Source organism: Desulfovibrio subterraneus (assembly GCF_013340285.1).
In the GTDB taxonomy this organism is placed as follows: Bacteria; Desulfobacterota; Desulfovibrionia; order Desulfovibrionales; family Desulfovibrionaceae; genus Halodesulfovibrio; species Halodesulfovibrio subterraneus.
Window position 1 is genome coordinate 1255360 of record NZ_BLVO01000013.1, and the last position, 112357, is coordinate 1367716.

Genomic DNA, 112357 nt, shown 5'->3' on the forward strand with positions numbered 1-112357 from the left:
GTGAAACTGCAACCCCCGCGATGACAAGGGTCAGCGCGGTCCTGTCGAAGAAGCCCTCATCGGTATTCCCGTTCCGGACATTGAAAACCCCGTGAACGTGGCGCGACTCATTCGCGCCTTTGACCCGTGACTGGGCTGTGCCGTGCACGTGATGCACGCTGAGTCCGGCAAGGTTTCCGTTGTTGAGTGCAAGTAACTCGGCATAGATTCCGCCAAGTCGAGAGGGCCGGTTTGCACCGGCCCTCTTTTTACTGGAACCACCTGCTAACAAGCGGTGCGTACCTTCTGCCAGCCGGAGGGAGCAATCCCTCCGGACTGGCCGGGACGTCCCTGATGCAACAGCCGGAGAGCCTTGCACTGCATTGTGCTCCCTGCGCATCAAGCGGCTTGCGGCAGACCGCTCCGTCAGGGTATTGTCCATTTTGTTCCGATATCTATTGCCAACCGACAGGATGCACCATGGGAAAATTACTTGTATTGGGAATCGGCAACAGCCTGCTTACCGACGACGGCGTCGGCGTTTTTGCCGCAGAGGCTCTGCAGAAAGAAACGTGGCCTGAAGAAGTGACCATCATAGAAGGCGGCACTTTCACGCAGGACATTTTCTACCTTTTTGAAGGATATGACAGGTTGCTCGTTCTGGATGTGATTCACGCCGGACACGAACCCGGCACTCTGTATCAACTGACCGAGGACGACCTTGTGTCTAATGAAAAACAGCGTGTTTCCATTCACGACATAGACATGCTCGATTCCCTGAAGATGTGTGAGCTCAAATGCGGCAGCAGACCCCGCATGGAGATCATCGGTATGCAGCCAAAAGACATCACAACTTGGAACATAGGTCTGTCTGATGCCTGTCAGGCACGGTTTGATGAATTTCTTGCACTTTCAAGAAAGGAAATCGAACGCATAGTTCAGGAAATGCGTCAGGCATAGAAAACGGCAAAGCCCCGCTCAGAAGCGGGGCTTTGCTGTATCTGCATACGCAGCAAAGAAAAAATTCATCCTTTTTTTTCTGCAACCTTTCTACAGGTTGGTCAGACACACAATCACTATCCCGTAAGTTGCATAAATATGTGCAAGGCACAAAGACTATGCAAGTGCGCAACATCCCCCTCCCTCTACCTGCGAAGCGTTACCTCTCAACACTCGGCCGCGCACACAGCCCATCCCCTTCTATACATCGTGTATTGCCTACCAAACTGGGAGAGTTTTCACATCTCGAATTGGTTATGCATTCAATTTCATCCAATACAAAATTGAAAATACCCCCTATTCCATTACATATCTCGATCAAATATCCCATCTTACATTGCGAAATTATATCGCTGCTTACTTTTTTTGTTATCCACCACTTTATCTTTCTGATATTTTTGGTGTATGGTTCCTCCGACTCTCGTTTTGCGTTGCTGTTAGAAACGGGAGACTTGCGCATACCTATCCTGGCAGAAGGTAACGCACCCTCCGGACTTTCCGTCCGGGCACAGCTCCGGTGTTAGGGATGCACCGGGGAATGCAGACCCTGTTTTATTCAAGGAGGTTCCTATGAAGTTTTCCGTGGGTCTCGGCAAAGAAGGCGTGGAAGAGCGTCTGGAACGTAACGGCGTATCCCGCCGTGACTTCCTGAAATTCTGCTCTGCCCTCGCTGTTGCCATGGGTATGGGACCGGCTTTCGGCAGTGAGATTGCCAGAGCCATGACCGCTCCCGGTCGCCCTTCCGTGGTGTATCTGCATAATGCCGAGTGCACAGGCTGTTCCGAATCGGTTCTGCGGGCATTCCAGCCCTTCATCGACGAACTCATTCTGGACACCATCTCTCTCGACTACCATGAAACCATCATGGCGGCAGCCGGCGAAGCTGCTGAAGAAGCCCTGCACCATGCAGTGAACAGCCCCAACGGCTTCATCGCCGTAACGGAAGGCGCTCTGCCCACCAAGGACAACGGCATTTACGGCAAGGTTGCCGGCCGTACCATGCTGGAAATCAACAGTGAGATCCTGCCCAAGGCAAAGGCCGTTATCAACTACGGCACCTGTGCCACCTTCGGCGGCGTGCAGGCAGCTGCTCCCAACCCGACCGATGCAAAGGGCGTGAACGATGCACTGAAGCACCTGGGCGTGAACGGTATCAACATATCCGGTTGTCCGCCCAACCCTTACAACCTTGTAGGCACCATCGTATACTATCTGACCAAGCATGCCCTGCCGGAACTGGACAGCCTGAACCGGCCCACCATGTTCTTCGGACAGACCGTTCACGAAAACTGCCCCCGCCTCAAGCACTTCGAAGCCAGCGAGTTCGCTCCTTCCTTCGGTTCCGAAGAAGCCAAGAAGGGCTGGTGCCTCTACGAACTGGGCTGCAAGGGACCTGATACCTACAACAACTGTCCCAAGATCAAGTTCAACCAGACGAACTGGCCCGTTGAAGCGGGTCATCCCTGCATCGGTTGCTCCGAGCCCGATTTCTGGGATGCCATGAGTCCCTTCTACGAAAGCTAGGCACGTTACACATTGATCTTGAACGAACATCCCAAGGAGGATGACATATGAGCGGTTGTAGAGCGCAGAAGGCCCCTGCCGGTATTCCGGTAACTCCTCAGAGCAATTACTCCGGTAAAGTGGTCGTTGACCCCATTACCCGTATTGAGGGGCATCTCCGTATCGAAGTTGAAGTTGATAACGGCAAAATCTCCAATGTCTGGAGTTCTTCCCAGCTGTTCCGCGGCCTGGAAATCATTCTCAAGGGCCGTGATCCCCGTGATGCACAGCACTTCACCCAGCGTTCATGCGGTGTCTGTACCTATGTACATGCCCTTGCATCCACCCGCTGCGTGGATAACGCCATAGGCGTGCGCATTCCCAAGAATGCCACCCTTATCCGTAACATCGTACTTGGTTCCCAGTACATGCACGACCATCTCGTGCACTTCTATCACCTGCATGCCCTTGACTGGGTAGACGTAACCAACGCCCTGAAGGCCGATCCGGTCAAGGCTGCCAAGATTGCCAACACCATCTCCGGTCGTCCTACCAAGGCTGAAGATCTGAAGGCTGTTCAGACCAAGCTGAAGACCTTTGTAGAAAGCGGCCAGCTCGGCCCGTTCACCAATGCCTACTTCCTCGGCGGACATCCTTCCTACTATCTTGAACCGGAAGTGGACCTTATTGCCACCGCCCACTACCTCGAAGCCCTGCGGCTTCAGGTTAAGGCTGCCCGCATGATGGCCAGCTTCGGCGGCAAGAACCCCCACACCCAGTTCACGGTTGCCGGTGGCGTTACCTGCTACGATGCTCTTACTCCCAAGCGCATCAAGGAATTCCGCGACCTGTGGAAGGAAACCAACGAATTCATCAATCAGGTGTACATTCCCGACCTGTTGGCCGTTGCCGCCAACTACAAGGACTGGACCCAGTATGGTGGCACCTCGAACTTCATCACCTTTGGTGAGTTCCCCACCGATGAATACGATCTCAACAGCCGCTTCCTGCCGCCCGGCGTTATCATGCAGCGCGACCTTGCCAACATGCAGGGCTTCAATCCCGATAAGATTGAAGAGCACGTCAAGTACAGCTGGTACGAAGGCGACAAGGCTCACCACCCCTATGAAGGTGTTACCGAGCCCCGCTACACCGACATGCATGGCGAAGGCCGCTACTCCTGGATGAAGGCCCCGCGCTACATGGAAGAAGCCATGGAAACCGGTCCCCTTGCTCAGGTGCTTGCCGCCTACGCAAAGGGTCATCCGAAGATCAAGCCTCTGGTGGACATGGTCCTCGCCAAGCTCGGCGTGGGCGCAGAAGCCCTGTTCTCCACTCTGGGCCGCACCGCTGCCCGCGGTATTGAAACCGTTGTCATCGCAGAAGAAACCGGCCGCATGCTGGATGAACTGGAAGCCAACGTGGCCGCAGGCGACGACAAGATCTACGAAGAAATCGAAATGCCCCGCGATGCGGAAGGCGTCGGCTTTGTTACCGCTCCCCGTGGCGCACTGTCCCACTGGATCAAGATTCGCGATCACAAGATCGAGAACTTCCAGCTGGTCGTGCCCTCCACCTGGAGCCTCGGACCGCGCTGTGCCAAGGACAAGATGTCTCCTGTTGAAGAAGCACTTGTCGGCACGCCCGTGGCCGATCCCAAGCGTCCTGTCGAAATTCTGCGCACGGTTCACGCCTTCGACCCCTGCATCGCCTGCGGCGTGCATGTGATCGACAGCCAGACCAACGAAGTGCACAAGTTCAAGATCCTGTAATTTTTGCAGGAAAATCCAAAAAACTCGGGAACCCGGCCTTGCGCCGGGTTCCCTTTTTCAGATAAGGTGCGGTATGAGCGAAGCTAAAAAAATTCTGGTACTTGGCGTGGGCAACATTCTCTACACAGACGAAGGGCTAGGCGTTAAGGCCGTCAAGTGTCTGGAAGAGATGTACGACTTCTCGGATAACGTTTCTCTCATGGATGGCGGTACGCTGGGCATGAAACTCATGGATTCCATGATGGACAGCGACTATCTGATCGTAGTAGATGCCGTTCTGGGGGGCAGTGACCCGGCTTCCGTATATCGCCTGACGGGTGAAGATCTGCGCAAGAGCCTCGGATTTAACGATTCCATGCACCAGACCGACCTTGTTGACACGCTCATCTATTGTGAGCTTGCAGGCAGCAGGCCGGAAACTGTGGTCATAGGCATGGAACCGGTGGATTATCATACCATGGGGCTGGAAGTTTCTCCCGCTGTTGAAGAGCGCATTCCCGCCATGTGCAGATTCGTTCTTGACGAAATAGCTGCCGCTGGCGGAAGTTACACCCCGAAGGCGTCGTGACGGACGCCCCCATTTTCACATACGAACGCTCCGGAGGTTGCCATGTGTCTTGCCATTCCTGCTGAGGTTGTCGAACTGAACAACAATGACATGGCCCGCTGTCGCGTCGGCAAAAGCGATACCTACGTCGACGTCTCCACAATGCTGCTTGAATCTCCCGCCGAACTCGGCGATTACCTTATTGTTCACGCCGGATTCGCCCTGCGTAAACTCGATTTTCAGGAAGCTCAGGAAACCCTGAGACTGCTGCGGCAAATGGCTAATATCAACGAAGAAACTCCCGGGGCCTTCTAACCCCTTCAAACAGTTTTCCTGTCAGGTGTTGTCGTGAAACGTCTGAAGACCATCGTTGCCCTCGGAGATTCCCTGACCGAGGGCTTCGGCATTCCGGCAGAGGCATCCTTCCCCTCAGTGCTGCAGTCGCTGCTCCGCAGCCGGGGACATAATGTTTCCATCATCAATCAAGGCCTTTCCGGTGACACGGCATGGGGAGGCAAGAAGCGCCTCGACCGCTACCTTGCCAACAAGCCGCGCCCTGATGCCGTAATCGTTGAACTTGGCGCCAACGACGCCATTCAGTTCACCGATCCATGGGATGTGGAAGCAACGCTGGACAGTATTCTGCAACGGCTGACCGAGCTGGAAATACCTTTTCTGCTCACCGGCATGAAAATGCTGCTGCCTGCAGACGCCGACTATACCGAGGCGTTCGAGAGTATTTATCCCAAACTCGCCGAGCGCTACGACCCCGTATTCTATCCTTTCTTCCTTGAAGGCGCGTTCGGCGACCCTGCCCTTACTCTGGAAGACGGCATTCACCCCAACATCAGGGGAACAGCCCGCATCGCAGAGAGCGTGCTTCCCTTTGCGGAAGAGCTGCTGGCCAGGATTCCCTGAGCACGGGGGACCGAGCATGTCATCTCCTTTCCGCCTTTTCGTTTACGGCACCCTCAAACAGGGCGGAGAGTACCATGATCGCTTCTGCAGCGACGCTGTTGCCGTTATCCCCTGCCTTGTGCAGGGGAGGATCTTTGAGCGTCCGGAAGGATATCCCACGCTCTTTGTTCCCCCCGGAATCATACTGGCCCACGGCACTGCCGACCGCGAGGCCGATGCTGCACGATGCAACGATCCCGTGCCCCCGCACCTTTCGCCGCAGTCATACCTTGAAGCCTGCCCGCCATGGGGACACGTGTTCGGGCAGCTCATGCTCTTCCGCAAAGCCCTCCCCCATATGGAGAGGCTCGACGCGCTGGAAGACTTTTTCCCGGGCAAACCCAGCATGTATGAACGGGTGCTGGTTCCGGTCTGGAGCCAAGGTCAACTGCTTGCAAGCTGGACATATGTTTCGCCCCATTCTCACAGGTTTGAAAGTGATTGCCGGACCTGAGCACTTTCGCCTTTTCACGCCGTTTTACAGCGCATGGACCTGCATCACCTGCCAGCCGCCATTCTGCGACAGCCAGCCTTGACTTTAAGAATGTATTGCAGCATTCTTCCGCACTTGCATCTTTAACGACACCAAACAGGAAAGAGACTTCAATGAGCGACTACAAGAAGACGCTGCATCTGCCCCAGACCAAATTTCCCATGAAGGCCAACCTTACCCAGAAAGAGCCGGAAATGCTCAAGTTCTGGGAAGACACTCAGGCCTACGACGCAATGATTGCAGCAAGTGGCACCAATGGCGAATATGTTCTGCATGACGGCCCTCCCTATGCCAACGGCAATATTCACCTCGGTCACGCTCTGAACAAGATTCTCAAGGACATCATCGTCAAGTCGAAGAACATGCAGGGCCTCAAGGCCGAATACATTCCCGGCTGGGACTGTCATGGCCTGCCCATTGAACTGAAGGTGGAAAAGCAGCTCGGCGAAAAGAAGAAGACCATTCCCGAGCACGTGTTCCGCAAGCTCTGCCGCGAATACGCCGCCAAGTTCGTCGACATCCAGCGCAAGGAATTCAAACGCCTCGGCGTTATGGGCATATGGAACGAACCTTACCTGACCATGCGTCCTTCTTATGAAGCTGCCACCGCACGGGAGCTGGGCAACTTCATGAAGGGCGGCTATGTGGCGCGCAGCAAGAAGCCCATTTACTGGTGCTGCTCCTGCCAGACCGCCCTTGCTGAAGCGGAAGTAGAGTATGCGGATCACTCCTCCCCCTCCATCCACGTGCGTTTTCCGCTCAACGATGCAAAACTGAAAAACATTTTCCCCGCTGCTGATCCGGCCAAGGCATACGCCGTCATCTGGACGACCACTCCCTGGACCATTCCGGACAACATGGGTATCGCCCTGCACCCCGAGCTGGAATACTCCCTGCTCGAGAAGGACGGCGAATTCTACCTGCTGGCCTCCGGCCTGGTGGAAGCATGCACCAAGGCCTTTGGCTGGGATTCCTGGAACATTGCCGGAACCGCCATGGGTGCCGCCCTTGAAGGGCTGGTAGCCAGGCACCCCATCTATGACCGTGAATCACCCCTGTGCCTCGGCGACCATGTAACGCTTGAAGCCGGTACCGGCTGCGTTCACACCGCCCCCGGCCATGGCCGCGAAGACTTTGAAGTAGGCCAGAAGTACGGACTGGAAACCTATTCGCCCATGAACAACGAAGGGCGTTTCCTTGATTCCGTGGAATTCTTCGCCGGTCTTACCGTGTTTGAAGCCAACCCCAAGGTCATCGAGAAGCTGCAGGAACTTGGCAACCTGATGGCGCTTGGCAAGATCAAGCACTCATACCCCCATTGCTGGCGCTGCAAGGAGCCGGTCATCTTCCGTGCAACCACCCAGTGGTTCATTACCATGGAAGCCAACGACCTGCGCAAGCGCGCCCTTGAAGCCATCCGCAACGATGTTGCATGGATTCCCGCATGGGGCGAAGAACGCATCCATCAGATGATCGAAAACCGTCCCGACTGGTGTATTTCGCGCCAGCGCATGTGGGGCGTGCCGATCATCGCCCTGCTTTGCGAAAGCTGTGACGAGGCATGGTATGACACCGACTGGGTCATGGACATTGTTTCGCGCTTTGAAAATCATCCCCTTGGCTGCGACTACTGGTTCTCCACCCCGCTGGAAGAGATCGTCCCGCAGGGACTCGCCTGTCCCAAGTGCGGCGGCAACCACTGGAAGCTCAGCAAGGATATTCTCGACGTATGGTTCGATTCCGGCACCAGCTTTGCCGCCGTTGTGGAACAGCGCAAGGAACTGCGCTACCCCGCCGACATGTACCTTGAAGGATCTGACCAGCATCGCGGCTGGTTCCACAGCTCGCTGCTCGCAAGCATTGGCACCCGCGGCTGCGCTCCCTACAAGGAAGTGCTCACCCACGGCTATGTGGTGGACGGCAACGGACACAAGATGTCCAAGTCGCAGGGCAACGGCATTGAACCCATGGAAGTCATCAACAAGCATGGCGCCGAAGTGCTGCGCATGTGGGTTTCTTCAGTGGACTACCGCGAAGACGTGCGGATCTCCGACGAGATTCTCAACCGTCTCGTGGATGCCTACCGCCGCATCCGCAACACCTGCCGCTACATCCTCGGCAACATCGACGACCTGTCCGCCGAAGTGCTGGTGCCTGTGGAAGAAATGGAATCGCTGGACCGCTTCGCTCTCGACGTGGCTTCCCGCGCCCATGAACGCGTGCAGGCAGCTTATAACGACTACGAGTTCCACAAGGTCTACCACACGCTGCACAACCTGTGTGTAACCGACCTTTCCGCATTCTATCTGGATATCCTGAAGGACCGTCTCTACTCTTCCGCCAAGGACAGCCGCGAACGCCGCAGTGCACAGACCGCAATGCTCCACATCCTGCGTCTGCTCATCCGCGACATGGCTCCCGTGCTCAGCTTCACCGCAGAAGAGGTATTCCAGTTCCTGCCGGAAGACCTGAAGAATGATGCAAAGACTGTTTTCGCCGTCTCCGCTGACGATATTCCGCTGTACACCATGCCCGCCGAAGAACGCGCCGCATGGGAAAAGCTGCTGATCGTCCGCTCCGAGATCACCAAGGCCATCGAACCCGTGCGCAAGTCGGGCGAAATCGGCCACGGGCTTGATACGCACGTGACCCTGTTCCTGAACGATGAACTTGCCGCGACCCTGAACGGTCTCAAGACTGATATGCGCGCAAACTTCATCGTTTCCAAGCTGACCACCGCCCCCCTTGCCGATGCCCCCGAAAGCGCCTTTACCGCCGAAGAAGTGGAAGGCCTGCGTATCGGTGTAGCCAAGGCTCCGGGTGCCAAGTGTGAACGCTGCTGGATTTACAGCGAGGAACTGGGAACCGATCCTGCGCATCCTGCCATCTGCCCCCGCTGCACCGGCGTGCTGCAGACCATGACCCTTGAAGACTAGATAAAACGGGCCCGCCGGACAAAACGGCGGGCCTTTTTCCCATTCACCATCACAGGGACGACACATTTTCGCCATGCGCTCCCGCTTTTACTACATATACGGCCTCGGCCTGCTGGTCGCGCTTCTGGACCAGTTCACCAAGTACTGGGTGGTCACCACCATCCCTCCCTTCATCTCTGTTACGGTCATTCCCGGTTTCTTTAACCTCGTCAATGTCCGCAACAGCGGTGCCGCTTTCGGCTTCCTCAACGATCCCGATACGGAATGGCAGGTCTGGATGTTTGCCGCAGCCGCGATCATCGCCATGGGCATCATCAACTACCTTGCCAAGACATCAGGCAAGTCCTGCTGTCTTTTCACGGGGCTCGGATTCGTGCTCGGCGGAGCTGTGGGCAACCTCATAGACCGGGTTCGCCTGCGGTCAGTCATCGACTTTCTCGACTTCCACGCCATGGGCTGGCACTGGCCTGCATTCAACGTTGCCGACATCGGCATATGCGTCGGCGCCGGACTCATCATGCTCTCCATGCTCAAACAGAAATAATCACCGGCCCTGCAGGATATTGTCATGAATGATCTGTTTCCCATTCTGGATATCTTCGGCAAAGGCGATACATCACCCCTGTTGATGATACTGGCCCTTGCGCTTCCCATTTTGCCTAATCTATGGTGTATTTGGCACGCCTATAGTCATGAATTTTCCACTCCCGCCGAAAAGTACGGATGGATGCTTGCGGGTGTCTTCATTCCCGTGCTCGGCGGTGTCATGTATCTTTTGTTTGGCTGGCGGCGGACCAGAGGTCTGTCCGACTGGGCAAAACCCCGTAACCGTAAGTAAGGATTCTGCCATGCGTTTTCTTAGCAACTCGCTTCTCACCCTCACCTGCATCGCCCTTCTGACCGGCTGCGTGAAACGTGAGGACATGGATGCCCTCGAACTCAAGGTATACGAACAGGACCAGCAGATTCAGCAACTCAACCAGAAGCTTGGCAGAACCACCAAGGAACTGGAAGCCACACGTCCCGAACAGGCGGACATGTGGTCGGACGTTCAGTCCATGCGTCCGCGCCTGGCCCGCATAGAATCTTCTCTGGAAGAAGTGCAGCATGGGTCCATGCAGGCTGAAGAAGACATTTCGGGAATGAAGAAGGAAGTATCCTATCTCAAGCAGATGGCATCCTACCTGGAAGCCAACCAGCGCGTCATGGCTTCGCAGATGGCCATTGAACTTCCTGAACCGCCCGCTGCGAACGCTCCTGCTGCTACCGGTGCCGCGCCTGCCGCAGGCAGCAGCGACAGCCCCATGTTCGGCCCCGCCGGTTCCCCTGCTCCCGGTACTGCTGCCGCAACTACACAGCCTGCACCTGTTCAGGCCGCTCCTGCGCAGCCCGCACCGACCGATCCTAACGTGATAGTGGCCAAGGACGGCACGGAACTGGTCATCAATCCCGGCAAGCCCGCAGCTGCCAAGACCGCTCCTGCAGCCGCTACAGCAGCCCCGGCTGCCAAGGCGCAGGTTGAACCTGCTGTGACTGAAAAGCAGTTGTACGATGCCGCTTTCACCGCCTTCAAAGACCGTCGCTACAAAGACGCCCTGCGCATGTGGGAACAGTTTGAAAAGACCTACCCCAAGCACTCTCTCGTTCCCAATGCCATCTTCTGGCAGGGTGAAACCAATTACCAGCTGAAGGAATATGCGCCCGCCATTCTCGCCTACCAGAAGGTGATCGACAAATATTCCAAGAGCGACAAGTACCGCTCCGCCATGCTCAAGCAGGGCATTGCCTTCGGCAAGCTCGGCAAGAATCAGGCTGGCCGGGTCCGCCTTGAAGAACTGATAAAGAAGTTCCCCAAGACGCAGGAAGCTGAACGCGCCAAAAAAGCGCTTGCCGAAATGAAATAGCCGCACGACAAGGTGCGAGGACCGACATGACTGAAAAAGCCTATCGCAAGAACATTCATCTGATCTTTCCGCCGGATATTTCCGGCAACCCTCTGGTGTGCAATCTCACGCGCCTCTACGATCTTACCTTCAACATCCTGAAGGCACAGATCACCCCTCGCAAGGAAGGGTACATGACCCTTGAACTCATAGGGACGGAGGAGAACTACCACAAGGGCATTACCTATCTTAAGGAAAACCAGATCAAGGTTTCCGCTGTGGCACAACGCATTTCCCGCGACGAGGAATCGTGCATGCACTGCGGCATGTGCACGGCCATCTGTCCAACCAGTTCGCTGCATAACGACAGAGAGGCCCGTGTTGTCCTTTTTGACAAGGAACGCTGCACCGCCTGCGGTATGTGCGTACGCGTCTGTCCGGTCAATGCCATGAACGTGGAAGTGGAAAACGGTCCCTGGTAAGGGAACTCTCGGAGCGCTCAATGGAACAACGGGCTTTTTCTCGAATCAGGCTTTTCATGAGAGGACGCATGCGCGTGCTTGCCTCCGAAACGGAATCTCCCAAATTCACAGGATTTTCCCTTCCCGAGGCACCTGTAGACAGCAAGACCCTGGCCAACGCTCACATTCCCGATGCGCTAGTTTCCTTCCTTCTGGATATGGATGCCAAGCTCAATGCGGTGCTTGCGCACCTTAAGCAGGACAGGTTGCAGGAAGATTTCCCGCTCTGGACGGATATTCACGAACTCAGCGGGGCAGGCATCCGCTGCAGTGACACCGGCACTCTTAATGTCGGAGACCATGTTGAGATCATTCTCTTCCTCAGCGAATTCCCCCTGCGCGTTGCAGGTGCCATGGGGCGTGTGCTGCGAAAGGAGTCAGACGTGGACGGCGAAACTCAATGCGCCATAGAGTTCTACCGCATACACGAAGACGACCTTGAAAAAATTGTCCAGCATGTCTTTGTGGAAGAACGACGCAAGATCAGAACCATGCGACTTGAAGAAGACTGATGCAGCGCCCTGTGCACTGCCGAAAGGCCCCCGGCGCGGCATGCTCCACGCCGATCTAGCGACAAGACAGAACTGAGAATGGGGAGAACGGAATGAAAACACAGGACCAGATAATCGATTCCGTAATGGAACGCGTATCCACACAGGTTGCAGATAGCATTAAAGATGTCATTTCCAAGACCGTGGAAGAAGCGCTTACGAGCAACCTCACCCGCGCTCTGCTGGAAAGTGAATTTTACCGCCGTCTCAGCGAAGACATGCGCGAGGGGTTGCAGAGCATCTACAAGGAAATTTCCACCGCCACCAAGAAGGATTCCAACGGCGCGGAAGTAACCACTCAGGCAGCAACCAACGAACTCTTCAGTGAAGCTTCCAAACAGCTGGATGAAGTGCGCGTCACCCTTGAAGAAGCCACCGGCAAGATCATGGATATTCTCGAACTGCAGATGGTGCTGCGCCAGAAGGCCAGCTCGCACCTTGAGGATCTTTCCAAGCGCCACAGCGATGACAAGGACGTGCAGGCTCTGATGAGCCTTGAAGACCGTCTCAACAACAACCTGACGGATATCATGACTCACCTGAGCTTTCAGGACCTCACGGGACAACGCATCAAGCGCATTATCAAGGCGCTGCAGCGTATCGAATCCACAGTTCTGGACCTCTATCTTTCCACGGGGCTTATCATTAAAGCCCGTGAAGAGAACCCGGAAGAAGATTTCGAAGCACTGGAAGCCAAGTCCAAGCAAAAAGTATCCGAGCTCAAGGGTCCTACCCGCGATGCCTCGCAGAACGACGTGGACGACCTGCTTGCCCAGCTGGGCCTCGGCTAACCCGCCAAATCGTTTTATGCATCTCAAGGCCCCCGCATTGCGGGGGCTTTTTCATTTGTATGAAGAGGGGCAGATGCCACACCCCGTGATCGAATATCACGTAGAGCAAAGCTTCATCATACCTGCACACGGTTGTACCCCGCAGCCCTCCAGTTGCAGGCAGTGCACAGCGCCTTTGGTCTGCAAAAATTGCGTGTGATCACAAAAGCAGACGCATCGCCCATGTTTCATTCTTGTTCAGGCCGTCCCACGCAACCGCATTGAACTCTTTTTCTTCTTTACACTTGTCTTTTACGCAAAAGGACTCATAGTTGTATATGGCGTTGCGATACGCAATGCGTGTTATATCTTTCAATACAAGGCAGGCCACCATGACCAATATACCTCTCGCCATAATAGGTTCCGGCCCGGCAGGGCTCTCGGCCGGTATCTATACCGCCCGTGCAGGCATTGACACACTGATCATCGGCAGCGATCCCAAAATTGCCGGTGATTACGACATAGACAACTATTTCGGCTTTGGCGAAACCATCTCCGGCCGCGAACTGATGCAGCGCGGCAGAATGCAGGCGGAACGCTTCGGTGCCAGCATCGTAGATGAGCGGGTGCTCGGCCTGCACCACGCCGATTACGGCGGTTTTCACATCAAGACGAACAAAGGCAGCTACCATGCCTGCGGACTGGTGCTCGCAACGGGTGTCACCCGTGTTCGTCCCGGTATCGACAATCTGGCCTTTTATGACGGCAAAGGCGTTTCCTACTGCGTAAGTTGCGATGGTTTCTTCTATCGCGGCCGCTCGGTCATAGTGCTGGGTGAAGGAATTTACGCGGCAAATCAGGCGCTTGAGCTGCTCAGCTACACTCCCCATGTTTCCGTCTGCACGCAGGGTGCTCCCCTCTCCATGACGGATGAATTCAAAGAGCGCCTCAAGGCTGCGGGCATCCCCATCATCGAAGGCAGGGTGCGCACACTGCAGGGAGAGAACGGTCTTTCCTCCGTCCTCTTTGACGACGGCACAAGCAAGGATGTGGATGGCCTGTTCATCGCCATGGGAGAAGCATCCTCTCTGGATTTCGCCTACACCCTTGGCGTGGAACGAAACGGAGTATTTCTCGTGGCAGACAATGAACAGAAAACGAACATTGAGGGAGTATTCGCAGCCGGAGACTGCACCGGTGGTTTTCTCCAGATAAGTGTCGCCGTAGGCGAAGGTGCCAAGGCTGCAAAATCCGCCATTGCTCATGTCAAAAAGCTGTGCAAATAATTGAAACTAACTGCCGATCCTGCAAAGTGACGTCTTGACAGACAGAGTCCTTGACGGTATAGGAATCGGCTCATTACCAATGAAGTGGGCCTATAGCTCAGTTGGTAGAGCCTCCGGCTCATAACCGGCAGGTCGCAGGTTCAAATCCTGCTGGGCCCACCAAGAAAATCAAGGGTTTACGGACACAACCGTAAGCCCTTTTTCTTGTTTTGCTACCCAATTGCTACCCAAGTGTACAATGCTTTGCGCAATCACCCCAACAAAACACCCTGCCCTGGTCACGTTGCCATTCTGTGCAACAACTCTGCTACCCCTTGCTACCCGCCAACAGCCCATTACAGAACGGCTTTCTCCCGTTCTTGGCCTGCTACCTTAAACAGGCTTTTCTCAACATTCCGCTCACGCCGCGCTTTTGAAAAACACAGAGCAACCCGCGTCCCTTCTGTGTTCGCGCCCTGTTTATGAAGTGTGTGCGGGCGCAGGTTCTTTGCAATATTTTGCAATATATTGCACAGAGTGCAATTCGGCTTCCACGCCGGGAACCCACGCCCTGCCTATTCTCAGGGGGCATTTGCATGCACTTGAAACTTGCACAAAAACGCATCAAAAAGCGCGAAGGCGGGGGGCTGCAGAGCTCGATTTTTTCCGGCGCCGGGGATTTTTTGCATAGCCACCACCTTTTCACTGGCATACGCATTTACCTGTTGCTATTAGGAAAAAGCCTAACCGATAGCCATGGAGAAATAGGTCATGGACATTACCTACCCCATTCAGTCCCACTCATGGGAACTGCTCTCCCCCACGGTTTGCATCAAGACCATGGACAAGTCAGCCTTTCTGTATGGTGGCAGCGGCATACCCAAGGAAATATGCTTCTTCTTTGAAATGACCAGCGATCAGCCAAGGCGCGAAATCAGCCTGATACACGCAGGCACCACTTTTACTGGCTCGTTGGAGCCGGATGCCCTTGATACCCGCGTTCGTATATTCTGGAGAGGTGGCCTTGATATCATCATCAAAGACTACTTCCCCAGCGAGCTGACCCGCTTTCAGGAAGACTCCCCTGTTGAGCATCCGCCGTTACTACGCTTCACCAAAGGCGCAGAGCCTGATGTGTTTACCATAGAACTCATCTCGCAGGAGCTGGCCAACAACACCCCACCCGTCATTCCGGAAGATCTTGAAGTGGCCATTGCGCGTAAGGAAGGGGAAACCAGCACCATAGTCACCACAGTACGCAAGCGCAGTCAGGCCAACAGGCTGGCAGCCATCAAATACCACGGGCTGGAGTGTGTGGTTTGCGGATTTAACTTTGAGAAGTTCTATGGTCCGCTAGGGCAGGGATTCATTGAGATTCATCATGTGAATCCGCTGCATGAAAAGGATGGGGAGAGGGAGGTGGATCCGGTGAAGGATTTAGTACCGGTTTGCTCGAATTGTCATCGGATGCTACATCGGACTCACTTAACACATATAACAATACCAAATATTTTAAAAAAATAAAAATCAACAATGCTAAAACTAATTCTTAGCCAAGCAACTGTGCCATTAATAATCATTGCAACAATTATGCAATTCATATCACTTACAGAAAGCAAAATACTAGAAAAATATAATAACAAGATATCAAAAATTGAATCCATTGACAAATTATCTAATGACACAAATATGCAATATGAAACAAAAAAATCTTTTGAAAACATATTTATCAATAGTGGCAACACGAATAAAGATGCATCTGAAGCTTTCATCATAAGCAAATCAGAAAGCATAGCTAGAATGAAATACTTAAACTACATAATTGAAACTGAACTAGGTAAAAACCCAAATAAAGATGATTATACTAAGGTAATTAATGATTTAAAATCATTAGACCCTGAATCGTTCATTAACACATCACAATCAATATTCCTACTACTAAAGAAAAACCATAACGAGCTAATTGCCAAAAAAGAAAAATTATCGGAAAAATCAAGAACACTAGACCTTGACATCTACAAATTAAATACATACAGCTTACTCATCAGTCTACTATCAGCCATCTGTGCCGGAATACCCAAAAAAAACACCTAAATACAAAGCCCCGCACTCCTTACAGAGCGCGGGGCCTTCTTTATCTAGTCACAAGCACTTAAAACGAGCGTATTGTAAACGAAGCGTGCGCCCGTTTAATGAAGTCATCCAGATATGTTCCACCAAAATCAAAACTGGCGTTCCACACCTTTCGGCGAAGCTCAGGGGGCAGTTCCTCCCAGTAGGAAATTCTATAGTTCCTCCACCCTTCCGCCATTTCCTTACGCTCAACGTACTGATAATAGATATATTCGTCGCCCCCCCCACGGATCAACCAGATACTATATTCCCGATTCTCGTCTATTATCTTAGACACAGGATAATAAGACTCCAACGAGGACAAATTGTAGTATTTATTCGTGGGCATAACAGTTGCCCGCTGCTCACTTACACCGAAGTAATCCATCACCCCCAAGAAAGCGGTTTCACTCTCAAATCTCCACTTAAAACCACCGTCCTCGTCAGGATTAGGTTTGAACTCCTTTGCAACCTCCAACAGGACCTCGCGAGTACCATTTGTCATTCTGACAATGGAATTGCCTTCACGAACCACTGCGTCGCGCATGATAAGAGCCTGCGGATTACCCATGTTACGCAGCCCACACCCCGTGCACACACTAAGCAGAAAAACAACAAGCAGTAACTTCTTAATCATCTCATCTCTCCCATAAAAGTTGCCCCCATAATCCCAAAACCACAAAGCCAGCAGCAGCACTAGCGCACCTTGCAGGATTTTACAACAGGCCTTCCTATAGTAAACAAAGCCCCGCACTCATCCCAGAGCGCGGGGCCTTCTTCACGTTACTCCCAAAAAGTCTCTATGGTAGACGCATGGTAAAAGAAGCCCGCGCCCGCTTTTTAAAATCCTCCAAAAAAGTCCCCCATTGGGTGTCTTTATTCCAAGGGACAGTTCGCCACTTCTCTGGAAGTGGCTCAATATAGTTAACCCACACTCTCGTCCAACCTTCAGGCCTTTGCCAGAAGTAAGCATATTGATACTTAATCACACCGCTGTTGTAATGACCGCCAAATCTAACAAGATAAATTCTATATTCAATATTCTTACCATCAACCACTTCTTCAGGAATCCAATCGTCATTATCACGACACTTATCAATCTCTGAACCGCAAAGAATTGAACTTGGCCGAACAGCTTTATCATGCGTTTCTACCCACAGCTGGATTGTATCACGCCCAATGTATTCATCCTCTTTCGTGAGCCATAGCGTTGCGCTATTTCTCCTATATTGCAGCCTCAAATCTTCTGAAACGTCAACCACGGGTATCTTGCTGCTCCCATCAAACCGCACAATAGAGTGAGATCTATTCAGCACTCCGATATACGGAGGCCCAAACCTAACCGAGCACCCCGTGCACACACTAAGCAGAAAAACAACAAGCAGTAACTTCTTAATCATCTCATCTCTCCCATAAAAGTTGCCCCATAATCCCAAAACCACAAAGCCAGCAGCACTAGCGCACCTTGCAGGATTTTACAACAGGCCTTCCTATAACAAAAGCCCCGCCATTACAGCGGGGCTTCTTCATTCCGTTCTTTCCTACTTCATTTCCATTTCAAGTCCAGTCAACCACAGCCACAAGCATCAATGCTCGGCTGGCCGATCTCGGCCGCAGCGGTCTGCATGGGCCTGCATAATGGCGGCATGGTCATCCACCCATGCGGCGCAGCGTTCCATGTCTTCAGAAAGCAGCCGCATCATCTCTGCCAGCGGGTCTTCTGCCGCGTCCATAAGGTCGGCCATGCGGTTCATGGCGCGGGCAACGCCGTACATTCTGTTAACGGGGTTGGGGCTTAGGCGGGTTTCCACGTCACCATTGCTGTGTTCATTGCGGGTCATTCCGGGCCTCCTAGAGTTTCGAGTTTTTGAGAGAAAAACAAAAGAGCGACCAAGTGCTCTCAAGGCCTCTAGGAGCCTCCCGGGTCTCGCGACTACCGGACACTTGGCCGCTCTTTTTACCACATGATGACGGTCATGCGGCGAAAGCAGTCAAATTAGGGTGCACCTCTCCCTAGTGTAAAAAGGAAAAGCGCATAAAAAAGCCCCGAATGCGCACGGTGGCGCTGGACTCGGGGAGAGCCCTAGAGAGTTGAGAGGTGTTCAGAATTACAGAGAGGGGGTGTGGGTGTCAAGGGGTGACTCACAAACCAACGCGGCAACAATCAAGGCCTGCCAACATGCGCGGGCACCAAACAGCTTGCCACCATATTTGCATTTGAATATATAAATAAGAAAACCAATCACAGGAGCTTGTCATGCCTGAAGACGCAATTGTTATACCCCAAATGCGCTTAAAAATTAACCTTATCGGACAGCAAGTCTTGTCGCTTACATCCTTCGGACGTTCCTATGCTTACTACAGGGCTTTCATTTCACGCGTTGACGATGCAGAACAAATCAACAGAAATTTCATCAAACAAGCATCGACCTGCTTTGTAAAAGAATGCCTAATTCAATGGTGTATAGTTTTTGGATCGCCAAAAAATAATAACCTTCACTATAAAAACACAACTCATTATGGAGCTTTAAAAGAAATAAACACTAAAATAAATAGTGAATTAGGATACCAACAAAGCAAAACAAACACATACATGCAATCTGTTAAAAAATTTCGAGATAGATACATCGCCCATACTGACATAACTCCTGAAGGGCGAGGAAGATGGCAAAGCCTTCCTTATCTTGAACCAGCCTTTACAATAGCTAACACCTACACCGAATGGCTTATTGCCGAAATACCATGGGGCCAACCTCGCCAAGAATCTCTACGTGAACTTCGTCCAACTTTTGAGGCTGAGGCAAATCGCGCAATCGAGAAATTTCTGCCCCCTGCCCAATAATCATTAGCCATACGCTCCCGCATGCCCATGCACCACGGCGCTTTGATCCGGCTTCGGAACAGCGCCGTTTTGGTGTGCCGTGTTTTCCCCATCCCACTTGACATTTCCCCCCAAAAGACCTATCTGTTTCCCAGATAACTCTTTTCGGATAACGAAAAGAAGCTAGCAACCTTAGATAGAATGTTGTTGAACTTGGCCACACCCTCAACGGAGGATAGATGAACCTCAAATTCAAGTGCAAAAAGACGCGAAAGATGTATGAATCAGGAACTTCGAGAACATTTCACGCTATCATCAAGGTAGCCGTGCGAAAACTCGATATGCTTGAAGCAGCAGCCACACTGGACGACTTGAAAATCCCCCCAGGCAACAAACTAGAAGTACTACAAGGGGACAGACAGGGACAACACAGCATTAGAATCAACGACCAATGGCGAATTTGCTTTGTATGGGACGAAACAAACAAAGCTATTTTTGATGTTGAAATCGTTGACTACCACTAGCCACAACTACCATACAGCAAAACACTTGAACTCGAAACATACAAAATAACGAACATACAAAATAACGAACGCACGAAATATCGAACGCACGAAATATCGAACGCACGAAATAACGAACGCACGAAATAACGAACATACGAAATAACGAAATAACGAAATAACGTATATTAAGATAATAAAGAATAATAAGACATGGAGCAAAGAATGCGTATCAAGACACACCCCGGTGAAGTCTTGCGTGAAGAATTCATGGTGCCTTTTAAGCTTTCTGCTAGCAGGCTGTCAGGCTATCTAGGGGTACCGCTTTCACGCATCACAGAAATCGTAAACGAAAAGAGGGGGGTGTCTGCGGACACTGCAGTTCGGCTTGCAAAATTCTTCGGCAACAGCTCTGAGTTCTGGATCAACCTCCAAGTTCAGCACGATCTATCTAAGGTAAACTCAGAGAAGCAAACAGAGATCAAGCGTATCCCGAACTGCCATGAAGTGGCTGCCTGTTTTTAGGCAATAAGAGGGGGAAGGCACCAGCCTTCCCCCTCTTTCTTATCTACCCGCTAACCCCCTCTAACCTCTCCCTATCCGCCCCCACAGCTCCCGCATGACCATGCACCACGGCGCTTTGATCCGGCTTCGGAACAGCGCCGTTTTGGTGCGTATGATCCGCCAGCACCTCCAAGGCCTGCCGCACCTGCTCCCACACGTCCAGCATAAGGGGCAGCAGGCTCACTTCTCCGGCACCTAGGCGCAGGGTGTTGCGGCATTGCAGGTTCATGTTGGTGGCGGTCACGGCCTTGTCGCCGGCCACGCTTTCCGTGGCATTGCCGCCCACTGTGGTGGCATCATCCGCGGTCACGGTAACAGTGCGGCCAGCGCCTATGGTCTCAGTTACGGACTTTGCCACCGTGGTGGTCACAGCCCCGCGCACATCAGTGCGCACGTTACGGCCCACCACCTGCAGCGCATCCTGTCCAGTTGTGATTGCCGTATCTCTTGCAGTCGTCAACGATAGCGAATCACCGGCAGACAGCCGCGCAGAACCGGCCGTCAGCAGGCGCAGTGCGCCAAGCGCTTCCACACGCTTTACGCCGTCCACCCGTTCCGTGCTATTCTCAGTCACGCGGCGGATCTCGCGCGCCACGCTCTCCATCTTGCGCACGGCGGTGATGATACGGTCGCGGCTGGCATCCGTGATGGCCATGTCCGTTTTGCGTGTCCAGTTCCCGTCCGCGTCTATCCCTTGATGCGCGGCCTCGCTCTGCATCCAGCGCAGCTCTCCGGCCTGCAACTGCGGCAGGGAAAGCCCAAGCGGATACACGTTGCGGATGAGCGGATGGTCCGGCCTGCCATAGGCGAACTCCACCACCACAAGCGCCCCCGTGCGCGGATACCCGAACAGACCGGCCTCGTGCCCGCAGCCAACCGGCACAGGCAGCGGCACGGCCTCATAGACCGGATACGCGGCATCCGGCTCCCCTTCCGGCGTGAGAATCTGAATATCCACGGCATAGCGGGGCCGGAACCGCTCGCATGTGCCTCCGCCCGATGCAGAGCTTTGCGGAGTTTCCGCCACGGCCAGCACACGGGCATAGCGCGGCAGGTGCAGCCCCGCCGCAATCTCAGGGAAGAGCTTGAGCACTATTTTTCTAATTGCTTCGCGCATGTCACCACCATGTTTTCGCCCTGCAGCTGCAGCGCCCTCACATATTCGCCGTTCAGCAACACGCCCGGACGCAAGGCAGGCAGCACAGGCAGGGTTTTACCACCGTCCGCATTGCAGGCGCTGAACCATCGCTCCTCAACCGTTACAGGCCGCGTTGCCCACCGGCTATCGTCCCAGCTGCCCACAAATACCTTGTCATCGCCCTGTTGCAGCCACACATAGCGCGCAATGCCAAACACAGCCCCGATGCTGTCCATGCCCTGATGCCCGCTGCCAAGCGCGCAGAAGCTGGCCACATCATGCGAGGCATACGCCCCCTGCCCCAGAATGAACGAAAGCCCCGTGCGCTCGGCATACACCGCCAGCACTTCGGCAAGGGTGGGATGCCGCAAAAACACGGGCATGTGCGCGTCCAGCAGCGCGGTCAGCTCACGGCACATAAGCCGCTGCGTCTGCGCATCCACGGTCACGGATTTCTCCGCGTAGCCGGTGAAAAACAGCTGGTCCGCATCCTGATTGGAATAGCCCAGATACAGCCGCACAAAGCCCGTAAGCGCCGCCGTACTCTGCACGCGGAACATGCCGCGCCCGGGCGCGTGCAGCTCAAGCCGCACATCCTCGTCCACCAGGGGGATGTTCCGGCCGTTCACTGTCAGCCGTTTGCGCAGCTTCATGCGCCTTCCCCACTGGCGTCAGAACCACCCAACGCGGCATCCACCGCCTGCAGCAGCCGTTCAAGCGCGGTCAGCGGCTCGGCCACGGCCTCTGCGGTTTCGCGCACGTCTTCAAGCACTCCCGCATCGGCAGCTACTGCCTTGCCAGCGCTGGATTGCGTAACAGACTTGGCCGCACTCTCGCGCTGTTCCACCATTTCCGGCCTGCTCTGGAACTCCCGCAGCGTGAACGATACATCCCAGCAGCGCGGGCCGTCGCTCTCGTTCACGGCAAAGCGCTCGGTAAACTGCACCTGCCGCACGCCCATGGCGTTTACGGTGTCGTTCACACAGGCGTACACGCGCATGCGGTCGCCGGAATCTCTGGCCTCGGCCTTGGCCGTCAGCTGCTTCAGGGCTGCCGCATCCTCATATTTCACGCGCAGCGATACCGTGAAGGTCTTGGGCTTCACGCCCTTGTTCACCGTGCTGGTGCTGCTGGTTTCACCGCTCAGATCCTCGTTTTTGATCTGCAACGCGCCCTGCACCATCAGCCCGAAGCCGGGCAGCGAATAACCATCCAGCATCAAGAACTTGCTCATAGCCCGAAAACCTCCTTGAACACGGCCACCCGTTCGGCCGCGCCCACCCAGCACAGTGCGACGCACAGCTTATAGGCCGACACTGGCGTGCCGCCCGCTGCAAGCTGCCGCGCCATGCCTGCTGCATCACCGCTGAGATACCAGCCAAGGCCAGCATCGCCAGCATCACCAGAAAGGCCGGAACACAGCGCCTGCCATGCGGCATCCAGCTGGGCCACATGCGCGGCGCGAGCCTGCATAAGCGCAGCAAGTTCGGCCTCTGCCGATGCATTCTCAGCGGCAAACGCCTCGCTCTGGGCCAACAGTGCGCCAAGCGCCGAATCCATGCCGCACAGCGCCCCATGCCGGTGCGGGGCCGATGCGCTCCAGCGCGGCTCCTTGGGGGCCGTGGCGATGATGCGCTTATCCTTTTCCAGCGTTATCAGCTGCCGCGCCCGCCGTTCCGCAAGTTGCAGCTCCGTGACGGGAAACACGGCATTGAAGGCAGCCAGCAACTCCGCAAAGGGGCCATGGTCCGCCGCATGCAACAGCACGCACACGGCCGCAAGGTTGCAAGCGTCCGTCTCGGATGGCTGATCCTCCGGATCGGCTATTTTACCAGCCAGCGCGGCCACGCAGTCAGCAGGCGTGAGATAGCTGTATTCCCCGCGCCGGTCGCCCACGGGATGCACATACGGGTGCACGCACACAAAGCGCCCGCCCGCCTGCAGCAGGGCTTCCAGCTGGGCGCGAAGGGCCGCGACATTGGCAGCAGCACCCGCCAGCGGGGATTTCTGCGGCACAGCCCCGCCCGTAACAGCGGCAAGCCGCCCCGTGCCTTCTGCCGTGGCACCGGCAACGCCAGTGACCACGGCGGAAAGGCTGGAACGGATTGTCTGCGCCGCAGCTGGCACCGTGAAGGATATGGGGATAAAGCCCATGGGCTAGGCTCCTGCAGACGCTTCCGGTTCTGTTGCCGGTTCCGTTACCTGTTCGGGCTTGGGATACAGTTCCTTGATGCCCTGAATATCCGCCAGCAACGCGGTCAGCTTCTCAGGCCGCTGCGGGCTTTCAGCCGCCTCGGTCAGCGCTTCCAGCTGGGCAGGCAGGGGCCACTTTTCCAGAATCGCGGCACGGCGCTGCTCGTCATAGGTGGGGGCAGGCGGTGCAGGGGGATCAACGGCCACGGGTTTGCCCAGCACCTCGTCAAAGTGAATGCACTTGCCCTGCTTGGGAGCTGCCAGCAGTGCAAGATGCTCGTCAGTGGATATTTCCACGGCATCGGTTGGCACAACCCCCAGCAGGTCCAGATAAAAAGCATTGGTAGATGAGGAATAGAATACTTTCATCGCTTGTTCTCCTATCTTCCTATAGCGCGCCAGTAAGCAGTTCCGGCACCGCCTGCCCGTAAAGTGATCGAGCTTACTGTTTTGCCCATCAGGCCGATGCTGCTGGTTGTGCTAAAAGAGAAGTCTGCATCAATAATCTTGTTCGGAAAGGTCACAGGCAGCGTCACCACAACATTGGTCGTTGCTGGCAGTGCCACCTCTCCATACTGTTCAATAATCCCATCAGGTCGTTTGAACACCGCGTCCGGCACCAGCTCCACCCATTCACTACGATCAACCTTGTCACCATTGATCTGCGCCACTTGCGCAGCCAGCGCTAGCAGATCCACCTGCGCAGCGTTCACGGCCACATCAGCCACTTTGATGCAGGGCAGCAGGTAAACGGTTTTGGGTCGGTTCTCGTCTGCGGTGGGGACAACGCGGGATGCGTCAAATCTTATAGTATTCATACCCGTCCCACTCGGTGCTCCACCTCCAACCTCCGAGGGGTCTTCAAGCGTCAGCGCACCACTTTGGGCAACATCAGCCGCGTTAATTGGAGCAATAGGTTCAACACCGCCACCACCCACAGCCCCCGTAATATTCCGAATGGCATCACCGGCCCAGTCACCTACCTCTTTACCAGCAACACCATCCTGTGCAGCCGCAAAGTAATGCTTGTAACAAGGGAGAATGATGTGGGTGTCCGTCAGCGCATAGCAGCCACAGCTGCCTTCCTGCGCTGCAGCCTCGGCATCCCATGCGGCCTCATCCGTCAGATAGCCGCCATCGGCCAGCACACGCGCCACCAGCTGCGGATATAACCCGCGCACAAACTTCTGCTTCACGTTGGCAGCCACACAACCGGGGGAAGGCTTGCCCGTGCTGGACCAGCACAGATCCCCCACGGCCACGCCGCTCATGTTGCCCCACACAATGCTCCCGTCTTCCTGCTTGATGAGCACCTGCCCCGGCTCGCCTCCGGCCAGCGGCAACCCGTGGGGGGATGCGCTTTCCAGATGCTCCTTGATCTCCTTTGCTCCGCCGTTTTCCAGCAGATAGGCCACAAGATCCGTCACCACGCCTTCCGTGCGGCGCAGGTCGGTCACGGTGCCGTCTGCGGCAATCTCCGCAAGCGGCACGCGATACCGCGCATTGCCCACGCCATCGGCATAATCAGGCGCGGCCTGTTCAGGCGGCAGCACGTTCACGGCCATATCCGCCACCATGTCCGCGCCCTGCTGCACAAGCCCCACGTCCAGCCATACCTTTTTGGGCAGGCTTCCGGCTTCAAGGGGCATGGCGGCAAAGGCCGCGCGCACGCCTTCCACATACAACGTACCGGCCTGCAGCGAGAATGCGCCCGCGTTGTTCACCACCTTGGCGGCATCGGCAAAAAAGCAGGCACGCCCGTATATATCGCGGTTGCTCCGGCGCTCGCGCTCATCAATCCCACGCATGCGGGCAGTAAAGTCCACCTGCCACGTTGCGGCCTGAATGGTGATGCCTGTGGCCACCTGTGCGCCGGAAAATTCCAGCAGCATGTTGCGGGTCAGGTTGTTCCCTGCCGCGTTGGTGGCGGTGTCGGTTTTCCACTTGGCCATTTCCGGCAGATGGCTGATGGCCACCACCACATCGTCCGCGCTGGAATACAACCCCAGCCAGTTGAACGAGAAGTTGCCAAGGTCGGACCCCAGCAGCATGGAATACACCACCTGATTGGGGTTCACATACCCGCGATACTCGTCCGGAATCTGGTAGGTGTGCACAATCTGCGCGGCATCGGGCTTGCCCTCGCTGCGGTCCACGGGCAGATCCGGATCAAGCCCCGGCACCAGCGCCAGCACAAAGGCATCTATCTGCAGCGGCACGCCCGCCGCCTGCTTGCGTGCGATAAGGCTTTCGCCCGCCAGTGTGATTACGGTTGCCATTTATACCTCTCTCGCGTTCATGGTTACACTGTCGTTGCCGAACTCACAGACGCACACCCGCACGGAACACGGCGGCACGTCAGCCCGCTCCATGGTGTAATCGTTGCCGAACTCAACCGCCCGCACCCCGATGGGCAGGGGCGTTATGATCTTCCAGCGGTAGCGCCTGCAGGTGCGCCCGTAATGCTGAATCAGCACGGATAACAGCGCCTGATTCTTGGCCAGCTGGGAATCTGTGAGCCGTATGTCCACAATGTCCCAGTCAATGCCGGGCATGCGCTCTTCAAGCTCCACATAGCCGATGCCAAGCCGCATGAAGATGCGTTTGAACCCGGCCACGCTTCCGGCATCCCGCGCGTTGGCATAGGCGTACTTCACGCGCTTGCGGTACAGGCTGAGCGGTTCACCGGCAAAGCGGCGTATATCGCGCTGCCATGCCACCAGATCCAGCACCAGCTCGTCGCAGGTGTCCGTATCCAGCTGGCGCATGGGCCACGCGGCCCATTCCGCCACCTGCACCCACCACGCCACGGCTGCAAGGCACAGCTTCTCCAGCTCGCCACCGGCCTTAGCCATCCAGAAGGGTAACGAGATATGCACGTCCACTACGCGCCTCCGTTGGTCACGGTCAGACTGGTCAGCACGGGCAGCTCCAGCGCCGCCACAATGTCATCACGGTCAAATTCAATGGATGCCAAATCCGGCAGCTGCGCGTGCAGCTCGTCACCCAGCACCGAAAGAGAAAAGCGGTTGTGCGGCCATGTGCGGGTCATGTCGTAGTCCGTGTTCTCGCGGAATGCTGCGCGTATGCGCCCTTCCACGTCCTGCAGCAGCGCGGCGGCTTTTTCGTCGCTCAGGTTGGGCACGGGGTGCACGGTTGCGGTCAGGTTCACGGCCAAAGCAGGCATGGGAAAACACAGCATGTCATCACCATGGCCATGGTTGCCCGCATCGCGGATATGCGCGTTTATGGTGTCCACAAACTCCTGCGGTGCCGGGCCGGAATCAATCATGATGTAGGCGTTGGCACTGCCGGGGCCGCGCGGCGCCTCATGCTCAAACACAATGTAGTCGGTGCGAATGCCCGCAAAGCTGGCTATGTCCGCCGTATAGGCCGCATCGTGATGATACTGCCCCACGGCGCTGAACTGGTTGCGGCAGCGCAGGCGCAGTTCCTCATCCGTCTCTTCATCGGCACCGGGGGCCGTGAGCCAGTTCTCCCCGTTGGTCACGGCGGCAATGCCGGAAATGGGCTGCGGCAGAATGGAATAATACCCCGGCCCAAGATTGTAGGCCGTGCCGGTTTTCTCCGCACGCACGGCAATGTCCGCCGTGAGCTGCTTGTCCGCCATGGTGGTGTTCTGCAGCACGGCCACGCGATACACATGCCCGTTGATGGATGGGCTTTCGATCACGGTACCGGCAGGTATGAGCAACTCCCCCGCGCTGTTGGTGCGGGTAAAGGTTATTGCCCCCTGCGCCTGCACGGCCTCTTTGCGGGCCAGATCCACGCCCCATGCGTATATATCCAGCCATGCACCGCTGGCCGTTTTCAAAAAGGTCTGCGGCAGAATGGTGGTCACCAGTGCGGAAACCAACGCCTTCATAGGCTCGGTGACAATGGCGGATATGAGCCGCCAGAAGGGCGACCACTTGCTGCTGTTGGTTATCTGCGAGCCTTGCGCCGTGTTCAGGGCATCCCACCGTTCCTGCATGGCGCTTTCCGTTGTGGGAAAGCCCGCCTCGCTGAGCATGCGGGTAAAAAGCTTGTCGTTTGCCTGCGAATCAGACATGGCAGACCTCATTGACGGAGTTACTTTTTGTAGTTACATTTTCCCCATGCGATTTGACTGGGACGAGAACAAACGGCGCGCCAATGTTGCCAAGCACGACATAGACTTTACGCAGGCAGCGGAAATGCTGGCCTGTTCTCCCCACCTGCTGCACGACACCCGCAAGGACTACGGCGAAACCCGTTGTCAGGCAGTAGGAGAATATGAAGGCATGATACTCGTCGTTGCCTTCACCATGCGCGGAGACGATGTGTTCCGTATAATCTCCGCCCGCAGAGCCAACGCCAGAGAAAGGAGGAAGTATGGCTACCAGGAAGAATAAGACAGGACTGTCCATAGAAGAGATTCGCGCCATGCAGCCCCTTACCGACAACAAGCGGGCCAAGGCCTTTACTGATGCCGAACTGACCGCCAACGCAGAAAGCGATCCGGACAACCCCATTCTGGATGAAGCATTCTGGGAACAGGCCAGACGTATGGAACCGCAGTGCAAAAAGCAGGTGACCCTTCGCATCGACGCAGACGTGCTGGACTGGTTCAAAAAGCAGGGTAAGGGATACCAGACCACCATCAATGCCATTCTCAAGGCATACAAAGAATCTCGCCCTTCCCGATAACCGGTGGCTCCGATGTTTGATTCCACCAGAAAGCCCACGCACCCGGGCGGCATCCTGTTCAGAATGCACATGGAGCCGCTGGGCATTACCATAACCGCACTGGCCAAGCGCCTTGGCATTTCGCGCAAGACGCTTTCCGCCATTGTGAACGAACGCGCGCCCATCACGCCGGACATTGCCCTGCGCCTTTCGCGCGCGCTCGATACCACGCCCGAACTCTGGCTTGGCATGCAGCAGACGTATACGCTGTGGGAAGTTGCCCACACCAATACGGAATGGCTTTCCGTAGAACCCATCAAGACCGCAAACGCATAGCCCGCCCTACACACGTTCCGCCTCCAGCGACAGCGCAATGCTGCCGAATTCAAGCGTTTCCGCCTTCAGGTTGAACAGGCCCAGCCCCACTTCTTCTATCTCCGTGCTGCCGGGAACAATGCGCTCATCCTTGTCCACCTCCAGCGTGAGAAGCAGCAGGTTGCGGGCCTTGGTGCGCACATCACGGTTGCCCACCAGCTCCACCAACAGGCCGGTCTCGCGGATCATGTGCACAATGTCCTGCGCTATGGAATCACGGTCCGCCACCGGCACGGGCAGGCCTCCCGCATCCAGCGTTATGTCATCACCGGTGATGAGAATATCCAGATACTTGCCGCTCATGCGCTACCCCGCCGCCATAAACGCCATCTCGCTCATGCTCTGGGCATCCATGGGCTTGCTGGTGGTTATGTTCACCTGCTGAATGGTCCGGCTGTTGCTGCTGTTCTTGGAAACAGCGTTGGAAATGGACTGCGTAACACCGCCCGCAGGCACGCTTGCGCTGCGCGGTGCTTCCAGCATGGCCGGGGCGTTTACCTCGGCAGAGGCTCCGGAATCCATCCCAAGGAACTTCTGCACGGCCTGCACCTTCTCAAGAACCCAGCCCCACATGCGGCCCAGCATGTCAAAATACCACTTGAACACGCCTGCCACCTGATCAATCACGCCCATGATGGCCTGCCCCCAGCTGGTATCCAGAAAGGCAGCCTTAAGGTCATCCCACCACCAGATCACCGCGCCCACGGCAGCCACAAGCGCCACAAGCGCCATGACAATCCATGTGCCGGGGAAACCCCACATGGCGGCATTGGCCACCCACTGCGCACCGGAATACAGCGCCCATGCCTTGCGCATAAGCCCAAGCGTGCCGGTTATCGGCCCCATCACCGTGCTCAGGCCGAACATGGAAATCCGAGCAACACCGCTGGCAACGGACGCAAGCCCAAGCACCGCACCAAAGCCCAGAATGAGCATGATGCCGTAGCCCACCCAGCGCGTCAGGTTGGGGAACATATCCGCCCAGCGCACCATGGTGGCGGTAACATCGGTAAAGCCGTCCACCAGCGGATTTATGGAAGGCAACAGCGCCTGCCCTATCACCGTTAATAGGGCATTAACGCCCGCCGATGCCCTGTCAAATGGATCAACCATTCTACTGGCCATCTGTGTGGCCTTGTCCATGCCCTGCACCTTGCCCAGCTGGTCAATGGATGCGCCAAGCCCCTTGGTGTCCGCCATGAGCAGCTTGATGAGCGATACCGCCTCGTCACTGCCGAAGGCCTTTTTCAGCAAATCGCCATCATCAACCTTGGACAAATCCCCGTACTTCCCCTTGATCTTGCCCAAAATATCCATCATGCCCAGCATGTGTCCGTTGGAGTCGGTGAACTGCAGGCCAAGCGCCTTTTGCGCGTTGCCAACGCCGGAAAGGAAGGCTTTATACTTGGTGCCCGCCTCAGACCCGCTCATGGTGGACTGCAGCGTGCCCATAATGGCCATCTGCTCTGCCACATCAATGCCCGCAGCGGTCGCGTTGGCACCAAGCGAGGTGAAGGCACTGCTCATCTCCTGTCCCGTGGTCTTGAACATCTGCACCGCCGTGGCCGTCTGCCCTGTGAGCTGCTCCACCCACTTGGCCTTGCCCATGTCGTTCGCCTGATTCTTGAAGATGCCGTACATGGTGCCCACATAGCTGGTAATGGTGGCAGCATCCGCCTTGGTGGCCTTGGCCAGCACGTTGGACGAAACCGTGAAGCGCGAAAGCTCGTCACCGCTCAGTCCGGCAATGGACGACTGAATATCGTAGGCAGAAGAGGCAACAGCACTGGCGGACTCTCCAAAACGGATGGAGAAGGCCAGCGCCTCACGGTTCAGGGTCTTCAGCGCCTTGGGTTCCACATCAAGGCTGGAAACCTCCATAAGCGCCTTATTCATCTGGCGGGCTGGCGTGAGCATGTAGTCCATGCTCTGGCCAGCCGCCCATATGCCTGCAGCACCGGTGCCGATCTGAACGAAACTCTTGCGGGCATGGCCTGCCAGATCGTCCAGCTGCTTCTGCATCTTCCCCACAGGGCCGGTCACCCCGTCCTGCAGGCTGATTGCAAACATCAGTTTTTCAAGCTTGGTGCTCATATGCCCTTATCCGTTAAAGGCTTTGGCCACCCCGTTGGTAACGGCAACGGCCATCTTCTCCCAATAGTCCTTTTCCAGCAGCACGGCCTCGGCCATGGACTGCGCATCCACCGCACGCCCCGGCAGCCAGCGGTGCACAAGCATGGTCATGCGGGCCAGCGGGTTGCGCTCCATTCCCCCGGCGAGGCGCTCTACTCCCCCACGGTGATCTGCAGATCCGGCGTGTACTGCTCCATAATCGCACCGGCGATCTGAATGGGCGCACCGGGCTTATCCAGCAGCTCGCGCACATGGTCCTTGTCTTCAGGATCCACACAGCGCATCACAAAGTTGCGTGCCGGTGCCACCTTGTTGTTGGGCATCATGGCGTTGATGTAGTCGTTGTAAATGTCCAGAGAGGGGGCAAAGGTCACCTTGCGGCCCTGAATGGTCAGTACGATCTTGTTTGCGGTTTCCATGGCATTTCTCACTTGGTCGCGCACAGGGTTTTCACCAGCTGATCGATGCGCCCTTCGATCCGCCGTTCAAAATCAGAGAACATCTTTTCCAGATCCTTCTTGCCGGTGTAATGCTCGGCCACATGCAGCCGCAGTGCTGCCACGGCATCCTTGCCCTTCTGGATCTCTTCGTTGCTCTTCTGGATGGAGCGGTGCAGATACACGTTCCAAGCCAGCAACGGGGGCCAGATGAACTTGGCAAAAAAGACAAAGGCGTCTGTAAAATCCATGGGCTATCCCTTTGCTTCTCTGGCAGTGCTGCGGGTGGCCATGAACTGCGTCACCAGCGGCAGCAGGTTCTTCACCGTGCGCTCACCGAACAGGAAGCCCAGCACCAGCAGGTTGACGGACCAGAAGGCAAGCCCGTGCGGGGTCCACCCGCCCTGCTCTGCGGACAGCTGCACCTGCCACCCGCCGCTGAACACCTGCCAGTCCAGATACATGGTGAAAACGCCCCACAAGGGCCGCTGACACCCGCGAATGAAGATGATGAAGCTGCCGACAAAAGGGAGGGCTTTTAAGTCTGCGGCGGTGCCTTCCAGCTCTGCCGCACGGCGGGTCACTTCCTTGTCGGCTTCCACGGCCAGCTCCATCAACTCCACCTCGCGCTTGTGCTCGGCCTCGCGGATCCGCGCCGCAAGCTCGGCCTTTTCCGCCTCGCTCATGGACGGGGGAAAGTATTCTTTCACCGTATCCGTGATGGTGGAGACAATGCCGCCGCCGAAAAAGTCCATGATCTTGGAAACAAAGGTCATGCGCCACCTCCGGCCTGCAGGTCTGCAACTGCATGAAGCCCCTCAGTCGTGCGCGAGCGCGTTCCGTCCTTCCAGATGGTCAGCTCTTGACGCCGGGGAATCTCTCCCGGTTCCGGTGCGGCGATATGCACCCAACGCCCGTGCTCATTGATGAGCTGCTTGAATCCAAGCCCCATGCCGCGTATTGCCTCGGCCACTTCCAGTGCCGTTTTTCCCGGTACCGTAATGTCTGCGGCAAGCCCGCTCATATGGTCCGATCTCGGCGAACCGCCTATCTGCTCATTAAGCCACGGGGGCCGATAGCCGCTGGAAATAACAACAGGGCCAAGCGCCTCACGTATGGGCTGCAGCAAGGTCAGGCACAGGTGCTGCAGATTGCGGAACACGTCCGAGCCGGGTTCAACAACAATCTGCCTGCCCATCCGCTCCGCCGTCTGGCTGGCAGTAAACTCATCAAGGGAGAAGTGAGGAGACAGGAGAACACGAGTTTTCATTTGCCGCCCTCCATTTCGGTTTGGCAGGTTATGCAGCGCTGCACCCCCGGCACGGCATTGCGCCGTGCTTCGGGGATGACTGCACCACACTCTATGCAGGTTTCACGGGACGGAACCTTGGCCTTGCGGTCATTGCTGCGCCTTGCGTGCTCTATGGCATCCTGCCTGAACAACGCCTCGCATGCCTGCGCCCGGTCAAAGAGATCCGTCATGCTTACAATCCTTCGGTTTCTCTGGCGTCGAGGTACGGCACGCCGTTCACACGCACAAAGTCAGGGCTGGTCACATCGTAGGGCAGCGTGGTCACGTCCTTGGTGGCGCTGTTGGAATCCACATCCAGCAGCTTGCTCACGCGCAGCCTGCAGCCGAATATTTCCACCCGCTTCTCTTCATCACCGGCCTTGGCGTAGGCCACGATGTCAAAGGTGGACAGGGCATGAAAACTGCCCGCGCTGCGTGCTGCCTCCAGCACAAGCGAAAGGTTGGTGGTATCAAGCTCAATCTCGCCGGACGCCCCCACGGGACCTTCCAGCCAGCCAACGGGAATGCCCTTGGTCTTGGCCACCTCGCCGCTGTCCTCTATGTCGCAGGTGAACTTCTCGGCATGGATGGAAAGATCACCCAGCTGGAAGTCAAAGCACTTTCCGCTGATTCTGCTCATGGCTTACACCTCCGCATAATTGGTCAGGTCCAGCATCACGTTGCAGGTGATGGCCTTGGGGCAGTTGTAGGGGCGCACCACCATGTAGATTTCCACCTTGGTGCGCGTGGGCCAGCTGATCACAATGTCACCATCCTGCGGGGGCTTCACCTCGCCGGGAAAGGTCACACCCATAATCTGCACACTGCGGCTCATCTCTCGCAGCGGGCGGGCAAAATAGCTCTGGTTCATGGCGATGCTGGCGGGGGTGCTGTTCAGCTTGCGGTCGCCCACGCGGAACACGGCAAGGGGATACACGCGGCGCATGGCCTTGTGCACCACACGCAGATTCTCAATCACGCGGTAATCGCCTGCCTCGGCATCCAGCAGCGCACCATCCCCCCAGAACATGCCGGGATAATCCGGATACCACTGCGGAACGCTGAACCGGGCATCCGCCAGTTCCTTGAGAATGGCCATGTCGATTTCGCGGCCGGTCTTGTCCTTGGGCTTGGCCGTCCACGCCCCCACCAGGGGGCCGGTGGCCACGCGCATGGGCGTGTCCGCCACGGTTACGGCCTTGTTGGCCAGCCTGCCCGCAAGCGTTCCCTGGTCATGCCCCCACAGGGTGGGAACAACCATCACCTGATCTGCGAGAACAGCGGAAACAAGGGGCTTTATGGCGGCGGTGAAATCCGGCCATGCCTCGCCGGTCTCGGTGGCAGCATCGATGGCGCGGGTGGCGGCCACAAACCATATGGGCCGCATATACAACCCCATAATCTCCACGGTCTTGGCCTGCATAGCCTCCACATCCGTGGACTTGGTAACAGGGTCGGTCACGATAATCGCTTCCACCGTGATCTGCCCCATGGAGTAGTCCACGGCATCTTCCCAGCTCATCACGCCATCCAACGGTATAACGGCGGCGTTCCAGTTCTGACCGGCGTTTTTGCGGGCCGCATCTACCTGCGTTTTGAGCACGCTTGCCGTTGCACCCAAAAGCTCATCCAGATCGGAATCATTGTTCAGGCTGAGCAGCTTGCCCTCGTTCACGCCGGTGCCACGCCCAACAAAGAGGAAGTAGTTTTCCACCTCGTCAAACTCGCCCTGCATGAGGTTCAGCTTGTTCACCTGTACGGTACCCAGTGCCATACAATTCTCTCCTTCGGGCTACACTTTGCCCTTGCTGCGCAGCCGGTTCAGGGACAACCGCGCCAGTTCTTCCAGCATGGTTCCGGACTGCCGCAGGTTCACGCCAAGAAAAGCACGTTCCGGAACGCCCACTGTCCACGAATCCGGCGCGTCATAGCCGGTGAGCTGCTGCCATATGGCCATGGCCTCGGCGCGGCTCATGTTCTGCACAATCCAGCTCACAGCCACTTTCTGCTGACGCACCCTGCCGTTTTTCAGCCGCACTTCCTTGCGGTAGCCACGGGCAATAAGCTCCTTGGCCAGCCAGCGTTCCACCCGCGCCTTGGGGTTGTAGTAGTCAGAATCCTTATTGAGGCGCTTGGCCTCACTTTTGGCGGCTACAGTTTCGCTTTTCCCATGCTGGTGTTTGTCGGCAATGGCCCCCATACCAAAGTCTTTCCACGAAACCTCGCCCTGCCCGCGTCTGTTGGCAGCAATGCTCATCGCCCGGCCAAGGCCCACAAGCATCTTGCGGTTCTCCTTGCCGTCCTTGCGCCTTTCCAGCTTGCCGCGCCGGTTGCGTTTGTAGATCTTGCGCGGGGCCATGGGCGTACCATCCACGCACCGCTGCTGCTTGATGTTCTGGCGGGAGAAACGGCGCACTTCCATGGCCATTTCCCGCACCAGCTTGCGCTTGGCATCCGGCGACAGGGCCAGCACTTCCAGCTGTTGCCGCAGGCGCACCATGCCTGCCCGGTCAATGCCAAAGGTCATGGCATCAGCCATCGGCACCGGCCTCCTGTGCTTCGCCGTCCATGCGTTCCACGGCTTCGGCCACATCCACGGGCACGTCCGTCACGCTCCACATGGCACCGCCATAGGGAATGCGCCCCTGCGGATCCATGACCAGCTCCACACCCTCGTCAAAGGAAATGCGTATCTCCACATCCGCGCTGTCATCATCCAGAATGGTCACTTCCACCTTGGGGTCCGACAGGTCGTGCAGCTCGCGCTCCGCGTCATGGCCCACCACCCACGCCATCACCAGCGCCAGAATCTGGTGACCGTCTCCGGCATAGCCGTAGAGGTAGACGGATGCGTCATACCGAAAACGCGCCACCTCAATGCCGTGGCCCAAATCCTTGCCCGTGGGGTTCAGTTCGCCGGAGTCCACAAAGGCATCAAAGGACTCACGCGGCAGGCCGGTTGCCTGCATCAGAAAGGTGGTAAGCGCCCGCAGCTTGCGCATCAGATCAACCCCACGCGCACACGGCAGATGCCCAGCAGGTCCGCCAGTGCCTTGGTTGCCTGCTCATGGTAGGCGGCTTCCGTCTCAGGGCTTTCCGTTGCCACGTTGGCGGCATCTGCACGGCGCACAAGCACCTTGCTCTCCTGCACCAGCAGGGCGCGGCACTCATTGAACACGGCGGCGCGGTAATACACGGCCAGAACGGATTCGCCGCCCAGCGTATCGGCTGGCACGTCAGCAAGCGTGGCATGGCCCTCGGCCTGCCGCTGCGCCTTCCAGCCGCTCAACTGGCGGTTGGCCCATGCCATGGCCAGCTTCAGCTGCACGGCAAGGGAGGCAACAGCAAACGTGGGCGGCACGCGATAGGCTTCCACCAGCGTCAGAGTGCTCAGGTCGGGAAAGAACCCGTCGTTCTGTATGGTCTGGTGCGCCAATTCGTCTTTGAAGCCGCTAAAGCCCATAACTACCGCCTTGAAAAGGGACCGGCCGCGCCGTCAAACTGCCTGCAGCATACCCGCACTGTGTGAGGTGGTTGTGTGGCGTTTGCGGCGGGCCGGTCGGGGGGGGGTGAGTATCTACTGTGCGGCCTTGGCCAGCTGCTTGCGGGCCTTGTCCAGCACTGTCTTTACCGATGCGCCAAGCTCAAACGCCGCTTCATACGCTTCCACAGCCAGCTCCCACCGCTCGGAAGCGGCGCAAGCATCGCCATGCAGTTTGAGCAGGTTGGCGGATACTGCGTCAGGAATGTCCCACTGGCGGCAAAGGCCATCAGCCACGTGCACCAGATCCGACAGATACGGGGACACGCTCTGCCCGGCGGCAACCAGCGGTTTCGCCCAGTCGGCAACAGCGTCCGCAACGTAGGTGGGAACATCGCGCCGGAACTTTTCCGGCAGGGTAACGCCGTTGTCGATGCACCACAGGGCATGCGCCATGCCATGCTCAATCTCGCCAGCGTCGAACAGCCAGACCAGATACCAGCCCAGCAGCTCATGCTGCTGGCCTTCGCGTTTCAGGCGTTCCACATAGGGGGCGTATTTGGGGATAAGCTCATCCCTCTTCAGGTCCTGCTTGCGCTCAACGGACTGCAACGCAGAAAGCCGTGCAAAGTCTTCACGCAGGGCGCTTGTGAGCTGGGTAAGCAACTGGCGCTCTGCCATGAATCCGGTAGGCACCACCGCGATAACGCCCGTGGCCTTTCTGGGCTGCTGCTCCACAACCATGCCGTTCTGCACGGCCTGCTGGTGTCTGCGCATAAGGCTCATAATCGTTTCTCCCGCACCCTCCCTGCGCAGGGTGGCCCCGCAAGAGGCCACCGCGCAAAAGAGGAAGGATGCCTATTATGCCCAGCCGCCGGAGCCATCCGGCAGTTTGACATTCTTGAATTCAAGGGCCGCGAACTTCTCGGGCGTTTCCACCACAAAGCCTTCGTTACGGCTGTTGTAGTCTTCAACACGGTCCTTCTTGGCCACCTGCAGAATCTGCCTGCGCCACGAACCTTCCTGATAGTAGATGGAAAGGTTGTCGTAGCTGGTCACCACAAGGCCGCGTGCGGGGAAGTTATAGGGGCTGTCCCACACAAGACCGCCAAGGCGGCTCATGGCCATGTTCATGGCGTTCTTTTCCGTGGGCTTGCCGCCCACAGCGGCAAAGAGGGCTGCGCTTTCCTGCGCAATGAGGTCAGAGCCGATAAGCGCCACAAGCCCGTCCCGCAAAAAGGCGGGCAGCGCCTGCAGCAGGTCGAACACGGCAAGGTCAAGGTTGGCGTAGTCGCCACCGGCACCGATGCGGATCTCGCCGGGGGTCTTGCCCTCAAGCAGCACGTTTGCGGGCATGTTGGTGCGCATGTACTGCATCCAGCCCCTGTTCACGTCCTGCATCAGCGGGTTGGCGGCAAGGTCGGTGTCTGCGGCCGCGCTTTCGCCGTACCAGCCGATAAGCTCGCGGTCCAAGGCAATGCGCTTTTGCACATAGCCGGTGTAACGCTGGCCCAGATCGGGGAACTTCGCCCACGCATCAATGGTGTGATAGGTGATGTGCACGTCAGAATTGGTGCGGAAGAGTTCATACTCCGCATGGGTCAGGCTGAGCACATCGCGGGTTTTGCGTTCCCTGCCGTCCACGGTGGTATCCGTGCGGCCGGTCACAGGGCCGGACGCCGCGCCAAAGATGTTCTGCCCCTTCAGCTCGGTTACCGGCACCACGTTGATCTTCTGCAAAAAGTCGCTGGTGGCGATAATCTTGTCCTGCAGGCGCTGCTCCACAGTGGGATCCACGGCAAACTGGCGGGTAACGTCCGCCACACCGTAGGCCTTGCCCAGAATGCCCTTAAGGGTCTCAAAGCGTCTGATAGCGTTCGCGTTCATGTGCCTTCCTACAGAAGATCCGCCGCATCACCTGCGGGGCCGGAGGTTTCAAACTGCTGGCCGCTGCCCTGCTCGCCTTCCATGCGCTGCGCCATGATGCCGAACTTGTCGGCAAGGGTTTCAACGGTCTTTGTCAGGCTGGAAAGCTGGTCGCCCAGCTGCGCGGCAGAAAAGCCTTCAGGTGCCGCTTCTGCGGGAGTGCCTGCCGCCTTGCTTTCAGTGGCCGCTGCGGCCTCGGCAGTGCCTGCTGCGGCATCCTGTGCGGCCGCATCATCCGCAGGCGCAACGGACAAGGCGGTCACCTTCTTATCCAGCGCTTCAAGACGGTCGGTAAATTCCTTGAACTGCTTGGCGTCCATGGGTTCCTCGCTGTCGGGTTCAGATTTGTGAAAACCGAACATCCGGAAGGTGCGTTCCAGCAGGGACAGCGCCCGCTGTTCATCAGCAGTTGCGGTGCCCTCTCCGGCTGTGTTCGGGGATGTAAAAAGGCGGGGCAGCTCAAGGCCGCAGTGGCAAAAGCGGGTCTTCTCCGCATCGGCGCCACGCTTGGCAGAAAAGAGCTTAATCTGCTCGGTGCCAAGGCTGGCAGGCTGGTCGGTAATGGCAATGCCGCCAAGGTAGCAGCGGCCGCTGTTACCAAAGTTGGTCCATATCTCAATGCTCGCAAACTGCTTCTGGCCCTGCTGGTTCTTTTCCAGCATGCGCCAGCCGGGCTGCAGCTTGGCCCACAGCTCGGTCACATCGCCGTTTTCGCGCACCTCAACAGCCAGCACGGTGCCGTGGCTGCCGTAATAGCGCTCATGGTCGGGCCAGATAACAGCGGTGTAGGTTGCAGGGCTGTAGGTCTCTGCTATGTCGCGCAGTTCCTGCGGCGCTATGGTGCGTCCGTCACATGTGGGGCCGGACTGAGCCACCTTGATCCAATCTGTGGTGAGTGTTGCCATGCCGCAAGAATATGCGGCGGCGAGGGGTACAACAAGAAAATGCGTTCCGATACTCTGTAGTATCGGAATAAAAACGGCATGCCGCATTGCAAAATCGTTGTAGTGTTCCGATATGGCATACTATCCCGCAGAGGTAAAGGAAGCAGCACGCGGCCTTTACTGTAAACGCTACAGCATACGAGAGATTTCGCGCACGCTCGGCATACCACGGCGCACGGTATATCATTGGGTGGATGCAGAGGCATGGGGCGACATGCTTTCGCACGAAGGAGTGGAAGACGCAGCCCAGCGCCGCCTTGTGCTGCTCATTACCCGCGACGACAAGACCAAGGCTGACCTGCAGGAGATTGACCGCCTCACCTCCGCGCTGGAGCGCTTCCAGCGGCTGCGCGAACGCGAACAGGCCATGCGCGGCGAGCCATGCGAAACAGCATCCGCAAAACCCGAACAGCAGGACCAGCGGGGCACGCGGGAAAAGCGCGAGCGCAAAGGCGGCGACTCCCGTTCCGGCAAGCGCCGTGGCCGCGTCATAAAGAACGATGTTTCGCACCTCACGCCGGAAGACTTCAAGGCACAGCTGCACCAGCACTACTTCGCCTATCAGCGCGAGCTGATGCAGGCCAAGCACTACCGCAACCGGCAGATACTCAAAAGCCGCCAGATAGGAGCCACGTGGTACTTTGCGCAAGAAGCCTTTGAAGATGCCTGCACCACGGGCGATGACCAGATTTTTCTTTCCGCCACGCGGGCGCAGGCAGAGGTGTTCCGCGATTACATCATCCAGATTGCGCAGCAAAAGTTCGACCTGGAGCTCAAGGGCAACCCCATCACCCTGCACACGGCGCACGGGCCTGCCACGCTGCGGTTTCTTTCCAACAACAGCAAAAGCGCACAGGGCTATCACGGCCATGTGTATATTGATGAGTTCTTCTGGATTCGCGGGTTCAAAGAGCTGCACAAGGTCGCCACCGGCATGGCCGCGCACAAAAAGTGGCGGCGCACGCTCTTTTCCACGCCCAGCGCGGTAACGCACCCCGGCTACGGCCTGTGGAACGGCGACTGGTACAACGCCCGCAACAAGGTAAAGCGGCAGCAGTTTCCCGGGTTCAAGGAAATGCAGAGCGGCATTCTGTGTCCCGACAACACATGGCGCAAGATCATAACGCTGGAAGACGCCATGGCGGGCGGCTGCGACCTCTTTGACCTGAACGACCTGAAGCTGGAATACGGGCCGGAAGAGTTTGAAAACCTGTTCATGTGCGGCTTTGTGGACGACACCAACGCCGTGTTCCTGCTGCCCCAGCTGCAGGCCTGCGGCGCTGATCCTGCCGAGTGGGCAGACTACAATCCCAAGCTGCCGCGGCCCTTCGGCAACAAGCCCGTGTGGTGCGGCTACGACCCCAGCCGCTCGCGCGACGATGCCTCGTTCGTCGTAATCGCCCCGCCGGAAAAACCGGGCGGCATGTTCCGCGTGCTCGAGCGCTTCAAGTGGGTGAACAAGAGCTACCTGTGGCAGGTGGCGCGCATACGCGAGATTACCCAGCGCTACAACGTGCAGTTCATGGGCATAGATACCACCGGCCCCGGCATAGGCGTGTATGAAAACGTGCGCATTTTCTACTCCCGCGCCACGTCCATTCACTACAGCGTGCAGACCAAGACAGAGCTGGTGCTCAAGGGCCGCGAGCTGGTGGAAAGCAACCGCATCCAATGGGATGCCGCAGACAAGGAAGTGGGCCTTGCCTTTATGATGATCCGCCAGACCACCACGCCCAGCGGGGCCATGACCTACGCGGCCAACAGATCGGAAAGCACAGGCCATGCAGACGCGGCTTTCGCCATTCTGCACGGTGTTTCATATGAACCTCTGGCGCGGCCGCGCGGCGGCTGCCGTGTTGTCATAGGATAGGAGCATACAAAGCATGAAGAAAAAGAAAAAGCACAGCACCCATCAGGCCCCGCGCAGCATTGCATCGTTCAGCTTCGGCGATCCGCAGCCCGTGCTCGACGGCCACCAGTATATGGATTCGCTCGGGGTGTATCTTGTGGACAACGGCACCTATTACCAGACACCCGTGCCGTTCACCGGCCTTGCACGCCTGCTCTATGCCAACGCCTACCACGGCCCGCTGCTGGAATTCAAAGTGCTCATGGTCATGCGCGGGTTCAAGGCATCGCCCGCGGTTGCCCGCAAGGACATGGACGCCGTGGCCACGGACTTTACCGTGTTCGCAAACGCCTACATGCGCCTGCATCGCAACGGCTATGGCGAGGTGGTGCGCGCAAGCCATCTGCCAGCCATAAACATGCGCCGCCTGAAAGAACCGGGCCGCTATGGCCTGATTCTGGAAAACGGCCAGATCCACAGGTTTGAAGAGGCCGAGGTGTTCCACTTCAAAAACTACGATGTGGCCCAGACCATATACGGCAAGCCCCGCTATCTGGGCGCCATTCAAAGCATGCTGCTAAACGAGGACGCCACGCTCTTTCGCCGCAGATATTACAAAAACGGCGCGCATATGGGCTATGTGTTCTACACCAGCGGGGCAGATCTGGAAGAAGAAGCGCAGGACCGCATACAAAAAGCCATAGAAGGCACCAAGGGGCTGGGCAACTTTCGCAACATGTATCTGCACATTCCCGGCGGCGAGGCCAAGGCCGTGCAGATTCTGCCCGTGGGGGATTTTTCCAGCAAGGATGAGCTGGAAAAGATCAAGAACATATCGCGCGACGACATTATTGCCGCGCACAGAATACCGCCCATTATGGCCAACGTAATACCCACCAATACAGCGGGATTCGGCGATATAGAGAAGTTCGACAAGGTGTATGAAAAAAACGAGATTGCGCCGGTGCGCACCCTGCTCAAAGACGTGAATGCGGTGCTTAAGCCCGCACTGCATATTGATTGGGAACTCCCCGAAGAAACAGAAGAATAGAACGATTGACACCGTATCGGACGGGCAATAGTGTCTTTTGCATGAGGGTTACACAATGAGACAGGTTTTAGTTAGGTGCTGCAAGTGCGGCACAAAGGCCGCCATAGAATCCAGCAAAGAAGTTTCTGATACGCTCAAACAGCTCTATTGCTGCTGCCGCAATCCGGAATGTGGGCATACCTTTGTGGTGAATATGGAGTTCTCGCATACCCTTTCGCCTTCGGCATTGGATTTGCCGGATGCGCTGCGACAGAGGATTCAGGAAGTAACGCCTGCGATGCAGGGACAATTGTTTGGATAAGTACTTAGAGATATAAAATGGACACCAACCACACAGAAGAATTACAAAATATCATATCAAAATCAAAAACGTACGACATAACAAAACATAACAACAACGAATTATCAAATGAAGATAAAATTAAAAGAGATATTATAATCAACTTTGGAAAAACAGCTGAATTAAACATAGATAACCACAAACAAATTATTGAATTATTTCCACAAATATACAATTCTCTAATAATATCTCTGGATTCAAAAGAAAAGAGTCATAATTTATACTCACCAACAAACAAGCAATTTGTAATAGAACTTGAAAAAAGCGATTATATAATAGGATTGATGTCAATAATATCAGAAATTAGAATATATATAGCACAAGAATCTGTACTTAGCGAACTAATACTTATCGAATATGTAAAAAACAACAACATAATAACAAAAAGTAACATACTAACAAATTATAACAGCAAAATATTTGACATAAAAACATTAATACTCAACATAAAAAAACATAATACGACTAGTATCAATGAATTTATAACAAAATTTAAAAATGAATTAACAGAAGAATATGAAGCAATATCAACAAAACTAAAAAATGAATCAGTTTCAGCAAATGAAATAATTTCTGAATTCAAGTTAATAAAAGATCAAAATTATGAATTACTTGCTGATGCTTTCGAAAAACTAAAAAATTCGAAATCAAAAGAAAAAACTACATCCCTATTCATCACAATAGCAATTGCCATGCTGCTTGCCATAGCAACCTGCACATCAGCCATCAAAGGCCAAGCAACACTTAATGCGGCTACTGAAAACGGCTCTATATGGTCAAACATACCATACTCAATATTGATACTTGATATGTTATTGATATATTTCTTTAGGATTTCGCTACAAAACTACTACACAGCTCGGGATGAATACATTCAAATCGAGATAAGATCAGCTCTCTGCCGATTCGTTCAAGTATTCACCAAGTTTGCAGACTCAACCCACGGAAGCCTCGACGAGTTCTCTAGGCACATTTTTAGCCCACTCCACTCCAAAACATACTCAGCCCCACACCCCATCGACTTTCTAGCAACCATCACTACTGCTGCTAAAAACTGCACAAGCAAATCCGATAAACAGGATACCGATAAATAACAAAAGCCCCGCCGAATCCGGCGGGGCTTCTTCATTTCTTCATCGTCTTTTCATCACACTCTCAACGCCACCCTATCCCTTGCGGAGCGGAACGCAGGCCAGATCGGGCGGCAGATCATCCAGACTGGCGGCGCAGTCTTCCAGCCGCTCGTGCATCAGGCGCAGAATGCCAAGCAGATCGGACGAGCCATCCTGCAGGGCCGAGCAAACAAAGCGCAGGCCGTATGAGATTTCATACAGCTGCAGGGCAACCTCTGGGATGTTAGAGCAGTTCTTCATGCGTCCACCCTCCTCTCTACATAGTTCGCGCATTCAAGAATCTTGTCTATTACGTCGCCAAGCATTGCAGCGCTGTGCGAATCCACACCGCCGCCGGCAACGACAAGATCAATCAACGATGCCACGTCTCGCAGCTCGTCCGCATAATAGAAAGGGGTTGGGGTGTTGGTCTGGGTCTGTGCCATGGGGCACCTCCTCTGGTGGGTTTTGACTAATTGGCCCCTCAGAAAAAAAAGAGGCCGGGAGCTAGTCACCGCCACCAGACGGCTGGAGGATTTCCCCTTACGGGTATTTTATAGCCTCCGAACTCCCGACCAAAAATGGCGTAGATATGGCAAAACCTGCATCCCCCAACAAGCGCAGGCCAAAGCCTGCACACAGGACGCAAAAAAACCACTTCTGACGGGAGCGGGGACCGCTGGTGGAAACATAGGTGTGACTAGCACCTAGTGGGAAGTATGTGGGATGATTGGGGTGGGTGTCAAGGAAGAGAGAGAATAAGCAGGGAGATAAAAGAATGAATTCCGTCTCAAACCTGACAACCACCATCTAGCGACGACATATAACTTCAAAAATTTTGCCCACACTATCAGATTATTAAAAAACAAAAGCTGCCTACGACAAGTCGGAACAGCCTCTCTAGGGCGTCATCATTAATCAGAAACACTCTTCTCCCGCAACCCACGTCAAGCTCACCATATTAACACCTCTCACCATACACAGCTTCCCTCTTAACCTCATGAGGTCACAGACAATCTAGAATATTTCAAAAAATAGGACAAAGTCCTGTCCATTGGTTATCCTCCCAATGTTCTTCGAAAAGAGAAAGGGCCGATTGCGGCCACGTAAACCTCAACCAACCCTTCCGGCAGCGCACTAAGACGCAACCTAGCAATTGTCTTTTTAGTACGCCCACCGGAACAGCGCAAGGAGCAATCCTAGAGTTGGACACCCTAACCTTCGCACTCTGCGTTTTCGGCCTGGCGATACTCGCCTTTGTCATTCTGGCAATCTCAAAAAAGAACGCATGGCTGGACCTACGCATCCGCATGGGGGTGCGACCAGACAAGTAAAAAGAAGCCCCGGCATCGTTATGATGTCGGGGCAAAATCATTCGCAAAGCAAGCAGCACGCAGAAGTAGAAAAAGCAAAATGTTATCTACACCTCCCCTGCGAAATACAAATTTGAGACATCAACTCTATTTTCATCAACCAACGGCAAAACTCTTACTGATATTTTATCACCTCTTTGCACTTTCATTGCACCTGCAACAAAAACAAAATCTTCTTTTCTCATCATCTTTCTATCAATAATATTATACAACTGCTTTCCAGCCTCAGTAAGCAAGCTACAAGCAATACTAATACGCTGCTCACCTAACAGAACAAAAACACACCCTTCAAACCTAGTGAAACAGCCCTTTTTACCTTCATAAAAAATTGCATCGCTAAACGTGGCCATCGTACCATTTACGCCAGGCACAACAAGTCCACATTCAGAAAGAACAACAATATCGTTATAAGTAACAGAAGTCTTTCCTTCAACCATGACAACACCATGCTTATTAAAAATATAACCAGACGCCTTGTGAAAAACTTCTGCTTCACGCTTGGTTAAGTTTTTGATCACATCTAATGTACGATAGCTTATCGAATCAGGACTCCTAATTTCTTCTGCAAGAACCTTCCCCCAAATAAACTGAAGATCACTCTCACCAATAACTTTCGCCTCTCGTCGCCAACGAGCGAAGAAATCCGAACCAACCTCTCTATCCGAAATTTCATCGTCGGGAACGCTTTCAAGCTCGTGATAAGCAATCTTCAAGTTGGCATGCAAATTCTCAAGTTCCTGCTGGCGCTCCGCATCAAGCAATAGATTACCAACTGAAGGAAGTGTGACAGGTACTATATTACCATCTCGAAATTCAGCTTCGCCAGAAAGAACGGACTGAAGATCTCTTTCAGTCTGCGCGGCAGTCAACGCGGCATAGCGGATATTATCAGCCATACGCTTACCAAAACAAAGCTCAAAGAGCTTATTACTGCCTTTTACGCAACCTTCTGCAGCAAGCTCTGCAGACTTGGTTGCATCCAGCTTTACTTCTGCTTTTACGTCGAACCCCATGATCACCCAACCTCGTTAAACTACCTTCCTTAAACTCCATCCCTTACAGCCTGAAATACATCAGCAAGCCGCGGCGACTGCACTCCTCTTCCCCTAAAAGAACCAGCCCCGAGATTTGACCTCTTCACAGAATACCCCTGAACCACTCCACGCCGAACAATTTCTACAATCTTCCAATCATAACCACGCCACCCAAGCGCCAAAAAGCCATCCTCACAAGTGCACCAATCAGGACACGAAAGATTATTTAAGGCAGTCAACATCTCTAACGCCGTACCATATCGCAGGGCCGGATCAGGAGCAGTTGCCCTATTCACAATCCTCTTCAGCCTTACATCATAATACGGCTGCTCCTGAACCAATGATAATACCTGCCTACGTTGCGCCTTTCGAGCAATGGATCTCGATACTATCTGCGATCGATCAAAACCATTCAAGTCATCAAGGCACTCACCACCGCATTCCCTAATCTCTCTTCTCGATTCTCTATCAAGATAGGAGTTCTCATCATATGGCAATTGCCCATTGACCATTTCCCCGAGAAGCAATCCAACCTGATAAACATCGGATCGAACAGTATAAAATCCGTCATCACCATTACCCTCTGGAGGAAGATACAAGGCGCTATTTCTCGAGGCCCTTACCCGCTGCCCTCCCTCAGGCAAACGAGCCATCGAACCAAAATCACAAATCTTAGGCTGCAACCCTGCCGCCGTTGAAGCAACCAAAATATTGCCGGGCTTAAGATCACGATGAACAAAACCATTTCGATGGAGAAAGCTCACCCCTTGCAATACGCCCTTCGCAATAGAGACGGCTTGACACTGCGACAAACATTTATCTGCCACGTTTGCACTAAGACTCCCCCCTTCAATCCATTCGGTTGCAAACAGGACATAATCGCCTCCAAGCTTCTCAGCATCCAACACTCTCACAATATAGTCCGAACCTCCTTCATTAGCCGTAGCAGTAACCAACAACTGAGGCTCTGCAAAAATATCTGCAAGCTCGTCTCCAACCCAATAAACCTTTAAAAAAACATCGCGCCCCAAATGAAGATGGTGTGCCTTGAACGAATCAGCATTTCTCCCTTCAAAAATTTCATCCTCAATACGGTACTTTCCAGCATCATTCAGCAAACGACAGACCTCTTCATCAGCCATTTTACGCCCCCAGCCAAGCGATCAACGCGGCATCTTTTTTACCTTGAGATGAAAGAACTGCGCCATTCCCCAGCACGATACTTATATCATTTCCATTTTCCTTTTCAAATTTCACATGCTGCTTTTTTATCTGAACCGACACAAGGCTGCACCCTACCCCACGAATCCGACAACAAATCTGAATAACACCTTCTATTTTAAATCGCATCCCTGATGCACCATGAAGCCCTCCAGTCGCTTTATGCACACACACCAATTCAACTTTTTTATCCACAACAAATGTCTTCAAATATTCTAAAACATCTATCAAATTCTGACTTTCATCTTTTGTTGCTGGATAATCAATCTTCCCAACTTCAGACACATTATTATTACCCTTATCAATCAACACCCATATTGCAGAGTTTGCACTAGGACACACGCCCAGAATCATCATAATTTCTCCAAGCACTGCTCATATTATCGAACAAAATCTAGCCCAACTCCCCACTACACCGAAACCGCTGCGCAGCAACATCACTGCGCTTACCCTTCAAATACCTGCCATTGGCTGCACCTTCCGTTTCGCGGTAGCACAGCACCTTATCAAACGCGCGAACCGCGCCAGACACAATCACCCCAATCTGGGATGGCGTTGTCCGGCTCGCGCCAGAACCAACCCGAATATTTGCCAGCTGGGCCAGCAGCCGCACGCCATCGCAAAGATGGATGTTGGAATCCACCACATCCTTATGCGTGCGCATGCGCTTGGCGGCCTCATTGCCCAAGTTCTGGAATAACGTTTCCGTGGTGTGGTGCAGCGCATCGTCATCCGACACGCTCTCAAGCAGACATTCCAGCTCGGCAAGGCTGAATACCCTGTCACCGCCAAGCCAGATCCAGACGATGAAATCCGCCTGATACAAAAGCTCATCGGCAAGCCGCCGCACATCGCGCCGCAGCTCCTGCCGCTCAAGAACAATATCAATAACCAGAATGGTAATGGCCACACCAAGCAGCTCGGTCACAAGGCCAGCGCAATAGCCAGCCCCTGCGCCATCATCATGCAGCACATACAACTGCGTCCAGATCAGCACCAAGGCCAGCACGGCCATTAGCATGGCTGCCCGAATCTTCAGGTTCTCAAGCAGCCGCCAACGCCGCGTCTTATGACAGTCGGAAGCAACCCCAAACACGCTCCCCCTCCTCAATGCCGGCCACACCACAACCACGCCGGCACCTTAAGCGCTCAGTATGACTTTTTAACATATCAATGTGAGCACTGTTATACTGAAGAGCATCGCAGCGCAATTAGGGAATCGATATTAGGCCATCGAAAAATGCAAAACACCCTGCCTCTCCCCAAAAGTGGCGAAAGCCACCCGCACAGCAGGCACGGCAGCCGCAATTCCCCCTCTTTAAAAACTCAAGACTCTTGCGGTTGACCTATTTCTCACCCTCTCTCTCATTTGAATTTCAAATGAAATTACGTTGATACTATCAATATTTTAAATAATTATTCCCCTACCAGCCAACGAGCCGTTAGACTTGTGGACAGTTATTAAGAACTCTGCTTTCATTCATGATGAAATTGAAGAATCCCTAGTATACCCCTGTGGGGCAATTGCGGGATTGCCTCCATAGCCAGCATGCATATTGTCAAATCTTCAAACGGGAGAACGAAGTTGATTGGGTCAACTTCATAATGGGGACATTTCAGTGAGCGGATTATTCGAAACGGACGACATATTATTTTCCAGTGCTTTTCATTATGCGGCAATTGGCATGGCTATTGTATCGCTCGAGGGGGGCTGGCTTAAGGTCAACAAGGCGCTGTGCAATATAATCGGCTATTCCCAAGACGAGCTGATGAGCAAAACCTTTCAAGATATAACCCACCCAGATGATCTTGATGAAGACCTGAGACTTGTTCACCAGCTACTTGCTGGAGAAATTGAAACATACCAGCTTGAAAAGCGCTATTTTCACAAACAGGGACATATCGTCCACATACTGCTCAGCGTATCTTTGGTAAAAAACAAAGATGGCTCCCCTCGCTTTTTCATATCGCAAATACAAGACATAACAAGACAAAAAACTCTTGAAATGGAACTGGAAACCAAAGCGAGAGAAGATGAGCTTACAAAAGTATTTAACAGACGCCACTTCATGAATCTTGCGACCCGAGAAGTAGTGAGAGGCAACAGGTTCCATGAACCTCAAGCCGTCATGATGATCGACATAGACCACTTCAAAAACATCAACGATACATACGGGCACGGCATAGGCGATGAGGTTCTGCGTGTAATGGCCAAAGAGTGCAGCAGATCTCTGCGGCAGGTGGATGTTTTTGGCCGCATAGGCGGAGAAGAGTTTGGAGCTCTGCTTCTTAACGCTGGCCCTTTAGCAGCCAGCACGCTTGCCGAGCGTATGCGAAAGCACGTTGAGGAACTTGCCGTTGAAACAGAAAAAGGCACGGTGCGCTTCACCATCAGCATTGGATTGGCAACGTTCACCACCCCCAAGCTCCCACTGGATGAGCTCCTGAAAAGGGCTGACGAAGCGCTGTATGAAGCAAAAAGATGTGGCCGCAACAAGGTCATAAACTATGTAGTACAGAGCAATACCCCACAATCCGCAGCCGTCGCGCCTCCATCATTTATCCATTTGGATTGGAACAGCGAATACGAATCGGGCCACATCTCTATCGACACGCAACACAAGAACCTCTTCGCTATCTGCAAAAGCCTGCTAGAAGCAATTGTTTCAGGACAACCCGATACCAAGGTATCTGAAATCGCACACGAACTCACAGAGCATATGACCACCCATTTTAGGGATGAATCTACGATCTTCAACAAATCAGAATATCCCGACGCTGAGGCTCACACCAAGTCCCACTATGCCCTCATTCAAGAGGTGCGGTCAGTTCTCGCCAAGTTCCAAAAACATGAAGCAACCGCAGGCGACTTGTTCAATCTCTTGGTGATTAAGATGGTTCGGGATCACATCCTCACCCAGGACAGAGAATTCTTTCCGTACATCCAAACAAGCAGCGAATGTGAAGAAGATGCGTAAAGCACTCAACCAGCGCCCCCTGCCAGCATCATATTGCTGAGCCAAACCTAATTTGCAGGAACCTAGACGACAGACAGCCTGCCGCCAATGTGTTTCCACAACCTTCTGGAAGCACATTGGCACAACAAAGCCCCCGCCACATTCCATGGCGGGGGTTTTTCACTCCCTCTTCACCTCTTCCCCATCCAATACCGCCCCTCCCGCACCTCTATATAGCCATGAGCCACAAGCCACTGAACGGGGCGATACGCCTCTGGCCCTTCGGCAAGCTCCAGCTGCAGCCATACCAGACGGCGATACCGGGAAAGCACCTTATCCACCCACCGCTGGACAGTCTTCTCTTCCTGCCTGTCACGATAGCGCTTTTCATACAGCACCATCAGATAAGGCTCAGCATTCGCCCGGCAAAGCCGCACCCGCACCCCACGGCGGGCCAGCGCATTGATTGGGTCAAACCATTTGGACACATTCCCCTCCACTCCGCCAGCATCGCACAGGCCAGAGCGCAAGGGAACGTAACGCGGGGTGAGTTGCGCATGACTCCTCTCTATGGAGCCTAAAATCACTAGTATGTCACACTCGAAAAAACGGCACTTTTTCTATCTCAACACACTGATTATAAAGACGAATTCGTGTGACTTTTTATTTGTCACAACATGTCACACTTTGTGACTTATACTGTCCTTTCAGCAAGTTATAAAAACAGGGTTTTGCCACAAAATTAAGTCACGCCGTGACATTTTGTGACATAAAAAAAGTCACACATTTTCTCATATAATTTCATATGAATAGATAACATTTTTACTACTTGTGACTTCTGTGACTTTTTTTTGCAATATGATCCATAGACTTTTTCCTCCAACATGCGAACGCACGCATATGCGCGCGATTTTCATTACAAATGACTATGTTATGATGAAAAATGCCAATATCTGGCGCTAGCACCAGTCCATCGGCTACGGTAGGTCTTGTTCTTGGCCACCAATTTATGCTTGTTGGAATGCATGAGCAGGCGTTTGAGCTGCAGCAGATCAGGCGCAGGAAGTCCCTCATCTCGGCATGCGGCGGCCACTTCTTTGAGGTGCAGCACAATCAGGTTTTCATCCTTGGAATGATTCAGCCAACCGTGCTTGCGGGTGCGGGTTTCGCTGTTCAGGTAGTGGAAGGTTTCCCAGAAGTCCTCAACAAGCGGATGGTCAGAAGCAAGCCTTTCCATGCGCGTCTGGGCCCGCTCCATAAGATAGTCGCCCAGCAGGGCAACACGTTGCTCAGTCATCTGCGGAAAGAGAACAGAAAGCGCGGCCCCTGCCGCTGCCACCTGTGCATGGTTCTTGTTCACGCGCTCGCTTTTGATATGCGGCGTGAACTGGCGCTCAAAGCGCTCAAAGGCGGCAAAGTACACTTCCAGAATCCGCTGCTCAGAACGCAGCGCAGTACGCAAAAAACCGCCTACGGATTCAACCGTCTGCCGCTCGAACCAACGGGCCAGTTCACGCGTCCCGCTGCCGTGATGGTGCTTGTCTGCATGGCAGTGCACAATACGCTCAAGCAGGGCATCAGAGCCGCCCACTTCCGCGTTCTGGGCAATAACCAGAGAAGCCTGAAAAAGGCTTTCATCCACCTCGTTGCCACTATTATTCACCCCTCGGGCTCCGGTGCCGCGGCCGTTGTAAAAGGCTTTGCAGTGGTCAAAGTCAAACTGGCGTGAACGGCCATCCTTGCGGCCATCGTCGCGGTCGGATTCAATAAGCACGATAGGCAGGTTAGAAAGCTGGCTAAAGGCGCGTCGCCGTCCGGCATCGGTAGCCTTGAGCAGATCCAGCCCTTCATAGTCATCACGGCCGCAGCACTTCCACAAAAACTCAAGCACGGTAGACTTGCCCGCCCCCGGCTCACCTGTCAGCTCAAAGAAGGGATACGACTTCTGTGCTTCGCGTATCTGCTGCGCAAAGAGCGACCCAAGCCAGAAGGCCAGCAGTGCAAGCCCCTGCCAGTGGAATACGCGAATGTAATCCTCAAGCCAGTCCGGATTAAAAGCCCCGTCTGTATGAATGTGCACACCACGCAAATGCGGGCGCACCCCATGCTTGCCCACCTGAAAGAATCCATCCTGATTCAAGGGAATCTCTTTTCCCTTATGATAGGCCCTGTTCTCATACACATAGGCATTCAGGGCCTTCACATAACCCATATACTGCACCATGCGGATATTCCGGTCCTGTGCAATGTCCATCCACTTCTTGCGCAGATAGAGGAAGTCGCCATTGGTGCCGGAAAACTCCGCCCACGGCGCCTTGTTAATGAGCGCAGATGAAAAATTGAGACTGGAAGTAAGGTAGGTGCCTTCCAGCTTCACGATCACAGGGGCCTTTCTGGGATAGTTGATGCGGAACACATAGAACTGTTTGGACTCCACCAGCTCATCCGCCTCATGATAGAGGCATTCGGGATACACGTTGGCAATCTGGTCCAGATCAGCATGCTGCAGAAACATATCCCAACCGCGCGGCGATTCCAGAATGGCCCGGCGAAGGGCCGCTATGCTCTCCTTTGCGGCGCCGTCTTCATCGCCCTCTTCTTCTGCCTTGTTCCTGCGGGTAATGGCGGCCGTTTCCAATGCCTCAGAAAGTTTCTGGCCAGCCTCCACACGATAGAGCTGATTCTCAAAGTCGATGATGAAATACTTGGATTCGTGCCGCACGTAATAGTGATAGGCCTTCTCGTTGGCCGTTTCCGACATGAACAGGCGGCCATAATACATGCAGTCGCTGATAAACTTGTCCGTTATCCTGCCGGCACGGAACAGGTCATCCCAATCCTGCTTTCCGGGCAGGCGGCAGACCTCATAACGCTGCTGCAGCACCTGCAACTTGGCTGCGTGGCGCTTGGTGTAATCAGCTCCGGCCTTGTCGCCGTCCAGCGCCAGCACCCAGCACACCTTCTTATCCCTGTGCGCCTCGATAAAGGCATCCGGAAAGTTCGAGCTGGAAAGCGCAGCCACGGCCTTAATACCCACATGATACAACGCAATGGCGTGGAAGATGCCTTCTACAATGAATACACGGTCGCCCTTTTCTATGGTCAGCGTGGGCGGGGCCCAGACCATACCCTTGTAATCCCCGTTAAAGCGCGCCTTGCCCTTGTTCTGGGCATCGGCAAGGGGCTTGATAAGCCGCTGCCAATAGACGTTCTTCTCCTTGTCCAGATAGAAGCGCACCGTGGGCGTAAAGTAGCTGGAATGCGGATACTGATACGTGCCCTGGTCATACCATCCGCGGATCTTGGAAAGGTCAAAGCCGCGGTTCATGCCAAGATACACGTTGGCCGTGCGGTCCGGCTCCGCTTCGGTGGGCGGGTATCGGTCTACAAAGTTCTCAAACAGCTCCGGCAGCAATTCGCGCACCGGCTCTTCCCAGGCGCATTTGTTCGCGCGGCTGCACTTCATCACCCACGGCTTTTCCATGGAGATAAACAACTCGTTCCTGCCGCAGCCCGGGCAGGGGCCACCGCGAAGATAGCCCCCTCTTTCCTTGAGCTGAAAGCGTGGATCCGCAAGAAGCGCCTGCACCACATCGCGTGCGGGAATGTCAAAACCACTCATTACTGCACCGTCCCCATATTCTCACCGCCGATTATCACCTGCGCCGCAAAACGCACCGTGGCCTGCTCATCCCGCGTGGGGGCGCCGCCCGATTCCAGAACCGAATGCAGATAGCCAATGGCCTTATCCTGCCTGTCGGCGTGCTCTTCCAGCGCGCGGATATATTCCACTATCTGCTGCATATAGGGCGTGGCCGTATCTACTCTGGCCACCACCGCCATCTCCATAATCTGCACAGCCTGTGGTCGCTTGGGTCTAGCCATTGTGCACCCCCTCTTCTTTCGTGGTGCGCTCGAGCACTCGCAGGTCGCCAATAAGTGCCATGCTGCGGTCCACCACATCGTTCAGCTCGCGGATTATGCGGCGCAGCTCCTTGGGTTCGAGCTTGCCATCCTGAATGGCGGCAGATGCCTCCTGCCCCACGTCACTCATCTCGCCAAAAAGTTCGGCCATGCGCTTCACCAGTTCGGCACAATCCACATCAACATGCTTGGGGGCTATGCCATAGTTCATGGCCTGCACCTGCAGCCACTGGATGATGATGGTGTTGCCCACTACGTTGCAGAACTGCGGCAGGTCTTCAAAAGTCGGGAAATAGCGTTCAGTGCCGAACACCCGCTTTGCATGATATTCCGTCCATCCCATTTCCCGCATAATCTCAGGCATCTGCTTGCCGGAGCATTCCCAGGCCAGCTTAAAGGCGTCTACGGCATCAAGCCCGACAAGTGACTGACGGACCCTATCTAAGGAAACATACATCTCGCGTTCATGCTGCTGCATAGCCATCGTGTCTATCCTCCTGAAAAAACACATATGTTGATGATAAAAATCGACCCTGAAATGAGAAGCACACCTACCAGGAACTAGGGAGGAAGGCGCTCGGCCAGCTGGGCATTGATGCTGAGCATAAGACGCTGCGCGTCTGCATCGCTTATGTGAAACTCGGCCCGGGCCAGCTTGATGAACTCGCGCAGACGAATGAGCCCGGCCTCACAAGCAACACGGCTCTGAAGCTTGCGAGATGGCGCATTTTTGTTCCGATAGAGATAGGCCCGGTCAACACCAATCGCCTTTGCGATCTCCGAGTAACTGCCATGAACGGCAAGAAGGATCTGAAGGTTCCTTCGGTAGAGAGGTTGTGCGTTTCTCATGTCTCACTGCATATGAAATTTTGTCATATAGCGTCAATGGGAAAATAGCACTATTTGTAGTGACAAAAAAACATCATGATGGTCATATGAAAGCAGCAATCAGCATGGAACGTGAATTCGTAAAAGAAGTGTGCCGAGTCCTCGAAAAGCAAGGCCTCTCACACCGGGAGTTTGGCAAGCGCCTCTTTGAAACGGATGATGGCCCGCGACAATGGGCCAAGGTTCGAAACCCGACAGGCGAGGGAAAAACACGCAAGCTCAGCCTGGATGAGTGCTACAAAATAGCTGGCATTCTTGGCATTGAGCTGCCAATGCTCTTGCTGCAAACAGCCATTCGCAACGAAGAAAACGCATAAAGCCCGGAACCCCGGGCTTTTTTAACGGCTACTCTTCCGTCGTCTCCGGCAAACACTCGATTGCCCCAGACACTTTGCGCAGCTTCACCGTCTGGTCCGCAAGGATCACATCTACCCCGCCGCCTGCGATCTGTTCACAACAAGAAAGAGCAGCTATCACATCTTCAATCATTTCCACGATCTCAATCTTCGTCATTGTGTTCTCACCTCTATCTGTTCTTTCTCCCGCCACCTGATCTGAACCAATGGTCATTTCCCGCACTTTGATATGCCATTTTTTCATACCTTACATATTGCTTATGATGAAATTTTGTCATATACAAGACCACAGATGCACACTGTGGAGCTTGCCCGGAACAGGCTGTCCCCCTTGCTGCGGGGACCTCCTGAATAACTCCTGAGAACACCCACAGGCGGGCTTTCCGGACCCGCCCCACAGCGTACATAAGCGATCCCCCACACCACCGGCCCGCGACACCCACACCCCAAACCTGTGTCGCGGGCCGAAAGCATCACCCAGTAGGACAGCATCATGGAAGTTACAAAAGAAGAATACCTCGCCGCTGTGGAACGTGGTGCAACCGCAGCCTTTGCGGATGCAGCCTATCTTGCCAAACTGAAGGCAAAACCAAGCCTCACGGTAAAAGAAGCCGCAGCATGTTATGGAATTGGCGAAGGAACCTTGAACAAGCGCCGCATGCAGGGCCTGCCACCCGCATACGTAAAGATCGGCGGCAGCGTCTTCTACAAACACGAAGACATTCTGCGTTACATGGAAAAGAACCGCGTCAAGGTTTACGAATCCTAGCCAAGCGGCCACAAACTGAAAAAACCCGACACCTTCGCAGGTGCCGGGCTCTCTTTTTGCCTACAGCCTAGTTCAGCATGTTCAGCAACCGCGCGGCGTCTTTGCGCTTGTCCGGCGCAAGCTTGGCATAGCGCTCGGTCATTTTTATGGTGCTGTGGCCCATCAGCTCCTGCACAGCTTTTATGGCCGCACCTTCACTTATGAGCCATGAAGCAAAGGTATGCCGCAAGGTGTGGAACACCACCTTGTCCCGGGCATCCTCTATGCCATAGTTCAGCCCCAGATCAGCCACAGCCCTCTCAAAGGTATCGGGGACCTCGGCCCGCTGGCCGCCATGGCGTGCCGGAAAAACCCATTGTCCCGGCACCGGCTGTATGGCTTCCATCATTCTCCGCACCCGTTCGCTCATATACGCCACACGGCTTACCCCGCTCTTGGGGTCAACAATATGGATAATACCCTCGTTCATGTTCACGTTCTCACCACGAAGCGCAAATATCTCTCCCGCTCTCATGCCGGTATGCAGGCTCAACAGGGCAATCCTCGCCGTATCCACACTGCGGCAGCAAAGTTCATCCAGCAGCATGGCTGCTTCCTGCTGCGTCAAAAAGCGCGTGCGGTCATTGTCCACAGAAGGCATAACAACGCCCTCAACGGGAGAAGGCCCCAGATACTCGCCCCACGTCCGCATCATATTATATACCGTCTTGATGATGCCGATGTAATGGCGGATCGTCGCAGGCCGGGCCACATCGTGCAGGCCGGTCACAAACTCCTGCAGCTTGCGGGTGGAAATCTGGCTTAAGTACATATGCCCGAACGCAGGTGATACCACAGCCGAATACATGGACCGCACCCGCCGCTCAGAATCCGTGGCCGCAAGATGGCTGGAACAGTACATTTCAAACGCCTGGTCTAAGGTCAGCTTCTGTGTCCTGGTGACAACTCCACCCTGCCGCAACTCGCGCAGCCGGTCATCTCGCACCTGCTTTGCATAGCCAGCCGTAACCCCTTCAGATTTCCAGCCGACCTTTTCAAACACTTTCCTTGACCCAACCTTGTATGTTATGTCATAGCACACGTCCGCTCGGCCTTGATGTTTACGTGATGAAGACTCACGAAAATACACGCCGGGGAATCTAGTTCTTTCGCGTTTCGCTGCTCCCATTTTGCTACCCTCTCTGCTACCCAAAAACGGATTTATCCGCAAAACAGAGATACTCTTAGCAAATAGCAAAACAGCAGAAAAGCCCGAAATTACTGAGTTAGCTAACAACTGGAAAATGCAGAAAGGTCGCCCTCTGCCCGCTCATAACCGGCAGGTCGCAGGTTCAAATCCTGCTGGGCCCACCATTTTTTGCTCATCGGCACAGCACAGGCTGTGTGCACGATGCAAACGGAACACAGGTGCTTTCATCGGATTTGTTCGCGGAAGCGCCTGTTTTTTTAAGGCAGACCATGAAAGCGCAGGAACTCATTGCCGCCATAGAGCAAACCGCCATTCCCGCAGGGGCAGCCTCGTGGGACAAGTGCGGCGTACAGGTGGCAGGCAGACGACATTCCGTGCGCTCTGTGGCTGTCGCGCTGGACCCCACTCTGGATACGGTGGAACGAGCCCTTGCGCTTGGGGTGGATTTCATCCTCACCCACCACCCGCTTTCCATGAAGCCCCGCTTTCTCGACTCCATTGACGATCATTACCGCACCGTGGCGGCGCTCATAGAAAGCAAGGTCTGGCTCTACAGTGCCCATACGACGCTGGATGCCAATCCGGAAGGACCGGTAAGCTGGCTGGCAGACGAGCTTGCGCTTGAAGAACGCAAACTCGTTGAACCCACCCGCCTCTTCGAGATAGAGTCCTTTGCCTTTACCGCGCCTGCCGCGTTCGACATGCAGCTTCTCACGGCATGGGCAGCGGAAGAAGGGGTGGAGAACGCCATCAGAAACGGCGACCTGATACGTGTGACCTGCCTGCAGGACAAGGCTTCCGCTCTGCGGGCCCGCATTGCCAACGAGCTTGGCGAAGTACCGGTTTTTCTCGCCTGCCCAACGCAAAAGCCTGCAGCTCTGCTCGGGTTCGGTTGTATCGGCACCCTGCCGGAACCGATGACCTACGACAGGTTCTGTGATACGCTTGCCAACGTGGTGGAACGTGATTATTGGGTCACCAGCGGCCATGTGCCCGGTACTGTTTCTACAGTGGCCTACTGCACCGGTTCCGGCAGCAGCCTCGCTGACACCGCTTTCCGCATGGGAGCGGATGTCTTCATCACCGGCGATGTGAAGTATCACAGCGCTCTTGATGCCATTGGCTGCCTGATAGACGTGGGGCATTTCAGCCTTGAAGAAGAGATGATGCGGCGCTTTGCCATGCAGCTCGGCGAATCGCTGCCTGACCTACAGATATTTTACCTGCCCGCGCAGGACCCCATGCGCCTTGCCGTAACAGGCGCACGTTAAACGATATTTTACCCCTGCCCCGGTACGGCCGGAAGGGTTACTGTTCAGGAGGAAAAACCTTGAGCCTGTATCTGAAACAGATCGAACAGCTTGTAGCCCTGCAGAGGGTCGACGATGAAATTCTCGTAATTGCGCGCGAACTTCAGGATGCCCCCAGCGAAGTCAAAGGCCTGCAGGAACGTTTCAATGTTCTCGACGAACAGCGCAACCGCATCCTCGAAAAGATCGAGCACCTCAAGGAGCAGGAAAAGCGCCTTGGCGGTGAAATCGAAAACGACGCCCTCAAGGTGAAGAAGAGCAAGTCCAAGCTCATGCTCGTGGGTAACACCAAAGAATACCACGCCATGATGCGCGAAATGGACAACCTTGAAAAGGTTAACCGTCTGCGTGAAGAAGAAAAGATAGCTCTTGCAGAAGAACTGGCCCGCCAGCAGAGCAGTCTGCAGGAACTGGACGAAAGCTACCTTTCCCTCAAGAGCGAGCTGGAAGTAAAGCAGGCCAGCCTGCAGGAACGCATCGACGAAGCCAACAAGGTTATTGCCCAGCTCAACCGGAAGCGCGCCACCGCCTGTCAGGAAGTGCCCGCTCCCATCCTGAGCCGTTACGAATTCATCCGTGAGCGCCTGGACAACCCCGTCATCGTTTCCGTTGACACCGGTGTCTGCAACGGTTGCCACATTGCCATTCCGCCCCAGAGCTTCATCGAACTGCAGAAGGGTCACCAGATTCTGAGCTGCCCCAACTGCCAGCGTCTCATCTACTGGTGCGAACACTTCAGCGAATGTCCTGCTCCTACTCCGGCTCCGGCCGCGAAGGAAATGGTATTCGGCGAAGATCAGTAATCATTTTCGGAGTTGGACGGGTTATCGCTGCGGACCTCACGGTCCGGAGAGGAAAGTCCGGGCTCCGCAGGGCAGAGCGCTGGGTAACCCCCAGGAAGAGTGATCTTCGGAAAGTGCCACAGAAAGCAAACCGCCACAGGCTCGCCTGTGGTAAGGGTGAAACGGTGGGGTAAGAGCCCACCAGATGCCGCGGTGACGCGGTATGCTAGGTAAACCCCGTTCGGAGCAAGACCAAATAGGGAAGCATTTAAGGTCGGCCCGGCCGCTGCTTCCGGGTAGGTTGCTTGAGGTTATGGGTAACCATAATCCTAGACGAATGATAACCCCCCTGCAAAGGGGACAAAACCCGGCTTACAGTCCGACTCCTTTGGATTTGAAAGGGCGCCTCGAGCGCCCTTTTTTCTTGTTACTGCTACGCGCAGGGGCGCAGTACGGTTGCGACAGTTGCACACCGGCCAGATACCTTTACGGATTTCCGGCTGCCACTGCGCACTCCGGAAGCCGGTGCAGGCCAGACCTGCATCAATGCCGGTCACGCTGACACCTTGTGCACACCGTTCGCCCGCGTGTCTATCGAGGAATATATCGAGGAATATTATGAAGTGCTGGTCCATCATCCTTGCGGCAGGCAGCGGCAGCCGACTTGCCCCCGCTGCAGGCGGCAAAAAGAAACAGTTCATCGAATGGAAGGGAGCTCCCCTCTTCTGGCATTCGGCCGTTGTGCTTTCGCGCGTTGCCCGTATGCAGGGCGTGGTATTCGTCTTTCCTGAAGAAGATCTCGAATTTGCCAGAGAACAACTGGCTTCGCTGGATAAATTCCGTTGCCTCGGCATGCCGTGGTTTGCCGTGGCAGGGGGAAAACGCAGGCAGGATTCCGTGTATAACGGCATTGCCGCCCTTCCCCGCGAATGCCAGACCGTGCTCGTGCATGATGCGGCCCGTCCCTTCATGACTCCCGCCCTTGTGAACCGGCTGCTTGATGCGCTGAAAGACGGCGCGCAAGGCGTTATTCCTGCAATCGCAGTTACCGATACCATCAAGGTGGTAGATGACGGCATTGTCACCGGCACGCCGGAACGCGCCACCCTGCGGGCAGTTCAGACGCCGCAGGGCTTCATTCGCTCTGTCCTGCAGCAGGCACACGAGACATGCCGCGCAGAAGACTGGCAGGTAACCGACGACGCCTCCGTACTGGAACAGGCCGGAATTCCCGTTGCCATAGTGGAAGGCGAACCCGCCAACATCAAGATCACCCACCCGGAGGATCTTTCCATGCTCGAAAGCCAGACCAATACCGCCCCTGCCATGGTTCCCGTTGTAGGATGGGGGTATGACGTGCACCGCTTCGGCGCAGGCCGGCCCATGAAACTGGGCGGAGTTCCCATTCCCGGCGGCCCTGAAGTTGTGGCGCATTCCGATGGCGATGTCCTGCTGCATGCCCTGACGGACGCCCTGCTCGGCTGCATCGGCGGCGGAGATATCGGCGAGCATTTCCCCGACACCTCGGCCGAGTTCGACAACATATCCAGCGGCATTCTGCTGAACGAAGTGGCGGACAAGGCAGCACTGGCAGGACTTGTCATCACCAACGTGGATGTCACGGTCATTACGCAGATTCCCAAGCTCGCGCCGTGGAAGGAACACATCAAGAAGAATATCTGCCGCCTGCTCAAACTTGAGCCTATACAGGTCAACGTGAAGGCCACCACGGAAGAAAAGCTTGGCTTCACCGGTGAGAAAAAGGGCATCAAGGCGGTTGCCGCTGTTTCGGCGCTTCGGCCGGGCATCTGATCCCTCTTGCACGCCGAAGGCTATCCAATCAAAAGAACTTTGCAGACTGCTGACAAAGTCATTTCTGTTTTTTTGGCTCCGCCGGGCAGGAACCTAACGTTCCTGCACCTCGTATAAGCGATGAAAATCCGTTTTTGGACCTCAGTTCCGGCTTAATGGGAATACGGTTTTACTGAATACGAGGGTTTGGCATTAACCTGAAAAGGCCGGAAGCTCGCGCTTCCGGCCTTTGTTCATTCATAAAGAGTCAGTAACCGGCAGAATCAGTAGCCGGCAGGGATCAGAAAGTTACGACCTCATACCCTGCATCCATGTACTGGCTCATAGATGGATGCCCGTGCATGTCGCCGATAAGCGGAATGCCCTCGGCTTCAATGGCCTTGTCCACATTCTGCTTCACAGAGCAGGCGTGGCAGGCCCCCACAAACAGTCCGGCATCCTTTGCCTGAGCGTAGAGCTTGTGCATGAAGTGATGCCTGTCCGCTATAGCGGGAAGGACTGAACAGGCAGCCCCCTCCACCACGATCTTCACTCCATAGCCCTTCTCGTGCATGTCCAGAGCGTTCAGCAGAACGTGCACAAAACACATCACCTCGCCCGTGAAGGGAAACAGCGCAATTTTCTTCATGATGCACTCCCTAACGACCGACAGTTCCGCCGATCGTAGATCAGCAGATCAGATGTATGACTTCATGATGTCTTCAAGCACTGCCTTATCAACGGGCTGCTTGCCGAGCGCCCCATTCTTGCAAACGGCAGCACGCTCATCCAAAGCCTTGCGCTCCTCGTTGCGCCACAGAATGCCGATGGGAATACGCTCGCCGAATTCGTTGGCCTTGGCCATGGCGGCATCCCAGTTGGTGGGGTCATACTCGGGGCCGACTTCGTAACAGCGCTGCTTGTACCATCCGAAGGTATTCACCTTATTGAAGGAGATGCAGGGCGAGAAGATATCAACCATGGCAAAACCGGGATAGCGGATAGCGGCCTGAATCATTTCCACGAGATGCGGAACATTCCCCGAAAAGGCACGGGCTACAAATCCGGCCCGCATGGCCACAGCCACGGCAATGGGGTTAAACGGCGCGTTGGTTACGCCATCCGGCTGTGACTTGGTCACATGCCCTTCGGTCGTGGTGGGGCTGGCCTGCCCCTTGGTGAGGCCATAAATCTGGTTATCATGCGCAAGCAGAGTGATATTCACGTTCCTGCGGATGGCCGCAAGGAAGTGGTTGCCACCTTCGCCATAGTTGCAGCCGTCGCCGCTTTCCGCAATGACGGTAAGCTCGGGGTTGGCCAGCTTGACCGCCTGTGCGGGCGGCAGGCCTCTGCCGTGCAGTCCGTTGAAGCCGTTCAGCGTAATGTAATGCGGGGCCTTGGCGGCCTGCCCGATGCCGGAAACATGCGCCACCTGATGCGGCGCAAGGTCCAGCTCTGCAAGAGCCTGCTTCAGCGCCTTGAGAACGTCGTGGTTGCCGCAGCCGGGACACCATGAGGTGTGGTAATCGCCATAAATACTGATATCAAGCATGGGAACCTCTCAGGCTATTCGGCCAGCTTGCCGATGATGTAGGAAGCGGTGAACGGACGACCATCGTACCGGAGCAGTGTCCTGTGCGGCTTGAAACCGGTCTCCTGCCGCAGCAGTCTGGCAAACTGAGCCGTTCTGTTGCCTTCCACGCAGACAACATCAGAAACGGATTCCAGCAGCGGCATGAACTGCTCTGGTGCAAGCGGCCACAGCTGCGAGAAGCTCAGCACGCCCACACGGCGTCCCTGTCCGTTCAGCATATCGGCGGCTTCGCGGGCCGCACCTTCTGTTGATCCCCAGCAAAGGAGCAGCGTTTCGGGCTTGTCCGCCCCGAAGAATTTGGGAGCAACCACCTCGGTACGCATGCCTTCTTCCTTGATCATGCGCTTGTCGTTCATGGCGATACGCGTATTGATATCTTCGGTAATGTGCCCGTCTTCCGTATGCTCGTGGCAGTCGGCAAGCACGATGGACTTGCCGTAGCCCGGAATGCGGCGGGGAGAAATGCCATCCTTGGTCAGCGCATACCGCTTGTAGGATTCAGCACCCGTGTCGGAAAGGTCCGGACCTGCCACAGGCGGCAGTGCACCGAGGTCAAAAGGTTCCACGCCCATGTACCTGTCGGCGAGTTCCTGATCGGTGAGCACGAATACGGGAGACTGGTACTTTTCCGATACATCGAAGGCCTTGTGGGTAAGATGGAAGCATTCCTCTATGGTACCGGGAGCAAAGATAACACGGGGAAACTCCCCATGCCCGGCATACAGAACCAGATTCAGGTCTGCCTGCTCCGTGCGCGTGGGCAGGCCCGTTGCAGGGCCGGGGCGCTGGGCCACAACAATCACCACGGGCTGTTCCATGACACCGGCAAGGCTTACGGCCTCTGTCATAAGGGCAAACCCGCCGCCCGAGGTGGGCACCAACGTAGGAGCACCGGCATATGATGCACCAAGCCCCATGTTCAGGGCAGCGATTTCATCTTCCACCTGCTCCACAAACACGCCCATCTTGCGGCCGTGGGTAATAAGACTCTGCGCCACGGATGTTGCCGGCGTCATGGGGTAGAACGAGCAGAACTTCACCCCTGCTGCCAGAGCACCCAAGGCAATGGATTCATTGCCGTTGATGAACATGCGGGGCTGTTTCTGCCCGGCAGGAACCAGCTTTTCACAGGCCCCACCGTGGGTCTGGCCCCATGCGTATGCATCATCCAGAACCTGCAGGTTCTGGCCCACAACGGCTTCACCCTTCTTGCCGAAGTTGTCGTGCACAAGCTGGGTGGCGAAATCCTTGGACAGGCCGAGTGCACTGCACAGAATGCCCAGTGCTGCCACGTTCTGATACACCGCCTTGGGTGCCAGCGAAGAGAACGGCACGCGCAGTGCGGGCACGTCTTCAGGGTCAAGGGCTTCATCAAGGATGAGCATGCCGCCCTGCGCCATGGCAGCCTTATGCAGCCCCACGGTTTCCTGATTCAGAGCCACAAGAATGTCTATGGCTTCTGTCGGACCGGTAAGAGGCCGCACGCCTGTACGGATGTTATAGGTATTATGTCCGCCACGCACGCGCGACATGTAATCCTGCGTAACCAGCACTTCGTATCCCGCCCGGAGCAGGCCCTTGCTCAACATCTGCCCGACCGTGACGAGGCCCTGACCGGCCGCCCCGCCTATGACAATATGCTTGCTCTGAATACTCACAGTGATGAGACTCCCTTGAAACGGTAACCGGCTTGCTGCTCCCTGCATGGGAACGGCTGCCTCGCTTCGATTATCTGCCATGCATGAAAAACGGGCGCCACGCTGTATCGCGGCGCCCGGCCATCATCATTATTTCACCACAGGGGGGGTAAACACGCGGGTGCCAAGCTCGGTGTTCAGCATGAGCATGCCCTGCCCTTCACCATTAATCATGCGCAGCTTGCCGAGAATATCCTTCACGGAATCCTCTTCTTCAACCTGTTCGGAGATGAACCACTGCAGGAAGATGGAGGTGGCGTGATCGCGCTCATCCAGCGCAAGGTTGGCAAGATTATTGATGCGCGCCGTGACATGCTGCTCGTGCTTGAGAGTTTCTTCAAACGTATCGATGGTATTCTTCCATTCGTGCTGGGGGGCATCAATGGGCTGCAGCATCACACGCCCACCGCGCTCGGTGATGTAATCATAAAAGCGCATGGCGTGAAAAAGCTCTTCCTGCGCCTGCGCGCGCATCCACTGAGCAAAACCGGCCATGCCGAGATCGGCAAAATAGGCTGACATGGAAAGATACAGATAGCTGGAATACATTTCCCACTTAACCTGATCATTAAGTGCCTTGTTCATCGCATCGCTGAGCATATGTTTCTCCTTGAAGTTCCGTTTGTGTACTGTGTCACCCTATACAGCGGCATCATTACAGTTTCCCTCCTGCCGGAGCGCCTGTCATGGTCAGACCGCTGTCGAGAATCAGGTAACAACACTACACGATGGAAAGGAATATGCAAGAAAAACCATGCTCAAGGAGCGGTTGCCCATAGGAACGATATCCTGTATGCCCTCCCCATCGGACCGAAGGCGCATACTGTGCCGCGACCCGGAAGACCATTTACGGAGTACTCTATGTGGGGAAGCTCTCGCTGGGCACGCAGCGCCCAGACCACCATACCATGCAAGCATTGCGGCAATCCGCTTACCGTGGTGCGCAGCTGTCAGGTGGTGTATATGCAGTGCGAGCACTGCAAGAAGAAAGGCGAACTCAACGACTACATCGCCCAGATGGACGATGCGCTTGAAGAATTCATGGAAGGCGTATACTGCGACCGGGTCTGATGCCCGCAACGCACACGGTGCGCCATTCTCACCGCTACAAACACAAAGGCCGCCCGAGGGCGGCCTTATCCGTTTCTAAAAGTAGCCCAGACTACGCAGGGCATCCAGCCGGGATTCCTTGTCAGGGTCTCTGCCCGCACGCTCGCTCCCGTCCAGCACCTTGCGGGTGCAGGGGACACAGCCGAGCGAACGGTATCCTTCCGTATACAGGGAACAATACGGCAGCTGTTCCTGCATGATGTAGGCCCATACATCCACCTCGGTGAATTCGAGCAGAGGATGCACCATCAGGCAGTCGGGTTTTTCCCGACGCTCACAATGGGGTCTGTCGCGGTCGGGATGCTCATCGCGGCGTATGCCGGTCAGCAGGGCTTCCACTCCCATCTCGTTAACAGCTCGTGCCAAAGGCTCCACTTTCAGAGCGGCACAACACGCCACCTTATCCTGAGCTACAGGAAAAGTGTCCATATCCACAGCCGGACGGGCGATGGTGAGGTCGATGTCCCATGACAACGCCATCTGATCACGGAATGCCATCACCTCAACAAATTTTACGCCGGTATCCAGATTAAGGGCTCTCACACGGGTCAGCCCCATGGCCCTCATCACCTGCCGCCACAGATGCAGCAACACCGTGGAATCCTTGCCGCCGGTCCAGGCAACAGCCACACTTTCCGGTCCGAACTCCAATGCTGTTTCCTCGAGCAGATCCTTTGCCCGCCGTACCTTTTCCTCAAGAGTCATATCCATCACGTTTACACTTGCCCCCGACTCCGTCGGGAAGCATCCTTATACTATATCAGTCATACAACCGGCCGGAGCAATCTCCTGCCGACAAAAGTTCACCATTCATCAGATGCACAGGAACACCAAGTCCTGCGAAAACGGTATGTGTTTACTGGCATACACGGACAGATGCAAGCCGCATGCGCAGGAAATCAGCCTTTTCCTGCCCCGCAGGCGCGCTCACGCCCCGGAACCGGCAAGAATCTCATTGTGTCCCCAAAGCTGCTTACGAAATAATTACGCTTCCGCAACAGGTATTATCTAATTTTTTCCAACGTCTAATCACGCCCGAAACCGGAAACGACTTCACGCACCGGCGGGCCGCCTCAGAAAGAGCGCACCTTGATGGCCGCTGCGCCCGCCCAAGCCCATCACGCATTAAAATTCTATAATATTGGAGTGTTACTGCAAAAAACACACCCTTATAGACTCTGCGAAACGCCGTTCAGGCCCTCTTTTGCGATTTTTCGGGGAAGCTAACGGATAGCCTGCCGTTACAAATATGATTTTTTTTCGAAAAAGTGTTTGACAGTTCGGGAACTCCCCCTTATATCCTTCCCTCGTTGGCGCGGCAAAGACGCGACAACAAATGCGGGGCTGTAGCTCAGTTGGATAGAGTACCTGGCTACGAACCAGTTGGTCGGAGGTTCGAATCCTTCCAGCCCCGCCACTTAATCCCCTCGGGGAACATCGCTTACGCGAAAGACAATTGAATTTTTTACGGGGCTGTAGCTCAGTTGGATAGAGTACCTGGCTACGAACCAGTTGGTCGGAGGTTCGAATCCTTCCAGCCCCGCCATTTTGAGACCCCCGCCGAGAAATCGGCGGGGGTCACTTTTTTGTGTCCTCTATTCATCTGCACAGGGCACTTCTGCCCTCTCCTTTCGCTTTGACCCGCCCCAAAAAACCGGGGCTGGCCAAGCCTATGCCAGCCCTGTGTTCGTCCTATCAAGTTTAGGCCCGACGCCATTTCTCATCTCGGCTATCCCCCTATATCTCGTATCCAAACAAAAACCCCGCCTTGTACCGGCGGGGTTATGTGCATCTTGCGATCGTTCTGGCTAGTTAGTCTTCTTTACCTTTGCGCTCAGTGCGTCCATCAACGGCTCCTGATACTGCCTGACCAGATTCATTTCGTAATCGTTTATATACGGCATGTCAGGCGGGCGGTTAGCTCCGCTCAACTTGTCACCGTGCAGCACGAGCGCAATGGCCGCGGAACAATGCGTCATGGTGTAGAAAAAGCGCTCAGGGGTCCAGCTTTTCCCCTCAAACCACTTTGCGACAGTGTCGTCCCACACGAACGAGGGATTACCGTCCTTATCCACCACAGGGCGAGCAGCCTGCGCATTCAGCTTGCTGTCATACATCCACTGTTTGAATCCGGGAAAATCCTTGATGAACTGCTCCACCTCAGCATTGGTCATGGGGGGCTGCTCATGAAACGACTTTGCCAGTACCTGCGTCTGCACAAGCAGAACGGCCATAAACGCCAGAATGAAAATACGGGAAAGAGTACGCATGATGCCTCCCATGCTTGTGAACCGTAATAATGTGACAGAACAGGAGAATATGCACTGCAGACATGATAAGGCAATGAAATTTGTAAAAAAAGGCCGGCCCCGAAGGGCCGGCCGCAACTCACTGAAAAATCGGAACAGATCAGAACAGGTCGAAACTAGTCGTACTTTACCGAGCTGATCTTCATCAGACGGTTGAAATTGTGGATGGCTTCCATGTAGCGGATGGAGCCGGTCTTCCCACGGATGACCATTGAGTGGGTAACGGCACCGTCGCCGGTGTACTGCACACCGCGCAGGAAGGTACCGCCGGAGATGCCGGTGGCAGCGAAGAGTACGTCGTCACTTTTGATCAGGGTATCCACGGTGTGGATCTCGCGCAGGTCTATGCCTGCTTCCTGAATGGCTTCTTTCTCCACATAGGACTGGGGATCAAGACGGGCGAAGATCTGGCCGCCGATGCCCTTGATAGCACATGCAGCAAGAACACCTTCGGGAGTGCCGCCGGTGCCCATCATCACGTCCACTTCGGAACGGGGATCTACTGCCATAAGCGCACCAGCCACGTCACCGTCGGTGTGCAGCTGAATGCGTGCACCGGCGTCGCGGATCTGGGTAATGAGCTTTTCGTGGCGGGGCTTGTCCAGAACGAATACGACGAGGTCATCAACGTCCTTGCCAAGCGCCTTTGCGATATTGACCAGGTTTTCTTTGACCGGAGCGTCAATATCGACCGCGTTGCGTGCTGCCGGAGGCACGACAAGCTTCTGCATGTAGAAGCTGGGACCGGGATTGTACATGGTTCCCGCAGGCGCGGTACCCACAACGGAGATAGCGTTGGGACGACCATAGGCAAGCAGCTTGGTGCCTTCTACGGGGTCAATGGCAACGTCAACGGCAGGGCCATTGCCGGTGCCCACTTTCTCACCGTTGTGCAGCATGGGGGCGTTGTCTTTTTCGCCCTCGCCGATGATGATGGTTCCCTTGATATTCAAAGATTTGAAGCACAGACGCATGGCATCGACCGCAGCGCCGTCGCCTGCATCGTTATTACCCTTGCCAAGCCAGCGGGCAGAGGCCAGCGCGGCGGCTTCCGTGACTCGTACGAGATCCAGGGCAAGGTTCTTTTCCGGGGCTTCCATCAGTATTCCTCCAGCGTGAAAAGCGGTTTCGGGTCACTCGAAACGTTCGAATGGTATGCATAATATGAAAAAAACGAAACAATGAAAAGGATCACAATGATCATTTTCGACAAGTCTGCGCAAAATTCGCAGGGATATCTTTCATACCCCGAGATATCCCTGCGAGCCGCGAAATGTACCTCAGGGCTTGTCCGTCTTCAAGACAAAAGAGTGACAGCGGGGTGAAAGGATATAAAAAAACCCGCCCCCTGGACAGGAGGCGGGTTACCAGCTTTCAGCAACCGGAAGGAACTAGTCCTTCTTGGTCTCAGCGGCAGGCTTTTCAGCGGCCTTTTCGGCAGCCTTCTCTTCGGCCTTCACTTCTGCAGGTGCTGCTTCAGGAGCGGCTTCGGCAGGAGCCTTCTCAGCTTCGTAGGTCACGGTCACCTTGTCCATGGCGGCAATGATGTCCTTGGTGATGTCGGAAGCCTGTCCAAAGGAAATGACCTGCTCCGCGGGCAGGATAACTTCCAGCTTCTTCTCGTCACGGTAGGTGTCGAGGGTCTTCTTGAAAGCATCGTTGAGCTTGCCGATAACCATCTGCTGCTCAGCATTCATGCGCTGCTGGATTTCACCAAGAGCGCGCTGCATCTTGAGCATGGATTCCTGAGACTTGTCCTTTTCGGCTTCGGCCTGCAGGGTTCTGAACTCTTCCTGCGCGGCGGCGCTGATCTTTTCAAGGTAGGCTACACCGGCCTTGCCGGGAGCGGATTCCTGAAAGACCTTGCCGGCATCAACAACAGCGACCTTGGGAGCAGCCTTTTCGGCCCCGTTACAGCCGCCCAGCATCAGCACGGCAGAAAGCAGCAGCACGACAGACAAAGTCAATTTTTTCATACTATCTCCAAATGTTGCATATTACACCGCCTTCCGGCGGCCAGTTTCTCTATCAACAGGCACCGTTTTGAAACGGCACGAAAGTGCATCCATAAACCACCGTGCAGATATACACAATAGCTTGCGGCAAGACTAGCTACTGAAGCCCGACAAATTCCTTGCGGGCGTTGACCACCTTCCACAGATACCGCCGGGTTTCCATGTACGGCAACGACCGTGTGAGCTTGTCGTACACAGCCTGCGGTGACATGCCGTTGATGATATTCGCCGCCTTGCCCCTGTCTGCATGGAAGGTGCGCAGCACATTGCCCGCCCCGCCGTTATAGCCCGCAATAACGCAATATTCACGGGAAACAGGATGACGGATGGCTCCGAGATATCGGGTATTGAGCAGGTGCAGATATACGGCACCATACTGGATATTATTCTCCGGCTGATACAGCAGCTCGGATGAGGGATAGCCCTCGCTCCCGTTCAGGAAGGTGAAGACATCATGCCCCGCTGTCTTGGGAACTATCTGCATAAGCCCGTAGGCAGGCACATGGCTCACAGCCCACGGGTTGAAATCGCTTTCAGTCTTGATAACCGCATAGACAAGGTTGGAACTCACCCCGTACTTGCGGGAATATTTGTCCACGTGCACCTTGTACTTGAGCGCACGTATGTGGCCATGATCCGCAACCATGGGAATTCCCACGGAATGCACAGTGCGCCATTTGCCCCCCACCTGCGTCTGCCGCATGGTGCCCCTGCGCTTGATGAGCAGGTCGGCAAAGCGCTCGGTGCGCCATGCATACCGCAACGTCTGCCCGTCATAGTCACGAACTTCACCCAGCAGAAAAGGCGTTTCCCCCAGCTTCACCTCACCGGAGGTCCACAGGTCCAGCCCGCGCGGGTCATTCGGCGTAAGCAGCGTGGTGACAATGGCATTCTTCAGACTGACCAGCGGCTTTTCCGTATCCACGGTTTCAACGGTGATAAGCCCCTTGTCAAAGTCCACAAGCGCACGGCTTTTGTAGTTCTGGGTATATTTGACGTAGGTTTTGGGTTCCGGCTCACGAACTTCCTTGTCGCCCCATTCGCCGCCAACGGCCTTGCGGAAAACTTCTATCCGCTGGGCAAACCGCTTGAGGTCCGCTTCAAGCTGCTTGGGGTTCAGCGCATAGCGGGTTCCCTTTTCCGCAGCCCACACGCCTGCACCCTGAACATCGCCCGTGGCAATCAGCCTTCCGGCACGAACAGCCTCCGAAGCAGTACAACCAGTCATCATTCCGGCGAGCAGCACGCCGCCCATCATCAATACATCCCGACGATTCATCTATCCATCCGAAAGGTTTGTCACGCCTAATGCGCCGTTAAGTGCGCCGTTCCGCTTGTCATGCTGTATCCCTAATACGCACGCACCAGCCGCGTATCAGGGTAATAATGTTCCAGAATCTGCTCACATGAAGCACCGCCTAGGGCCATGCCCTGCGCGCCCCATTGGCTCATGCCCACACCATGCCCGTAGCCTGCGCCCGATATGGCAAGGGAGCTCCCCTGCCATTCCAGATCGCAGAGTGTGGACCGCATGCGCTCTGCCCCCAGCATGAGCCGGAAGGCATTGCCCTTCATCTCCACAATGCGTCCGGATGATGCACCGTCCAAAGAAGATTTGGGCAAAGGAGATTCGGACGGCGGGACAGAACGCCTGTCAGTTTCAACAACCACCGTTCCTATTCTGCCGGATGCCGTGCGCTGCCCGATACGGACACTCGTGACACCGGCAATGCTGAACCCGTACTCGCGCAGCCTTGCGGCAATTTCTTCGCCCGTGAGGGAGAAACGCCAGCGCATATCGCGCGTGCGGTTCGAAATTTCATCATGCTGCACCCGATAATAGGGCATGTCCGCCGTCCAGACCTGCCGGTCATCTTCCAGCATGCCGCCGCTGTGCGCATGAAAATAGCTTAATACCACCCTTCCATCAAACTGCAGCACCCTGCCCCTGGTGGAACTAACGGCCGCGCGGGTTTTCGCCGTGCCTGCATCCATGCCGCCATAGACCTGAAAGCCGGTGTCCGCCGCAACGTCATAGGCTTTACCCGCAGAGCGCATTGTCAGGTACAGCGCGTAGGAGCGCGCCGCAACAGCCTGCGCCTGCAACGCGGCAGAGGAAAAAGAGGCTGGCATTTCTGCAGGTACAACTCCTTGCAGGTACTCTTCCATACGCAGATGGTTCACCGCAACCACCTGATCCCCTTCCGCCAGCAGCAGGAAGGTGCCGCCATACACCGCAGGCGAGGCATCAAACGCCATGCGCTGCCCGGCGGGAATGGTCAGCGTCACGCTTTTCCCCATGGTACGGCCGCCCAGAACAAGGCTGCTCCCGCGGACATAGCATCTGTTTTCACCGGCCGGAAGCACCAGACCGCCCTGCCGTGCATTCGAGGCCTGCTCCCGAATCTGGACATTCACCGTAGATGATGACCGGAAGACAAGATCGGATGCACGCGCAACCGCCACCCTGACAACCGGCTCCTTCCCTGAAAACTGAGGTGTACTCCCACGTTCAGTACCCTGCGTGAAGCCGGATTCGGAAGCCATCCTGTCCAGCATGAACAGCGCTGTCTCCCTGCGGGATGCGTGGGGGTAACGCAGAAGATAGGTCCTGAACGTCTCGCGCGCCTCGTCAACACGCCCCTGCTCATAGAGAATCATGCCCGCATTGAAATAGCCGTTTTCCAGCACCGGCAGGGCCGGATGCACCTTCATGGCTGCGCCGTAAGCGGCAAGGGCCTCATCAGGCTGATCGAGAAAAAGGGAGTAGACGTCGCCCATACGGACAAGGGCTTCCGCACGGTCTTCGGGACGGGGGCTGTATGTCCGGACCATATTCCAGACATCAACACATTCAAGCAGTTCGCCGGAATCCAGCAGGCGGGTTGCCCGCGCCTTGAGGGGGGCGGGATCGAATGAATAGGCGTACGCCAAAGAAGGAATATACAGCAGGACAGTCAACAGAACGAGCGGTAGAGCGAACGGCAGAACGAGCGACAGGATGTATGGCAAAAACGGCGGCAGATTGCGCGCTCTAGCACAGAGCCTGTTCTGATAGATGATCTGACGGATGCTCTGGTAGATATTCTGACAGATGGTCTGACAGATGTTCTGTGACATGCTCAGAAACATGTCCCGAAACATGTTCCGAGACATATTGGGGGACAGGTTACGATGCCGGCAGAAAGAAGGTCGGCCTATCAGCGTGCAGCCGCCATGCGGGACACCGGAACAGGCACGCCCGTCCTTTTGCCGCTCAACCGGTTGTCGCACAGCCGAATCAGCCATTGCCGCTCCTTTGCCGCTTCCCAACTCAGCATTCCGCCGCAGCCGGAAACGGATGACGCCAACGCGTCTGCAGGTCTGTCTGCAGGCCCCCTACCCGTGTTGCTCCAGAAACTGTTCCACCAATGTATCCATTGCGGCAAAATCCAGAGCCCCCACCCAGTGGATTGCCTCATCCCGCCGGAACCACGTCAGCTGCCGCTTGGCATAGGCCCGCGTATTCTTCAGCCAGAGGGCGCGGCACTCTTCCAGCGACAGTTCGCCGGTCAGGTGCCGGTATACCTCTGCGCAGCCGATCCCGGACCACCCCGGTGCTTCGGGATTATCACAATGCCTGCGGGCCTCGCGGGCCTCTTCCAGCGCACCGAGCTGCAGCATGATGTCTATGCGCCTGCCAAGCAACGGGGCCAGTTCATCCAGCGTGGTCTGAATGCCCAACCGCAAACCCGCATAGGGAGTAGGCTCCATGGGCTGCGCATGCCACCAGCTGAAGGTTTTTCCCGTACCTTCATACACCTCAAGGGCTCGGCATATGCGCTGCCTGTCGTTGGGGTGAATCTTCGCCGCATAGTCCGGATCAATGCCTGCCAATCTTGCGTGCAGAACCTCGGGTCCGTGCCGGTCGCATTCACGCTCAAAGCGGACCATGAGTTCCGGGTCCACCTGCGGAATGGCGGCAAGCCCCTCAAGCAACGCCTTAAGATACAGGCCGGTGCCACCCACCAGCAGGGGAAGACGGCCTTCGGCGCGGGTCTGCTCTATGGCCTCTGCGGCCATGTCCATGAAACGGCCTGCGGAAATCTTCTCTTCCGTTGCCAGAAAGCCGTACCCCCTGTGGGGGCAGCGCGACTGTTCTTCGGCAGAGGGCTGGGCCGTGATGATGGGAAAATCGCGGTAGACCTGACGTGAGTCGAGATTGACGACGCTGCCGGCAAAACGCTCAGCCAGATGCAACGAAGCCGCGGTCTTGCCGGCCCCGGTGGGGCCGACAAGACATATGACGGGAATTTGTGTCATTGTGATGAATTACATGTTCAACGGGTAGGGATACCCGTATTTCTCGCGCAGCTTGCGATATACGTTGTCCGGCACCAGCCCCTTTATGTCTCCGCCGAGCTTGGCCGCAGCCTTGACGATGGTGGAGCTGATGTAGAGCCACTGGTAGTCGGTCATCAGAAACACGGTCTGTATGTGGCGCTTGAGCTTGCGGTTCATGAGCGCGAGCTGGAATTCGTATTCGAAATCCGAAACAGCCCGCAGCCCGCGCAGAATGACACAGGCTCCGCGACGCTCCACATAGTCCACCAGCAGGCCGGAAAAAGGTTCCACGACGATGTCGTCATGGTCCTTGAATACCTCTTCCGCCATGGCCACCCGCTCGGTAATGGAGAACAGCGGCGACTTGGGGGTATCGTTGGCCACGGCCACGATCACCTTGTCGAAGATATGGCGGCCACGCTTGATGAGACTGACGTGTCCGTTGGTCAGCGGATCGAAGGTGCCGGGATAGACGGCTATCCGTTCTCCCTTGTGGTCCATAGCAAAATCCTTGTCTGCCCGTAGGCCCTGTTGGCGATGAGTTCCAGATCGGGGTGTTCGGTTTCCGGCGGCAGGGGGAGCTTGGACTCCACCTCGGCGCAAATGAAGCCGCCTTCGGCCAGCCAGCCGAAACGAAGCACGGCCGTGAGCGCCGGTGTCAGGAAGTTGAAACCGTATGGCGGGTCGATGAAAATGAGATCGAAAGGCTCGGACGCCCGTTTGCTCACCACATTCTTCATGTCTTCGGCAAACACGCGATACCGGTCGGGCGCAACGCCCAGTTTGACGGCGTTTTCCGTAATCAGCGCCGCCGCCTTCTTGTTCATTTCCACAAACCAGCCTTCTTGCGCCCCGCGGCTGAGAGCCTCGAAGGTCAGAGCGCCGCTGCCCGCAAAAAGATCCAGTACGCGCACGTCAGGCCAGTACAGGCCGCGCGACTCCAGCATGGAGAACACTGCCTGCCGCACTTTGGACGTGGCAGGCCGGTATCCCGGTCCCTCTGTGGTCTTGAGGCTTCTGCCTCCGTATTCACCAGCAATGATTCGCATGTATTCGTAAGTCCGCTATACCTGAGACAAAAAGCTCAGGATTTCGCTGTTCAGTTCCACAAGGCGGTCGCGTATTTCGACCTGTTCCATCCAATCCTTTTCCTCGACCTTTTCAAGACGCTTGCGCAGCTGCGCCATCTTGGACTCGGTTTCGCCGATAAGGAACAACCAATCCACTCTCGGCTGGGCCCGCTGCGAATCCACAATGGTTTCGACAATCTTGCCGGGCTTGAGCATAAGCTCTTCAAGGTACTCGGGAATGTTCACGGACACGCCGAACTGTTCCTTCAACAGCCCTGCAAGGGTCCGTTGCGACATTTCTTCGCCGTGTACCAGAAAAACTTCCATCTCCGGACGGGCAATGGACTTGACCCAATCCAGAATCTGGCTCTGACCGGCATGACCCGAGAATCCGCCGATGGTAAACACTTTTGCGCGAATGGCAACATCTTCGCCGAACAGGCGCACGGTCTGCGCTCCGTCCACGATCTTGCGGCCCGGGGTGCCCTGTCCCTGATAGCCCACGAACACGATGGAGGCGCCATCCTTCCAAATATTATGCCGCAGGTGGTGCTTTACACGTCCTGCGTTGCACATGCCGCTTGCGGAGATGATGATCGCGGGACCATCCATGGTGTTAAGAGCGGTGGATTCATGCGTCTTCAGCGTAAAGCGCAGGTTGGGCAGATCAAGCGGGTCTTCGCCGGACTCGATGATCTTGCGCAACTCGTCATCCATATACTTGGGATGTTTTCTGAAAATTTCCGTTGCGCGAATGGCCAGCGGGCTGTCCAGATATATGGGCATATCCTTGGGCAGCTTGCCTTCCTTATCCAGCAGGTACAGCGTGTAGAGCACTTCCTGCGTGCGTTCCACGGCAAAGGCGGGAATAATGACCTTTTCACCATGCCCGTAGCTGTAGGCAATGGCTTCGGCCAGTTCCACGCGGCTGGTGCCGCTGTCCTTGTGGTTACGGTCGCCGTAGGTGGATTCGAGGAACAGGTAATCGGCAATGCCGGGTTCATCGGGATCATTCACCATCAGCTGGTTGGGACGCCCAAGGTCGCCGGAGAAAACCATGCGGGTGCTGTCGCCGTTTTCTTTCACCTGCACTTCAAGGAAGGCAGAGCCGAGAATATGACCGGCATCGCGGTAGGTTACTCTCACACCGGGACATGGTTCAAACGGCTGGTTGTATTCAACCGTTTCAAAAAATCTGGAAACACGGGCCGCATCATCCTGCGTATACAGAGGTTCCACGGGCTTCTTGCCCTTGCGGCTCTGCTTTTTGGTGGCCCACTCGGCTTCCATTTCCTGAATGTGGGCGCTGTCCTGCAGCATTATTTCCAGCAGGTCCCGCGTGGGTTCCGTGCAATATATCTTTCCCTTGAAGCCCATGCGGGCCATGCGGGGGAGCAGACCGGTATGATCGATATGTGCGTGCGTAACAAGAAAGAAGTCTATCCGTGCAGGTTCGTATATATCGGTATCAACGTTGCGTTTTTCAATTTCCTTGTTGCCCTGATGCATACCGCAGTCGATGGCAAAGCGCTTGTCGTCCGTTTCTATCATGTAGCAGGAGCCGGTTACGGTTTGCGCAGCTCCGAGAAACTGTATCTTCATGCACAACTCACTGTAGTAGGTTAGACTCAAGAAGTACGCCGACGTCACAAATGGACATCACTATGGCCGCAGAAGCCGCCAAGCGCAAGTAATTTCCACCCGTTGCACCCGTTGCCGGAAAACCCTATACTTGCCCTACTATCGGGCTCTCATACCCTGTTCCGCCGCCCTGCGGCGATCAACCGAGCTATCACAGGAGCTAACATGCCTTCATCAAAACAGTATGTCATAGACAGCCTTTCCATTAAGGAATCGTGGCGTCTTTTCAAAATCATGTCGGAACTCGTGGACGGATTCGAAACCCTGAGCGAGCTTGAGCAGTGCGTTTCCATCTTCGGTTCTGCCCGCGTTGCACCGGATTCCCCCCTTTATCAGGAGACGGAACTGCTGGCCCGCATGCTTGTGGAAGCTGGCTACGGCGTCATCACCGGCGGCGGCCCCGGCATCATGGAAGCCGGCAACAAGGGAGCATCCGCTGTAAACGGCACCTCGGTGGGCCTGCACATACACCTGCCCATGGAACAGCACAGCAACAACTACATGAACGTGCGCTGCAACTTCCGCTACTTCTTCGTGCGCAAGCTCATGTTCATCAAATACGCCATGGCCTATGTGGTTATGCCCGGCGGCTTCGGCACTCTGGACGAACTGACGGAAGCCTTTGTTCTTACCCAGACCAACCGCATAAAGCCCTTCCCCATCATACTCTACAAGAGCGAATTCTGGAACGGCCTGATCGACTGGGTGAAGGACCAGATGGTAACCGGCGGCTACATCAAGGAAAAGGAACTGGACCTGATTACCATACTGGACACCCCGGAAGAAGTGGTGGCCCACATCAAGAAGCACGTTATTGTCTAACCAATGACAACTCGCAGGGAACTGGAACACTGCCGCGCGGAGCTGACAGCTCTGCCTTCCGGCTGGGACTCGTGGGAAGCGCTCATGCGCCTTGCCATGGAAGAAGCCGCCAAGGCCGAAGAACTGGGCGAGGTTCCCGTGGGCGCAGTGCTTGTAACTCCGGACGGCGAGATACTGGCCAGGGGACATAACCGGACCATTACCGACAATGACCCCACCGCCCATGCGGAGATACTTGCCCTGCGCGACGCCGCCGCAACCGTGCGCAACTACCGGGTGGAAAACGCCGTGCTGGTGGTTACGCTGGAGCCGTGCATGATGTGCACCGGAGCCATGGTGCATGCGCGTGTACGCGGTATTGTCTACGGCACAACCGACCCCAAGACCGGCGTGCTCGCCTCGCAGATGGAGGCTCTTGAGCTGCCGTTTCAAAACCATGCCATATGGCACATGGGCGGCGTGCTTGCGCAGGAATGCGCGGCTCAGCTCTCTGCCTTTTTCAGAAAGCGCAGAGAGGAACATAAACTGCGAAAATCCGACACCGCACCCTGTTGACCCTACCGCCCTCCGGCCCTCGCCGGAGGGCTTTTTTTCATATTAAAACCCACCCAACACAGGGGAACAACACGCCTTTTCTGCATTTCCACGCGGTCTATAATGGCAATACAGTACCGTATGATGCATTATCTGCCTGTCATTCAACCATTCGCGCTTCACCCGGCTGTATTGGCTGTACCGGAGGATATATGGACATCCAGATTTCGCGAGCAGAACTGGTAAGAACCCTCGCCGCAACTCAGGATCTGGTCTGTCCTGTAGTTGCCGGACATGGCAAGCGGGTTGCCATCTTTTCATCACTCATTGCCGAGGCACTGGGCTACACCACAAAAGAACGGGAACGCCTGATGCTTGCGGCAGAGCTGCACGACATCGGCTGCTTCACGCTTTCCATAACAGAGATGAAGGACCTGCATGCCTTTGACGTTCTTGCACCGGAGAAGCACTGTGCTGTGGGCTACATTCTTCTCAGCCAGAGTGCATTGTTCAAAGACATAACCAATACCATTCTGCACCACCATGTGCACTGGGATGCGACAAAAGGCTTTGATATCGAAGGCAACCCCATTCCTCTGGATGCATACATCATCCACCTTGCCGACAGGATAGACATATCCATCACGAACAAGCACCAGATTCTCACCGAGATGAAGCGCATCATCAAAACCATTACGGAATTATCCGGCACCCTGTTCTGCCCCAAGGTGGTGCGGGCATTTGAAGATGCCTCTGCGCGGGATGCCTTCTGGCTGCACGGTGTGCACAGTGAATACAGCACTGTCGGCCTGCAGGACACGGGCGAGATGCTTTCTACGCCGCAACTGCTGGAACTTGTGGACATCCTCACGCTTGCCATAGACTACAAGTCGCGCTTCACATCCACCCATTCCTCCGGCGTTGCCGCCTCTGCCGTTGAGCTGGGCAAGCTTGCCGGCTTCAAGGACACCTTGCACCTGCAACTTGCCGGACAACTGCACGACCTTGGCAAGCTGATTGTACCCAACGAAATTCTCGAAAAGAACGGGCCGCTTACCGATGAGGAACGGGCCGTTATCGAAACCCACCCATTCTACACCTTTTCCATGCTGAATCAGGCGAAGGGGTTGCGGGACATAGCCCGCACGGCCTCTTTCCATCAGGACAAGCTCAACGGACGAGGCTACCCTTTCCGTCCTGTACCGGAAGAATATGACATTCCCGCCCGCATACTGGCCATAAGCGACATATTCACGGCACTGACGGAAGATCGTCCCTACCGTGCAGGGCTGGATGAATCCAGCGTGCTGGGCATAATGCGCAAAATGACGGATGAGCTGCATCTGGACCCGGCCATATTTGCACTGGTGGAGAGCAACTACAATCACCTGAACGCCGTTAGGCACGCCGCGCAGATTGAAGCTGGAAACCGCTATGAAGAGTTCTGGCGAGAAACAGCCGCCATCATGGAACACATTCACCCCGTCCACCGGCCCCCCGACAACTGAGCGCAAGCCCCATATCAATCTTTATCGCTCCACACCAAATTGAAAGGCGGGACAGTATTAACTGTCCCGCCTCAGATTGCTGAAAGTCGTTTTTGGTATTTGGGGCTCCGCCGGGCAGGAACCTAACGTTCCTGCACCTCGTATAAGCGATGAAAATCCGTTTTTGGGTCTTAGGCTCCGGCTTAACGGAAATACGGTTTTACTGAAAACGAGGGTTTGTCAGTAACCTGAGGCGGGGCAGCATTGACTGTCCCGCCCTTTTTTGCATGCATTCCATCCGGCCATGCAGACCGGACGCTCACAGAGCAGAGCCATGTTACCCGGCTTGCGTATGTCACTTGCGTATCGGGCATTCTCCGCCGCAGAGCGGCACCTTGTTCCACGGCATCATGACCAGAACGCGCATCATGCCGCACACGCCGGTTACTCCGGCAAAGATCATTCCGCCTCCCACAAACAAGGGGATGGCAAAGAAGAATGGAGAGACGAGCAACCCGAGCAAGGTGAACAGTAAGACGATGCTCCCGGCAGCAATGAGCACCTGCCGTTCCAGAGGGATGGCCTTACGGCCTTCTATCACTGGCAGGCCTGCTTCCTTCCATGCGACCATGCCTCCGTCCAGCACTGCGGTTTCATCCATCTCGCGGGCCAACGCCTTTGCGGCATCTGCAGCGCGTGCACCGGAGCGGCACACAAGCACCGGCAGCTTGCCCTTGCCGCCCATGGCCTCTACCCGCTCCCGGCTGACAATATCAAAAGGAAGAAACACGGAATCCGGCAGCCGCTCGGCAACCGCCTCGCCTGTGGTTCGCACATCCACCAGCACGGCCTTGCCCTGCTGCACCATGTCGTAAGCCACCTTGGGGGTCATCTTGGTTATTGTAGCCATATGATATCTCCTGATCTCTCGCATAGAGCGACAGCGTGTTGCATAATTGATTAGACTACAGCCATCATACCCCGCTCGGGTATTTTTTCAAGATGTTTGGTGCATTCATGCAAATATCACATCACGCAGGCATTGCAGAATTTGCGAAGCGCTCCCTGCGCGGGTCTGTTTTCCATTCGCAGGCATATTGTCGCTCATCGCATCAGAACAGGGAATCGGTTGCCAACATCCTTCCATCACCCATAATTTTATGCTTGCGCGTGCCATCAAAATATCTTAGTAACCAAGTCCCTTTCGACGACAGCGAATCTCCTTCGCCCAATCGAAAGACCATACGGAGAGGTAGCGAAGTCCGGCCGTAACGCGCTCGACTCGAAATCGAGTTAGGGGTTAATAGCCTCTACGTGGGTTCGAATCCCACCCTCTCCGCCACGAAGTTAAAGCCCCCTGAAGCACGAAAGTGATTCAGGGGGCTTTAACTTTTTCTACACCAGCCGCCTCACGTTCACCGCCGAGATGAACAACCCCATTCAGACTCTTCAGCTTCAGACCATCGGTGCCGTGTAGCTCAGTTCGAACGAGCAATCATCAAGGAGCATCAGCGAGAGGGAATTGCCGAGGCGCTGGACAAAGGCAAGCATTGCGGCAGGTCTGCCAAGCTGTCAGTCGAACAGGTCGATGAACTCAAGGCGCGGATCGAAGCCGGGGAAGAGAAGAAGGGGCTGGCGATGGAGTACGGTATCAGCAGGCAGACGCTATACAGGCTGCAAAAAAGCTAGTAACCTTCCCTTCCTGTATATCTGTTTTGTTATGCCATCCCACTAGCGAGCATCATATGATCGACAATATTCCTACCGCTCAAGACTTTCACGATTCCGGGAAAGAGCTCCTTGCCTATGCTTGGGACATCGTAGCAAGCCTCCTTATGGATTTAAAGGAGGTGTATCCGCCTGATTTTGAAGATGAAGAAAGGGAATATTGGGAGGCGTCCAAGCGACACCTGAACACAGCGGTGTCCATAATGCAGCAAGGAACTGAGTTTCTCCTCAAGGGAGAGATCGCGAATGTTTCACCATATATACTGATTGCTGGAAATCCTAGTTCATGGCCGACACCATACTCTGATGCCAAGCTGCACTTTAATGAGTTTAGAACTATAGACTCTCAGGACCTCATTAAGGTTCACGACACTGTCTGTGAAAGAGAAATGCCTAAGGACTTTACTTCTAATTATAATAATCTTCGTATAATTAGAAATGTTATAATGCATTCGGTGAAAAAAGATATCACGCTTACAGCTATTGATATAATAGAAACAGTATTGTACATACATAACACATTTTTAAAAAATGAATCTTGGCTACAACTACGTCTTGATTATCTATCTCGAAAGCCAAACCACTTGCTTGGAGGGAATGACTACGATATAGACATCATGTGTATTGAGACAGAACTTATAATTGACCTCCTTCCACCAAGTGTAGTTAAAAAATACTTCAACATAGTAAAGTCAAGAAGAGCATATCTTTGTCCAAAGTGCTACAACGACGCAAAGAAAGACTTCGACTTTGAATCAAAGCTCGCTCGACTTACATCGCGCAGTAAGGATTGTACAACAATATACTGCCCCGTATGCGACGAAACACACAACGTCATAAGGGAAAAATGTTCAAGTTGCCCCGGAAACGTGCTTAGCGATGAAGGTATATGTTTGACTTGCGAAGAAGACAATACTCCTACTGATTAGCACGCCACCACTCAGCGGATACACAGAGCGAATACACACGTCCATCAACCCAAGGCGCGCGTCGAATAAACTCAGCTAGTTAGCGATTGTCGTGGGGGAGAGGGACAAATCCCACCCTCTCCCCCACAAAAACAATTTGAGCCACTTAGCAGACTGCCAAGTGGCTCTTTCTATGCCTACTTATTGGGGCGCATTGTAATCAATCCCCCATCACCGCCGCAACGCCCTGATACTCAGCAGAATATCCAACTCAATGCGGGCAACGCGGCCATCCAGACGGCCGATGGTCTCGCGCTCTATGGTATTCAGAAATGACATGTTGCGCAGATCTTCTGCGGTATACTGCCGCACCATCCTTCTTGCCCTGAACTGACGCTCCAGCTGGGTCTCGGCAATGCAACCATCCGGCCCGGCTATTCCGCCGCCTTCTCGGGCCGCATAGACATCATTAGATATATAGAACAAAAAACCGCACCACAGAGCCAGTTCATCATAATAGGCATATTGGAAGCGATAACTCTCGCTTCTGCCGCTGCCGGAACTCGTATTCATCTGCGTTGCCACAAAACCCCGCAACGACAATGCGGATTCCCGAAGGTCTTTGATCTCGCGCTGCAATACCACGTGAGAGTCGGAAGCGCCGACTTGAGCAGGCAGCCCCGTAAGCAAGACCACCACGAATACGAGCAGAATAATCCCTGTGCGCATAGCTCCCACCTTATTGATACATGCTTCAGCACCGCCGAGTGCACACCGCAACGCACCACGTGAATCATTTTTCCACTTTCACCGTATCCTGAAATACAGAATTTAGGAAACTGTCTGCCGTTCCCGGTCAACGTATACAGCAAACAGGCAGAAGAAAGGCACACCACCATGCGGAAGCAAAATAACACCTCACCACAGAATGCAACGGCATAAAAAAGGCTCCCCGACGCATGCAGCACCGGGGAGCAAAAAGCAGAAAAGCGAAACGCAGTGGCGAGAAAGAGCTAGGCCTTCTTTTCAGCCTTCTTGGCGCCTTTCTTACCTCGGCTTTCCACCTTTTCCCATATCTTCATGGAAGCCATCTTTTCCTTACGCTGCTTGGCAAGGCTCTTACATACAAGGGCGGTGCCCTTCTTGTAGCCATGCTTTTCGCGATATTCGTTAGGAGTAAGACCATGAGTGGCAAGGTGTTTCTTTCCGAGAATCTTGAAAGTCTTACCGCACTCAACGCAGATAATGGCGTTCTGCTTGATGGCCTTCTTGGGATCTACAACAGGACCTTCAACAGCTTCTTCTGCAGTCTCTTCAACTTCTTCACATGCAGCAAGCTTGGCCAGTCCATCGGCCAGTTCCTTTACCATGGAAATCATCTCTGCGGGAGTCATCTGTTTAACTCCTGCCTGAGCCTGAACCATGGACATCGCCTGATCAAAGAAAGGGTTAGAATTCATATGGCACCTCATTTTGGGGTTTGTAGCTACGATGATCTAAACACATTATTCTGAAATGTACATACTTTTTTTACAATTAATAACAATAAATGCTCATTTACATAGCGCAGGCAAAGTAACATGCCCGTAATACAGCCCCCGGTTGACAGAATAAAAGTGCTATTTTCTGCACAAAACTGTAATCAGCAGCATAAGCATATCCCTCTACGAAAACAGTAAGTTATACCCTACGGCTGTATAGTTTACTAAAGTATTTTACGCTGAAATCACTCGCACAAAGATGAGAACAGGACTATTCCGCCATGACAAACAGTTACGAACAGGCTAAAAACACTTACGATTCCATACCCTCCTCCGAAAGACTGCAAACTTGACGATACAAAGCCAGATTCAGTATTCACCTAGCCTGCAAGAGCAAAACAATCCGGGTTAAAAGTAATATAAACAATCAGCCCGAAGCACATCCCCCTCCCCTGCGCCCCCCTGAAAATGGGATTCTCCGGACTTTTTCTTCTCTTTCCCCTTTGCCTTTCATATGGCACCGTGCTAGAGCAGTTTTCAGCGACGGGGCGTGCGCCAGTCCGGCTACGGCTTCACGGAGGCTAACCGGCTGAACGCCATCATCGCACCATAGCTCGTTCTTTTATCCGGGAGTCGGACACAGTCAGGGCTCCCTGTTTTATTTGCCGGAGCGGTTGTTCTGCCACACAACCGCTGTCAAGGTATGTACTGTACGCGAGGAATGGCTTATGCTCTTCCCTGTACCTCCGCGAGGAGGGAAGGCATGCATACTCGCCGTATGTGCCAAAAAACGACTTGCCAATTCGAGAGGAAATCACATGGTCGACCCTAGAGATGTAAACTACGTACTGGACTACTTGATATCGGGTACCCGAAACTCAACCAGCCCCGGGGGCAAGAAGTCCTACAAGTTTAGCATCACGGACCTTGCTGAAGATTTGGACTACGCCGAAGACGAAGCCGCAAAGATTCTGCAACACATCAACGCCAGCACGAACCTCTGGCCGGCGGACTTTGAAACGGCCGGTAAGAAACTCGCCATCCCCAATGCCGCTCTAGACGATCTGAAAAAGATACGCGGATAAAGGGATAGATTTTTCCCGACCCAAGCCCCTGCAACACCATGGCAGGGGCTTTCTTTTTGCCCTCTGCTTATGTGTATCTGCGGGGAGCAACGCCCGCCTGTCTGCCGCAAACAAAAGGGGCTCCCTTGCGGGAGCCCCTTGTCATTGGTTGTTCGCAGTTACCAAGAACTACTTCGCGCGACCTTCCTTCCACGCCTGGATCAGCTTGTCGTAGTCAAGGGTTTCACCCTTGGGCTTTTCGTTGGCAAGCTTTGCCTTGGGAGCACCAGGCTGGTTCAGCCAGTAAGCTTCATCCTTTTCGGGGTTCAGCTTGGGACCGCATTCGCCAAGAACGTTGGAACGCTCAAGACGCATGAGAATCTTGTCCTGTTCGCGGGCAAGGTTATCCATGGCGGTATCAACGGTAACTTCACCGGCAACGGCTTCACCGATGTTCTGCCACCACAGCTGTGCGAGCTTGGGATAATCCGGAACGTTGGTGCCGGTGGGGGTCCATGCTACGCGGGCGGGGCTGCGGTAGAATTCCACCAGGCCGCCGAGCTTCGGAGCACGTTCGGTAAAGGACTCGTGACGGATGTCGCTGTCACGGATGGGGGTCAGACCAACGTGGGTCTTCTTCAGAGAGGTGGTCTTGGATACGCAGAACTGAGCAAAGAGCCATGCGGCCTTGCGGCGATCAACGGGGGTGCTCTTCAGCAGCGTCCACGAACCGCAGTCCTGATACCCGAGCTTCTGGCCTTCTTCCCAGTAAGGACCGTGGGGAGAGGGAGCCATGCGCCACTTGGGAGTGCCGTCAGCGTTGACAACAGGGGTACCCTTTTCAACCATGGCGGCGGTGAATGCGGTGTACCAGAAGATCTGCTGTGCTACGTTGCCCTTTGCAAGGCTGGGCAGGGACTGATAGAAGTCCATGCCGAGTGCTCCGGGAGGAGCGTAGAGACGCAGCCATTCCATGTACTTGCGCAGTGCATACTTGGCGGCGGGACCGTTGGTTGCGCCACCACGGGAAACGCTGGCGCCAACAGGACGGCAGCCGTCAACACGAATGCCCCACTCGTCAACGGGCTTGCCGTTGGGCAGCCCCTTGTCGCCTGCACCGGCCATGGAGAGCCATGCGTCGGTGAAGCGCCAGCCAAGGTCGGGAGCCTTCTTGCCATAGTCCATGTGACCATACACGGCCACACCGTCGATTTCGCGCACCTGCTCGGTGAAGAATTCGGCGATGTCTTCATACGCGGACCAGTTTACCGGTACGCCCAGTTCGTAACCATACTTGGCCTTGAAGGCCTTCTTCAGTTCGGGCTTCTGGAACCAGTCGTAACGGAACCAATACAGGTTCGCGAACTGCTGGTCGGGCAGCTGATACAGCTTGCCGTCAGGACCGGTGGTGAAGGACTTGCCCATGAAGTCGTCGATATCCAGGGTAGGCAGGGTAACGTCCTTGCCTTCACCGGCCATCCAGTCGGTCAGGTTGACAACATGACCGGAACGGAAGTGGGTGCCGATAAGGTCGGAGTCGTTGACGTATGCGTCAAACACGTTTTCGCCGGACTGCATCTGCACCTGCAGCTTTTCAATAACGTCGCCTTCCTGAATCAGGTCGTGCGTGATCTTGATACCGGTAATTTCGTAAAACGCCTTTGCGAGCACCTTGGATTCGTACTCGTGTGTGGGAATGGTTTCGGAAACGACCTTGATTTCCATGCCGCGGAACGGCTTACCGGCCTTGATGAACCATTCCATTTCCTTCATCTGATCAGCTTTGCTCAGCGTGGAAGGCTGAAATTCCTGATCAATCCATTTCTTCGCAGCTGCTTTGTAATCTGTGTCACTGGCGGCAACACCAGCACCAGCAAAGCTCAGGAACGCTGTTACCAGCGCCCCGACCATGAAGACATGCCTCAGCTTCATACATACCTCCGTGTTGAAAATAGAGAACTCCAGTAACTCCATTGATCGGCAGCAACATCGCCGGATCTTTCATCCCTATTGCATGTCGCTCAAACCGCCGGGGGCGATCATCCCCAGCGCTGTACGGCAACAATAAAGCCCACGGAAAACACTGTCGCAATCCATACCGGATAGTCGGTAAGCCCCACCCAGGCCAAGTGAATGTATGCACTGCTCAGCAGCCCGACAAACAGACGGTCCCCCCTTGTGGTCACAATGGGCAGCAGCCCCTTGCGCGCAACGTTAGGGGAAACAATCTCCCAACAGGTCATGCCTATAAGCATAACCACAATCACAATGAAAAAACCAGCAGTAACAGGCGTCCACGCCATCCATTCCATATCCATGTCCGGCTCCTTTGCCTGAAAACTAAACCCGGCCGAGGGCAAAACCCTTGGCAAGATGGTTACGCACAAACCAGATGACCAGTGCACCGGGTACGATGGTCAGAATACCCGCCGCGGCCAGCAGCCCCCAGTCCAGACCGGTGGCGCTTACGGTACGCGTCATGGTTGCTGCGATGGGCTTGGCCGACGTGGTTGTAAGGGTACGTGCCAGCAGCAGTTCAACCCAGCTGAACATGAAGCAGAAGAAGGCGGTAACCCCGATGCCCGCACGGATAAGCGGAATGAACACGCGCAGGAAGAAATGCGGGAAGGAGTAGCCGTCTATGAAAGCTGTTTCGTCTATCTCGCGCGGCACGCCGGACATGAAGCCTTCAAGAATCCACACCGCCAGCGGCACGTTGAACAGACAGTGCGCAAGAGCCACGGCTATGTGGGTATCGATGAGATTGAAGGTGGAATACAGCTGGAAGAACGGCAGCAGAAATACCGCAGGGGGTGCCATGCGGTTGGTGAGCAGCCAGAAGAACACATGCTTGTCGCCGATGAAGCGGAAGCGTGAAAAGGCATAGGCTGCGGGCAACGCCGTGACCAGCGAGATGACCATGTTCATGGTCACGTAGATGATGGAGTTTATGTAGCCGGAATACCACGAGGGGTCCCCGAATATTTTCATGTAGTTCTCAAGGGTCGGGTGCTCCGGATACATGGCCAGACTGCCGAGAATCTCCGCGTTGGTACGCAGCGACATGTTCAGCATCCAGTAGATGGGCAGAAACAGCACCACCAGATACAGAGCGAGCACAAAGTAGCGTTTGCGTATCTTCATTACTTGTCTCCCGTGCCCACGGCCTGCAGTGCCTGATAGAACAGCCAGCAGAACAGCAGGACGATAAGGAAGTAGATGAGTGAGAATGCGGCCGCAGGCCCGAGGTCGAACTGGCCCACCGCTACCTTCACCAGATAGATGGACAGGAAGGTGGTTGAGTTGCCGGGACCGCCGCCCGTAAGGACGAATGGTTCGGCGTAGATGAGGAAGCTGTCCATGAACCGCAGCAGAAGCGCGATGGTGAGCACCCCGCGCATCTTGGGCAGCTGGATATAGCGGAATATGGCCCACGCCGAGGCACCGTCGATCTTGGCAGCCTGATAATACGCTTCCGGAATGGCGCGCAGACCGGCATATGCCAGCAATGCCACCAGCGGGGTCCAGTGCCACACTTCCATGAGCATCACGGTAATCCACGCATCAATCGGACTCGCCGTGTGGTCGAACGGTATTCCAAGCCCGTTTATGGTGGCCCCGAACAACCCGATATCCGGCCGGGTGAAGATGATCCATATGGTGCCGATAACGTTCCACGGAATCAGCAGCGGCAAGGCCAGCACCACCAGACAGGCCGATGAGCCCCAGCCTTTCTTGGGCATCATGAGCGCTATGGCTATGCCCAGCGGCATCTCGATGAGCAGTACCAGGCCGGAGAACAGAAGCTGCCGCCAGAGCGCTTCATGCAGGCGGCTGTCTGAAAGTACTTCCTTGAACCATTCGGTGCCTATGAAGAAACGCTGACCGGGGCCAAAAATATCCTGCACGGAATAGTTCACCACGGTCATGAGCGGAATCACGGCACTGAACGCCACGATGATAAAGACGGGCAGAATGAGGAACCACGCCCTGTTATTTTCCCATTTGTTCATAGTTCCCCCTACCCGACCAGCCGTTCGTTGAAGAAGAGTCTGGTCTTGTCCGCAGGAAAGACCACCCAGCAGGCACCGTCGACTACGGTGCGGCTATCGCTGACGCGGGCTTTTATCTCCTGACCACCAAACTGCACTGTCACAATGCGACAGAAACCCTGATCTTCCACCCCCAGCACACGCCCCTCAAACGCGGGGGCATTGCCGCACTCTTCACGAGTGGCAAACACGCCGGTGTACATGGGTCGTATGCCGATCTTGAAATCCGTCCCCAGGCGGGAAGCCCGCACGCCGCAGCCTTCTTCCAGCGGAATAGCGGAGCCGTTCACGCGGGCGAAATCACCGTCCAGCGTACACTTCATGAAGTTCATGCCGGGGCTGCCGATGAAGTAGCCCACGAATTCATGCTCCGGACGTTCGAACAGTTCTTCCGGCGTTCCGGTCTGCACAATCTCGCCCTCGTACATGATCACGATCTTGTCGGCGAAGGTCATGGCCTCCACCTGATCGTGGGTCACGTAGATCATGGTCAGGCCGAATTCGTTATGAATCTCTTTGAGCTTGCGACGCAGTTCCCATTTCAGGTGCGGATCGATAACCGTAAGGGGTTCGTCAAAGAGAATGGCGGCAACGTCGCTGCGCACCAGCCCGCGCCCCAGAGATATTTTCTGCTTCGCATCAGCGGAAAGTCCCGCGGCACGTTTGCCGAGGTCTGCCGACAGCTCGAGCGTATCGGCTATCTTGCGCACGCGGGCATCCACATCGCGGGAAGGAACGCCCCGGTTGCGAAGCGGAAAGGCAAGGTTGTCGTACACCGTCATGGTGTCGTAGAGCACGGGAAACTGGAATACCTGCGCTATGTTGCGTTGTTCCGGCTGCAGAGAGGAAACGTCTTTTCCGTCATACAGTATCTGCCCGTGAGAAGGCTTGAGCAGGCCGGAAATGATATTCAACATGGTTGTCTTGCCACATCCGGAAGGACCAAGCAGGGCATAGGCCCCGCCATCATCCCACGTGGTGTGCACGCGTTTGAGCGCGAAATCATCATCGTTCCTGGGATTCGGCTTGTAGCTGTGCTTGATTTCGTTCAGGTCTATTCGGGCCATGGTCTTTCTCCGCTATCTGCCGTGCTTGGGCGCGACAAGCAGATTGCCCGCCTTGTTGAACACATAGAAGTCGCCGGGATGCGCGTATACGGCAATGCGGCTCCCGACCTTGCGGGTATGCACCCCTTCTTCCTGCACAACATAAGATTCGTTGCCGTGCATGAAATGGATGAAGGTTTCCGAGCCGTTGATTTCCGCAAGTCCTACAGTACCCGTGATAGGGAAATAGCCTTCTCCGAGATCAAACAACGAAAACTTGTTCGAGCGGATACCGAAGGTATATTCCCCCTTGGGCAGGGCTGCGATTTCCGACGTGGGAGGAAGACACAGGTCTTCACCGAAACGATTGCAGTTTTCTTCGATGCTGACAGGAATGAAGTTGATGGGCGGATCGCTGAACACCTGCGCCACCTTCACATTGGCAGGATTCTGATACACATCGGTGGTGGTTCCCACCTGCAGCACCCGCCCCTCGTGCATGACGATGACGTTGCCGCCCAGCATCAGGGCCTCTGAAGGTTCCGTGGTTGTATACACCACAACAGAATCGCGCTGGCCGAATATCTTCTGCAGCTCGTCGCGCAGTTCCTCACGCAATTTGTAATCGAGGTTGACCAGAGGTTCGTCGAGAAGAAGCAGGTCCACGTCCTTGACCAAAGCACGGGCTATGGCGGTACGCTGCTGCTGCCCACCGGAAAGTTCGGCAGGAAGCCGGTCCAGAAGATGATCAATATGCAACATGGAAGCCGCCTCGCGGACACGCCTGTCCACTTCCGCCTTGGGAACGCCATGAATCTTCAGGGGCGAGGCAATGTTGTCGTAGATGGTAAGGGAAGGATAATTGATGAACTGCTGATATACCATGCCGATATTGCGCTTGCGGACGGACACCCCTGTCACATCCACGCCACCGGCAACAACAGTGCCCTTACTCGGCCTGTCCAGCCCTGCCATGACCCGCAGAAGCGAGGTCTTTCCGGCCAGAGTTCTGCCGAGCACGACGTATCTCGAACCCGGCTCCAGGTGCAGGGAAATGTCCTTGAGATGAACTTCCTGCCCCACAAACTTAGAAACATCTTTGAGTTGTAAACCCATACAAAGCACTCCAGGTAATCACCATCGGCTTTATAGCCCGCACTCGCCTTCGCCGTGGGTAACAATCAAAATGAATGTTCGGATTTGAAAACTACCAATAGAATCCCCCTTCGTTTTTCGCACACTTCCTCAGCACGGCCGTCGCTATTCCGCCACATGCAGCGCAACGCCCGCACGACGCATGATCTCCACAAGCTCTTCCGGCGGGCGCTTGTCGGTGAACAGGGCATCTATCTCCTCTATGCTGCCCAGTCTCACCATGGCGTTGCGGCCGAATTTGGTGTGGTCCGTAACCAGAAACACCTTGCGGGAATTTTCCATGATCGCCCGCGCTGCACGCACTTCGCGGTAATCGAAATCCAGCAGGGTGCCGTCCATGTCTATGCTGCTTATGCCTATGATGCCGTAATCCACCTTGAACTGGCGGATGAAATCTATGGTTGCCTCGCCCACGATGCCGCAATCCTTGTGGCGCACCAGCCCGCCCGAAACGATGACCTCGAAGGAAGCGTTCTTGGACATGGTCTGCGCCACATTGATATTGTTGGTTATGACCCGCAGCTTGTCATGCTTGAACAGGGCCTTGGCAACCTCTTCCGTCGTGGTTCCTATATTAATGAAGAGCGATGACCGGGCAGGAATCTGCTGGGCAACCAGCCGCGCTATCTCGCGCTTTTCCTGCAGGCACATGATCCTCCGGTCCAGATAATCCACGTTTTCCGTGCTGAGCACGGGACCGGCACCACCATGGTGCCGCTGCAGCAGGCCCTGCCTGCTCAGAATATTTATATCGCGGCGCACCGTCTGGGGCGTAACGCTGAACATTTCGGCAAGGGCACCTATAGACATAAAGCCTTGCTCCCTTATCAGCTGCAGCACCTGTTCATGCCGCATACGCACAGCTTCATGCCTGCCTTCCGCCGCCTCTTCCGCAGCATCCTGCGTATCAAACATCGATCAGCACCTCACACCGGCTTATTTTCACTTTCAAACATTACAATTCCATTTCTGTTCACTATCGAAAAAAACAATGACTATTCATGCTGTTTTTGGTAAAAAAATTCATCATTCAGCTACAAGCCGGTATTTTTTTCCTCTTTCATTGGTATCACGTTCAGTTTTTTGCTACAAGAGAAAATAGCTCTTTTCGCAAGAGACCCGAAACAGACCGTTTCTGTGCCCTTGCGAACCCTTTTGCAAGAATTGTGGCCCGGAAAACACGACGCAAAGACCGATGCATACCGGCAGGCATGTCAACAGCGGACACATGGGGTCGGCCAAATGAAAACTCTATCAACTACCGTTCTTATCATTGGTGGCGGCGCAACGGGCACGGGGCTGGCAAGGGATCTTTCCCTTCGCGGGGTTCACTGCCTGCTTGTGGAAAAGCGCGACATCAACTCGGGGGCTTCCGGCGCCAACCACGGGCTGCTGCACAGCGGCGCCCGCTATGTGGCATCGGATTCCGAAGCAGCCATTGAATGCCGTGAAGAAGGCGCAATCCTCAAAAAACTGGCCCCCCAGTGTATCGACGACACGGGCGGCCTGTTTGTTGCCGTTCCCGGCGACAATGAAGATTACATCGCCAATTTCGAATCCATGTGCGCACGCAGCGCGGTTCCCTGCACCGCCATATCGCCGGAAGAAGCCAGAGCGCTCGAGCCAGCCCTCGCCGACAACATCATCGCGGCCTACAGCGTTGAAGATGCCGCCGTTGATCCCTTCATGCTCTCGCTGGACAACCTTGCGCATGCCGTGACCCTTGGCAGCGAATACCGCTGCAACGCCCGCGTCACAAACCTGCACATACGCAACGGCCGCATTGAAAAAGTATCCGTCCATGACGATACCACCGGCGAAGAATTTCTGGTGGAAGCCCAGCTCGTGGTAAACGCCGCAGGCGCGTGGGCAGGCAAGATTGCTTCCATGGCCGGGGCAAAGATACACCTGCTCTACTCCTCCGGCAGCCTGCTCATCACGCAGAACCGCCTGACCTCCCGCGTCATCAACCGGCTGCGCAAGGCTGCGGACTCCGACATTCTTGTTCCCGGCGGCACTGTTTCCGTTCTCGGCACCACCTCCGTCACCATTGACGATCCGGACAAGAGCCGACCGACAGTGGAAGAAGCCGACCGCATCATAGACGATGCCCGCGCCATGATGCCCCTGCTGGAAACCACCCGCTACATCCGTGCTTACGCAGGCGTGCGGCCCCTTGTTCTGGCCGGAAACGCCGGCGATGCCCGCAACGTGAGCCGAGGCTTCAGCCTCATCGATCATGCGCGTGACAGCATAGAGAACTTTGTGACCATAACCGGTGGCAAGCTCACCACCTTCCGGCTCATGGCGGAACGGACAGCCGACCTTGTCTGTGCCAAGCTGGGAGTTTCCGCCCCCTGTGTGACACGGGAGGTTCCCCTGCCCGCCTCCACCATGGGCAGATGGACGGAACCCGGGCTCACCGCCAAGGCATGGCTCGGCACCCGCGACGTGCACGACCAGATTCTGTGCGAATGCGAAATGGTTTCGCGCAGTGTCGTCGACAATATTATTGATACCATCGGGGCCGAAGGTCCCAACAGAGGCGATTCCATGCTCACCGCCATCGGCCTGCGCAGCCGTGTGGGCAAAGGCCCCTGTCAGGGCGGGTTCTGCGGCCTGCGCGTGACCAGCCATCTGTATGACAGAGGCTGCGTGCACGCCGAGCAGGGTGTGGACGAACTCAAGAACTTCATAGAGCGCCGCTGGCGCGGTTTCTCGCCCATTCTGTGGGGCCTGCCCGCCATGCAGGCCGACCTGCAGGAAGCGCTCTACTGCGGCATGATGGATATGGAACTCAACGGCCACAGACCGGATGCGGACACGCTCGGCGCAGACAGCATGCAGGAAATTTCCTCTCTCGGGGGCAGGGAATGAACAGGTACGACACCATTTACGATGTCATGGTCATAGGCTCCGGCTTTGCGGGCATGGCTGCCACCCTTTTCGCGGCAGAACGCGGCCTGAAGGTGGCCCAGACCGGGGCCACCGGCGGCATTGACTTCAGCACGGGCTTTCTCGACCTGATGGCCGTGCATCCTGTGGCCGAAGGCCGCTACTGGGATTCACCCTGGGATGCCATCGATGCCGTCATTGCCGACCATCCGGCCCACCCCTATGCCCGTCTCGGCAAAGACCGCATTCGTACCGCCATGAACGACTTCACGGAGTTCCTGCGCAGCCAGAAGCTTGAATACATGGGGCATGAAGACCGTAACACCCCCATTCTTTCTCCCGCCGGAACGGTAAAGCGCACCTACCGCATTCCGCGTACCGCATGGAAGGGAACCGAAGCCCTGCGCGACAAGGCCCCTACCCTGATCGTGGACTTCAACGGTCTGAAAGGCTTCAGCGGGCGGCAGATCGTGGAAATGCAGCAGACTGCATGGCCCCGCCTCAAGACTGTGCGGGTGGATTTTCCCGGTTCCTTCGGAGAGCTCTATCCCGAACACATGGCATGGACGCTCAGCTCCCCTGAGCGATGCAGGGAACTTGCCGATTCCATTGCGGAACAGGCAAAGGACGTGGAGTACATAGGCTTTCCTGCCGTGCTGGGGCTGAACGATCCCGTGCGCACGGTCACCCTGCTCGAAGAGCTCACCGGCAAGCATGTGTTCGAAATTCCCACGCTGCCTCCGTCCATCACCGGCCCGCGCCTCAGAGCTACATTTGACCGAGGGCTGGCGCCCAGAGGGGTGTGCACCTTCTCACAAAAACTGGTGCTGGAAGCCCGCCGCGACAAAGACGGACTCTTCACCTTCCTCATCGGTGTTCCCGGCGATGCCCGTCCGGTAAAGGCACGCAACGCCATTCTCGCAACGGGCCGCTTCTTCGGCAAAGGCCTGCGTGCGGAACGGAACGGCGTGGTGGAACCCATTTTCGGCATTCCCGTCACCCAGCCCGCAGAGCGCACTGCATGGCATCACCAGCACTTCTTCGACAGGCACGGGCATGCCATCAACATGTCCGGCATTGAAGTGGACGACAGCCAGCATCCGCTGGATGCGCAAGGCAAGGTAGTGCATGACAACCTGTATGCAGCAGGAGCCATTCAGGGCCACCATGACTGGATGCGTATGAAGTGCGGAGCGGGCATAGCCATTGCCACGGCATATCGCGCGGTGGAATCCATTTGCGGGACCACCCCGTAACCATCCCCCGCCTGCGGACTATGAAGACGACTGATAAGATATAGACGCCGACAGAGAATGGTGCGGGAAGGATGACCTCCCGCACTCCAGCATGATACGGGAACACACGGAACCTGATCGGAACCTGACAGGAGGGCCCCCCGACTATGACCGTTTTTCGCATTCTGCTCGTACTGGCCTGTTGTATCTGCCTTGCCGGAATAGTCAGGCGCTTCTCGCGGCGTCACAAAGAAACGGCATTTGCGCCTGCGGGGCACAATCACGAGAAATCTTCCCCCTCCGGCCGTTCTTTTGCCACAGCACTTGCCGATATCCTTCTGCTCCGCCGCACAGCCCGCACAAGCATGTACCGCTGGGTCATGCACACCCTCATTCTCATCGGCTTCACAGGCCTGCTGGTGTTCCACGCGCTGGACGACATCATCGGCTACCCGTTCATCCCCGGTTATGAATCCACGCTTGATCCGTGGCAGTGGCTGCGCAACCTGTTCGGCGGCATGGCCCTTGCCGGTATTGTGCTCGCCGCAGCCCGCCGCATGGGCAACGCACGATTGAAGACCTTCTCGCGCAGGCAGGACTGGCTGCTGCTCGCCGTCATAGGCGGTATAATGATTTCCGGATTCCTGCTGGAAGCAAGCAAAATCATCTCGCCCAATGTCTTCAACCGCATGACGGAGAGCTACTTCCTCCCCGAGGACGAGAATGACATTCCCGCGTTGCAGGCATTCTGGTCGGCACACAACGGGGTCATATTCACCCCTCCGGCCAGCACGGATGCCACACTCATTGCCAAAGGCGAGGAACTCAGCGCCAACAACTGCAACTACTGCCATTCCCCCACGGCATCCGCCTTTCTTTCCCGGGCGCTTGCCACGGCCATAGGCCCCGCAGCACCTGCCCTGAACGCCGCAAACGCTGACCTGGGCCTCTGGTACCTGCACATAGTGCTCGCCTTTGCCGCGCTTGCGCTCATGCCGTACGGTAAATTTCTGCACCCTGTTGCCACTCCGGTAAACCTTGCCGTCCGCGGCGGCAGCCATAGCGCCCGCCCGCCGCTCGAAACCACAGCAGCACGCAAGGTGGGCCTTGAAGCCTGCACCCGCTGCGGCGAATGCAGCCTGCATTGCAGCGTTGCTCCGGCCTTTGCAGCCATCGGTAATGCCGACATTCTGCCCTCGGAAAAACTGGTCTCCCTGCGCGGCTATGCTACCGGCACCCTTTCGGAGCATGAAACCGATGCCTTTGCCGAAGGCAGCCGCATCTGCACGGAATGCCTGCGCTGTACGCAAATCTGTCCATCAGGCATCAATCTGCAGGACCTGTGGCTCTCCTCCAAGAAATCCCTCAAACACAGGGAACTTGACGGTCCCAACACCACCATACGTCAGTGCAATGCCATGCAGTGGGCCGAGGTGCTGAGTGCGCAGGGCAAATCCCGTTTCGAGCAGATAAAAGGCGATGGCCTGGCCGACAGGGCGGAATCCTTCTGGGGCTGCGTGCAATGCACCACATGCACCAGCGTATGTCCGGTTGTTGCAGTATCCGAGGCACCTGCCAAGGATCTTGATCTCACTCCGCAACAGATAATGAACCTGCTGCGCATGGGCCTCAAAGATCAGACCCTTGCCGCGCGCATGGTGTGGAGCTGCACGACCTGTTACAAGTGTCAGGAACACTGTCCGCAGAATATTCAGGTGGCCGACATCCTGTTTGAGCTTCGGCAGATAGCCACAGAAAGAATGAAAGAACGCAAGCTCACCGCATGCCCCCTGCCCGCCGCAACCTCGGGAAGATTCAGCGCAGCCCCGCTGCCCCCGGAAACAAAGAAGCCGGAAGGAGGCAAGGCATGAGATACGCCTATTTCTCCGGATGCAAGATTCCGCATCATCTGCCGGAATACGGCGCGTCAGTTCAGGCACTCTGCTCTGCACTTGGCATTACCCTCGTTCCCATGGAGTTCTCCTGCTGCGGCTGGCCCATCCGGCATGAAAATCCCGTGGCATCCGCCTATTCCGCCGTGCGCAACTTCGCCCTTGCGGAAAGGGAAGGCCTGTCCATACTCACGCCCTGCAAATGCTGCTTCGGCAACCTGAAGCATGCGCAGGCAAAGATGCAGCAGGACGCCCGCCTTGCGGCCGAAGTGGGTAACCTGCTCGGCAAGGAAGGTATGCGGCTGCCCGGTAAAATTGACGTCCATCACCTGCTGACCGTTCTGGACAGGGACGTTGGCGCGAAGATGCTCGGCGAGCTTGTGCGCAGTCCGCTCAGCGGAGTGAAGGTGGCCTGCCACTATGGCTGCCATGCCCTGCGCCCCGGCAATGTTACGGAATTTGACGATCCGCTGGCCCCCACGGTGTTTGAGCGCATTCTTTCCGCCACAGGTGCGGAGATGGTGCACTGGGACCTGCGTCTGGAATGCTGCGGCCACCCGCTGCGAGGGCGCGACGATACCATCTCGAATGCCCTGATGCGCAAGAAACTGGAAAACGCCCGCGATGCCGGGGCCGATATCCTTGCCACGGGCTGCACCTACTGTCAGATGCAGTTCGATCAGGAACGCCACCGGATTCATGAAACCGGTGACGGAACGAAAAAGCCCACTGCGGTGCTTTTCACCCGGCTGCTTGAAGCTGCACTGGGACTGGCACCCCGCCCCTTCTGAACCACGCATGCGGGCGGGGGCATCTCCCCATTGTGTCTTCCGTGTTTTTTCGGCATATAAACCGTACCATTGCATCAGACGCAGACTGCATAAGGAGGAAGGGATGGCGAAGTATATCGGCGCGGTGGATTCCGGCACCACCAGCAGCAGGTTCATCATTTTCGACCAGAGCGGCAGGATTGTCGGGCTTGACCAGAAGGAACACAGGCAGATCTATCCCAGCCCCGGCTGGGTGGAACATGACCCCATGGAGATCTGGAACAACACGCAGGAAGTCATCCGCGGGGCGCTTACCAAATCCGGTCTCAAAGGGTCCGACCTCAGCGCCATAGGCATTACCAACCAGCGCGAAACCACTGTGGTGTGGGACCGCAACACGGGCAAGCCTTTCTACAACGCCATTGTCTGGCAATGCACGCGCACCCACGAAATCTGCAAGGACCTTGCAGCCGAAGGCGGTCAGGATCGTTTCCGCGCACAGACCGGCCTGCCCATCGCCACCTATTTTTCCGGCCCCAAGATCCGCTGGATTCTGGACAATGTTCCCGAGGCACGGGCCGCTGCGGACAAGGGCGACATCATGTACGGCACCATCGATACGTGGATCATCTGGTGGCTGACAGGTGGGCCCAAGGGCGGCGCCCATGTCACGGACGTGACCAACGCTAGCCGCACCATGCTGATGGATCTGAAATCACTGCAATGGGAAGAGAGCATTCTCAAAGCCATGGGCATTCCGCCGCAGGGCCTGCCCCGCATTGTGCCTTCCTCCGACTCCGCAACATGGGGCCCCACCAGTGAAGACGGGCCGCTCGGAGCACGCATACCCGTTTGCGGGGCTGTAGGCGACCAGCAGGCTGCCCTTGTGGGCCAGACCTGCTTTGCTCCCGGTGAAGCAAAAAACACCTACGGCACAGGCTGCTTCCTGCTCATGCACACGGGCCACGAGCCCATACAGTCCAAGCACGGCCTCATCACCACCCTTGCCTACCAGTTCAGCGGCAGAAAACCCTCATACTGCCTTGAAGGGTCCATTGCCATTGCCGGCGCTCTGGTCCAGTGGCTGCGCGACAACCTGGGCATGTTTGAATCCGCTCCCGAAGTAGAGGCGCTGGCCGCAGAAGTGAATGATACCGGCGGCATGTACATAGTGCCCGCTTTTTCCGGCCTGTTCGCCCCCTACTGGCGGCCCGATGCCCGCGGCGTGATGGTGGGCCTTACCCGCTACATCAACCGCAACCACATTGCCCGTGCCGTTCTGGAAGCCACAGCCTATCAGACCAAGGACATAGTGGAGGCCATGAACAGAGACTCCGGCGTGACCCTCAAAAACCTGAAAGTCGACGGAGGCATGGTGTCCAACGAGCTGCTCATGCAGTTCCAGTCCGACATTCTGGATGTGCCGGTCGTGCGCCCCAAGGTGGCGGAAACCACCTGTCTTGGCGCAGCCTACGCCGCAGGCATTGCCTGCGGCTACTGGTCCGGCCGCGAAGAACTCTACAACAACTGGGAAGAAGACAAGACATGGCGCCCGTCCATGGACAGCGGCAAACGCAGCTCCATGTATGCCGGATGGAAAAAAGCCGTGGAGCGAACTCTCGACTGGGTGGAATAACTCTCAGCATCACAAAGAAAAGCGCCCCGTCGTCCGACGGGGCGCTCGTTTGTATCGAACAGAGCCAATGCTAGACAATGTCGCCCAAACCCAACCGCTCAAGGACATACCCGTAGCTGAACGGGAACATGGCGACCAGATTTTCCACTTCCACCAGCGCAAGGTCCGGCGAAAGGATCACTTGCCAGCTTCCATCAGCCCTCGCCAGCGCTTCCGCAGAAGGCGGCGGGCCATCCATGAGGATATGTTCGGGAGTTATCTCCCAGAAGCGCAGACCAGCCTCGGCACCGGCTTCACCGGCTCTTCCGTAATATGCAGTCATGACTAATATCCCCTCTCCGCAACGGCCGCCCACCGGCCGGATGATACATTATAGAAGACCCCGCCGGATACAATATACACATCCGAACCGGCGGCCTTCAGTTTCAGCTTCTCCCCATCCGCCTCGGCAAGCGCTCCACGGAATCCGCTGATATATACGGGAGGAATTGCCCTGCCAAAACTTCCGAGCCGTTCAATATACTGCGCGACATCCGGTTTAACGGAAGAATACGGCAGGGGCTGGGTATACTGGATGCCCACGGAAAAACTCTGCCCGCCATTCACCGGTACGGTAACACGGGTCCCGACCGCATAACTGTGCACTTCGGCGATGCTGCCGCCCACTTTACGGGCCCAACCGAGATATACACGGCGGATGGGGCTGCCTGCACTGTCATACATGGTACAGGTTGCAGTGTTGTAGAAGTCCCCCGTCACCGCGGTAGACACCTGCAACTCACGGATAGCGGTATTGGGGCCTCCGGCATTGAGATAGCCCACAATTTTCACATGTGTGCACGAAGTGGCGATGCGAAACTCGGCCCACGAATTGGCAGGAACATCAAACTGTCCCTCATCTTTGAACGATACACCGTCGGATGAGGAATAGATGAGAAAGGAGTTGGAATAGGTGTCATTTGCGATCACTTTCAAGCGGCACGGCCCCGGGTTAGTCTTGCTGAGAACAAGGTAGCCTGTGTTTTTCGCAAGTATGGCTGCTGTTGCATCACTGCCATCAAAGGCACATTCCGGGGTTGTGGCATTCGCATGTTCCACAAGCGTAACAACGTCGTTCGCGTACTCTGCCGCGACCCCCGCGCCAGCGCGGGTCGGCTTCGTCGTCGCGCCGAATCCCGAATACAGGCCATCCTGGGTTATATCCGCGAAAATGAAGTGAATACCATCCGGAGCAGAGAAAAGATCCACTGTCCGGCGTGATGCAAGAATTTCGGAGGGGAACACCCTGCCCGAATCCGCATACGCCACCTGAAGTCCTGCAGCTATCCCCACCGTCCCTTCAGGCACATCCGTAAACCGCAATTTGAATGTACCACATCCCACTCGACCGGCCTGCACGGGAATGCGCACCTTCACCTGCCGGGCACCAGCTACAGGCACGGCAAGAGGTAACGTCTTCACTTCAGTTACCGCGCTCCATGTAAGTGAAGAAAAGCTCCCGTTAAGGGCACCGTCTACATAAATATCAAGAGCCTGAGCGCTATTACCTGTGCTTCCTGCCGCACCGAAGTAGATGGCGTCAAAATCCCTTGGGGTATGCAGATCAATGGTAAGCCACTGTTCTGTGTCCACAGCATAGGAAACCCAGCGGGTAGCCTGGTCGTTGTCCCACATATTGTAAGCTCCATTCGATGCATCGAACGAACTTGAAGCAGATATGAGACCGTTCCCCCCCCACGCTCCTATTTGCGGAACCATGTTGTCAGCCAGCAAAGTACACACAGGCGCATCACACTCCGCCGCTTTCCACCCCGCAGGCCGCAGACCGGCGGGCGCCTTGATGATGGACTGGGGAGCATAGCAGTTACTGCTCCGCTCCCTGATTTTCGCATCAACCTGCATATGCGTGGCAACATTCTCAGGGGCATCTCCGGTATCCAGCCCGCCCGCCGTACCGCCAAGAGTCCAGCCCCCCGTCTCGCCAACAACCATTCCCCGTCCTGCATCCGCCACGAGAGAAGCAGGCAAAGAAACCGATGCGGCCGCCGCAACCGCTTCATCCCGCGCAGTGCGCACTTCGTCCGCAGCAAGCCCGACAGTTTGCGCATTTGCAGCACAACTTGCCGCAGCCGAATCTATGCTGGTCAACAGATCGGCGGGAGATAAACCACTCGTGCGCCCTATCTGCACGCATCGGCCTATCTGCTCCTGTTGCTGCTGTGCAATGAGGGTAAGGCGATCAAGCCCCCTCTCCAGAATCTCCGGCGCAAGTATCCCGGTATTGCTGAGATCAATCTCCTGAACCGGCTCAAGGTCCAGAAACAGGGTAAGTCGTTCTCCGCTGCCCACCTGGCACTGACATATGCCACCGAACTCAAACGCGTTTACCGAGTAATCAGTGCCATAGGTAAGCACGGCATCGATTCCGTCCGTTCCTGTGCGTATGGCTTTCACATCCTGCGGGGAAAAGAAGGGAAACAGAACCGGCCACTCCGTCTGTGTCCCGTTACCAGCATAGGTATGCACGGTAACCCTGGAAGAAACTGTCATGCGATCTCTCCTTTCATCATCGGCATGAGCACCGATATTTTCAGGAAATGCTACACGACATACGGGCACAGATTCCACACCACCGCGACTCAGTTCCCTCACTTTCCTTATTTTTGTTCTTTCAAGCAGGGGCGAATTCCGCTATCCATTGCATCCGCAGTGTCATAATTTCATGCAAGAGGAACTTTTTTTCATGGCTGCAACCATCTCTGCCCGAAACTATACCACGGCACCCAACACAACCCTGGTTCGCATGGCCCTGCCCGTCCTTGTCTCACTGGTGGCGGAGCCTCTCACCGGCCTTGCAGACACCGCCTTTGTAGCCCGTCTCGGAACTGAAGCGCTGGCCTCGCTGGGCATCGGCACCATGATTCTTACCTCCACATTCTGGATATTCAATTTTCTTGGAGTAGGAACCCAGACGGAACTGGCCAAACATCTTGGTGCCAATAATTCCGAAAAAGCATCCGCCGTGTGCAGTGCTTCTCTGTTGCTGGCGCTGAGCCTCGGCATTATTTCCATGCTTGCGGCCTGGCCGTTTCTTACACTGGCCGCCGAAGCAATGGGAGGTACCGGCCCGATAACCGCACTGGCAGTGGAATACATGCAGGCCCGGCTTTTCGGAGCACCCGCAGTGCTCATTACCTTTGCCTGTTTCGGAGCCCTGCGGGGCGTGCAGGACATGAAGGCCCCTCTCATGATCGCTGCCATGGTCAACGGCCTGAACATTCTGCTCGACTGGCTGCTCATCTTCGGCATCGGCCCCTTTCCCGCACTCGGAGTACAGGGTGCCGCGCTTGCCACATCTGCCAGCCAGTGGGGGGGCGCCCTGTGGGCCATATTGCTGGTCCACAGACATATAAGATTCAACAGCTCCGTCAGGCTTGATGATATCCGCCGCCTTGTCTCCATAGGTGGCGACATGTTCGTCCGTACGGGAATGGTGCTCGCCTTCCTGCTCTTTGCCACCAGAGTTGCCACGGAGGCAGGCGCAGAATCCGGTGCCGCACATCAGGCCATACGCCAGTTTTTCTTTTTTACCGCACTGTTTCTGGACGCATTTGCCATCAGCGGCCAGAGCCTCATAGGCTTCTTCATGGGCAGCAATGACAAAGCAATGGCGCGTTGTGTCGCGAAAACAGTATGCGTATGGAGCCTTGGAACGGGCTGTTTGCTCATGGCGGTCATGCTGGCCGGAAAGCAGACCATAGCCTGGCTGCTGGTACCCGCCGAAGCGTATGCCGTCTTCAATGCACCATGGGTCATTGCGGCGCTTATCCAGCCGGTCAATGCCTTGTCGTTCGCCACCGACGGAATACACTGGGGAACGGGCGACTTCCGCTTCCTTCGCAACGCCATGCTTTTGTCCGCAGCGGCGGGCATTGCCATTCTTGCCGGTACTGCACAACTTTCTCCTGAAACTCCTCTTGCATGGGTGTGGATAGCCACAGGAGTATGGACCACGGCACGGGCAGGGTTGGGTTTGATACGCATCTGGCCCGGTTATGCAAACGGACCGCTCGGTACAGCCTCCCCCTCATAAAAGCATGCAATAATTTCTTTCGTAACATCTGTCATTTCTGTTGTAATCGCTGCGGAAAAATGTATAGCCGAATTCGGTGCTCGTCATTTCCTGCAGCATACCTTTCCAAGGATGCCATAGTGAACTTCAAGGAATCGGTCATTTATGCCATAAAACGGGCACACAGAGAGAAAACTGAGCTTGTCGTAGGCAAGGAGGAGAACCACTGGGTTATCCGTGAACTCTCCGATCCGAAATCGGACATGCTTTCGCCCAGCATCATCGTGACCGGTCGCGGAATAAAGTATCCGGACCACGAAGATCTGTACGCCAGGCTGGTAGCGATGGGCGCCTAGCATTTTTCAACGGAAACCAATTTAAACTTGTCAGAAATGTTTTTTTTGCGATATATTACAAACAATCTATTCCAAAGTTTACAAACTTCATTAAGGAGAAATCAATGAAACTCGCGAAATTAATTGCAGCAGTTGCGGCAATTACCCTGCTCGGCCTCTCCGTAGTGGCACAGGCGCAGCCCATGATGCGCATGGAACCCAAAATTGCCAGCTTCGACTTTTTCATGGACTATTCCGGTTCCATGATGATGAATCATAAGACCCTCAAGGAAAAGAAGATTGTCCTTGCCCGTGATCTTATGATGAAGGTGAACAAGAAGGTTCCCGCACTGCCCTATGACGCCGCAATGCACACCTTTGCCCCCTACAGCGAACGCCTTGCTCTGGGCGCGTTCGACTCCGTTGCCATGGACAAGGCACTTCAGGCCCTTTCCACCAACGAAGGAATCCGCGGCCGTTTCACCCCCATGGGCGATGGCATCATGAAGGTTCAGCCTGCCGTTCACCCCATGAAGCGTGAAGGCGCCGTTATCCTCGTATCTGACGGTGAATCCAACATGGGCAGCGACCCCGTAACCGAAGCCAAGGTGCTGTACAATACCGAACCCGGCATCTGCCTGCACGTTGTCTCCTTTGCCGACACTCCCACCGGTGAAGAAACCCTGAAGCAGATTTCCGCTCTGAACGGCTGCTCCGTATACGCCAACGGTCCCGAACTGCTGGCCAACGAAGCCGCTCTTGACCAGTTCATGCAGGACGTCTTCTACCGCATGGTTGAAGAACAGCAGGTAACTGAAACTGCGCCTGTTCAGGAAACCGCTCCCGAAGCCGAAGCCATCGTTCTGCGTAACGTAAACTTTGCTTTCGACAGCGCCGAGATCACCAATGACTCCGCCGCCATCCTTACCGAAGCCGCAATGCTCATCAAGGATCGCCCCGGTACCATCGTGCTGACCGGTCACACCGACTCCACCGGCCCTGACGCTTACAACCAGAAGCTGTCTGAACGCCGCGCCCAGTCCGTTCGCGCCTTCCTTGCAAAGCAGGGCATCAGCGCCGACAGAATCACGGCAGTTGGCAAGGGTGAAGCTGATCCTGAATACGACAACAAGACGAGCGAAGGCCGCCGCCTCAACCGTCGAGTCGTTATCACCTTCGAATAGCACATAAAAAACAAAAGGCCCGTCAGCCCTTGCATGACGGGCCTTTTTTATTGTAACAACGCCTATGAGCAATGCACACTCCATCTTCGGAAAACTCGGATACGTAACAACCTGTTTTGCTATGCTGTTGATCATTCCGGCAGCAATGGCAGCACAGCCCGACGAATCCCACCCTTCCGGTCCATCGGCACAACTCTCCCCCGCACAGCTGGCAGCTCCGGCAGCCACCAGCCATCCTGAACAAGGCAGCAAGCAGGCGACCCAAACCGCCCTGCAGGCCCAACCTGCGCAGGCACCGGCGGCGGTTCAGAATCCGGTACCACTTAAGACTCCTGCGCCAGTTCCGCAGCCAGGTCAGCAGCCGGTTCAGAATGAAGCCACATCGTGCATCCCACTGCCCGCAACGCAGCCGACAACCGGAACAAGCATTGCCCAGCCCCCCGTGGAACAGGTTGAACCTGCCCATCTGGTAAAAGCCAGAGACAACCTGCGGGATTTTGCCTACACACGCCTCATCTCCATGGCCAGCCGGCTGTGCTACACAGCTTCAAAGCCGAATATCGAGCACAAGAGCGATAAGTGGGTGGCCACCTACAAGAATATTTCCCCTGATACGCTCATAGTACAGGTCAAGCCTGTCGAAGGTGCCAAGAACCGGTTCATGGGCCTCATCAAGTATGCTGTTCTGCACTACGAGGCATCTGCCGATAACAAATCTCTGCTTGCCCAGCAGGACTACCAGATGGTGAAGCGTCTCTGGCAGCTTGAGATTCTCCGCTTTGATGGTAAGACCTGGAAATAACGGGCCTGAAAACAGCTGAAAGGCGCGGGAACATGTTCCCGCGCCTTTTTTATTTTCCAATGTCCCGTCTGACTCGTCCTGAAACAGGCACCCTGAAGGACTCAACCATCCCTACTGTTCACACTCTATGCAATCCTCAGGGCAAAAAGCCTGCAGTTCATGAATGACAGCATCAGGAGCCACGTCGGAAAGCAGAAGCGGCCTGCTGTCACCTTCCTCCCAGCCAATGTAATCCGGCTGCAGTTCCGCGCAGCCTCCGCATCCGGTGCAGTCACCCATGAGAATATAAAAGCGCTTTTGCTCAGTCATATGCACCTCCTTGAAAGCTCCTTCCTGTACGGATAATCATCCGCCAAGCTATGCATACCATAAAATAAGCCCCCCGGGCACGGGGGGCAAGAGAAAGGAAGAGATAGAGAAGCTGTTTGCGAGTGTCTTCAAACTCTCTAGCGTGATTCAATGGCAATCTCGGGACAATGCGGCAACATTTCAGCTGCAGCGGCCTTTTGCCTGCGGGGTCGGGTATAGATGATAGCCCCGACAACGGCGGTAAACGGTGCAACCAGCACAAGGCCGAAGCTGCCCACGATGGTTTTAACCACCTCCGCAGCCACATACAGCAGATTGAAAATGTTGATAAGGGGAACCCCCTGCGCCATGAAGGCCATGAGCAGGGTCACATAACCCCCGGAATAAGCAAGAAGCAATGTTGTTGTCATGGTGCCCACGACAGACCTTCCAACCCGTATACCGGACCACAGCGCATCGCGCATTGTGATGTCCGGAGCCTTCGTGACAAGTTCGTTCTGGCTTGCGGCAACATCCATCGCCAGATCCATCACCGCACCGGAAGCGGCGACAAAGATGGCCGCCACATATATTCCGGTCAGGTCAAGATGCGCGTAGCCGGAATAGAGCAAGGTTTCGGCAAAGGGCATGACGGCCCCGTTCAGATGAAAAGCCTTTGCAGCCCACACAGCCAGTGCGGAACTCGCTCCCACCCCGAGCATGGCTCCCGAAAAAGCGACAACGCCGAGCCGCGTGGGTCCGGCAACGAGAAAAATGATCCCGGATGTCAGCAGGGCAACCACGCCGAAGGCAAGCGGTACAGGCGCAATTCCGGTCAGCAGGGCCGGAATGAACACCTTCCACAACACCAGACCGGTGAAGATGAACGACAAAAGCGCCTTGGCCCCTGTCCATCCACCGAAAACAAGGAGCAGAAGCGCAAACAGCCCGAACAGTCCGGCCTCCAATCCAATACGATAATGGTCCTGCGCCACGACCGCATTCACCGAACCATCCGGATTTCGCGTGATGACAAGCAGTGCCTCCTCGCCGGGGGCAAACACCTTGTCCACGTCGAGCCTTCCCAGCAACTGGTTCACCACATGATGCCGAGAATCTGCCAGCGGGCCATCAAGAACCTCCACAACCAGCTGCTGCGCCCCTACCTTTATGAGGGCATGCCGCTGCAATCCGGCGTTATCCGCCTCAATCACTCTGCCCCGCGCTCTCAGGGCGCTTGCATCCACCCGCTCTTCAAAGCCGGTGGGTACAAACCACAGCGCTATGGAAAGGAGCGCGAAAACCAGCACGAGAGTCTGGTCCTTACGGCACATACGGCTCATATAGGCTGCCTCCGATGAACACGATGCTATGAGGGCGGTGCAACATGCTGCACCGCCCCGTTGTTGCTGCAATTCGATCATGAACGAACGCATCTGGTCACGTCCGACAGCGTCTGACAACGTCCGATTACATCCGTTAGTATCCGGTAGTATCCTGTTGTAGTGGTCCCGCCCGAATGCATCTGGCCGCTCCCGAACGCACCAAGCCGCGTCCGATTTGTCATCAATCGGGGCATCGGGGTAGTCGCCAGTTTGATCAAACCGGCCAGCTTCTGTCGGATATGATGTGAACCCGATACTACTTGGCCGCCACGTAAACGTGCGGCTTGTTGCCGAGAATGGCCATGATCTTCTTGGCAATTTCCGACTGGTGGTAGGAGCGGTTGAAGGAATCGGCACCCACACCGATGGCGGAGGTCATAACCGGCACGGCGGTATGCGAATACGAGGTCCAGGCAAGGCCGGCCTTGTTGTTCACGATATGCGTAATGGCCACAACCAGCGGATCGTAGCCGCCGTAAAGACGCTCGTTATCCGCAGTAACCGGCTTAACCATTTCATCCAGCATGGTCTGATTAAAGGCTTCGCGGAGCGTGGCAATTTCATAGGGCTTGAGGACAAGGGGATTCTTTTCGGCATCGCCAGAGAATTCCAGTCCGAAATAATGGGTGATGGTGGGCTGCAGTGCCTCAAAGGTCACGTTGCCCTTGTTCTCCTGCTTGAAGAGCTTGAGAACATCATCCGTGAAGTACTGGAACGAGACATACTGAGATTTCAGCACATCAAAATCGGTATCATACTGAGTACCGGCAAATCCCAGCGTCATGCCCCCGCACTCATGGTCGCCGGTAACGATGATGGCAGTTTCATCAGGGTGCTTCTTGTAGAAAGCCACGGCCTCACGAACGGCATCGTCAAAGGCGACGGTATCCATGATAGCTGCCTTGGCATCGTTGGCGTGACAGGCCCAGTCTATCTTACCGCCTTCAACCATCATGAAGAAGCCCTTGCTGTTATCCAGCAGTTCAATGCCCTTGCGGGTGAACTCGGCAAGGGAGATATCCTTGTCGTTGCGATGGTCAATGGCATACGGCAGTGCGCCGGAATCCTGCAGCCACTGGTTGTAGGCAAGCACCTTGCCGGATTTTGCGGACAGGCCGAGAAAACCGTTCCGGTTATCCACAACGGTATATCCTGCCTTGCGGATGGCTTCCATGGCATCGCCGCGGCTTTCAATGCCCTTCTTCTTGCCCTTGGGGTCCTTCAGGCCGCCGCCCGCAAAGTAGTCGAAACCGCTCTCTGCAATGGCGTGATCAATGTAATGATACTGGGATCTGCTGGGAACATGCGCATAAAATGCCGCCGGAGTCGCATGGTCAATGGAGACACTGGAGACAATGCCCACCTTCATGCCACGTTCACGGGCCATTTCCGCAATGGTCTTGACCTTTGTATTGTCGGGTGCGAGGCCGATCATGCCGACATTGGTAATCTGACCGGCGCTCATGGCTGTGGCAGCTGCCGCGGAATCAACTATGAACCGGTCGGCAGCGGGTGTGGTTGTCACCCCCTGAGCAGGAAAAGAGCGCATGGAAAGGCCTTTTCCGGTAAACGCCTCCGTTGCCACCTGCTGCGGAATACCCATTCCGTCGCCTATGAACAGAAACACGTACTTGGCAGCCTTGCCGGAGTAATAATCGCCGCCCCCCGCGATTGCTCCGCCGACAAACAGGCTGCAAACCAGCATGCATGCTATCAGCAATATTCTATAGCTCTTACGCAATGCGAAAAACATAACCTTGTCCTCCTGAACGATGCCTGAATGATGAATGAAAACGCGCATAAAGACGCCGTAATCGCATCATGGAGAACTAGCGGGACAAGGTTACGCAGCAGTGACGAAGAAACAACAAACGTACGACACTTGGTGCCGCCGGAAGATATGGAGGGAAAGGGATGTGATCAGTCGAGAAGAATGGGGTCCAGAGCAAGCCTGAACGACCTGCCGTCTGTGGCAGCAGCCTCGACAGCGGAATTCGGGCTTTTGCTTTCAGAAGACGTGCAGGCATATACGGGCGGGCGCTCTTCAGGAGTGACATTACCCCCCGCACAGTTTTCACAGGGGGCACAGGTAGCTGGCGGTTCACCGCAAGTCCGGGCAGCGTGCCCTGCAGTTTCCTGTTTCGTTGCCGGTACGCCGGATACGGCTTCCAATGCCTCCAGCATGACGCAGAAGTCAGCCCAAGGCACCATCACGGAAACAGGAACTCCCTCATTCAGCAACACTGCCGAATGAATTTCTCCGTTCCCCAGCTGTTCAGCAATATCGGCAAGCCTTTCACGGGCTTCATGCACGTTCTGTAAAAAGATCACGATGCCCCCTATCGCAACGCGTCACGAACAAAAACATGATGAGGAAAGGAAAAATCCTTTCCCGGCAACTCAGGAATACATGGCAAGCCAGGCATTAATGGAATCAATCGTATCCGTTACCACAGCCGTGAAGCGACCTTTCAGTGCCACAAGCGCGACAGGATCTTCGCTGCGTGCCGCCGTTTCCAGATCCAGAGTGCAGGCATGAAGAGCATCGGCGTTAATTGTCCCGCTTGCTCCCTTAAGGCTGTGCGCTTCCTTGCGCACTTCCTCAAAATCCGCACTCTCCATAGCCGTGCAAATACGCTGGACACGAGCATCCAGAGTTTCCAGAAAGGTGGAATAGAGTTCGCCCACAAAGGCGGTATCGTTCATCAGTCTTTTCAGAGTGGCTTCAGAGTTCAGTATCAGCATGACCCTTTCCTCAGACGGACATACAAATACACGTTGCCCCCGCAATTCCTTTAAAACGCCTCTCTTTGCAGCAATTGCACATATGCTAGGCCATATGGGATAAATATGCAAACCAATCCCTTACAGAAAATACAACTGTCCCCGTGTCAGTTTCTTTTCGTAAGGCCGTACTTGCGGAGCTTGTATTGCAGCGTACGCCTGCTTATGCCAAGTGCGTCTGCAGTCCTTTCGCGGTGGCCGCCCTGAGCCTCCAATGCATCCATAAGGGCAATGCGCTCGGCGTCGTCAAGGGTTCTCGGCCTGCTGCGGGGAATAATCCTTTCCGGTTCAGGCTCGGCCATTCTGCTGAAGGAAGAAGGCGCCGATTCCGCCGTGAGCGCGAGCCGCATCTCACCGGCATGGAATTGTCCGGGCAGTGATTCCATACCCAGAATTTCCGACCGGGACAGGATAAGCGCCCGTTCAAGCACGTTTTCCAGTTCACGCACGTTGCCCGGCCAGTCATATTCCATGAGCGCCTGCATGAAGTCGGGGCTGACCGTTCTGATATCCTTGCGATTCTTTTTGCCCAGCTTGTCCAGCAACCGGCTGACCAGAAGCGGAATATCATCTTTGCGTTCCCGCAACGAGGGAGAGACAATCTCAAGCACATTCAGGCGGAAATAGAGATCCTCGCGGAATTCACCCCGGGCAATTGCCTCGCGCAAGTTCTTGTTTGTGGCTGCGATGATACGCACATCAACCTCCACCGGACGCACGGCACCAAGAGGCTCCACCACCCGCTCCTGCAATGCCCGCAACAACTTGGCCTGCAGTTCAACCGGCATTTCACCGACTTCGTCGAGGAAAAGCGTTCCCCCGCGTGCCAGCTGGAACCTGCCGGGTTTGTCCTTGATGGCACCGGTAAAAGCACCTTTTACGTACCCGAAAAGTTCGCTTTCCAAGAGATTGCTCGGCAGCGCCGCACAATTCACCTTGACCAGTGTGTTGGGTGAACGGGGGCTGGCCTCATGAAGGGCTTCAGCTATCAACTCCTTGCCGGTTCCTGATTCGCCCATGATAAGCACCGTCGCCTCAGAAGGACCGGCCTGACGGATAAGTTCCAGCAGATGCACCATGGCAGGACTGCTGCCCACAATGCGCTCCGAAGGATCACCGGCAGCCAGCTTTTTGCGCAGGTTCTCGTTCTCAGAGAGCAGTCTTCCGTATTCGTAGGCTTTTTCCAGAACCGCAACGAGTTCTTCGTTGTCCGCAGGCTTTGACAGGTAGTCGAAGGCGCCGCGCTTCATGGCTTCTACAGCCGAACCGACAGTACCGTAGGCAGTGAGCATGATGACGGGCAGACTGGGGCGTATCTCCTGAATACGGGCAAGCGCTTCGCTGCCGCTCATTCCGGGCATACGCATATCAAGCAGTACCACGCTGGCCTCGTTATGCAGCAGGTAATCGATTCCGGCTTCTCCGGAACCTGCCTCGGCCACAAACCAGCCTGCGTCTTCCATAACGGCACGCATCATGAGACGCAGGCCGGGTTCGTCATCAATAACCAGTAATTTCTTCATCATGCACTCCAATCATGATCCGCATGGTCGCTATCGGGGAAGAACAGAGCCACAGTGGTACCGCGCCCCTGTTCCGATTCGATAAGGGCCTTACCGGCGTGCTCGCGCATGGTTTTATGCACCAGCGCAAGGCCCAGCCCGGTGCCTTTGGATTTTGTCGTAAAGAACGGTTCAAACGCCTGCTCTTTCTGCTCACGGGTCATCCCCGGGCCACTGTCGCGGACGAAGATCCACACGCCCTCATCACCGAAGGCGGATGCAATATGAATTTGTTTCGTCTCCACTCCGCTCTCACCAAGAGCATCAAGGCTGTTCAGCACAAGATTGAGAACAGCCTGCTTGAGAAGATCCTCATCCGCCCGCACGGTCTGAGATTCAAGACTGATATCAAGGGTCACGCCCTTGTCTTCAAGGTCCATGCGCACGAGGTTGCTGATGTCCTCCGAAAGCTGAATCAGGCTTATCTCGCCCGGCTGAACCGAACGGGGGCGTGAAAGATAGAGAAGGTCGGTGATAACACGATTAAGCCTGTCCGCCTCGCGGATCATCGTTTGAGCATACGTTTCGTCAGGTGTGCTGCCCTTGAACTTCTTGGCAAAATACTGGGCAAAACCTCGCAGGGAACTCAAGGGGTTGCGGATTTCGTGAGCCACACCTGCCGCCAGCGTGCCGAGTGCGGCCATTTTTTCAGCATCGGCCAGACTCTTTTCAAGTTCGCGCATACGGGTACGGTCACGGATAATGACAAGGCGCGATCCCACCTCATCATGCTCACGCAGGGGAACAGACAAAATTTCAAGGTGGGTCCCCTT

The 112357-nt window shown here is 55.4% G+C and carries 122 protein-coding genes, 4 tRNA genes, 1 other RNA gene and 1 pseudogene (2 of these 128 running past the window's edge); 55 read left to right on the top strand and 73 right to left on the bottom strand.

The window, feature by feature from the left end:
• The 19 genes and pseudogenes from hysA to HUV30_RS12675 form a co-directional block, all read left to right on the top strand.
• A pseudogene (gene hysA, locus HUV30_RS12585) lies at positions 1 to 130 on the top strand (NiFeSe hydrogenase large subunit HysA); it begins 1349 nt to the left of the window's first position.
• Positions 131 to 459: 329 nt separating this feature from the next.
• Positions 460 to 939: a NiFeSe hydrogenase maturation protease gene (gene hysD, locus HUV30_RS12590; protein ID WP_174405785.1), complete on the top strand. Its 480-nt coding sequence runs from the start codon at positions 460 to 462 to the stop codon at positions 937 to 939.
• Positions 940 to 1548: 609 nt separating this feature from the next.
• On the top strand, positions 1549 to 2502 hold the full coding sequence (locus HUV30_RS12595; RefSeq protein WP_174405786.1) for a hydrogenase small subunit: 954 nt from the start codon (positions 1549 to 1551) through the stop codon (positions 2500 to 2502).
• A 47-nt stretch (positions 2503 to 2549) separates the two neighbouring features.
• Positions 2550 to 4253 carry a nickel-dependent hydrogenase large subunit gene (locus tag HUV30_RS12600; protein WP_174405787.1) on the top strand — a complete coding sequence of 568 codons (1704 nt, stop codon included), beginning with the start codon at positions 2550 to 2552 and terminating at the stop codon, positions 4251 to 4253.
• Positions 4254 to 4326: 73 nt separating this feature from the next.
• Positions 4327 to 4821, top strand: coding sequence for a HyaD/HybD family hydrogenase maturation endopeptidase (locus HUV30_RS12605; protein ID WP_174405788.1), 495 nt, complete (start codon positions 4327 to 4329; stop codon positions 4819 to 4821).
• Positions 4822 to 4863: 42 nt separating this feature from the next.
• Positions 4864 to 5115, top strand: coding sequence for a HypC/HybG/HupF family hydrogenase formation chaperone (locus tag HUV30_RS12610; RefSeq protein WP_174405789.1), 252 nt, complete (start codon positions 4864 to 4866; stop codon positions 5113 to 5115).
• Between the two features lie 33 nt (positions 5116 to 5148).
• Positions 5149 to 5718: an arylesterase gene (locus tag HUV30_RS12615; RefSeq protein WP_205245217.1), complete on the top strand. Its 570-nt coding sequence runs from the start codon at positions 5149 to 5151 to the stop codon at positions 5716 to 5718.
• 16 nt (positions 5719 to 5734) lie between these two features.
• Positions 5735 to 6211 (top strand): gamma-glutamylcyclotransferase family protein, encoded by a 477-nt coding sequence (locus tag HUV30_RS12620; RefSeq protein ID WP_174405790.1) that lies wholly within the window; start codon positions 5735 to 5737, stop codon positions 6209 to 6211.
• A gap of 152 nt (positions 6212 to 6363) precedes the next feature.
• Positions 6364 to 9186: an isoleucine--tRNA ligase gene (ileS, locus tag HUV30_RS12625; protein ID WP_174405791.1), complete on the top strand. Its 2823-nt coding sequence runs from the start codon at positions 6364 to 6366 to the stop codon at positions 9184 to 9186.
• Positions 9187 to 9259: 73 nt separating this feature from the next.
• A complete protein-coding gene (lspA, locus tag HUV30_RS12630; RefSeq protein ID WP_174405792.1) occupies positions 9260 to 9730 on the top strand; it encodes a signal peptidase II in 471 nt (156 codons plus the stop codon).
• 24 nt (positions 9731 to 9754) lie between these two features.
• A complete protein-coding gene (locus HUV30_RS12635; protein ID WP_174405793.1) occupies positions 9755 to 10024 on the top strand; it encodes a PLD nuclease N-terminal domain-containing protein in 270 nt (89 codons plus the stop codon).
• A gap of 10 nt (positions 10025 to 10034) precedes the next feature.
• On the top strand, positions 10035 to 11090 hold the full coding sequence (ybgF, locus tag HUV30_RS12640; protein WP_243452170.1) for a tol-pal system protein YbgF: 1056 nt from the start codon (positions 10035 to 10037) through the stop codon (positions 11088 to 11090).
• 26 nt (positions 11091 to 11116) lie between these two features.
• The gene (locus HUV30_RS12645) at positions 11117 to 11551 is read left to right on the top strand and encodes an NIL domain-containing protein (protein WP_174405794.1); all 435 of its coding nucleotides are present in this window, start codon (positions 11117 to 11119) and stop codon (positions 11549 to 11551) included.
• 68 nt (positions 11552 to 11619) lie between these two features.
• On the top strand, positions 11620 to 12102 hold the full coding sequence (locus tag HUV30_RS12650) for a PilZ domain-containing protein (RefSeq protein ID WP_174405795.1): 483 nt from the start codon (positions 11620 to 11622) through the stop codon (positions 12100 to 12102).
• A gap of 92 nt (positions 12103 to 12194) precedes the next feature.
• Positions 12195 to 12932, top strand: a complete 738-nt coding sequence (locus HUV30_RS12655) for a protein phosphatase CheZ (RefSeq protein WP_174405796.1) — start codon at positions 12195 to 12197, stop codon at positions 12930 to 12932.
• Between the two features lie 371 nt (positions 12933 to 13303).
• Entirely contained in the window at positions 13304 to 14197 is an 894-nt protein-coding gene (locus HUV30_RS12660; RefSeq protein WP_174405797.1) for an NAD(P)/FAD-dependent oxidoreductase, read from the top strand.
• 86 nt (positions 14198 to 14283) lie between these two features.
• A tRNA-Ile gene (locus tag HUV30_RS12665) sits at positions 14284 to 14359 on the top strand.
• A 588-nt stretch (positions 14360 to 14947) separates the two neighbouring features.
• Positions 14948 to 15700, top strand: a complete 753-nt coding sequence (locus HUV30_RS12670; RefSeq protein WP_205245218.1) for an HNH endonuclease — start codon at positions 14948 to 14950, stop codon at positions 15698 to 15700.
• Between the two features lie 9 nt (positions 15701 to 15709).
• Complete coding sequence (locus HUV30_RS12675; RefSeq protein ID WP_174405798.1) at positions 15710 to 16270, top strand: hypothetical protein; 561 nt, start codon at positions 15710 to 15712, stop codon at positions 16268 to 16270.
• 58 nt (positions 16271 to 16328) lie between these two features.
• Here the strand turns inward: HUV30_RS12675 and HUV30_RS12680 are convergent, their stop codons facing one another.
• The 3 genes from HUV30_RS12680 to HUV30_RS12690 form a co-directional block, all read right to left on the bottom strand.
• Complete coding sequence (locus tag HUV30_RS12680; RefSeq protein WP_174405799.1) at positions 16329 to 16925, bottom strand: hypothetical protein; 597 nt, start codon at positions 16923 to 16925, stop codon at positions 16329 to 16331.
• Between the two features lie 163 nt (positions 16926 to 17088).
• The gene (locus tag HUV30_RS12685) at positions 17089 to 17688 is read right to left on the bottom strand and encodes a hypothetical protein (protein WP_174405800.1); all 600 of its coding nucleotides are present in this window, start codon (positions 17686 to 17688) and stop codon (positions 17089 to 17091) included.
• Between the two features lie 186 nt (positions 17689 to 17874).
• A complete protein-coding gene (locus HUV30_RS12690; RefSeq protein WP_174405801.1) occupies positions 17875 to 18129 on the bottom strand; it encodes a hypothetical protein in 255 nt (84 codons plus the stop codon).
• Between the two features lie 416 nt (positions 18130 to 18545).
• Between HUV30_RS12690 and HUV30_RS12695 the strand changes: the two genes are divergently transcribed.
• The 3 genes from HUV30_RS12695 (at position 18546) to HUV30_RS12705 (ending at position 20137) form a co-directional block, all read left to right on the top strand.
• A complete protein-coding gene (locus HUV30_RS12695) occupies positions 18546 to 19130 on the top strand; it encodes a hypothetical protein (RefSeq protein WP_174405802.1) in 585 nt (194 codons plus the stop codon).
• A gap of 218 nt (positions 19131 to 19348) precedes the next feature.
• On the top strand, positions 19349 to 19633 hold the full coding sequence (locus HUV30_RS12700) for a type II toxin-antitoxin system RelE/ParE family toxin (RefSeq protein ID WP_174405803.1): 285 nt from the start codon (positions 19349 to 19351) through the stop codon (positions 19631 to 19633).
• A 204-nt stretch (positions 19634 to 19837) separates the two neighbouring features.
• A complete protein-coding gene (locus HUV30_RS12705) occupies positions 19838 to 20137 on the top strand; it encodes a HigA family addiction module antitoxin (protein WP_174405804.1) in 300 nt (99 codons plus the stop codon).
• A 43-nt stretch (positions 20138 to 20180) separates the two neighbouring features.
• On the opposite strand, the gene HUV30_RS12710 is transcribed toward HUV30_RS12705, so the two are convergent.
• From HUV30_RS12710 to HUV30_RS12745, 8 genes are read right to left on the bottom strand one after another with little or no spacing between them, the layout of a single operon-like run.
• Positions 20181 to 21293, bottom strand: a complete 1113-nt coding sequence (locus HUV30_RS12710) for a bacteriophage T4 gp5 trimerisation domain-containing protein (protein WP_174405805.1) — start codon at positions 21291 to 21293, stop codon at positions 20181 to 20183.
• Positions 21269 to 21967, bottom strand: a complete 699-nt coding sequence (locus tag HUV30_RS12715; RefSeq protein WP_174405806.1) for a hypothetical protein — start codon at positions 21965 to 21967, stop codon at positions 21269 to 21271. Before HUV30_RS12715 ends, HUV30_RS12710 begins: the two co-directional genes overlap by 25 nt.
• Positions 21964 to 22548 (bottom strand): baseplate complex protein, encoded by a 585-nt coding sequence (locus tag HUV30_RS12720; protein ID WP_174405807.1) that lies wholly within the window; start codon positions 22546 to 22548, stop codon positions 21964 to 21966. The genes HUV30_RS12715 and HUV30_RS12720 overlap by 4 nt, the downstream gene beginning before the upstream one ends.
• Positions 22545 to 23468, bottom strand: a complete 924-nt coding sequence (locus HUV30_RS12725) for a hypothetical protein (RefSeq protein ID WP_174405808.1) — start codon at positions 23466 to 23468, stop codon at positions 22545 to 22547. The genes HUV30_RS12720 and HUV30_RS12725 overlap by 4 nt, the downstream gene beginning before the upstream one ends.
• A 3-nt stretch (positions 23469 to 23471) precedes the next feature.
• Positions 23472 to 23876 carry a hypothetical protein gene (locus HUV30_RS12730; RefSeq protein WP_174405809.1) on the bottom strand — a complete coding sequence of 135 codons (405 nt, stop codon included), beginning with the start codon at positions 23874 to 23876 and terminating at the stop codon, positions 23472 to 23474.
• A gap of 11 nt (positions 23877 to 23887) precedes the next feature.
• The gene (locus tag HUV30_RS12735; RefSeq protein WP_174405810.1) at positions 23888 to 25786 is read right to left on the bottom strand and encodes a phage tail protein; all 1899 of its coding nucleotides are present in this window, start codon (positions 25784 to 25786) and stop codon (positions 23888 to 23890) included.
• Complete coding sequence (locus HUV30_RS12740; RefSeq protein WP_243452171.1) at positions 25787 to 26392, bottom strand: phage tail protein; 606 nt, start codon at positions 26390 to 26392, stop codon at positions 25787 to 25789. It lies immediately after the preceding gene.
• Complete coding sequence (locus HUV30_RS12745; RefSeq protein WP_174405811.1) at positions 26392 to 27579, bottom strand: baseplate J/gp47 family protein; 1188 nt, start codon at positions 27577 to 27579, stop codon at positions 26392 to 26394. The genes HUV30_RS12740 and HUV30_RS12745 overlap by 1 nt, the downstream gene beginning before the upstream one ends.
• A gap of 46 nt (positions 27580 to 27625) precedes the next feature.
• On the opposite strand from HUV30_RS12745, the gene HUV30_RS12750 reads away from it, so the two are divergent.
• From HUV30_RS12750 to HUV30_RS12760, 3 genes are read left to right on the top strand one after another with little or no spacing between them, the layout of a single operon-like run.
• Entirely contained in the window at positions 27626 to 27901 is a 276-nt protein-coding gene (locus HUV30_RS12750) for a BrnT family toxin (RefSeq protein ID WP_174405812.1), read from the top strand.
• On the top strand, positions 27882 to 28196 hold the full coding sequence (locus HUV30_RS12755) for a BrnA antitoxin family protein (RefSeq protein WP_174405813.1): 315 nt from the start codon (positions 27882 to 27884) through the stop codon (positions 28194 to 28196). Before HUV30_RS12750 ends, HUV30_RS12755 begins: the two co-directional genes overlap by 20 nt.
• 12 nt (positions 28197 to 28208) lie before the next feature.
• The gene (locus HUV30_RS12760; RefSeq protein ID WP_174405814.1) at positions 28209 to 28511 is read left to right on the top strand and encodes a HigA family addiction module antitoxin; all 303 of its coding nucleotides are present in this window, start codon (positions 28209 to 28211) and stop codon (positions 28509 to 28511) included.
• Between the two features lie 6 nt (positions 28512 to 28517).
• Here the strand turns inward: HUV30_RS12760 and HUV30_RS12765 are convergent, their stop codons facing one another.
• The 16 genes from HUV30_RS12765 to HUV30_RS12840 all read right to left on the bottom strand — a co-directional run bounded on the left by HUV30_RS12765 (position 28518) and on the right by HUV30_RS12840 (position 38723).
• Positions 28518 to 28853 carry a DUF2590 family protein gene (locus HUV30_RS12765; protein WP_174405815.1) on the bottom strand — a complete coding sequence of 112 codons (336 nt, stop codon included), beginning with the start codon at positions 28851 to 28853 and terminating at the stop codon, positions 28518 to 28520.
• 3 nt (positions 28854 to 28856) lie between these two features.
• Entirely contained in the window at positions 28857 to 30644 is a 1788-nt protein-coding gene (locus tag HUV30_RS12770; RefSeq protein ID WP_174405816.1) for a phage tail tape measure protein, read from the bottom strand.
• Between the two features lie 6 nt (positions 30645 to 30650).
• Entirely contained in the window at positions 30651 to 30818 is a 168-nt protein-coding gene (locus tag HUV30_RS12775) for a DUF6890 family protein (RefSeq protein WP_174404717.1), read from the bottom strand.
• Positions 30819 to 30835: 17 nt separating this feature from the next.
• Positions 30836 to 31102, bottom strand: coding sequence for a putative phage tail assembly chaperone (locus tag HUV30_RS12780; protein ID WP_174405817.1), 267 nt, complete (start codon positions 31100 to 31102; stop codon positions 30836 to 30838).
• 8 nt (positions 31103 to 31110) lie between these two features.
• Positions 31111 to 31371 carry a hypothetical protein gene (locus tag HUV30_RS12785; RefSeq protein ID WP_174405818.1) on the bottom strand — a complete coding sequence of 87 codons (261 nt, stop codon included), beginning with the start codon at positions 31369 to 31371 and terminating at the stop codon, positions 31111 to 31113.
• 3 nt (positions 31372 to 31374) lie between these two features.
• The gene (locus HUV30_RS12790) at positions 31375 to 31896 is read right to left on the bottom strand and encodes a hypothetical protein (RefSeq protein ID WP_174405819.1); all 522 of its coding nucleotides are present in this window, start codon (positions 31894 to 31896) and stop codon (positions 31375 to 31377) included.
• A complete protein-coding gene (locus HUV30_RS12795) occupies positions 31893 to 32390 on the bottom strand; it encodes a D-Ala-D-Ala carboxypeptidase family metallohydrolase (protein WP_174405820.1) in 498 nt (165 codons plus the stop codon). Before HUV30_RS12795 ends, HUV30_RS12790 begins: the two co-directional genes overlap by 4 nt.
• On the bottom strand, positions 32387 to 32602 hold the full coding sequence (locus HUV30_RS12800; protein WP_174405821.1) for a TraR/DksA C4-type zinc finger protein: 216 nt from the start codon (positions 32600 to 32602) through the stop codon (positions 32387 to 32389). The genes HUV30_RS12795 and HUV30_RS12800 overlap by 4 nt, the downstream gene beginning before the upstream one ends.
• Before the next feature lie 2 nt (positions 32603 to 32604).
• On the bottom strand, positions 32605 to 33051 hold the full coding sequence (locus HUV30_RS12805) for a phage protein (protein ID WP_174405822.1): 447 nt from the start codon (positions 33049 to 33051) through the stop codon (positions 32605 to 32607).
• Between the two features lie 3 nt (positions 33052 to 33054).
• On the bottom strand, positions 33055 to 34185 hold the full coding sequence (locus HUV30_RS12810; protein WP_174405823.1) for a DUF2586 domain-containing protein: 1131 nt from the start codon (positions 34183 to 34185) through the stop codon (positions 33055 to 33057).
• Positions 34186 to 34203: 18 nt separating this feature from the next.
• A complete protein-coding gene (locus HUV30_RS12815) occupies positions 34204 to 34950 on the bottom strand; it encodes a phage virion morphogenesis protein (RefSeq protein ID WP_174405824.1) in 747 nt (248 codons plus the stop codon).
• Entirely contained in the window at positions 34943 to 35413 is a 471-nt protein-coding gene (locus HUV30_RS12820) for a phage tail protein (RefSeq protein WP_174405825.1), read from the bottom strand. Before HUV30_RS12820 ends, HUV30_RS12815 begins: the two co-directional genes overlap by 8 nt.
• A complete protein-coding gene (locus tag HUV30_RS12825; RefSeq protein ID WP_174405826.1) occupies positions 35413 to 35874 on the bottom strand; it encodes a head completion/stabilization protein in 462 nt (153 codons plus the stop codon). Before HUV30_RS12825 ends, HUV30_RS12820 begins: the two co-directional genes overlap by 1 nt.
• Before the next feature lie 114 nt (positions 35875 to 35988).
• Positions 35989 to 36678, bottom strand: a complete 690-nt coding sequence (gpM, locus tag HUV30_RS12830) for a phage terminase small subunit (RefSeq protein WP_174405827.1) — start codon at positions 36676 to 36678, stop codon at positions 35989 to 35991.
• 75 nt (positions 36679 to 36753) lie between these two features.
• Entirely contained in the window at positions 36754 to 37779 is a 1026-nt protein-coding gene (locus HUV30_RS12835; RefSeq protein WP_174405828.1) for a phage major capsid protein, P2 family, read from the bottom strand.
• Between the two features lie 8 nt (positions 37780 to 37787).
• A complete protein-coding gene (locus tag HUV30_RS12840; RefSeq protein ID WP_174405829.1) occupies positions 37788 to 38723 on the bottom strand; it encodes a GPO family capsid scaffolding protein in 936 nt (311 codons plus the stop codon).
• Positions 38724 to 38835: 112 nt separating this feature from the next.
• On the opposite strand from HUV30_RS12840, the gene HUV30_RS12845 reads away from it, so the two are divergent.
• The 4 genes from HUV30_RS12845 to HUV30_RS12860 are packed head-to-tail and all read left to right on the top strand — an operon-like array spanning position 38836 to position 43096.
• Complete coding sequence (locus HUV30_RS12845) at positions 38836 to 40632, top strand: terminase large subunit domain-containing protein (RefSeq protein ID WP_174405830.1); 1797 nt, start codon at positions 38836 to 38838, stop codon at positions 40630 to 40632.
• 13 nt (positions 40633 to 40645) lie between these two features.
• Positions 40646 to 41662, top strand: coding sequence for a phage portal protein (locus HUV30_RS12850; protein ID WP_174405831.1), 1017 nt, complete (start codon positions 40646 to 40648; stop codon positions 41660 to 41662).
• A 55-nt stretch (positions 41663 to 41717) separates the two neighbouring features.
• Positions 41718 to 41963: an Ogr/Delta-like zinc finger protein gene (locus HUV30_RS12855; protein ID WP_174405832.1), complete on the top strand. Its 246-nt coding sequence runs from the start codon at positions 41718 to 41720 to the stop codon at positions 41961 to 41963.
• Between the two features lie 17 nt (positions 41964 to 41980).
• Positions 41981 to 43096, top strand: coding sequence for a hypothetical protein (locus tag HUV30_RS12860; RefSeq protein ID WP_174405833.1), 1116 nt, complete (start codon positions 41981 to 41983; stop codon positions 43094 to 43096).
• Positions 43097 to 43168: 72 nt separating this feature from the next.
• Here HUV30_RS12860 and HUV30_RS12865 read toward each other — a convergent pair whose 3' ends face one another.
• The 6 genes from HUV30_RS12865 to HUV30_RS12890 all read right to left on the bottom strand — a co-directional run bounded on the left by HUV30_RS12865 (position 43169) and on the right by HUV30_RS12890 (position 47838).
• Positions 43169 to 43375 (bottom strand): hypothetical protein, encoded by a 207-nt coding sequence (locus HUV30_RS12865; RefSeq protein ID WP_174405834.1) that lies wholly within the window; start codon positions 43373 to 43375, stop codon positions 43169 to 43171.
• Positions 43372 to 43560 (bottom strand): hypothetical protein, encoded by a 189-nt coding sequence (locus tag HUV30_RS12870; protein WP_174405835.1) that lies wholly within the window; start codon positions 43558 to 43560, stop codon positions 43372 to 43374. The genes HUV30_RS12865 and HUV30_RS12870 overlap by 4 nt, the downstream gene beginning before the upstream one ends.
• Before the next feature lie 974 nt (positions 43561 to 44534).
• Positions 44535 to 45500 (bottom strand): DUF2806 domain-containing protein, encoded by a 966-nt coding sequence (locus tag HUV30_RS12875; protein WP_174405836.1) that lies wholly within the window; start codon positions 45498 to 45500, stop codon positions 44535 to 44537.
• A gap of 29 nt (positions 45501 to 45529) precedes the next feature.
• Complete coding sequence (locus HUV30_RS12880; protein WP_174405837.1) at positions 45530 to 46663, bottom strand: serine/threonine-protein kinase; 1134 nt, start codon at positions 46661 to 46663, stop codon at positions 45530 to 45532.
• A 1-nt stretch (position 46664) separates the two neighbouring features.
• On the bottom strand, positions 46665 to 47099 hold the full coding sequence (locus HUV30_RS12885) for a DUF3010 family protein (RefSeq protein ID WP_174405838.1): 435 nt from the start codon (positions 47097 to 47099) through the stop codon (positions 46665 to 46667).
• Between the two features lie 37 nt (positions 47100 to 47136).
• Positions 47137 to 47838 (bottom strand): hypothetical protein, encoded by a 702-nt coding sequence (locus tag HUV30_RS12890; RefSeq protein WP_174405839.1) that lies wholly within the window; start codon positions 47836 to 47838, stop codon positions 47137 to 47139.
• A gap of 523 nt (positions 47839 to 48361) precedes the next feature.
• On the opposite strand from HUV30_RS12890, the gene HUV30_RS12895 reads away from it, so the two are divergent.
• Positions 48362 to 49720 (top strand): diguanylate cyclase, encoded by a 1359-nt coding sequence (locus HUV30_RS12895; protein ID WP_174405840.1) that lies wholly within the window; start codon positions 48362 to 48364, stop codon positions 49718 to 49720.
• A 170-nt stretch (positions 49721 to 49890) separates the two neighbouring features.
• On the opposite strand, the gene HUV30_RS12900 is transcribed toward HUV30_RS12895, so the two are convergent.
• The 5 genes from HUV30_RS12900 to HUV30_RS12920 all read right to left on the bottom strand — a co-directional run bounded on the left by HUV30_RS12900 (position 49891) and on the right by HUV30_RS12920 (position 54472).
• A complete protein-coding gene (locus HUV30_RS12900; protein WP_174405841.1) occupies positions 49891 to 50187 on the bottom strand; it encodes a hypothetical protein in 297 nt (98 codons plus the stop codon).
• A gap of 443 nt (positions 50188 to 50630) precedes the next feature.
• Positions 50631 to 53321 (bottom strand): toprim domain-containing protein, encoded by a 2691-nt coding sequence (locus tag HUV30_RS12905; RefSeq protein ID WP_174405842.1) that lies wholly within the window; start codon positions 53319 to 53321, stop codon positions 50631 to 50633.
• Positions 53321 to 53584, bottom strand: coding sequence for a hypothetical protein (locus HUV30_RS12910; protein WP_174405843.1), 264 nt, complete (start codon positions 53582 to 53584; stop codon positions 53321 to 53323). Before HUV30_RS12910 ends, HUV30_RS12905 begins: the two co-directional genes overlap by 1 nt.
• The gene (locus HUV30_RS12915) at positions 53577 to 54107 is read right to left on the bottom strand and encodes a phage regulatory CII family protein (RefSeq protein ID WP_243452172.1); all 531 of its coding nucleotides are present in this window, start codon (positions 54105 to 54107) and stop codon (positions 53577 to 53579) included. The genes HUV30_RS12910 and HUV30_RS12915 overlap by 8 nt, the downstream gene beginning before the upstream one ends.
• A gap of 77 nt (positions 54108 to 54184) precedes the next feature.
• The gene (locus HUV30_RS12920; RefSeq protein ID WP_174405844.1) at positions 54185 to 54472 is read right to left on the bottom strand and encodes a hypothetical protein; all 288 of its coding nucleotides are present in this window, start codon (positions 54470 to 54472) and stop codon (positions 54185 to 54187) included.
• Positions 54473 to 54558: 86 nt separating this feature from the next.
• Between HUV30_RS12920 and HUV30_RS12925 the strand changes: the two genes are divergently transcribed.
• Positions 54559 to 54828 carry a hypothetical protein gene (locus HUV30_RS12925; protein WP_174405845.1) on the top strand — a complete coding sequence of 90 codons (270 nt, stop codon included), beginning with the start codon at positions 54559 to 54561 and terminating at the stop codon, positions 54826 to 54828.
• Between the two features lie 28 nt (positions 54829 to 54856).
• Here the strand turns inward: HUV30_RS12925 and HUV30_RS12930 are convergent, their stop codons facing one another.
• Positions 54857 to 55111 (bottom strand): hypothetical protein, encoded by a 255-nt coding sequence (locus HUV30_RS12930; RefSeq protein WP_174405846.1) that lies wholly within the window; start codon positions 55109 to 55111, stop codon positions 54857 to 54859.
• Positions 55112 to 55360: 249 nt separating this feature from the next.
• Between HUV30_RS12930 and HUV30_RS12935 the strand changes: the two genes are divergently transcribed.
• Complete coding sequence (locus HUV30_RS12935) at positions 55361 to 55636, top strand: helix-turn-helix domain-containing protein (protein ID WP_174405847.1); 276 nt, start codon at positions 55361 to 55363, stop codon at positions 55634 to 55636.
• 67 nt (positions 55637 to 55703) lie between these two features.
• On the opposite strand, the gene HUV30_RS12940 is transcribed toward HUV30_RS12935, so the two are convergent.
• Positions 55704 to 56678, bottom strand: coding sequence for a tyrosine-type recombinase/integrase (locus HUV30_RS12940; protein ID WP_174405848.1), 975 nt, complete (start codon positions 56676 to 56678; stop codon positions 55704 to 55706).
• Between the two features lie 416 nt (positions 56679 to 57094).
• Here HUV30_RS12940 and HUV30_RS12945 point away from each other — a divergent pair, with 416 nt between their 5' ends.
• The 4 genes from HUV30_RS12945 to ispD all read left to right on the top strand — a co-directional run bounded on the left by HUV30_RS12945 (position 57095) and on the right by ispD (position 60729).
• Positions 57095 to 58096, top strand: a complete 1002-nt coding sequence (locus HUV30_RS12945; RefSeq protein ID WP_174405849.1) for a Nif3-like dinuclear metal center hexameric protein — start codon at positions 57095 to 57097, stop codon at positions 58094 to 58096.
• A gap of 59 nt (positions 58097 to 58155) precedes the next feature.
• Positions 58156 to 58938 carry a zinc ribbon domain-containing protein gene (locus HUV30_RS12950; RefSeq protein ID WP_174405850.1) on the top strand — a complete coding sequence of 261 codons (783 nt, stop codon included), beginning with the start codon at positions 58156 to 58158 and terminating at the stop codon, positions 58936 to 58938.
• 8 nt (positions 58939 to 58946) lie between these two features.
• Positions 58947 to 59308: RNase P RNA component class A (rnpB, locus tag HUV30_RS12955), an RNA gene on the top strand.
• 227 nt (positions 59309 to 59535) lie between these two features.
• Complete coding sequence (gene ispD, locus HUV30_RS12960; protein ID WP_174405851.1) at positions 59536 to 60729, top strand: 2-C-methyl-D-erythritol 4-phosphate cytidylyltransferase; 1194 nt, start codon at positions 59536 to 59538, stop codon at positions 60727 to 60729.
• A gap of 280 nt (positions 60730 to 61009) precedes the next feature.
• Here ispD and HUV30_RS12965 read toward each other — a convergent pair whose 3' ends face one another.
• From HUV30_RS12965 to HUV30_RS12980, 4 genes are all read right to left on the bottom strand, one after another.
• On the bottom strand, positions 61010 to 61357 hold the full coding sequence (locus HUV30_RS12965; protein ID WP_174405852.1) for a cytoplasmic protein: 348 nt from the start codon (positions 61355 to 61357) through the stop codon (positions 61010 to 61012).
• Between the two features lie 48 nt (positions 61358 to 61405).
• Entirely contained in the window at positions 61406 to 62260 is an 855-nt protein-coding gene (locus HUV30_RS12970) for a 2-oxoacid:ferredoxin oxidoreductase subunit beta (RefSeq protein WP_174405853.1), read from the bottom strand.
• Positions 62261 to 62274: 14 nt separating this feature from the next.
• Positions 62275 to 63960, bottom strand: coding sequence for a 2-oxoacid:acceptor oxidoreductase subunit alpha (locus HUV30_RS12975; RefSeq protein ID WP_174405854.1), 1686 nt, complete (start codon positions 63958 to 63960; stop codon positions 62275 to 62277).
• 129 nt (positions 63961 to 64089) lie between these two features.
• Positions 64090 to 64599 carry a ferritin gene (locus HUV30_RS12980; RefSeq protein WP_174405855.1) on the bottom strand — a complete coding sequence of 170 codons (510 nt, stop codon included), beginning with the start codon at positions 64597 to 64599 and terminating at the stop codon, positions 64090 to 64092.
• A 261-nt stretch (positions 64600 to 64860) separates the two neighbouring features.
• On the opposite strand from HUV30_RS12980, the gene HUV30_RS12985 reads away from it, so the two are divergent.
• On the top strand, positions 64861 to 65070 hold the full coding sequence (locus HUV30_RS12985) for a dual CXXC motif small (seleno)protein (RefSeq protein WP_174405856.1): 210 nt from the start codon (positions 64861 to 64863) through the stop codon (positions 65068 to 65070).
• Between the two features lie 75 nt (positions 65071 to 65145).
• On the opposite strand, the gene HUV30_RS12990 is transcribed toward HUV30_RS12985, so the two are convergent.
• Entirely contained in the window at positions 65146 to 65820 is a 675-nt protein-coding gene (locus HUV30_RS12990) for a phosphoadenosine phosphosulfate reductase family protein (protein ID WP_174406195.1), read from the bottom strand.
• Between the two features lie 629 nt (positions 65821 to 66449).
• Between HUV30_RS12990 and HUV30_RS12995 the strand changes: the two genes are divergently transcribed.
• Positions 66450 to 66526 (top strand) — tRNA-Arg (locus HUV30_RS12995).
• A 52-nt stretch (positions 66527 to 66578) separates the two neighbouring features.
• Positions 66579 to 66655 (top strand) — tRNA-Arg (locus HUV30_RS13000).
• Between the two features lie 262 nt (positions 66656 to 66917).
• On the opposite strand, the gene HUV30_RS13005 is transcribed toward HUV30_RS13000, so the two are convergent.
• From HUV30_RS13005 to HUV30_RS13045, 9 genes are all read right to left on the bottom strand, one after another.
• Positions 66918 to 67379, bottom strand: a complete 462-nt coding sequence (locus HUV30_RS13005; protein ID WP_174405857.1) for a hypothetical protein — start codon at positions 67377 to 67379, stop codon at positions 66918 to 66920.
• Between the two features lie 155 nt (positions 67380 to 67534).
• Positions 67535 to 68518 (bottom strand): class II fructose-bisphosphatase, encoded by a 984-nt coding sequence (gene glpX / locus HUV30_RS13010; RefSeq protein ID WP_174405858.1) that lies wholly within the window; start codon positions 68516 to 68518, stop codon positions 67535 to 67537.
• Between the two features lie 291 nt (positions 68519 to 68809).
• Entirely contained in the window at positions 68810 to 69394 is a 585-nt protein-coding gene (locus HUV30_RS13015) for an OmpH family outer membrane protein (RefSeq protein WP_174405859.1), read from the bottom strand.
• Positions 69395 to 69530: 136 nt separating this feature from the next.
• Positions 69531 to 70712, bottom strand: coding sequence for a murein transglycosylase domain-containing protein (locus HUV30_RS13020; protein WP_243452173.1), 1182 nt, complete (start codon positions 70710 to 70712; stop codon positions 69531 to 69533).
• 71 nt (positions 70713 to 70783) lie between these two features.
• Positions 70784 to 72553, bottom strand: a complete 1770-nt coding sequence (locus tag HUV30_RS13025) for a SpoIID/LytB domain-containing protein (protein ID WP_174405860.1) — start codon at positions 72551 to 72553, stop codon at positions 70784 to 70786.
• A 258-nt stretch (positions 72554 to 72811) separates the two neighbouring features.
• Positions 72812 to 73735 carry a tRNA (adenosine(37)-N6)-dimethylallyltransferase MiaA gene (gene miaA, locus HUV30_RS13030; protein ID WP_174405861.1) on the bottom strand — a complete coding sequence of 308 codons (924 nt, stop codon included), beginning with the start codon at positions 73733 to 73735 and terminating at the stop codon, positions 72812 to 72814.
• A gap of 9 nt (positions 73736 to 73744) precedes the next feature.
• Complete coding sequence (gene coaD, locus HUV30_RS13035; RefSeq protein ID WP_174405862.1) at positions 73745 to 74257, bottom strand: pantetheine-phosphate adenylyltransferase; 513 nt, start codon at positions 74255 to 74257, stop codon at positions 73745 to 73747.
• Positions 74233 to 74805 (bottom strand): 16S rRNA (guanine(966)-N(2))-methyltransferase RsmD, encoded by a 573-nt coding sequence (rsmD, locus tag HUV30_RS13040; RefSeq protein WP_174405863.1) that lies wholly within the window; start codon positions 74803 to 74805, stop codon positions 74233 to 74235. The genes coaD and rsmD overlap by 25 nt, the downstream gene beginning before the upstream one ends.
• Before the next feature lie 15 nt (positions 74806 to 74820).
• Positions 74821 to 76428 (bottom strand): MBL fold metallo-hydrolase RNA specificity domain-containing protein, encoded by a 1608-nt coding sequence (locus HUV30_RS13045; RefSeq protein WP_174405864.1) that lies wholly within the window; start codon positions 76426 to 76428, stop codon positions 74821 to 74823.
• A gap of 204 nt (positions 76429 to 76632) precedes the next feature.
• On the opposite strand from HUV30_RS13045, the gene HUV30_RS13050 reads away from it, so the two are divergent.
• The 3 genes from HUV30_RS13050 (at position 76633) to HUV30_RS13060 (ending at position 79331) form a co-directional block, all read left to right on the top strand.
• Positions 76633 to 77289: an LOG family protein gene (locus tag HUV30_RS13050; protein ID WP_174405865.1), complete on the top strand. Its 657-nt coding sequence runs from the start codon at positions 76633 to 76635 to the stop codon at positions 77287 to 77289.
• 3 nt (positions 77290 to 77292) lie between these two features.
• The gene (gene tadA / locus HUV30_RS13055) at positions 77293 to 77844 is read left to right on the top strand and encodes a tRNA adenosine(34) deaminase TadA (protein ID WP_243452174.1); all 552 of its coding nucleotides are present in this window, start codon (positions 77293 to 77295) and stop codon (positions 77842 to 77844) included.
• A 191-nt stretch (positions 77845 to 78035) separates the two neighbouring features.
• Positions 78036 to 79331 carry an HD-GYP domain-containing protein gene (locus tag HUV30_RS13060; RefSeq protein WP_174405866.1) on the top strand — a complete coding sequence of 432 codons (1296 nt, stop codon included), beginning with the start codon at positions 78036 to 78038 and terminating at the stop codon, positions 79329 to 79331.
• 334 nt (positions 79332 to 79665) lie between these two features.
• Here the strand turns inward: HUV30_RS13060 and HUV30_RS13065 are convergent, their stop codons facing one another.
• A complete protein-coding gene (locus HUV30_RS13065) occupies positions 79666 to 80220 on the bottom strand; it encodes a rhodanese-like domain-containing protein (RefSeq protein WP_205245219.1) in 555 nt (184 codons plus the stop codon).
• A gap of 336 nt (positions 80221 to 80556) precedes the next feature.
• Between HUV30_RS13065 and HUV30_RS13070 the strand changes: the two genes are divergently transcribed.
• The 3 genes from HUV30_RS13070 (at position 80557) to HUV30_RS13080 (ending at position 81967) form a co-directional block, all read left to right on the top strand.
• Positions 80557 to 80652: transfer RNA gene (locus tag HUV30_RS13070), tRNA-Ser, on the top strand.
• A 263-nt stretch (positions 80653 to 80915) separates the two neighbouring features.
• Complete coding sequence (locus HUV30_RS18400) at positions 80916 to 80999, top strand: helix-turn-helix domain-containing protein (RefSeq protein WP_243452203.1); 84 nt, start codon at positions 80916 to 80918, stop codon at positions 80997 to 80999.
• A gap of 56 nt (positions 81000 to 81055) precedes the next feature.
• Positions 81056 to 81967: a hypothetical protein gene (locus tag HUV30_RS13080; RefSeq protein ID WP_174405868.1), complete on the top strand. Its 912-nt coding sequence runs from the start codon at positions 81056 to 81058 to the stop codon at positions 81965 to 81967.
• A gap of 210 nt (positions 81968 to 82177) precedes the next feature.
• Here the strand turns inward: HUV30_RS13080 and HUV30_RS13085 are convergent, their stop codons facing one another.
• Both HUV30_RS13085 and HUV30_RS13090 read right to left on the bottom strand, forming a co-directional pair.
• A complete protein-coding gene (locus tag HUV30_RS13085) occupies positions 82178 to 82675 on the bottom strand; it encodes a hypothetical protein (protein WP_174405869.1) in 498 nt (165 codons plus the stop codon).
• Between the two features lie 284 nt (positions 82676 to 82959).
• Positions 82960 to 83406 carry a Ros/MucR family transcriptional regulator gene (locus tag HUV30_RS13090; RefSeq protein ID WP_174405870.1) on the bottom strand — a complete coding sequence of 149 codons (447 nt, stop codon included), beginning with the start codon at positions 83404 to 83406 and terminating at the stop codon, positions 82960 to 82962.
• Between the two features lie 839 nt (positions 83407 to 84245).
• Here HUV30_RS13090 and HUV30_RS13095 point away from each other — a divergent pair.
• Positions 84246 to 84512 carry a hypothetical protein gene (locus HUV30_RS13095; RefSeq protein WP_174405871.1) on the top strand — a complete coding sequence of 89 codons (267 nt, stop codon included), beginning with the start codon at positions 84246 to 84248 and terminating at the stop codon, positions 84510 to 84512.
• A gap of 168 nt (positions 84513 to 84680) precedes the next feature.
• On the opposite strand, the gene HUV30_RS13100 is transcribed toward HUV30_RS13095, so the two are convergent.
• From HUV30_RS13100 to HUV30_RS13130, 7 genes are all read right to left on the bottom strand, one after another.
• A complete protein-coding gene (locus HUV30_RS13100) occupies positions 84681 to 86423 on the bottom strand; it encodes an ABC transporter substrate-binding protein (RefSeq protein ID WP_174405872.1) in 1743 nt (580 codons plus the stop codon).
• Between the two features lie 107 nt (positions 86424 to 86530).
• Positions 86531 to 86809: a DUF2160 domain-containing protein gene (locus HUV30_RS13105; RefSeq protein WP_243452175.1), complete on the bottom strand. Its 279-nt coding sequence runs from the start codon at positions 86807 to 86809 to the stop codon at positions 86531 to 86533.
• A gap of 22 nt (positions 86810 to 86831) precedes the next feature.
• Positions 86832 to 87635, bottom strand: coding sequence for a carbohydrate ABC transporter permease (locus HUV30_RS13110; RefSeq protein WP_174405873.1), 804 nt, complete (start codon positions 87633 to 87635; stop codon positions 86832 to 86834).
• Positions 87635 to 88504 carry a carbohydrate ABC transporter permease gene (locus tag HUV30_RS13115; RefSeq protein WP_174405874.1) on the bottom strand — a complete coding sequence of 290 codons (870 nt, stop codon included), beginning with the start codon at positions 88502 to 88504 and terminating at the stop codon, positions 87635 to 87637. Before HUV30_RS13115 ends, HUV30_RS13110 begins: the two co-directional genes overlap by 1 nt.
• Positions 88505 to 88512: 8 nt before the next feature.
• Positions 88513 to 89610 (bottom strand): ABC transporter ATP-binding protein, encoded by a 1098-nt coding sequence (locus tag HUV30_RS13120; RefSeq protein ID WP_174405875.1) that lies wholly within the window; start codon positions 89608 to 89610, stop codon positions 88513 to 88515.
• 12 nt (positions 89611 to 89622) lie between these two features.
• On the bottom strand, positions 89623 to 90705 hold the full coding sequence (locus tag HUV30_RS13125) for an ABC transporter ATP-binding protein (RefSeq protein WP_174405876.1): 1083 nt from the start codon (positions 90703 to 90705) through the stop codon (positions 89623 to 89625).
• 144 nt (positions 90706 to 90849) lie between these two features.
• On the bottom strand, positions 90850 to 91659 hold the full coding sequence (locus tag HUV30_RS13130; protein ID WP_174405877.1) for a DeoR family transcriptional regulator: 810 nt from the start codon (positions 91657 to 91659) through the stop codon (positions 90850 to 90852).
• A gap of 327 nt (positions 91660 to 91986) precedes the next feature.
• On the opposite strand from HUV30_RS13130, the gene glpA reads away from it, so the two are divergent.
• From glpA to glpK, 5 genes are all read left to right on the top strand, one after another.
• Positions 91987 to 93621 carry an anaerobic glycerol-3-phosphate dehydrogenase subunit GlpA gene (gene glpA / locus HUV30_RS13135; protein WP_174405878.1) on the top strand — a complete coding sequence of 545 codons (1635 nt, stop codon included), beginning with the start codon at positions 91987 to 91989 and terminating at the stop codon, positions 93619 to 93621.
• A complete protein-coding gene (gene glpB / locus HUV30_RS13140; RefSeq protein ID WP_174405879.1) occupies positions 93618 to 94895 on the top strand; it encodes a glycerol-3-phosphate dehydrogenase subunit GlpB in 1278 nt (425 codons plus the stop codon). Before glpA ends, glpB begins: the two co-directional genes overlap by 4 nt.
• A gap of 146 nt (positions 94896 to 95041) precedes the next feature.
• Positions 95042 to 96745, top strand: coding sequence for a 4Fe-4S dicluster domain-containing protein (locus HUV30_RS13145; RefSeq protein WP_174405880.1), 1704 nt, complete (start codon positions 95042 to 95044; stop codon positions 96743 to 96745).
• Positions 96742 to 97557, top strand: a complete 816-nt coding sequence (locus HUV30_RS13150) for a CoB--CoM heterodisulfide reductase iron-sulfur subunit B family protein (RefSeq protein ID WP_174405881.1) — start codon at positions 96742 to 96744, stop codon at positions 97555 to 97557. Before HUV30_RS13145 ends, HUV30_RS13150 begins: the two co-directional genes overlap by 4 nt.
• Positions 97558 to 97660: 103 nt before the next feature.
• Entirely contained in the window at positions 97661 to 99172 is a 1512-nt protein-coding gene (glpK, locus tag HUV30_RS13155) for a glycerol kinase GlpK (RefSeq protein WP_174405882.1), read from the top strand.
• 70 nt (positions 99173 to 99242) lie between these two features.
• Here glpK and HUV30_RS13160 read toward each other — a convergent pair whose 3' ends face one another.
• Together HUV30_RS13160 and HUV30_RS13165 are read right to left on the bottom strand one after the other, a co-directional pair.
• Positions 99243 to 99494 carry a hypothetical protein gene (locus tag HUV30_RS13160; protein ID WP_174405883.1) on the bottom strand — a complete coding sequence of 84 codons (252 nt, stop codon included), beginning with the start codon at positions 99492 to 99494 and terminating at the stop codon, positions 99243 to 99245.
• 2 nt (positions 99495 to 99496) lie between these two features.
• Positions 99497 to 101722 (bottom strand): discoidin domain-containing protein, encoded by a 2226-nt coding sequence (locus tag HUV30_RS13165; RefSeq protein ID WP_174405884.1) that lies wholly within the window; start codon positions 101720 to 101722, stop codon positions 99497 to 99499.
• 193 nt (positions 101723 to 101915) lie between these two features.
• Here HUV30_RS13165 and HUV30_RS13170 point away from each other — a divergent pair, with 193 nt between their 5' ends.
• The 4 genes from HUV30_RS13170 (at position 101916) to HUV30_RS13185 (ending at position 105565) form a co-directional block, all read left to right on the top strand.
• Positions 101916 to 103265 carry an MATE family efflux transporter gene (locus HUV30_RS13170; protein ID WP_174405885.1) on the top strand — a complete coding sequence of 450 codons (1350 nt, stop codon included), beginning with the start codon at positions 101916 to 101918 and terminating at the stop codon, positions 103263 to 103265.
• Positions 103266 to 103324: 59 nt separating this feature from the next.
• Positions 103325 to 103600 (top strand): hypothetical protein, encoded by a 276-nt coding sequence (locus HUV30_RS13175; protein ID WP_243452176.1) that lies wholly within the window; start codon positions 103325 to 103327, stop codon positions 103598 to 103600.
• Between the two features lie 104 nt (positions 103601 to 103704).
• Positions 103705 to 104763 (top strand): OmpA family protein, encoded by a 1059-nt coding sequence (locus HUV30_RS13180; RefSeq protein ID WP_174405886.1) that lies wholly within the window; start codon positions 103705 to 103707, stop codon positions 104761 to 104763.
• 64 nt (positions 104764 to 104827) lie between these two features.
• On the top strand, positions 104828 to 105565 hold the full coding sequence (locus HUV30_RS13185; protein ID WP_174405887.1) for a hypothetical protein: 738 nt from the start codon (positions 104828 to 104830) through the stop codon (positions 105563 to 105565).
• 111 nt (positions 105566 to 105676) lie between these two features.
• Here the strand turns inward: HUV30_RS13185 and HUV30_RS13190 are convergent, their stop codons facing one another.
• From HUV30_RS13190 to HUV30_RS13220, 7 genes are all read right to left on the bottom strand, one after another.
• On the bottom strand, positions 105677 to 105874 hold the full coding sequence (locus HUV30_RS13190; RefSeq protein WP_174405888.1) for a ferredoxin: 198 nt from the start codon (positions 105872 to 105874) through the stop codon (positions 105677 to 105679).
• Between the two features lie 137 nt (positions 105875 to 106011).
• Positions 106012 to 107196 (bottom strand): YibE/F family protein, encoded by a 1185-nt coding sequence (locus HUV30_RS13195; RefSeq protein ID WP_174405889.1) that lies wholly within the window; start codon positions 107194 to 107196, stop codon positions 106012 to 106014.
• 298 nt (positions 107197 to 107494) lie between these two features.
• Complete coding sequence (locus HUV30_RS13200; RefSeq protein ID WP_174405890.1) at positions 107495 to 108991, bottom strand: alkaline phosphatase; 1497 nt, start codon at positions 108989 to 108991, stop codon at positions 107495 to 107497.
• A gap of 167 nt (positions 108992 to 109158) precedes the next feature.
• On the bottom strand, positions 109159 to 109569 hold the full coding sequence (locus tag HUV30_RS13205) for a hypothetical protein (RefSeq protein WP_174405891.1): 411 nt from the start codon (positions 109567 to 109569) through the stop codon (positions 109159 to 109161).
• A 69-nt stretch (positions 109570 to 109638) separates the two neighbouring features.
• Positions 109639 to 109983, bottom strand: a complete 345-nt coding sequence (locus tag HUV30_RS13210) for an Hpt domain-containing protein (protein WP_174405892.1) — start codon at positions 109981 to 109983, stop codon at positions 109639 to 109641.
• Between the two features lie 146 nt (positions 109984 to 110129).
• On the bottom strand, positions 110130 to 111545 hold the full coding sequence (locus HUV30_RS13215) for a sigma-54-dependent transcriptional regulator (RefSeq protein WP_174406200.1): 1416 nt from the start codon (positions 111543 to 111545) through the stop codon (positions 110130 to 110132).
• Positions 111545 to 112357: the 3' portion of a two-component system sensor histidine kinase NtrB gene (locus tag HUV30_RS13220; protein ID WP_174405893.1), read on the bottom strand. The gene runs 894 nt beyond the window's last position; the window shows 813 of its 1707 coding nt (coding positions 895-1707); its start codon lies off the right edge, out of view; its stop codon occupies positions 111545 to 111547. The genes HUV30_RS13215 and HUV30_RS13220 overlap by 1 nt, the downstream gene beginning before the upstream one ends.

Coding starts and splice junctions, on each gene's coding strand:
- hysD (WP_174405785.1), top strand. CDS start 460: ATGGGAAAATTACTTGTATTGGGAATCGGCAACAGCCTGCTTACCGAC.
- HUV30_RS12595 (WP_174405786.1), top strand. CDS start 1,549: ATGAAGTTTTCCGTGGGTCTCGGCAAAGAAGGCGTGGAAGAGCGTCTG.
- HUV30_RS12600 (WP_174405787.1), top strand. CDS start 2,550: ATGAGCGGTTGTAGAGCGCAGAAGGCCCCTGCCGGTATTCCGGTAACT.
- HUV30_RS12605 (WP_174405788.1), top strand. CDS start 4,327: ATGAGCGAAGCTAAAAAAATTCTGGTACTTGGCGTGGGCAACATTCTC.
- HUV30_RS12610 (WP_174405789.1), top strand. CDS start 4,864: ATGTGTCTTGCCATTCCTGCTGAGGTTGTCGAACTGAACAACAATGAC.
- HUV30_RS12620 (WP_174405790.1), top strand. CDS start 5,735: ATGTCATCTCCTTTCCGCCTTTTCGTTTACGGCACCCTCAAACAGGGC.
- ileS (WP_174405791.1), top strand. CDS start 6,364: ATGAGCGACTACAAGAAGACGCTGCATCTGCCCCAGACCAAATTTCCC.
- lspA (WP_174405792.1), top strand. CDS start 9,260: ATGCGCTCCCGCTTTTACTACATATACGGCCTCGGCCTGCTGGTCGCG.
- HUV30_RS12635 (WP_174405793.1), top strand. CDS start 9,755: ATGAATGATCTGTTTCCCATTCTGGATATCTTCGGCAAAGGCGATACA.
- ybgF (WP_243452170.1), top strand. CDS start 10,035: ATGCGTTTTCTTAGCAACTCGCTTCTCACCCTCACCTGCATCGCCCTT.
- HUV30_RS12645 (WP_174405794.1), top strand. CDS start 11,117: ATGACTGAAAAAGCCTATCGCAAGAACATTCATCTGATCTTTCCGCCG.
- HUV30_RS12650 (WP_174405795.1), top strand. CDS start 11,620: ATGCGCGTGCTTGCCTCCGAAACGGAATCTCCCAAATTCACAGGATTT.
- HUV30_RS12655 (WP_174405796.1), top strand. CDS start 12,195: ATGAAAACACAGGACCAGATAATCGATTCCGTAATGGAACGCGTATCC.
- HUV30_RS12660 (WP_174405797.1), top strand. CDS start 13,304: ATGACCAATATACCTCTCGCCATAATAGGTTCCGGCCCGGCAGGGCTC.
- HUV30_RS12670 (WP_205245218.1), top strand. CDS start 14,948: ATGGACATTACCTACCCCATTCAGTCCCACTCATGGGAACTGCTCTCC.
- HUV30_RS12675 (WP_174405798.1), top strand. CDS start 15,710: ATGCTAAAACTAATTCTTAGCCAAGCAACTGTGCCATTAATAATCATT.
- HUV30_RS12680 (WP_174405799.1), bottom strand. CDS start 16,925: ATGATTAAGAAGTTACTGCTTGTTGTTTTTCTGCTTAGTGTGTGCACG.
- HUV30_RS12685 (WP_174405800.1), bottom strand. CDS start 17,688: ATGATTAAGAAGTTACTGCTTGTTGTTTTTCTGCTTAGTGTGTGCACG.
- HUV30_RS12690 (WP_174405801.1), bottom strand. CDS start 18,129: ATGACCCGCAATGAACACAGCAATGGTGACGTGGAAACCCGCCTAAGC.
- HUV30_RS12695 (WP_174405802.1), top strand. CDS start 18,546: ATGCCTGAAGACGCAATTGTTATACCCCAAATGCGCTTAAAAATTAAC.
- HUV30_RS12700 (WP_174405803.1), top strand. CDS start 19,349: ATGAACCTCAAATTCAAGTGCAAAAAGACGCGAAAGATGTATGAATCA.
- HUV30_RS12705 (WP_174405804.1), top strand. CDS start 19,838: ATGCGTATCAAGACACACCCCGGTGAAGTCTTGCGTGAAGAATTCATG.
- HUV30_RS12710 (WP_174405805.1), bottom strand. CDS start 21,293: ATGCGCGAAGCAATTAGAAAAATAGTGCTCAAGCTCTTCCCTGAGATT.
- HUV30_RS12715 (WP_174405806.1), bottom strand. CDS start 21,967: ATGAAGCTGCGCAAACGGCTGACAGTGAACGGCCGGAACATCCCCCTG.
- HUV30_RS12720 (WP_174405807.1), bottom strand. CDS start 22,548: ATGAGCAAGTTCTTGATGCTGGATGGTTATTCGCTGCCCGGCTTCGGG.
- HUV30_RS12725 (WP_174405808.1), bottom strand. CDS start 23,468: ATGGGCTTTATCCCCATATCCTTCACGGTGCCAGCTGCGGCGCAGACA.
- HUV30_RS12730 (WP_174405809.1), bottom strand. CDS start 23,876: ATGAAAGTATTCTATTCCTCATCTACCAATGCTTTTTATCTGGACCTG.
- HUV30_RS12735 (WP_174405810.1), bottom strand. CDS start 25,786: ATGGCAACCGTAATCACACTGGCGGGCGAAAGCCTTATCGCACGCAAG.
- HUV30_RS12745 (WP_174405811.1), bottom strand. CDS start 27,579: ATGTCTGATTCGCAGGCAAACGACAAGCTTTTTACCCGCATGCTCAGC.
- HUV30_RS12750 (WP_174405812.1), top strand. CDS start 27,626: ATGCGATTTGACTGGGACGAGAACAAACGGCGCGCCAATGTTGCCAAG.
- HUV30_RS12755 (WP_174405813.1), top strand. CDS start 27,882: ATGGCTACCAGGAAGAATAAGACAGGACTGTCCATAGAAGAGATTCGC.
- HUV30_RS12760 (WP_174405814.1), top strand. CDS start 28,209: ATGTTTGATTCCACCAGAAAGCCCACGCACCCGGGCGGCATCCTGTTC.
- HUV30_RS12765 (WP_174405815.1), bottom strand. CDS start 28,853: ATGAGCGGCAAGTATCTGGATATTCTCATCACCGGTGATGACATAACG.
- HUV30_RS12770 (WP_174405816.1), bottom strand. CDS start 30,644: ATGAGCACCAAGCTTGAAAAACTGATGTTTGCAATCAGCCTGCAGGAC.
- HUV30_RS12775 (WP_174404717.1), bottom strand. CDS start 30,818: ATGGAGCGCAACCCGCTGGCCCGCATGACCATGCTTGTGCACCGCTGG.
- HUV30_RS12780 (WP_174405817.1), bottom strand. CDS start 31,102: ATGGAAACCGCAAACAAGATCGTACTGACCATTCAGGGCCGCAAGGTG.
- HUV30_RS12785 (WP_174405818.1), bottom strand. CDS start 31,371: ATGGATTTTACAGACGCCTTTGTCTTTTTTGCCAAGTTCATCTGGCCC.
- HUV30_RS12790 (WP_174405819.1), bottom strand. CDS start 31,896: ATGACCTTTGTTTCCAAGATCATGGACTTTTTCGGCGGCGGCATTGTC.
- HUV30_RS12795 (WP_174405820.1), bottom strand. CDS start 32,390: ATGAAAACTCGTGTTCTCCTGTCTCCTCACTTCTCCCTTGATGAGTTT.
- HUV30_RS12800 (WP_174405821.1), bottom strand. CDS start 32,602: ATGACGGATCTCTTTGACCGGGCGCAGGCATGCGAGGCGTTGTTCAGG.
- HUV30_RS12805 (WP_174405822.1), bottom strand. CDS start 33,051: ATGAGCAGAATCAGCGGAAAGTGCTTTGACTTCCAGCTGGGTGATCTT.
- HUV30_RS12810 (WP_174405823.1), bottom strand. CDS start 34,185: ATGGCACTGGGTACCGTACAGGTGAACAAGCTGAACCTCATGCAGGGC.
- HUV30_RS12815 (WP_174405824.1), bottom strand. CDS start 34,950: ATGGCTGATGCCATGACCTTTGGCATTGACCGGGCAGGCATGGTGCGC.
- HUV30_RS12820 (WP_174405825.1), bottom strand. CDS start 35,413: ATGCGCAAGCTGCGGGCGCTTACCACCTTTCTGATGCAGGCAACCGGC.
- HUV30_RS12825 (WP_174405826.1), bottom strand. CDS start 35,874: ATGGGCTTTAGCGGCTTCAAAGACGAATTGGCGCACCAGACCATACAG.
- gpM (WP_174405827.1), bottom strand. CDS start 36,678: ATGAGCCTTATGCGCAGACACCAGCAGGCCGTGCAGAACGGCATGGTT.
- HUV30_RS12835 (WP_174405828.1), bottom strand. CDS start 37,779: ATGAACGCGAACGCTATCAGACGCTTTGAGACCCTTAAGGGCATTCTG.
- HUV30_RS12840 (WP_174405829.1), bottom strand. CDS start 38,723: ATGGCAACACTCACCACAGATTGGATCAAGGTGGCTCAGTCCGGCCCC.
- HUV30_RS12845 (WP_174405830.1), top strand. CDS start 38,836: ATGGCATACTATCCCGCAGAGGTAAAGGAAGCAGCACGCGGCCTTTAC.
- HUV30_RS12850 (WP_174405831.1), top strand. CDS start 40,646: ATGAAGAAAAAGAAAAAGCACAGCACCCATCAGGCCCCGCGCAGCATT.
- HUV30_RS12855 (WP_174405832.1), top strand. CDS start 41,718: ATGAGACAGGTTTTAGTTAGGTGCTGCAAGTGCGGCACAAAGGCCGCC.
- HUV30_RS12860 (WP_174405833.1), top strand. CDS start 41,981: ATGGACACCAACCACACAGAAGAATTACAAAATATCATATCAAAATCA.
- HUV30_RS12865 (WP_174405834.1), bottom strand. CDS start 43,375: ATGAAGAACTGCTCTAACATCCCAGAGGTTGCCCTGCAGCTGTATGAA.
- HUV30_RS12870 (WP_174405835.1), bottom strand. CDS start 43,560: ATGGCACAGACCCAGACCAACACCCCAACCCCTTTCTATTATGCGGAC.
- HUV30_RS12875 (WP_174405836.1), bottom strand. CDS start 45,500: ATGGGGTTCGACGTAAAAGCAGAAGTAAAGCTGGATGCAACCAAGTCT.
- HUV30_RS12880 (WP_174405837.1), bottom strand. CDS start 46,663: ATGGCTGATGAAGAGGTCTGTCGTTTGCTGAATGATGCTGGAAAGTAC.
- HUV30_RS12885 (WP_174405838.1), bottom strand. CDS start 47,099: ATGATGATTCTGGGCGTGTGTCCTAGTGCAAACTCTGCAATATGGGTG.
- HUV30_RS12905 (WP_174405842.1), bottom strand. CDS start 53,321: ATGAGTGGTTTTGACATTCCCGCACGCGATGTGGTGCAGGCGCTTCTT.
- HUV30_RS12910 (WP_174405843.1), bottom strand. CDS start 53,584: ATGGCTAGACCCAAGCGACCACAGGCTGTGCAGATTATGGAGATGGCG.
- HUV30_RS12915 (WP_243452172.1), bottom strand. CDS start 54,107: ATGGCTATGCAGCAGCATGAACGCGAGATGTATGTTTCCTTAGATAGG.
- HUV30_RS12920 (WP_174405844.1), bottom strand. CDS start 54,472: ATGAGAAACGCACAACCTCTCTACCGAAGGAACCTTCAGATCCTTCTT.
- HUV30_RS12925 (WP_174405845.1), top strand. CDS start 54,559: ATGAAAGCAGCAATCAGCATGGAACGTGAATTCGTAAAAGAAGTGTGC.
- HUV30_RS12930 (WP_174405846.1), bottom strand. CDS start 55,111: ATGAAAAAATGGCATATCAAAGTGCGGGAAATGACCATTGGTTCAGAT.
- HUV30_RS12935 (WP_174405847.1), top strand. CDS start 55,361: ATGGAAGTTACAAAAGAAGAATACCTCGCCGCTGTGGAACGTGGTGCA.
- HUV30_RS12945 (WP_174405849.1), top strand. CDS start 57,095: ATGAAAGCGCAGGAACTCATTGCCGCCATAGAGCAAACCGCCATTCCC.
- ispD (WP_174405851.1), top strand. CDS start 59,536: ATGAAGTGCTGGTCCATCATCCTTGCGGCAGGCAGCGGCAGCCGACTT.
- HUV30_RS12965 (WP_174405852.1), bottom strand. CDS start 61,357: ATGAAGAAAATTGCGCTGTTTCCCTTCACGGGCGAGGTGATGTGTTTT.
- HUV30_RS12970 (WP_174405853.1), bottom strand. CDS start 62,260: ATGCTTGATATCAGTATTTATGGCGATTACCACACCTCATGGTGTCCC.
- HUV30_RS12980 (WP_174405855.1), bottom strand. CDS start 64,599: ATGCTCAGCGATGCGATGAACAAGGCACTTAATGATCAGGTTAAGTGG.
- HUV30_RS12985 (WP_174405856.1), top strand. CDS start 64,861: ATGTGGGGAAGCTCTCGCTGGGCACGCAGCGCCCAGACCACCATACCA.
- HUV30_RS12990 (WP_174406195.1), bottom strand. CDS start 65,820: ATGGATATGACTCTTGAGGAAAAGGTACGGCGGGCAAAGGATCTGCTC.
- HUV30_RS13005 (WP_174405857.1), bottom strand. CDS start 67,379: ATGCGTACTCTTTCCCGTATTTTCATTCTGGCGTTTATGGCCGTTCTG.
- glpX (WP_174405858.1), bottom strand. CDS start 68,518: ATGGAAGCCCCGGAAAAGAACCTTGCCCTGGATCTCGTACGAGTCACG.
- HUV30_RS13015 (WP_174405859.1), bottom strand. CDS start 69,394: ATGAAAAAATTGACTTTGTCTGTCGTGCTGCTGCTTTCTGCCGTGCTG.
- HUV30_RS13020 (WP_243452173.1), bottom strand. CDS start 70,712: ATGAATCGTCGGGATGTATTGATGATGGGCGGCGTGCTGCTCGCCGGA.
- HUV30_RS13025 (WP_174405860.1), bottom strand. CDS start 72,553: ATGTCACAGAACATCTGTCAGACCATCTGTCAGAATATCTACCAGAGC.
- miaA (WP_174405861.1), bottom strand. CDS start 73,735: ATGACACAAATTCCCGTCATATGTCTTGTCGGCCCCACCGGGGCCGGC.
- coaD (WP_174405862.1), bottom strand. CDS start 74,257: ATGGACCACAAGGGAGAACGGATAGCCGTCTATCCCGGCACCTTCGAT.
- rsmD (WP_174405863.1), bottom strand. CDS start 74,805: ATGCGAATCATTGCTGGTGAATACGGAGGCAGAAGCCTCAAGACCACA.
- HUV30_RS13045 (WP_174405864.1), bottom strand. CDS start 76,428: ATGAAGATACAGTTTCTCGGAGCTGCGCAAACCGTAACCGGCTCCTGC.
- HUV30_RS13050 (WP_174405865.1), top strand. CDS start 76,633: ATGCCTTCATCAAAACAGTATGTCATAGACAGCCTTTCCATTAAGGAA.
- tadA (WP_243452174.1), top strand. CDS start 77,293: ATGACAACTCGCAGGGAACTGGAACACTGCCGCGCGGAGCTGACAGCT.
- HUV30_RS13060 (WP_174405866.1), top strand. CDS start 78,036: ATGGACATCCAGATTTCGCGAGCAGAACTGGTAAGAACCCTCGCCGCA.
- HUV30_RS13065 (WP_205245219.1), bottom strand. CDS start 80,220: ATGGCTACAATAACCAAGATGACCCCCAAGGTGGCTTACGACATGGTG.
- HUV30_RS13080 (WP_174405868.1), top strand. CDS start 81,056: ATGATCGACAATATTCCTACCGCTCAAGACTTTCACGATTCCGGGAAA.
- HUV30_RS13085 (WP_174405869.1), bottom strand. CDS start 82,675: ATGCGCACAGGGATTATTCTGCTCGTATTCGTGGTGGTCTTGCTTACG.
- HUV30_RS13090 (WP_174405870.1), bottom strand. CDS start 83,406: ATGAATTCTAACCCTTTCTTTGATCAGGCGATGTCCATGGTTCAGGCT.
- HUV30_RS13095 (WP_174405871.1), top strand. CDS start 84,246: ATGGTCGACCCTAGAGATGTAAACTACGTACTGGACTACTTGATATCG.
- HUV30_RS13100 (WP_174405872.1), bottom strand. CDS start 86,423: ATGAAGCTGAGGCATGTCTTCATGGTCGGGGCGCTGGTAACAGCGTTC.
- HUV30_RS13105 (WP_243452175.1), bottom strand. CDS start 86,809: ATGGATATGGAATGGATGGCGTGGACGCCTGTTACTGCTGGTTTTTTC.
- HUV30_RS13110 (WP_174405873.1), bottom strand. CDS start 87,635: ATGAAGATACGCAAACGCTACTTTGTGCTCGCTCTGTATCTGGTGGTG.
- HUV30_RS13115 (WP_174405874.1), bottom strand. CDS start 88,504: ATGAACAAATGGGAAAATAACAGGGCGTGGTTCCTCATTCTGCCCGTC.
- HUV30_RS13120 (WP_174405875.1), bottom strand. CDS start 89,610: ATGGCCCGAATAGACCTGAACGAAATCAAGCACAGCTACAAGCCGAAT.
- HUV30_RS13125 (WP_174405876.1), bottom strand. CDS start 90,705: ATGGGTTTACAACTCAAAGATGTTTCTAAGTTTGTGGGGCAGGAAGTT.
- HUV30_RS13130 (WP_174405877.1), bottom strand. CDS start 91,659: ATGTTTGATACGCAGGATGCTGCGGAAGAGGCGGCGGAAGGCAGGCAT.
- glpA (WP_174405878.1), top strand. CDS start 91,987: ATGAAAACTCTATCAACTACCGTTCTTATCATTGGTGGCGGCGCAACG.
- glpB (WP_174405879.1), top strand. CDS start 93,618: ATGAACAGGTACGACACCATTTACGATGTCATGGTCATAGGCTCCGGC.
- HUV30_RS13145 (WP_174405880.1), top strand. CDS start 95,042: ATGACCGTTTTTCGCATTCTGCTCGTACTGGCCTGTTGTATCTGCCTT.
- HUV30_RS13150 (WP_174405881.1), top strand. CDS start 96,742: ATGAGATACGCCTATTTCTCCGGATGCAAGATTCCGCATCATCTGCCG.
- glpK (WP_174405882.1), top strand. CDS start 97,661: ATGGCGAAGTATATCGGCGCGGTGGATTCCGGCACCACCAGCAGCAGG.
- HUV30_RS13160 (WP_174405883.1), bottom strand. CDS start 99,494: ATGACTGCATATTACGGAAGAGCCGGTGAAGCCGGTGCCGAGGCTGGT.
- HUV30_RS13165 (WP_174405884.1), bottom strand. CDS start 101,722: ATGACAGTTTCTTCCAGGGTTACCGTGCATACCTATGCTGGTAACGGG.
- HUV30_RS13170 (WP_174405885.1), top strand. CDS start 101,916: ATGGCTGCAACCATCTCTGCCCGAAACTATACCACGGCACCCAACACA.
- HUV30_RS13175 (WP_243452176.1), top strand. CDS start 103,325: ATGTATAGCCGAATTCGGTGCTCGTCATTTCCTGCAGCATACCTTTCC.
- HUV30_RS13180 (WP_174405886.1), top strand. CDS start 103,705: ATGAAACTCGCGAAATTAATTGCAGCAGTTGCGGCAATTACCCTGCTC.
- HUV30_RS13185 (WP_174405887.1), top strand. CDS start 104,828: ATGAGCAATGCACACTCCATCTTCGGAAAACTCGGATACGTAACAACC.
- HUV30_RS13190 (WP_174405888.1), bottom strand. CDS start 105,874: ATGACTGAGCAAAAGCGCTTTTATATTCTCATGGGTGACTGCACCGGA.
- HUV30_RS13195 (WP_174405889.1), bottom strand. CDS start 107,196: ATGAGCCGTATGTGCCGTAAGGACCAGACTCTCGTGCTGGTTTTCGCG.
- HUV30_RS13200 (WP_174405890.1), bottom strand. CDS start 108,991: ATGTTTTTCGCATTGCGTAAGAGCTATAGAATATTGCTGATAGCATGC.
- HUV30_RS13210 (WP_174405892.1), bottom strand. CDS start 109,983: ATGCTGATACTGAACTCTGAAGCCACTCTGAAAAGACTGATGAACGAT.
- HUV30_RS13215 (WP_174406200.1), bottom strand. CDS start 111,545: ATGAAGAAATTACTGGTTATTGATGACGAACCCGGCCTGCGTCTCATG.